This is a genomic window from Bacteroides sp. Marseille-P8574, assembly GCF_902825465.1.
Taxonomy (GTDB): Bacteria; Bacteroidota; Bacteroidia; order Bacteroidales; family Bacteroidaceae; genus Bacteroides; species Bacteroides uniformis.
In genome coordinates this window covers 1,787,819-1,900,130 of sequence record NZ_CADEBE010000002.1, presented here as the reverse complement: position 1 = coordinate 1,900,130, position 112,312 = coordinate 1,787,819, and the positions used below count along the sequence as shown (strand labels likewise).

Annotated in this window: 80 protein-coding genes, 1 tRNA gene and 2 pseudogenes (1 of these 83 only partly in view); 56 read left to right on the top strand and 27 right to left on the bottom strand. The window is 45.9% G+C overall.

All coding sequences use genetic code 11. From position 1 onward, the window contains the following. The 4 genes from HUX74_RS20510 to HUX74_RS20495 form a co-directional block, all read right to left on the bottom strand. The coding region (locus HUX74_RS20510; RefSeq protein WP_174647327.1) for a hypothetical protein at positions 1-552 on the bottom strand (552 nt) is incomplete at its 3' end. 212 nt (positions 553-764) lie between these two features. After that, positions 765-1,991, bottom strand: a complete 1,227-nt coding sequence (locus tag HUX74_RS20505) for a site-specific integrase (RefSeq protein ID WP_174647326.1) — start codon at positions 1,989-1,991, stop codon at positions 765-767. Positions 1,992-2,242: 251 nt separating this feature from the next. Next, positions 2,243-2,315: transfer RNA gene (locus tag HUX74_RS20500), tRNA-Phe, on the bottom strand. 135 nt (positions 2,316-2,450) lie between these two features. Then, positions 2,451-3,452: a malate dehydrogenase gene (locus HUX74_RS20495; protein WP_025833211.1), complete on the bottom strand. Its 1,002-nt coding sequence runs from the start codon at positions 3,450-3,452 to the stop codon at positions 2,451-2,453. A gap of 193 nt (positions 3,453-3,645) precedes the next feature. Between HUX74_RS20495 and HUX74_RS20490 the strand changes: the two genes are divergently transcribed. The 3 genes from HUX74_RS20490 (at position 3,646) to HUX74_RS20480 (ending at position 6,200) form a co-directional block, all read left to right on the top strand. Beyond that, on the top strand, positions 3,646-4,482 hold the full coding sequence (locus tag HUX74_RS20490; protein ID WP_117601213.1) for a S1 RNA-binding domain-containing protein: 837 nt from the start codon (positions 3,646-3,648) through the stop codon (positions 4,480-4,482). Positions 4,483-4,582: 100 nt separating this feature from the next. Continuing rightward, on the top strand, positions 4,583-5,275 hold the full coding sequence (locus HUX74_RS20485; RefSeq protein ID WP_174647325.1) for a DUF4476 domain-containing protein: 693 nt from the start codon (positions 4,583-4,585) through the stop codon (positions 5,273-5,275). A gap of 13 nt (positions 5,276-5,288) precedes the next feature. Beyond that, positions 5,289-6,200 (top strand): hypothetical protein, encoded by a 912-nt coding sequence (locus HUX74_RS20480; RefSeq protein WP_174647324.1) that lies wholly within the window; start codon positions 5,289-5,291, stop codon positions 6,198-6,200. Positions 6,201-6,283: 83 nt separating this feature from the next. On the opposite strand, the gene HUX74_RS20475 is transcribed toward HUX74_RS20480, so the two are convergent. From HUX74_RS20475 to HUX74_RS20455, 5 genes are all read right to left on the bottom strand, one after another. Further along, positions 6,284-7,612, bottom strand: a complete 1,329-nt coding sequence (locus tag HUX74_RS20475; RefSeq protein WP_138344616.1) for a TolC family protein — start codon at positions 7,610-7,612, stop codon at positions 6,284-6,286. Positions 7,613-7,642: 30 nt separating this feature from the next. Continuing rightward, entirely contained in the window at positions 7,643-8,746 is a 1,104-nt protein-coding gene (locus HUX74_RS20470) for an efflux RND transporter periplasmic adaptor subunit (RefSeq protein WP_174647323.1), read from the bottom strand. Between the two features lie 80 nt (positions 8,747-8,826). Further along, positions 8,827-10,068, bottom strand: coding sequence for an ABC transporter permease (locus HUX74_RS20465; RefSeq protein ID WP_174647322.1), 1,242 nt, complete (start codon positions 10,066-10,068; stop codon positions 8,827-8,829). Between the two features lie 5 nt (positions 10,069-10,073). Then, positions 10,074-11,333, bottom strand: coding sequence for an ABC transporter permease (locus HUX74_RS20460; protein WP_117601219.1), 1,260 nt, complete (start codon positions 11,331-11,333; stop codon positions 10,074-10,076). Positions 11,334-11,390: 57 nt separating this feature from the next. After that, positions 11,391-12,107 carry an ABC transporter ATP-binding protein gene (locus HUX74_RS20455; RefSeq protein ID WP_117601220.1) on the bottom strand — a complete coding sequence of 239 codons (717 nt, stop codon included), beginning with the start codon at positions 12,105-12,107 and terminating at the stop codon, positions 11,391-11,393. Between the two features lie 177 nt (positions 12,108-12,284). Here HUX74_RS20455 and HUX74_RS20450 point away from each other — a divergent pair, with 177 nt between their 5' ends. Further along, positions 12,285-13,265: an ROK family protein gene (locus tag HUX74_RS20450; protein WP_117601221.1), complete on the top strand. Its 981-nt coding sequence runs from the start codon at positions 12,285-12,287 to the stop codon at positions 13,263-13,265. 664 nt (positions 13,266-13,929) lie between these two features. Here the strand turns inward: HUX74_RS20450 and rplS are convergent. Then, positions 13,930-14,283, bottom strand: coding sequence for a 50S ribosomal protein L19 (rplS, locus tag HUX74_RS20445; RefSeq protein ID WP_004292313.1), 354 nt, complete (start codon positions 14,281-14,283; stop codon positions 13,930-13,932). A gap of 259 nt (positions 14,284-14,542) precedes the next feature. Here rplS and HUX74_RS20440 point away from each other — a divergent pair, with 259 nt between their 5' ends. From HUX74_RS20440 to HUX74_RS20425, 4 genes are read left to right on the top strand one after another with little or no spacing between them, the layout of a single operon-like run. Further along, positions 14,543-15,313, top strand: a complete 771-nt coding sequence (locus HUX74_RS20440) for a 5'-nucleotidase C-terminal domain-containing protein (RefSeq protein ID WP_016273980.1) — start codon at positions 14,543-14,545, stop codon at positions 15,311-15,313. Between the two features lie 22 nt (positions 15,314-15,335). Beyond that, a complete protein-coding gene (locus HUX74_RS20435) occupies positions 15,336-16,253 on the top strand; it encodes a bifunctional UDP-sugar hydrolase/5'-nucleotidase (RefSeq protein WP_057097730.1) in 918 nt (305 codons plus the stop codon). Between the two features lies 1 nt (position 16,254). Continuing rightward, the gene (locus tag HUX74_RS20430; RefSeq protein ID WP_174647321.1) at positions 16,255-19,269 is read left to right on the top strand and encodes a glycoside hydrolase family 3 N-terminal domain-containing protein; all 3,015 of its coding nucleotides are present in this window, start codon (positions 16,255-16,257) and stop codon (positions 19,267-19,269) included. Positions 19,270-19,289: 20 nt separating this feature from the next. After that, positions 19,290-22,334, top strand: coding sequence for a glycoside hydrolase family 3 N-terminal domain-containing protein (locus HUX74_RS20425; RefSeq protein ID WP_174647320.1), 3,045 nt, complete (start codon positions 19,290-19,292; stop codon positions 22,332-22,334). A gap of 107 nt (positions 22,335-22,441) precedes the next feature. On the opposite strand, the gene HUX74_RS20420 is transcribed toward HUX74_RS20425, so the two are convergent. The 5 genes from HUX74_RS20420 to HUX74_RS20400 all read right to left on the bottom strand — a co-directional run bounded on the left by HUX74_RS20420 (position 22,442) and on the right by HUX74_RS20400 (position 29,596). Beyond that, on the bottom strand, positions 22,442-23,071 hold the full coding sequence (locus tag HUX74_RS20420; RefSeq protein ID WP_005834794.1) for an outer membrane beta-barrel protein: 630 nt from the start codon (positions 23,069-23,071) through the stop codon (positions 22,442-22,444). Positions 23,072-23,194: 123 nt separating this feature from the next. Then, positions 23,195-23,833, bottom strand: a complete 639-nt coding sequence (locus HUX74_RS20415) for a DUF4136 domain-containing protein (RefSeq protein WP_022400889.1) — start codon at positions 23,831-23,833, stop codon at positions 23,195-23,197. A gap of 231 nt (positions 23,834-24,064) precedes the next feature. After that, positions 24,065-26,080, bottom strand: coding sequence for a glycoside hydrolase family 97 protein (locus HUX74_RS20410; RefSeq protein ID WP_174647319.1), 2,016 nt, complete (start codon positions 26,078-26,080; stop codon positions 24,065-24,067). Between the two features lie 6 nt (positions 26,081-26,086). Then, entirely contained in the window at positions 26,087-27,091 is a 1,005-nt protein-coding gene (locus HUX74_RS20405) for an aldo/keto reductase (RefSeq protein WP_118275022.1), read from the bottom strand. A gap of 18 nt (positions 27,092-27,109) precedes the next feature. Further along, the gene (locus tag HUX74_RS20400) at positions 27,110-29,596 is read right to left on the bottom strand and encodes a GH36-type glycosyl hydrolase domain-containing protein (RefSeq protein WP_174647318.1); all 2,487 of its coding nucleotides are present in this window, start codon (positions 29,594-29,596) and stop codon (positions 27,110-27,112) included. A 222-nt stretch (positions 29,597-29,818) separates the two neighbouring features. Between HUX74_RS20400 and galA the strand changes: the two genes are divergently transcribed. The 13 genes and pseudogenes from galA (at position 29,819) to HUX74_RS20335 (ending at position 53,985) form a co-directional block, all read left to right on the top strand. After that, the gene (gene galA, locus HUX74_RS20395) at positions 29,819-32,263 is read left to right on the top strand and encodes a beta-galactosidase GalA (protein ID WP_174647317.1); all 2,445 of its coding nucleotides are present in this window, start codon (positions 29,819-29,821) and stop codon (positions 32,261-32,263) included. A 318-nt stretch (positions 32,264-32,581) separates the two neighbouring features. Then, positions 32,582-33,469 (top strand): AraC family transcriptional regulator, encoded by an 888-nt coding sequence (locus HUX74_RS20390; protein ID WP_117601323.1) that lies wholly within the window; start codon positions 32,582-32,584, stop codon positions 33,467-33,469. 72 nt (positions 33,470-33,541) lie between these two features. Then, a complete protein-coding gene (locus tag HUX74_RS20385) occupies positions 33,542-34,825 on the top strand; it encodes an acetylxylan esterase (protein ID WP_174647316.1) in 1,284 nt (427 codons plus the stop codon). Positions 34,826-34,978: 153 nt separating this feature from the next. Next, positions 34,979-36,271, top strand: a complete 1,293-nt coding sequence (locus HUX74_RS20380; RefSeq protein ID WP_119961431.1) for a beta-galactosidase — start codon at positions 34,979-34,981, stop codon at positions 36,269-36,271. Positions 36,272-36,383: 112 nt separating this feature from the next. Next, positions 36,384-37,364 carry a glycoside hydrolase family 5 protein gene (locus tag HUX74_RS20375; protein WP_174647315.1) on the top strand — a complete coding sequence of 327 codons (981 nt, stop codon included), beginning with the start codon at positions 36,384-36,386 and terminating at the stop codon, positions 37,362-37,364. A gap of 225 nt (positions 37,365-37,589) precedes the next feature. Continuing rightward, positions 37,590-40,856: pseudogene (locus HUX74_RS20370) on the top strand (SusC/RagA family TonB-linked outer membrane protein). A 20-nt stretch (positions 40,857-40,876) separates the two neighbouring features. Then, positions 40,877-42,598 carry a RagB/SusD family nutrient uptake outer membrane protein gene (locus HUX74_RS20365; RefSeq protein WP_174647314.1) on the top strand — a complete coding sequence of 574 codons (1,722 nt, stop codon included), beginning with the start codon at positions 40,877-40,879 and terminating at the stop codon, positions 42,596-42,598. Between the two features lie 16 nt (positions 42,599-42,614). Then, positions 42,615-43,916, top strand: coding sequence for a glycan-binding surface protein (locus HUX74_RS20360; RefSeq protein ID WP_171030402.1), 1,302 nt, complete (start codon positions 42,615-42,617; stop codon positions 43,914-43,916). Positions 43,917-43,937: 21 nt separating this feature from the next. After that, positions 43,938-45,923 (top strand): hypothetical protein, encoded by a 1,986-nt coding sequence (locus HUX74_RS20355; RefSeq protein WP_119961433.1) that lies wholly within the window; start codon positions 43,938-43,940, stop codon positions 45,921-45,923. A 67-nt stretch (positions 45,924-45,990) separates the two neighbouring features. Further along, a complete protein-coding gene (locus HUX74_RS20350; protein ID WP_174647313.1) occupies positions 45,991-47,688 on the top strand; it encodes a glycosyl hydrolase in 1,698 nt (565 codons plus the stop codon). A 403-nt stretch (positions 47,689-48,091) separates the two neighbouring features. Next, on the top strand, positions 48,092-51,340 hold the full coding sequence (locus HUX74_RS20345; RefSeq protein ID WP_117966679.1) for a TonB-dependent receptor: 3,249 nt from the start codon (positions 48,092-48,094) through the stop codon (positions 51,338-51,340). A 12-nt stretch (positions 51,341-51,352) separates the two neighbouring features. Continuing rightward, on the top strand, positions 51,353-53,122 hold the full coding sequence (locus HUX74_RS20340; RefSeq protein ID WP_174647365.1) for a RagB/SusD family nutrient uptake outer membrane protein: 1,770 nt from the start codon (positions 51,353-51,355) through the stop codon (positions 53,120-53,122). A 26-nt stretch (positions 53,123-53,148) separates the two neighbouring features. Continuing rightward, complete coding sequence (locus HUX74_RS20335; RefSeq protein ID WP_174647312.1) at positions 53,149-53,985, top strand: hypothetical protein; 837 nt, start codon at positions 53,149-53,151, stop codon at positions 53,983-53,985. A gap of 775 nt (positions 53,986-54,760) precedes the next feature. Here the strand turns inward: HUX74_RS20335 and HUX74_RS20330 are convergent. Then, on the bottom strand, positions 54,761-55,402 hold the full coding sequence (locus HUX74_RS20330) for an HU family DNA-binding protein (protein ID WP_117601313.1): 642 nt from the start codon (positions 55,400-55,402) through the stop codon (positions 54,761-54,763). 274 nt (positions 55,403-55,676) lie between these two features. Here HUX74_RS20330 and HUX74_RS20325 point away from each other — a divergent pair, with 274 nt between their 5' ends. Then, positions 55,677-55,967, top strand: a complete 291-nt coding sequence (locus tag HUX74_RS20325) for a DUF3874 domain-containing protein (protein WP_252195256.1) — start codon at positions 55,677-55,679, stop codon at positions 55,965-55,967. Positions 55,968-56,016: 49 nt separating this feature from the next. On the opposite strand, the pseudogene HUX74_RS20320 reads toward HUX74_RS20325, so the two are convergent. Continuing rightward, positions 56,017-56,130, bottom strand: a pseudogene (locus HUX74_RS20320) (AAA family ATPase); the annotation flags it as partial. A gap of 133 nt (positions 56,131-56,263) precedes the next feature. Here HUX74_RS20320 and HUX74_RS20315 point away from each other — a divergent pair. The 11 genes from HUX74_RS20315 (at position 56,264) to HUX74_RS20265 (ending at position 70,152) form a co-directional block, all read left to right on the top strand. After that, positions 56,264-57,391 (top strand): Rid family hydrolase, encoded by a 1,128-nt coding sequence (locus HUX74_RS20315; RefSeq protein WP_117601312.1) that lies wholly within the window; start codon positions 56,264-56,266, stop codon positions 57,389-57,391. 79 nt (positions 57,392-57,470) lie between these two features. Then, the gene (locus HUX74_RS20310; protein WP_005824998.1) at positions 57,471-58,085 is read left to right on the top strand and encodes a DUF4369 domain-containing protein; all 615 of its coding nucleotides are present in this window, start codon (positions 57,471-57,473) and stop codon (positions 58,083-58,085) included. Continuing rightward, positions 58,057-59,508 (top strand): DUF6057 family protein, encoded by a 1,452-nt coding sequence (locus HUX74_RS20305; RefSeq protein WP_117601311.1) that lies wholly within the window; start codon positions 58,057-58,059, stop codon positions 59,506-59,508. Before HUX74_RS20310 ends, HUX74_RS20305 begins: the two co-directional genes overlap by 29 nt. Positions 59,509-59,533: 25 nt before the next feature. Next, complete coding sequence (locus HUX74_RS20300) at positions 59,534-60,994, top strand: PD40 domain-containing protein (protein WP_165491359.1); 1,461 nt, start codon at positions 59,534-59,536, stop codon at positions 60,992-60,994. A gap of 50 nt (positions 60,995-61,044) precedes the next feature. After that, positions 61,045-62,811 carry a DUF6057 family protein gene (locus HUX74_RS20295; RefSeq protein ID WP_174647311.1) on the top strand — a complete coding sequence of 589 codons (1,767 nt, stop codon included), beginning with the start codon at positions 61,045-61,047 and terminating at the stop codon, positions 62,809-62,811. Between the two features lie 10 nt (positions 62,812-62,821). Then, entirely contained in the window at positions 62,822-64,282 is a 1,461-nt protein-coding gene (locus HUX74_RS20290) for a hypothetical protein (RefSeq protein WP_370528743.1), read from the top strand. A gap of 132 nt (positions 64,283-64,414) precedes the next feature. Continuing rightward, complete coding sequence (locus tag HUX74_RS20285; RefSeq protein ID WP_117966701.1) at positions 64,415-65,530, top strand: glycoside hydrolase family 26 protein; 1,116 nt, start codon at positions 64,415-64,417, stop codon at positions 65,528-65,530. A 22-nt stretch (positions 65,531-65,552) separates the two neighbouring features. Then, positions 65,553-66,725: a glycosidase gene (locus HUX74_RS20280; protein WP_117601308.1), complete on the top strand. Its 1,173-nt coding sequence runs from the start codon at positions 65,553-65,555 to the stop codon at positions 66,723-66,725. A gap of 17 nt (positions 66,726-66,742) precedes the next feature. Further along, complete coding sequence (locus HUX74_RS20275; protein WP_174647310.1) at positions 66,743-68,137, top strand: MFS transporter; 1,395 nt, start codon at positions 66,743-66,745, stop codon at positions 68,135-68,137. 17 nt (positions 68,138-68,154) lie between these two features. Then, positions 68,155-69,342 carry an AGE family epimerase/isomerase gene (locus tag HUX74_RS20270; RefSeq protein WP_174647309.1) on the top strand — a complete coding sequence of 396 codons (1,188 nt, stop codon included), beginning with the start codon at positions 68,155-68,157 and terminating at the stop codon, positions 69,340-69,342. An 18-nt stretch (positions 69,343-69,360) separates the two neighbouring features. After that, the gene (locus HUX74_RS20265; protein WP_117601305.1) at positions 69,361-70,152 is read left to right on the top strand and encodes a GDSL-type esterase/lipase family protein; all 792 of its coding nucleotides are present in this window, start codon (positions 69,361-69,363) and stop codon (positions 70,150-70,152) included. Here HUX74_RS20265 and HUX74_RS20260 read toward each other — a convergent pair. Continuing rightward, the gene (locus HUX74_RS20260; RefSeq protein WP_119961455.1) at positions 70,149-71,483 is read right to left on the bottom strand and encodes an aspartate kinase; all 1,335 of its coding nucleotides are present in this window, start codon (positions 71,481-71,483) and stop codon (positions 70,149-70,151) included. The two genes, HUX74_RS20265 and HUX74_RS20260, sit on opposite strands and share 4 nt — an antisense overlap. A 304-nt stretch (positions 71,484-71,787) precedes the next feature. Between HUX74_RS20260 and HUX74_RS20255 the strand changes: the two genes are divergently transcribed. The 8 genes from HUX74_RS20255 to HUX74_RS20220 all read left to right on the top strand — a co-directional run bounded on the left by HUX74_RS20255 (position 71,788) and on the right by HUX74_RS20220 (position 81,598). Continuing rightward, a complete protein-coding gene (locus HUX74_RS20255; protein ID WP_174647308.1) occupies positions 71,788-73,146 on the top strand; it encodes a sigma-54 dependent transcriptional regulator in 1,359 nt (452 codons plus the stop codon). A gap of 385 nt (positions 73,147-73,531) precedes the next feature. Then, positions 73,532-73,612: a K(+)-transporting ATPase subunit F gene (gene kdpF, locus HUX74_RS21130; RefSeq protein ID WP_055305132.1), complete on the top strand. Its 81-nt coding sequence runs from the start codon at positions 73,532-73,534 to the stop codon at positions 73,610-73,612. An 18-nt stretch (positions 73,613-73,630) separates the two neighbouring features. After that, entirely contained in the window at positions 73,631-75,337 is a 1,707-nt protein-coding gene (gene kdpA / locus HUX74_RS20245; protein WP_174647364.1) for a potassium-transporting ATPase subunit KdpA, read from the top strand. Positions 75,338-75,367: 30 nt separating this feature from the next. Beyond that, positions 75,368-77,428, top strand: a complete 2,061-nt coding sequence (kdpB, locus tag HUX74_RS20240; protein WP_174647307.1) for a potassium-transporting ATPase subunit KdpB — start codon at positions 75,368-75,370, stop codon at positions 77,426-77,428. A gap of 1 nt (position 77,429) precedes the next feature. Beyond that, positions 77,430-78,002 carry a K(+)-transporting ATPase subunit C gene (locus HUX74_RS20235; protein ID WP_174647306.1) on the top strand — a complete coding sequence of 191 codons (573 nt, stop codon included), beginning with the start codon at positions 77,430-77,432 and terminating at the stop codon, positions 78,000-78,002. Positions 78,003-78,149: 147 nt separating this feature from the next. Further along, positions 78,150-78,905 carry a hypothetical protein gene (locus tag HUX74_RS20230; RefSeq protein WP_119961441.1) on the top strand — a complete coding sequence of 252 codons (756 nt, stop codon included), beginning with the start codon at positions 78,150-78,152 and terminating at the stop codon, positions 78,903-78,905. A gap of 111 nt (positions 78,906-79,016) precedes the next feature. Beyond that, positions 79,017-80,138, top strand: a complete 1,122-nt coding sequence (locus HUX74_RS20225) for a sensor protein KdpD (protein ID WP_119961442.1) — start codon at positions 79,017-79,019, stop codon at positions 80,136-80,138. Between the two features lie 20 nt (positions 80,139-80,158). Next, on the top strand, positions 80,159-81,598 hold the full coding sequence (locus tag HUX74_RS20220; protein WP_117601302.1) for a PAS domain-containing sensor histidine kinase: 1,440 nt from the start codon (positions 80,159-80,161) through the stop codon (positions 81,596-81,598). Between the two features lie 6 nt (positions 81,599-81,604). On the opposite strand, the gene HUX74_RS20215 is transcribed toward HUX74_RS20220, so the two are convergent. From HUX74_RS20215 to HUX74_RS20200, 4 genes are all read right to left on the bottom strand, one after another. Next, positions 81,605-82,471, bottom strand: coding sequence for an AraC family transcriptional regulator (locus HUX74_RS20215; protein WP_119961443.1), 867 nt, complete (start codon positions 82,469-82,471; stop codon positions 81,605-81,607). A gap of 37 nt (positions 82,472-82,508) precedes the next feature. Beyond that, a complete protein-coding gene (locus HUX74_RS20210) occupies positions 82,509-84,149 on the bottom strand; it encodes an MFS transporter (protein WP_117601301.1) in 1,641 nt (546 codons plus the stop codon). Positions 84,150-84,255: 106 nt separating this feature from the next. Further along, a complete protein-coding gene (locus HUX74_RS20205) occupies positions 84,256-85,353 on the bottom strand; it encodes an HlyD family secretion protein (RefSeq protein ID WP_035449880.1) in 1,098 nt (365 codons plus the stop codon). 74 nt (positions 85,354-85,427) lie between these two features. Then, positions 85,428-86,762 carry a TolC family protein gene (locus HUX74_RS20200; protein WP_138344607.1) on the bottom strand — a complete coding sequence of 445 codons (1,335 nt, stop codon included), beginning with the start codon at positions 86,760-86,762 and terminating at the stop codon, positions 85,428-85,430. 428 nt (positions 86,763-87,190) lie between these two features. On the opposite strand from HUX74_RS20200, the gene HUX74_RS20195 reads away from it, so the two are divergent. The 7 genes from HUX74_RS20195 to HUX74_RS20165 all read left to right on the top strand — a co-directional run bounded on the left by HUX74_RS20195 (position 87,191) and on the right by HUX74_RS20165 (position 95,237). Then, positions 87,191-88,639, top strand: a complete 1,449-nt coding sequence (locus HUX74_RS20195; protein WP_073350139.1) for a tyrosine-type recombinase/integrase — start codon at positions 87,191-87,193, stop codon at positions 88,637-88,639. Positions 88,640-88,750: 111 nt separating this feature from the next. Beyond that, on the top strand, positions 88,751-89,734 hold the full coding sequence (locus tag HUX74_RS20190; protein WP_073350138.1) for a hypothetical protein: 984 nt from the start codon (positions 88,751-88,753) through the stop codon (positions 89,732-89,734). Positions 89,735-89,980: 246 nt separating this feature from the next. Beyond that, entirely contained in the window at positions 89,981-90,298 is a 318-nt protein-coding gene (locus tag HUX74_RS20185) for a DUF3853 family protein (protein ID WP_033887025.1), read from the top strand. A gap of 115 nt (positions 90,299-90,413) precedes the next feature. Then, positions 90,414-90,854: a hypothetical protein gene (locus tag HUX74_RS20180; protein WP_025076071.1), complete on the top strand. Its 441-nt coding sequence runs from the start codon at positions 90,414-90,416 to the stop codon at positions 90,852-90,854. Further along, positions 90,847-92,544: a DUF3987 domain-containing protein gene (locus tag HUX74_RS20175; protein WP_174647305.1), complete on the top strand. Its 1,698-nt coding sequence runs from the start codon at positions 90,847-90,849 to the stop codon at positions 92,542-92,544. The genes HUX74_RS20180 and HUX74_RS20175 overlap by 8 nt, the downstream gene beginning before the upstream one ends. A 1,774-nt stretch (positions 92,545-94,318) precedes the next feature. Further along, entirely contained in the window at positions 94,319-94,846 is a 528-nt protein-coding gene (locus HUX74_RS20170; protein WP_174647304.1) for a Panacea domain-containing protein, read from the top strand. Continuing rightward, the gene (locus HUX74_RS20165; RefSeq protein WP_174647303.1) at positions 94,827-95,237 is read left to right on the top strand and encodes a hypothetical protein; all 411 of its coding nucleotides are present in this window, start codon (positions 94,827-94,829) and stop codon (positions 95,235-95,237) included. The genes HUX74_RS20170 and HUX74_RS20165 overlap by 20 nt, the downstream gene beginning before the upstream one ends. A 181-nt stretch (positions 95,238-95,418) precedes the next feature. On the opposite strand, the gene HUX74_RS20160 is transcribed toward HUX74_RS20165, so the two are convergent. From HUX74_RS20160 to HUX74_RS20145, 4 genes are all read right to left on the bottom strand, one after another. After that, positions 95,419-97,293, bottom strand: coding sequence for a hypothetical protein (locus HUX74_RS20160; RefSeq protein WP_254592907.1), 1,875 nt, complete (start codon positions 97,291-97,293; stop codon positions 95,419-95,421). 462 nt (positions 97,294-97,755) lie between these two features. Then, positions 97,756-98,427 carry a hypothetical protein gene (locus HUX74_RS20155; RefSeq protein ID WP_254592906.1) on the bottom strand — a complete coding sequence of 224 codons (672 nt, stop codon included), beginning with the start codon at positions 98,425-98,427 and terminating at the stop codon, positions 97,756-97,758. Positions 98,428-98,454: 27 nt separating this feature from the next. Further along, the gene (locus tag HUX74_RS20150; protein ID WP_005824138.1) at positions 98,455-99,363 is read right to left on the bottom strand and encodes a BT4734/BF3469 family protein; all 909 of its coding nucleotides are present in this window, start codon (positions 99,361-99,363) and stop codon (positions 98,455-98,457) included. A 5-nt stretch (positions 99,364-99,368) separates the two neighbouring features. Beyond that, a complete protein-coding gene (locus HUX74_RS20145) occupies positions 99,369-100,190 on the bottom strand; it encodes an SEL1-like repeat protein (protein ID WP_016274150.1) in 822 nt (273 codons plus the stop codon). A gap of 816 nt (positions 100,191-101,006) precedes the next feature. Between HUX74_RS20145 and HUX74_RS20140 the strand changes: the two genes are divergently transcribed. Genes HUX74_RS20140 through HUX74_RS20130 form a run of 3 tightly spaced genes read left to right on the top strand, consistent with a single transcriptional unit; the run spans position 101,007 to position 103,317 of the window. Next, positions 101,007-101,675 (top strand): GDSL-type esterase/lipase family protein, encoded by a 669-nt coding sequence (locus HUX74_RS20140; protein ID WP_174647301.1) that lies wholly within the window; start codon positions 101,007-101,009, stop codon positions 101,673-101,675. Positions 101,676-101,696: 21 nt separating this feature from the next. Beyond that, complete coding sequence (locus HUX74_RS20135; protein ID WP_005824130.1) at positions 101,697-102,293, top strand: RNA polymerase sigma-70 factor; 597 nt, start codon at positions 101,697-101,699, stop codon at positions 102,291-102,293. Position 102,294: 1 nt separating this feature from the next. Then, the gene (locus HUX74_RS20130; protein WP_005824128.1) at positions 102,295-103,317 is read left to right on the top strand and encodes a FecR family protein; all 1,023 of its coding nucleotides are present in this window, start codon (positions 102,295-102,297) and stop codon (positions 103,315-103,317) included. 247 nt (positions 103,318-103,564) lie between these two features. Here the strand turns inward: HUX74_RS20130 and HUX74_RS20125 are convergent, their stop codons facing one another. Next, entirely contained in the window at positions 103,565-104,626 is a 1,062-nt protein-coding gene (locus HUX74_RS20125) for an IS5-like element IS1169 family transposase (protein ID WP_008657074.1), read from the bottom strand. A gap of 277 nt (positions 104,627-104,903) precedes the next feature. On the opposite strand from HUX74_RS20125, the gene HUX74_RS20120 reads away from it, so the two are divergent. The 5 genes in view from HUX74_RS20120 to HUX74_RS20100 are tightly spaced (at most 16 nt apart) and all read left to right on the top strand, a layout consistent with a single transcriptional unit that may run on beyond the window. Next, on the top strand, positions 104,904-108,155 hold the full coding sequence (locus HUX74_RS20120) for a TonB-dependent receptor (protein ID WP_227238993.1): 3,252 nt from the start codon (positions 104,904-104,906) through the stop codon (positions 108,153-108,155). A gap of 11 nt (positions 108,156-108,166) precedes the next feature. Beyond that, positions 108,167-110,068, top strand: coding sequence for a RagB/SusD family nutrient uptake outer membrane protein (locus tag HUX74_RS20115; RefSeq protein WP_005824124.1), 1,902 nt, complete (start codon positions 108,167-108,169; stop codon positions 110,066-110,068). Positions 110,069-110,084: 16 nt separating this feature from the next. After that, the gene (locus HUX74_RS20110) at positions 110,085-110,777 is read left to right on the top strand and encodes a DUF3823 domain-containing protein (protein ID WP_174647300.1); all 693 of its coding nucleotides are present in this window, start codon (positions 110,085-110,087) and stop codon (positions 110,775-110,777) included. A gap of 1 nt (position 110,778) precedes the next feature. Then, on the top strand, positions 110,779-112,221 hold the full coding sequence (locus tag HUX74_RS20105) for a glycoside hydrolase family 125 protein (protein ID WP_008665704.1): 1,443 nt from the start codon (positions 110,779-110,781) through the stop codon (positions 112,219-112,221). Next, positions 112,218-112,312, top strand: partial view of a DUF5040 domain-containing protein gene (locus HUX74_RS20100; protein ID WP_005824118.1) — the beginning only. The gene runs 712 nt beyond the window's last position; 95 of the gene's 807 nt are visible here — the first part of the coding sequence; it begins with the start codon at positions 112,218-112,220; its stop codon lies off the right edge, out of view. Before HUX74_RS20105 ends, HUX74_RS20100 begins: the two co-directional genes overlap by 4 nt.

Sequence of the window (112,312 nt, the reverse complement as noted above, 5' to 3'; positions counted from 1 at the left end):
ATTTTTAGTTATTTCTATGTTGACAATATTTTTTTGAGGATTATATACTGAGCAAATGGTGCAATTAGGAGTCCTGCGGGATAATTTAAAAACTCTATCTTCCTTTCTAATTTTGATATAAAAATTCCCTTTTGAAACTTCTATATCAAAAAGCTTTTCACCTCTTGCAAAGTTTATTAAATAGCCATCAATGTATTGCAATTTTTGCCCTATTTCAGCTAATTTAGAAGTACATTTTTCTTGTATATAATTTAATATTTCTATACCATCAGCCGTCGTAAGGTCTAAAAAATTTTCTTCTTTAACTTCTATTACTCCACGTAGAACAGCATATGATAGGTATTTGTTCTTTTTGGCTCTATTATCCCAAGCACTAATAACAGCCCATTGTTCTGCTTGTTTTTCGGGCTCAAGATTTATCCCTTGTACAAAAAAATATCCCCCATCTCCTAACCATTCTTTGTCACCTAATGATGGTCTTAATCCATTACTTAATATACTATCAACAAGAGCATTATCAGTACCATGGAATCCTTCAAGTGTGATAGTCATATGCTCAAGCCTTTATTATATCGCTGCAAAGATAATAATTTATATTTGAAAATGAATTTTTCTGTCATATACTTCTCCCTATAATTATTTATAATTATAGGGAGAAGTATATGACTAACATAAGTACTTTATTATCAGGTTATTATATTAAATATGACAACTTGATTGTTAGTACATTTTTTATACATATAAAGCTTTTTTATTAGCAATAATTATGATTTATTATTTTTTAATCGCTTCTCAACGGCTTGCATATCCCTTAATATCGTTTGGTCTAATACTTTCGCATAATGCTGTGTCATTCGGGTGGATGAATGCCCCAGCATTTTAGCCACATTCGGCAGTGACACGTTGTTAGCCAGTGCGATAACCGATGCGAAACTATGGCGGGCTGTGTGCGTGGTCAGGTTCTTTTTGATACCGCACAGGTCGGCAATCTCTTTCAGGTAGCTGTTCATATTCTGATTGCAGGGAACGGGCAGCAAAGTTCCTTTATCCATGCAGTAGGGGTTATCCTTATACTTATCAAGTATCTGTTTGGGAATGCTCAAAAGCGGGATGTTACAGAGGTTGTTTGTCTTTTCACGGGGTTTCACTATCCACAGGTTGCCGTTGCTGTCCTCTGAAACGTGTTCGGGGCGCAGATTATACACGTCTATGAATGCCAGTCCGGTATATACGCAAAAGATAAAAACATCCCGTACCAGTTCCAGCCGTTCAATCTTGAACTCTTTCTGCCATATCCGGTTTATCTCGGCTTGGCTTAGGAACTGTTTGTTTACCTCCACCTCGTGAAACTTTATTCCGGCAAAGGGGTTCTTTGTCAGCCACTCGTTGGCAATGGCAAGGTTTATCACTTTCTTGAAGCATTTCATGTACCGGATAACGGTGTTCTGTGCACAATGTTTCTCCGTCTTTAGGTATAAATCGAATTTACGCACCAGTTCTCCGTTTACCTCACGCAGTAGCATATCATCTACCTTGTAATCCCGTTTAACCAGTTCCATGAGATATTTAAGGCAGTTATCGTAACGTCTTACGGTAATATCGGCATAATCCGTCCCGATTAGCTTCCGGCAGTTGTCGTTATGCTCCTTGAACACATTGTATAATGTCTTGAAAGTCTCGTCCTTTCCCTGATAGCGGTTCACTATGGCACGTGCGGAGATAATCTTTCCCTCCAGTTCCAAGTCTTGGTAAATCTGATAGAATTTCACACGCAGGGCGTCAATGTAATGGTTAAGTTCTACGGAGTTTCGGTCTTTGCCTGTTGATTTCTCTTTTTTCTGCGACCAAAGTGGGACTTTTACGCTCCGCTTTAGTTGAAGTTCCACGTATAGGCGGTCATAAGTGACACGCACACGCACGGGTGCTTCCCCGTTTTTTAACAGTTTGCTACGCTTGATGAAGAACAACACGCTGAATCTTTTTCTTTCCATACGGCTCAATTTTTAATGATACAAAGTTAGGAAATCGAATCGGGAACCCTGTTATGTAAAATAGCGCAACAAGCTGTAAAAGAATGAAGTAAATACTTCGCAGTGGAACATTTCGGGTTTTTAAAACCAGTCCCTTGAATAAGGACGTATAGTTTGCTCTAATCCCACTTATTTTGCCTATTCTTGGAAATAAAAAATCCCTGAACTTCTTTGAAATTCAGGGATTTACATCGTTTTTCTTTCTTTAAAAGTGGTGCCACCAGGAATCGAACCGGGGACACAAGGATTTTCAGTCCTTTGCTCTACCAACTGAGCTATGGCACCTTTTTCGTTTGCGGGTGCAAAGATAAAGAGTTTTTTTTATACCGCAAGGCTTTTTGAGGAAAAATATCTTAAAAAGGTGCCTCGCTCCATAGAGCGAGGCATCTTACTTTTGAGAATCACTTGCTATCGAAGAAATCAGTCGATATTCGGATTGATGCTGTGCCAGTCTTTGATGGCAGGCAGTACTCCCATTTCTATCACTTCGTCACGAAGTTTGCAGAGGTGGGCATAGCTTTCTTTCAGTTTGGCTTCTTCTTCGGGTGTGCCGTTCAGTTCCTTGTAGTGTACACCGTCTTTGGTAATTTCAGTTTCCATTGCCATCATGATGTGGTCGAAGCCGTGGCTGTGTACATATGTACCGGCAGGCCAGCGGAACGGTTTGCCACCCATCGCTGCAGCTATCATTTCGATAGAGACGTATGCCGGACTCTGGAAGGAAGAACGTCCACGGAGGGCGATGATGTTGGCACCGCCTTTGGTTACCTTAGTCTGGATTTCGACCCACTGCTCTTTAGTCAGGGCAGGGGTACCGATGATATCAAGTAACGGTTTACCGTCCACCTTGGCGGTAGAGGCATATACAGCCATCTGTTCACCATGACCGCCGTAGGTACGGCAATTTTCGATTTTGTCGGGGGCAATGCCGAAGTGCTTGGAAAGTTCACTGCGCAGGCGGGTGCTGTCGAGGGCAGCCAGTGTGGTCACTTGTGAAGGTTTCAGGCCGGAATACAATAGGGTAATCAGACCGGTGATGTCGGCAGGGTTGAAAATGACAACCACGTGCTTCACATCCGGACAGTAGGCTTTTACATTCTTACCGAATTCTTCGGCAATAGCGGCATTGCCTTTCAAAAGGTCTTCGCGGGTCATGCCGGCCTTGCGGGCGGCACCGCCTGATGATACCACATACTTGGCACCGGTCAGCGCTTCTTTGATATCGGAGGTAAATGTGATGTTCATTCCTTCGAATCCGCAGTGGAACAGCTCTTCGGCCACACCTTCCAGTCCGGGAGCATAAGGGTCGTACAGACATAGGTTGGGAGTGAGATGCATCATGATTGCAGTCTGTGCCATGTTTGAACCGATCATGCCGGCTGCGCCGACGATTGTCAATTTGTCATTTGTCAGAAATTCCATAATCTTTTTTATTTAAAGGTGAGTAATATCTTTTCTTGCTGATTGTCACGATACAAAGATAACCCTTTTTGAAGAGAGTTGTTCATAGAAAAAAGTTATCTTTTAGAGCAAAAAGTTATTTCTTCTTTCCGAACTGCTGTATTGTACCTAAATTACTTATCTTTGTTGGGAAAATGAAGATAAGTAAGAAACTATGAGCATTGAGTTAGGAAAGTACAATACGCTGGAAGTGGTGAAGGAGGTAGCCTTCGGCATGTATCTGGACGGTGGCGAAGAAGGTGAAATTCTGCTTCCGTCGCGTTATGTCCCCCAAGACTGTAAGGTGGGAGACAAACTGAACGTTTTTATATATCTTGATAACGAAGAACGTCTGGTAGCCACTACTCTGACACCGTTAGTGCAGGTCGGGCAGTTTGCCTGCTTGGAGGTGGCGTGGATAAACCAGTATGGTGCTTTCCTTAACTGGGGATTGATGAAGGATCTTTTCGTCCCCTTCCGCGAACAGAAAATGAAGATGCAGGTGGGAAAGAAGTATGTGGTTCATGCCCATTTGGATGATGAAAGCTATCGTATCGTGGCATCGGCCAAGGTAGACCGTTATCTTTCCAAAGAGAAGGCCGCCTATGAGTCGGGGCAGGAGGTGGATATCCTGATTTGGCAGAAGACGGATTTGGGATTCAAGGCGATCATCAACGATGAATATAGCGGCTTGCTATATGAGAGCGAGATATTTCAGCCACTGCACACGGGCATGAGGATGAAAGCCTATGTGAAGCAGGTACGTGAAGACGGCAAGATAGACCTGCTGCTTCAAAAAACGGGGCAGGCTAAAGTAGAAGATTTCTCAGCTACGCTGCTGGACTATATCCGTGAACAGGGCGGACGGATAGCTTTGAATGACAAGAGTCCGGCAGAAGAAATCTATGCAACTTTCGGTGTCAGCAAGAAAACCTTCAAAAAGGCTGTGGGAGATTTGTACAAAAAACATCTGGTTGTATTGGAGGAAGATGGAATCAGGATTAGGAATTAGTCCCAGTCATTAGGAATTTCCCTACTTGTAAATAGAGACAATCATTAGGGAGGGGAATTTCCTCTCCCTATTTTTGTCGTACAATAAAAAAAGAAAAGTCATGATACGTCATTTGATATTAAGTGTTTGTCTAGTTCTGGTAGCGTTTCCCGCAATAAAAGCGGCACCCATAGACGGAATCCGTATAGAAAGTCCATACCGTAGAGTGGTGGTATTGGTCGACGGACAGCAGGTTTGCCTGCCTACTTTCAGTTGTTTTGTAGCCAATCTGCGTGGTAGTTGTCGGGTGGAGGTTTATGAAGCGCCATCCCGTGGGGGGAATCCCCAAAGAGGAAAACTCCTATATGATGAACGTGTGCATTGCTCCATCAATGAAGTGGAAGATATTTTCATTCCAGAGGACAAAAGACCTGGTGGAAACTGGGGTACTTCTAATCATCACAAGCCTGGCAGACCCGGTGACAGACCGTCAGGGGGCGGGCAGTATGAACGGGTAATGTCTCCCTCTGCCTTCGAACAGTTTATGGGGCTGATGGAAAAACAGAGTTTCGATTCAGACCGTAAGGAAGTGCTCGACCATGCCTTGCTGACCTCTTGGTTCACTACTGACCAGTGTATCCGTCTGATGGATTTTTATCGTTTCGACAGTGAAAAGAAGCAGTTGATGAAGAAGATTTATCCTAAAATAGTCGATAAACCGAATTTCTATTATGCGATAGACAAGCTGACCTTCTCGTCGGACAAGAACGAGATAAATGCCTTCATCAAACAATATCATGAGAAGAATAACTAAAAAAGGAGGGATTATGAAACGGATTATATTTATATTTCTTGCCGCTATGATGAGCACAGCTGTTTGCAGTGCGGCAATGAGCAACAGCAAAGTGCGTAAAGAGACCCGCTTTCTTACGGACAAGATGGCCTATGAATTGAACCTGAATACAGAACAGTATAATGACGTGTACGAAATAAACTATGATTTCATTTCCGGTATACGCTATCTGATGGATGACGTTCTTCGGGGGGAGGAATGGGCCTTGAATCGCTATTACGATTATCTGGATGTGCGCAATGACGATCTTCGATGGGTGCTGAATAACCGGCAGTATGGCCGTTTCATGCAGGCCGCCTATTTTTGCCGTCCGGTTTATGTAAGTGGTGGGCGTTGGTCTTTTAGGGTTTACATCACTTACACCAACCATAATCATTTCTATTTCCCGCGGCCGTATCATTACCGTACATATTGCGGTGGGCATTGTCGTACGCACTATCACAACAGCTATTATCGCGGTCGTTACCATCATCCGCACTATACCGATTCGTGGAGCATTCGGAATGATAAGTCGTACCACACCAGCCGCCGTTCAGATTTCGGTTCGGTGAACATCCGCCCTAATTCGCATAAGCGTCCGGCAGGCAGGGATGATGTATATACCACGCGACGTAGCAACGGTAGTAATAATCGCATTAGTACAGGTACACGTAACAGCAGTACGCGACGTAGTAGTGTGGATAGTGGCAGAAAGTCGAGTAAAGAGAAAATAGAAACCACAAGAACTAAAAATAATGATAAGAGCCCCAGCCGTAGCAGGGTAAAGACGGAAAGTAAGGAAAGAAGAAATGCTTCCGGCGTACGGAATTCCGAAAGCCGTCGCAGCAGCTCTTCAAGCACTACCCGCAGTAGCTCTTCCCGTTCTTCGGAAAATACAAGGAGATAGAAGAACAAAAAACTCCCCTCTCGCCTGCATGAAGCAGGGAGAGGGGAGAATCAAACACAACAACTAAAATTATACTTCGTTTTTTACTCAATCGGTTCTCCTTTATAGAAATCCAGAATCTTGGTACGGAACAGATAGTCATACTTGGCCTGCAGTTCGTCTGATTGGGATTTCATAAGGTTTTGTTTTGCTTCATTGTATTCCACGGCATTTGCTTTACCATTTTCATATTTCTCGCTCATCAGCTTGAAAGATTCTTCGCTGGCAACGGTGGCTGTATGGCTGCTGGTATATTTGCTTTCGGCAGCGGCGGCGTTGTACCATGCTTGCTGGATTTCCTTGTAAAGCGTCTTTTTGGCATTATCCAGTTGCAAGGCATAGTTTTCACGTTGCAGGCGTGCCGTGCGCACCCGGTTACGGGTAGAGAGGCGGTTGAAAATAGGTACGCTGAGGTTGAAGCCTACATATTTGTTGAAGTTATCGTTCATCTGCTGGCTGAAGGTGCGGTCAATGGTAGAATAGTAATTCGTACCGAGGCTACCGTTCAGGCTCAGTTGTGGGTAGTAGTTGCTCTGGGCGATGCGGATGCTGTGCTTGCTGCCTTCCAGACGGAACTGTGCAGCCTGGATGGAGGCTTTGCTTACCATAGCTGTTTGGAATATTTCATCCGGAGGAGTGAGAGGAACCAACTTCAGATTGACTGCCGGAGATTCCAGATTGAACCCTTCAGGTGTTTCCAGCTCGATAAGCTGGCTGAGGTCGAGCAGAGCCAACTTATAATTATTGTTCGTCTGTACCACATTCATCTCGTCTTGTGCCACACGTGCTTTGGCTTCTGCCAGTTCTGCCGGAGAAGCCTTGCCCAGTTCTGCCAGCCGGCTGATACGGACATATTGCTCTTTACTCAGTTGTACTTGTCCCAGCGCCACCTGGTGGAGCTCTTCATTGAACAGCACTTGCAGGTAGGCCGAAGCTATATTGATGGCAATATCTTCCTTGGCTTTGTCCAGGTCGGCAATGGCAGCTTTGAGGTTCAGTTTGGCCAATGCATACTGGTGGGGAATTTCCAGACCGGTAAAAATAGGTATGCTGGTATTGACGGACATGTTGGTTCCGTGACTGCTGGTGTTGACGTATACAGTGGAGTAGTCTCCCGTATCCTCGTTCTTGATGGCTGTTTGCGTACGTCCCCAGTTCCAGCTCTGGCCGGCACTGGCATTCAGGTTCGGCAGTCGTGCCCATTTGGCTGTATTTACCTCGACAGCACTCTGTTCGGCAGCGTTGGCTGTTTGGCGGATACTGATGTTATGCTCGATGGCATAGTCTATGCATTGGCGCAAAGACCAGCGTTCCTGCGCCTGCACTGAGATACTGCCGAATATGGCGAGGTATAAGAATATCTTTTTATTCATGTCGTATATCTTTTTAAGCTATTCCGTTTGTTAATCCTTTTTCTCTGCACCGCGAAGCTTATCCTGGGCACTGATGCCGCTTTTGATGGCAATCTTTATGCCGTCGCTCATGCCGACCTGTATGGGACGGCGTTCGAACTTTTGTACCGGTACGCTGTCCGTCATTACGTATACAAAGGTGCTGTCCCCATTGAATTCAACAGTACTTTCCGGAACAGCAAGCGTTTTCTGGGCACGGTCCAATACGATTTCTGCGTTGGCAGAATAGCCGGAACGTATCTGTACGCTGTCCGGTGCGGCAATGGCAGCTTTGATTTCAAACTGGTTGGCACCGTTTTCTTCCACACCCTTCGGAGATATGTATTCCAGTGTGGCATCGAACGAAAGATTCTGCAGGGCGCCGATTGTCAGTTTCACCGGCATACCTTCGTGTACACGGCCCACTTCCGTTTCGTCAATGTTGCCGCGGAAAATCAAATCGTTCATGTTAGCAACGGTAGCGATAGTGGTTCCGTCATTGAAGGTGTTACTCATGATAACCGAGTTACCGACTTTGATGGGCATATCCAGAATCAGACCGGTAATGGTGGAACGAATCAGCGTACTACTGAAAGAGGCGCTGTTCTTGGTGATGCCTTCCTTTACAATTTCCAAGTTGTCTTTTGCAGTCTGCAGTTCCTCGCGTGCTTGCTTTACACTTACCTCTCCTTTTTCATACTCTTCAGCGCTGATAAGCTTGTCGTTGTACAACTTCTGGGTACGTGCGAAGTCTGTTTCGGCTTGGGCAGCGTTGATTTCCGCCAACCGTACGCGGCTTTCGGCTGAGTTTAATGTGCCTAGTTCTGGAATAACCTTCACTTTGGCAATCACTTCGCCTTGTTTTATGCTTTGTCCGGCCTCCTTGTACACTTCAGATATGATACCGGAAATCTGCGGTTTAATGAGTACTTCGTCTCTTGGTTCCACTTTGCCGGTGGCTACGGTGGTCTTTTCGAGGTCTGTCACTTCCGGAACTACTGTTTCGTATACCTTTACTTTAGGTTGGGACTTCTGATATAGGAATATAAATGTCCAGATAAACAAGGCAGCTATTACTACCAATAATGCAATTTTCAGATACTTTTTAGTTCTCATCTTATATTTATGATTTAATTATTTACTATTGATATAGTAACCATTGTTTCATGGTTTACGGTTGATAATCTTTTATAGGTTTATTCATCCCTGATTGCTTCAATTGGTTTGATTGCCATGGCGCGATAGGCAGGTGCCAGTCCGGCAAGCACTCCCAATGCGATGAGGAGGATGCAAGTTCCGATAGCCAGTCCGAATGAAACCTGGTAGTGGGTTTTGATAACTTCAGGGTCGTTGGCAGCCTTTTCAAGTATTTGCAGTACAAATACGGCAAAAGAAATGCCTGCCATACCCGCTATAGTGGTCAGTACCATGCTTTCCGAAAGAATTTGTTGCAGGATGTCTTTAGGACGGGCACCGATGGCACGCCGTATGCCTATTTCCGTAGTACGCTCCTTGACGGTTACCATCATGATATTCGATACGCCGATGGCTCCGGCGAACAATGTACCCAGACCTACCATCCAAATAAGAAAGTGTACTCCGGTCATCAGGTTGTCCATCATAGAGAACATAGCTTCCGCATTCAGGAACATGACGGCTTGTTTGTCATCGGGAGCAATGTAATGCGCTGCTTTTACGAGGCGTTCCACTTCGGGCTGTACGTCTTTTACTTTTATTCCCGGTTTCATGATGAAACATACCACATCCAGTTTCTTTCCGAGGTTGTAGGTCTGCTGCATGGTGGAGAAAGGCAATACAATGGCTTCGGAGGCTTGTCCTTGTATGTTGACATTGCCTTCGGATGAACACATTCCGATAATCCGGTAATAGATTCCGTTCACCCGAACGTATTTGCCGCAGGGGTCTTCTCCCGGTTTAAAGAGACTTTCGTATACACGTTTGCCGATAACACACACTTTACGTGACTCTTTGATGTCGACGTCGTTGATAAAACGGCCGTAAGTCATTTCCTGATGTTCTATCTGCTCATACTCCGGGTACAGCCCCTTTACACTACATTCATATTTGTTTTCTCCATAGACAGCGGTCTGTCCCCAAAGGGCAAATGAAGGCGTGGCGAGTGCGATGCCGTCCACACTGCGCACACGGTCCACATCTTCCATCTCCAAGTCCCACCAGCGTCCCTTGCGGAATCCCTTGTAGGCTTCGCTTGTCTTTTGTGCGGCGATAAAGCCCGAGTTGGTCGCAAATCCTTCGAACTGGGATTTCAGTTCTTCCTGCATGCCTTGTCCGCCACCGATGAGTGCTACCAGCATAAAGATGCCCCAGAATACACCGAATGCAGTCAGCAGGCTTCTTGTCTTGTTTCTTGTTATTGTGATGAGGATTTCCTCACATGTATCTATGTCTATTTTCATAATCTTTAATCTGCTCTAAGTGCTTCGATAGGACTGATACTCACGGCTTTCTTTGCCGGGAAGAATCCGGCAAGTGTACCTGCTATGATGAGGGTCAGTGTGGCTTGGACGGCAATGCTGAGGTCTACGGTGGGATCGGAGAACATGGTCTGCTGGAACATGCCGGCATCCATCGTCTGGTTACCGAAAGCAGAGTTCATCCATTCCGTCACCCCGATGCCTGCCACCATACCGATATAACCGAATAGCGTAGTGATAGTCACGCTTTCCACAATAATCAGCCAAAGGATGGAGAAGGGCTTTGCTCCCAGTGCCTTGCGGATACCGAATTCACGGGTACGTTCTTTAACGGTAATCAGCATGATATTCGATACACCGACAATACCGCTCAACAAGGTAAAGATACCGATAACCCAGATGGCGGTGCGTAGAATACCCATTGCGTTTTGGGCTTGCAGATAGTTGGTGAAACGGTTCCATATCCAGATGGCGCTGTCGTCGGTAGGGTCGAAGCGATGGTTGGTGGCAATGGCTTTACGGTATTCTTTTTCAAAGGCCTCATTGCTTTCTATACTGCTCAGGTTCTTGGTCGTGAAGATGATGTTATTCAACTTGTCTCCTTTATTGTAGATGGTCTGTAAGGTGGAGAAAGGAATGTAGGCCTCGTTTGCCTCGCGGTCTCCCTGGTCATTGTAGAGCCCCACTACCTGATAGGCCACTCCACCTGCATTGACAAATTGTCCGATAGGTTCGGTATGTGTTTTGCCGAAGAGGATATCTGCGGATTTCTTATGGAGGATGATTACTTTACGTCGGTCTTTCAGATCGCTGTGGTTGATGAAACGTCCGTCTGCCGTCTTCACGGTTTCCACTTCTGTGTAGTTAGGGTATACGCCCAGCAGGGAGATATTGATATATTCTTGTCCAAAACTGACGTTTACATTGCTCTGGCGTACTGTGGCACCGGCACTAATGACATTTTCTGTAAATTGCTTTTCCGTGTCGTCCATGTCCCGATTGTCCAGTTGGATGAAGCGTCCTTCCTTCAGACCGTCGTATGATTTGGTAGTCCAGCCGGGAAAAATGCGGATGGAGTTCAAGGCACGTTCCGACGCATTCTGTTCGAAAGCATGTATGATGCCGTTCCCGGCTCCGAGCAATACGATGAGCATGAAGATGCCCCATGCTACGGCAAAGCCCGTCAGGAACGTACGCAGCTTGTTACGTTTGATGGTTCCGTATATTTCTTGCCAAAGGTCTATCATTGATAATTAAAGATTAAGAATTAAAAATTAAAGAAGGGAAAGAGGGCTCTTCCTTCATTATTTCATGAACCCGTCTTTTCCGAACGGGCTTGCATCGTGATTCAAGTTTGTTTCGATGCTACCTATGACGCCGTCTTTGATGTGGATAATCTTGTCCGTCTGGTTGGCAACGCCGCTTTCGTGGGTCACGACTACGATGGTCATGCCCGTATCGTGCAGTTCCTTCAGAATCTGCATCACCTCTACGGAAGTCTTGCTGTCGAGCGCGCCGGTAGGTTCGTCGGCAAGGATAATCTGCGGCTGGGTGATGAGGGCGCGGGCGATGGCTACACGCTGTTTCTGTCCGCCGGACATTTCGTTGGGCATGTGGTGTGCCCAGTCTTTTAAGCCCAGGCGGTCGAGGTACTCCAATGCCATCGCATTGCGTTTCCGTCGGCTCACTCCTTGATAAAAGAGGGGAAGTGCCACATTTTCTACTGCGTTCTTGAATGAAATCAGATTGAAGGACTGGAAGATGAAGCCAATCATGCGGTTGCGGTACTCGGCAGCCTTCGTCTCGCTGAGATTTTTGATAAGAGTACCGTTCAGATAGTATTCTCCGGTGTCATAATTATCCAGAATGCCCAGTATATTGAGTAAAGTGGACTTTCCCGAACCCGATGAGCCCATGATGGAAACAAATTCACCCTTCTGAATGTCGAGGTTGATGCCTTTGAGCACGTGCAGTGGTGCTCCGTTGTAATAGGTCTTGTTAATGTCTTTTAGTTGTATCACTGTTTTCCCTGTTTTTTTGCTTTACTCTTATTAATTTTCACTATTAGACGCAGCTATGCTACGAAAAGTTGCAAAAGTTGCAAACTTTTTTAAAAAAAGATTTTGCAGTGTCGTTTTTCTTTGTGATTTTTGTAACCATGAATATGATTAACTAACCCTTTAAACAAACGTAGTATCATGAATTCAAACATGGAAAAGCCCTATGTAGTGGGCATTGACATAGGCGGAACGAACACCGTCTTTGGTATTGTAGACGCACGCGGAACTATTATTGCAAGCAGTTCCATCAAAACCGGAGCTTATGAAGACGTCAATGATTATGTAGACGAAGTTTGCAAGAATCTGTTGCCGCTCATTATTGCCAATGGCGGTGTAGACAAGATAAAAGGTATCGGTATCGGCGCTCCTAACGGAAACTATTACAGCGGTACCATTGAGTTTGCCCCGAATCTTCCTTGGAAGGGCGTAATTCCTTTGGCTGCCATGTTTGAGGAGCGTTTGGGTATTCCTACCGCTTTGACAAACGACGCCAATGCTGCCGGTATCGGTGAAATGACTTACGGTGCGGCTCGCGGTATGAAAGACTTTATCATGATTACGCTGGGCACCGGTGTAGGTAGCGGTATCGTTATTAACGGTCAGATGGTATATGGCCATGACGGTTTTGCCGGAGAGTTGGGACATACTATTATCCGTCGTGAAAACGGTCGTCTCTGCGGATGCGGACGTCACGGTTGTCTGGAAACTTACTGCTCGGCTACGGGTGTGGCACGTTCTGCCCGTGAGTTCCTGACCAAGAGTACCGAGCCAAGCTTGTTGCGCGACATTCCAGCAGAAAACATTACTTCCAAGGATGTGTATGATGCAGCTGTGAAGGGCGACAAGATTGCTCAAGACATTTTTGAGTTTACCGGAACTATCTTGGGTGAGGCTTTGGCCGATTTCATTGCTTTCTCCAGCCCGGAAGCTATCGTACTGTTCGGTGGTCTGGCAAAAGCGGGCGACTATATCTTCAAGCCTATCCAGAAAGCCATTGATGACAATGTATTGAATATCTACAAAGGCAAGACTAAGTTGCTGGCTTCCGAGTTGAAGGACTCTGATGCCGCTGTGCTGGGTGCCAGTGCATTGGGCTGGGAGCTGAGAGATACCAAGTAATCGATATCAGGGAAACTGATAAAGGAGGGGGATGTGTCAAAACTCCCCTTTTCTCGAAATCACCCTCGCTACAACTACCTGTGGCGAGGGTGATTTTTAGTTTAGGAGAGTTTCGACACACCTTTTTTCTTTAGTGGCACATATTCCTCAGCAATAAAGTTATGTCACAAGTTGCTTCCACCTTAAATTTACACCAAATAATCTATTAATATATTGTAGTACAATGAATTAATAGGATATGGAGCAATTTGCCAATATCGTGTAAACAAGCTATTGGTTTCCTGCAAACACGGTATTAACTTTGTAAAAGCCCGTGCGATAATAGGTGGAAGCCAGGCATTCGGTATGGATAAGATAGGTATTCAGTATGGAAAAGCTATGCCTATGACAGCTGTTTAACGGCCGTGAGGCGCTCGTCTAACGGCCATAAAGCGCTTTGTTGACGGTCGTTAGCAGAGCGCCTTACGGCCGTTGGGCGCTGATAAACTAACGTATCAGCAAGAAGAAAGGCTTATGTGAAAGGAAAGGAGCGCAGGTTTACAGTGTTTGGAATGAGGTCGTAGGAGTAGAGTATTGCATGGTGTATGCATACTGTGTATATTACTAAAAAAGGGAAACTGACATTGTCAACTTCCCTTTTTTATTTCGAAATAGGAGTCCGGGATTAACCGTTAACTCTTTTTTCTTTGATTCTTGCTTTCTTACCGGTAAGAGCGCGCAGGTAGTACAGTTTAGCGCGACGAACTTTACCCACCTTGTTCACTTCGATGCTGTCGATAGCCGGTGATTCAATCGGGAAAATACGTTCTACGCCTATGGTTCCTGACATCTTACGTACTGTAAAACGTTTCTTGTCTCCATGTCCGGCAATCTTGATAACAACACCACGGTACAGCTGTACACGTTCCTTGTTACCCTCGACAATACGATATGCTACTGTTACAGTGTCACCTGCCTTGAAGCTCGGGTGCTGTTTTCCGGTAGCAAATGCTTCTTCTGCAATTTTAATTAAATCCATTGTTTTTATTATTAAATTGTTTCATCGTTACAACGCAACATACCAGGCTTCTCTCTTGGTGTCCTGACAGCGATTGCGCGAAAGCGGTGCAAAGGAACGAATTATTTGCCAGATACACAAGTGCTTCAAGCTTTTTTTCGCCAGTTGGGATGATTTTTGAGCGTTTCATTCTGCTAAACGCAAGTCCAAATAATCGGTTAATTGTGTGGCTCAGTCGCAAAAGAAAAGTATATTTGTAGCAATTTAAAACTAAATGAATATGAAGAAACAAACTTTCAGTCTCCTTGCGGGGGCAGTGTTGGCGGTTGCGCTTCTATTGGTTTCCTGCCATTCTTCCTACGAAGTAACCAAGGTAGAGGGAGGCAGAATTCCCATGAACTCTGTTTGGGATGCCGAGCCGGATGCCGAAGCCGTGGCTCTGCTGGCACCTTACAAGGCCCGGATGGACAGCGTTATGTATCATGTGGTGGGAACCGCAGAAATGTCGATGGACAGATTCCGGCCCGAAAGCCTTTTATCCAATCTGATTGCAGATGTACTGCGTGAGGCTGCGGTGGAAGTGCTGGGCAAACCGGCCGATATGGGGCTAATCAATATCGGTGGAATCCGGAACTCCCTGACGGAAGGAGACATCACTACCGAAAACATCTATGAGATATTGCCTTTTGAGAATTCGCTCTGTGTGCTGACGATGAAAGGCTCTGCCATGAAGCACTTGTTTGAAAACATTGCGGTGAGACTTGGTGAAGGGGTGAGTGGTATACAGTTGGAAATCAGCAAGGATGGCAAGCTGCTCCAGGCTTCCATTGCCGGCAAGCCGGTGGAGGATGACCGTGACTATACGGTTGCCACGATTGATTATCTGGCTGATGGAAACGATGGAATGACGGCTTTCCTGCAGGCGGATAAAAGGGAGTGCCCGGATGGGGCTACACTGCGCGGTCTGTTCATGAAGTATGTGGAGAAGCAGACGGCAGCCGGCAAGAAGGTGACTTCGCGCATGGAGGGAAGAGTGGTCGTTAAAGAGTAAGCATTAAAAAAACAGAAGTTCTATGAAACATATATATTCCTTGGCAGCCCTGCTGCTTTTCATGCTCCCCGCATCGGCACAGCAAGAGGAGCGTGTCATTACTGAAGAACCCCTTTGCCTGGTGTCCGCCGATTCTGTATCGTCCGGCCAATCCGGAAAACAACTGTTTATCCTGCACACCAGCGATACGCACAGCCGTATAGAACCCATCAGCGCCGAGGCGGCCGACGAGTATGCCGGTATGGGCGGTGTGGTGCGCCGTGCCGGTTTTGTAAAGCAGTTTCGCGGCAAGCATCCGGATATGTTGCTGCTGGATTGCGGAGACATCTCGCAAGGCACCCCTTATTATAACTTTTTCAAAGGCGAGCTGGAGGTCAAGATGATGAACCTCATGGGCTATGATGCCATGACGATAGGTAATCATGAATTTGATTTCGGACTTGAGAATATGGCGGAATTGTTCCGTATGGCGGATTTCCCCGTGGTCTGTTCCAATTATGACGTGACGGGTACGGTACTCGAAGGGCTGGTGAAGCCTTATATCACCTTGGTGCGCGAAGGGGTGAAAATCGGAATCTTCGGCCTGGCCCCCAAGATGGAAGGGCTGGTGCAGGCGGATAAATGCGTAGGCATTGTCTACAACGACCCGATAAAGGTGGCCCAGGAAATGACAGACCTTCTCAGGGAGAAGGAGAATTGCGAGGTTGTGATTTGCATGTCTCATTTGGGTATCCGCAGTGCAAATCCCGAAGGCGCTTCCGACGAGAACCTGGTAGGCAAGACGCGTGGCATTGATGTCATTTTGGGAGGACATTCGCATACTTTTATGGAAAAGCCTGCCGTTTATCTGAATGCGGACGGCAAGAGCGTTCCCGTGCTGCACACCGGAAAGAGTGGCATCTACGTAGGAGAAATGGTACTTACTTTAACTGAAAAATAGCATGATGAAAAGACTCACCCTCCTTTTATGGGTTGCAGGATTGTTTATATTGGGATTATCTTCACTTCACGCCCAGACGGGAGGCCCGTTTCTTCCTTCGGCTGCAGACAACCGGTGCCGGCAATGGGTGGACTCCGTGTTGTCAGGTCTGAATGTACACGAAAAAGTGGGGCAGCTCATCGTTGCCACCATTCCGGCCAGAGCAGACAAGGCCACGAAAAAGCAGATGCGCGAGCTGGTAAAGAAATACAAGGTCGGTGGCTTGCTGTTTTCCGAAGGTACTCCGGAAGAGCAGGCTATCTTGACCAATATGGCCCGGAAGGATGCCAAGATTCCCGTTATGGTTACTTTCGATGGAGAGTGGGGACTGTCAATGAGGCTGAAAGGCGCTCCGGACTATCCCCGTAATGCCGCCTTGGGATGTATCGAGGACAATGGCCTGATTGAAGAATATGGACGTGAGGTGGCCCGCCAGTTCCGCGAATTGGGGGTACACGTCAATTTTGCACCCGATGCGGATGTCAATACGAATCCGCTGAACCCGGTGATACACGTACGCTCCTTTGGCGAGAACCCGCAGCGGGTGGCGGAAAAGGTGGTGGCATACAGCCGTGGGCTCGAAAGCGGGGGCATACTTTCCGTTTGCAAGCATTTCCCCGGGCATGGCGACACGGATGTGGATTCTCATAAGGCGCTTCCCGCCTTGCACTACGACCGTGCACGCCTGGACAGTGTGGAGCTTTATCCCTTCAAGGAAATGGTACGTGCCGGATTGGGGGGTGTCATGGTAGGCCATCTGCAAGTGCAGGCGCTGGACCCGGACGGGGTGACTCCTTCTTCCTTGTCGCGGAATGTGGTGACCGGGTTGTTGAAGGATGAACTCGGCTTTAAAGGGCTGGTGTTTACCGATGCCTTGGACATGAAGGGTGTGTCTGCCATTCCGCAGGTAACTACCAAAGCGCTGCTGGCGGGAAATGATATGGTGCTGGTACAGTTCAATACGAAGAATGCGGTGCAGGAGCTGGTAGATGCAGTGGAGTCGGGACAACTGAGTAAGGACGAACTCGATGCCAAGTGCCGCAAGGTATTGATGTACAAGTATATGCTTGGTTTGAGAAACCGCCAGCCGCAACTTCGGGTCAGCGGAATGAGCTATCGCATCAATACGGAGGAAGCGCAGGTGTTGGCTGCCAAGTTGCGCTGTTCGGCAGTGACTGTATTGAACAATTATTTCGATGTCCTTCCACTGGCACCGGTGGAAGGTGATATTGCCGTGCTCAGCATCGGAGAGAAGGAGGCGGATGCTCCCTTTGTGGAAGCTATGAAAAAGAATGCAGGCATCAGTCATTTCCACTTGCCTTGGAATGCCGATGAGGCTCTCTGGCAGGACGTGCAGGGGCAGTTGGCTGCTTTCCGTCGCGTGGTTATCAGCATCACCGGTTCGGCTTATGTCAGCGACCGTGATGTGGCCTTTCTGGAAGGCTTGAACCTGCGTGCTCCGCTGGTCTATACTTTTTTTACCTCTTACCGTACATTGCAACCTCTGATGCCCGCACTTGCCAAATCCAGCGCTGTGGTGCTGGCACATTCGGCAGAGACGGATTTGCAGCAATACGTGGCTGATGTTCTTTTTGCCAAAAAGCCGGCCAGTGGCAGAATGTCGATGAGTATCGGTAAACTGTTTCCAGCGGGAACGGGCTGTATGATTGAGCCGGGCATGAAACCGGGGAAGACTGTTCCGGAAGATTACGGCATGAAGTCGTATGTGCTGCAAAGTATCGATGCCGTTGCCCGGAAGGGACTGGAAGCGGGAGCTTATCCCGGTTGCCGCGTGCTGGTGTGGAAAGACGGACTGCCGGTATATGACAAAGGCTTCGGCACCCACTCTGATAAGGATACCACTGCCGTCCGTTCTTCGGACCTTTTTGATTTGGCTTCGCTGACCAAGACTACGGCTACGTTGCTTGCCGTCATGAAACTGTATGATGAGGGCAAGATAAAACTGGATGACAAGGTTTCCGCTTATCTGCCCTTCTTGCGCAATGGCAACAAGCGGAACATTACCATTCGCGAACTTTTGTTCCACGAATCGGGGCTTCCTCCCTATATCCGCTTCTACCTGGACATCATAGACCCGAATTCGGTACACGGTCCGTACTCCCAGAGTTGGGTGGACGAGTGGCATCGTACGCAGGTAAGCGAGCATAGCTATTATTGTTCCGATTTTAAGTTCCGGAAAGGGATGGTGTCCGACAAGAATACACCGGCCTATACCCTGCACATGGCAGATGGCATGTGGCTGAACAAGAGTTTCAAGAATTCTATCCTTCAGCGAATAGCCAAGTGCGAGTTGGACGGCAAACGTTATGTTTACAGCGACCTTGGCTTCGTGCTGTTGCAGCAGGTAGTGGAGAAGGTGACGGAGCTGCCGATGGATTTGTACCTTGCCCGTGAGTTCTATGCCCCGATGGGATTGCAACGTACTATGTTTCTGCCTTTGACGAAGTTCACCAAAGCGGAAATCATGCCCACGGCATCCAATGACTTCCTGCGTCGCCAGGATATATGCGGATATGTGCATGACGAGACTGCTGCCTGCATGGGTGGGGTGTCCGGTAATGCAGGACTTTTCTCTACGGCCGAAGAGGTGGCAAAGGTTTATCAAATGTTGCTGAACGGCGGTGAATTCAATGGCAAGCGTTTCTTGAGTGAGGCAACCTGCCGTTTGTTTACGACGGAGAAATCTGCCATCAGCCGTCGCGGTCTGGGATTCGACAAGCCGGATGTATCCATTGTGAAGCGCAGCCCTTGTGCTCCTTCCGCTCCGGAAGCGGTATATGGACATACCGGATTTACCGGTACTTGTGCTTGGGTGGACCCGGAAAACAAGACAGTGTATGTATTCCTCAGCAACCGCTTGTGCCCCAATGTATGGAACACGAAACTGGGTGACATGAATATAAGAAGAGATATCCAGGAATTGATTTATAAAAGTATTATTCCGCAAATCCCCTAAAAACAATCTATCTATAAGGAATGAAGAGAATATACCTGCTTGCCTATATCACTATATTGTGTTGTCTTTGTCCGCTTCTGAAAGCGCAGCTTGGCCCGATGCCGTTTACTCCGGTGCCGCCGAACGACCCTTCGCTTGTACGTCTCTTGAACAGTGACGTGCGGTGCAGGCAGTGGGTGGATTCCGTCATGCAGCGTCTGACTCTGAAAGAACGCATCGGACAACTGTTCATCTATACGATTGCCCCCCAGCAGGACAAGGCCAACAAGGAACTGCTGCGTAAGGTGGTGGAGGACTATAAGGTAGGCGGTCTGTTATTTTCCGGCGGATTGATGCAGAACCAGGTGATGTTGACCAATGAGGCGCAGCGGATGGCAGAAGTTCCGCTGATGATTACCTTTGACGGTGAATGGGGGCTGGCTATGCGCCTTCGCGGTACTCCGAACTTTCCGCGAAACATGGTGCTGGGCTGCATACAGAACGATACACTGATTTATGAATATGGGCGCGAGGTGGCCCGCCAATGCCGTGAACTGGGGGTGCAAGTGAATTTTGCTCCCGTAGCGGATGTGAATATCAATCCCAAGAATCCGGTTATCAATACCCGTTCCTTCGGTGAAAGTCCGTTCAATGTGGCGAACAAGGTTGTTGCCTACTCCAAAGGGTTGGAGGATGGTGGTGTACTTTCTGTCAGCAAGCACTTTCCGGGACATGGGGATACGGATGTGGATTCTCATAAGGCGTTGCCCGTGCTGCCTTTTACCCGTGCCCGTCTGGACAGTATAGAGCTTTATCCTTTCAGAAAAGCCATTCGTGCCGGATTGGGAGGAATGATGGTGGGGCACTTGGAGGTGCCTACCATAGAGCCGCAAAAGGGGCTCCCGTCTTCGCTTTCGCGTAAGGTAGTTTCCGGTCTGTTGGTGAATGACCTCGGCTTTCAGGGGCTTGTCTTTACGGATGCCCTTGCCATGAAAGGGGTATCGGGTAATGAAAGCATCTGTTTGCAGGCGCTGAAGGCTGGCAATGATTTGCTGCTTGTCCCCCGACGTATTAAGGAAGAAGTGGAGGCTGTGCTTGCCGCTGTGAAAAAAGGGGAGCTGACAGAGAAAGAGATAGAGGCGAAATGCCGTAAAGTACTGAAATATAAATATGCCCTTGGGTTGGAAAAGAAACCCCATGTGCAGCTTTCAGGTTTGGGGACCCGCATCAATACTCCGAAAACGCGTGATTTGATGCGCCGGCTGAACTTGGCGGCCATCACTGTGCTGGATAACCGGGACGAGGTACTTCCGCTGGACCCTTCCATCGGTGAAGTTGCCGTGCTCAATGTGGGAGAAGCGCAGGAAATCCAGCCGTTCCTCAAGGAACTGTCGCAGTATACCCGTCCTGTGGAGTTCCGTTTGGGCAAGAATCTGCCGGAGGCTGACGGGAACCGTTTGAGAAATGCGCTGGCCAAGTACAAACGTATTCTGGTCTGTGTCACCGAACACCGTTTGACGCCCTATCAGAATTTCTTTGCAAAGTTCGCTCCTGACGTACCGGTGGTTTATCTGTTCTTTATTCCTGGCAAGCAGGTATTGCAGATAAAACAAGGGGACGCTGCTGCTGAAGCGGTGATTTTGGCACACTCCTCCAACGAGGAGGTACAGCGGCAGGTTGCCCGGATTGTTTATGGCAGCGCTTGTTCAGAGGGACGCTTGTCTGCCAGTATCGGTAGTCGGTTTGCTGCCGGTGCGGGAGTGACGCTGACTCCTCAAATCGCCCCCCGCTTTGTACCCGAAGAGCATGGCATGAATTCCCGTCTGCTGGCTGAAATAGACAAGATAGCTGAAGAAGGCATTCGTGAAGGGGCTTACCCCGGCTGCCAGGTGGTGGTGCTGAAGGATGGCAGGGAGATGTATAATAAAGCTTTCGGTACCCACGTCTGGAACGAGGCTGGAAGCAAGGCGCTTCCCGTGAAGAAAACGGATGTGTACGACATCGCCTCACTGACAAAGACCACGGCCACACTGCTTGCCGTAATGAAGTTGTACGATGGCGGGCGTCTCAGCCTTACAGACCGGGTGTCGGATTATCTGCCTTTCCTGCAGGATACGGACAAGAAGAATATTACGGTACGCGAGCTATTGATGCACGAGTCCGGTCTGCCTTCCACCTTGCTGTTCTATCAGGAAGCGATTGATGAAGAAAGCTACACCGGCACTTTGTTCAAGGCGCGCCCTGATGCCCTGCATTCCGCACGCATCGGACGGCAGACTTGGGCGAACCCTAAGTTCCGCTTCCGCCAGGGACTGACGTCGAAGGTGCAGACACCGGAATATACGATGCAAGTGTCCGACAGCCTTTGGCTGAACCGTTCCTTCAAGCAAGAGTACTTGCAGAAGATTGTGGATACTCCGCTTAGAGACAAGCGTTACCGTTATAGTTGTGTGGGCTTTATCTTGTTGCAGCAGTTGGTCGAGGCGCGCACCGGCATGTCTATGGACGAATATCTGGCCAAGGAATTCTATACTCCGATGGGATTGGAGCGTACGGGGTATCTTCCTCTGCGCTTCTTGAAGAAGGAAGATATTGTACCTTCATCAACAGACCCTTTCTTGCGTAAGACTACCTTGCAAGGATTTGTACATGATGAATCCGCAGCTTTTCAGGGTGGCGTTTCCGGTAATGCCGGGCTGTTCTCCACTGCCGAAGAAGTGGCAAAAGTCTATCAGATGTTGCTGAATGGGGGTGAACTGGACGGTAAGCGCTATTTGAGCAAGGAGACCTGCAGGGTATTTACTACCACCGTCTCAAGGATAAGCCGTCGGGGGCTGGGATTTGATAAGCCCGACCGGCGTAATCCCCAGAAGAGTCCCTGCGCAGAGTCTGCCCCTGCTTCTGTCTACGGTCATACCGGTTTCACGGGTACTTGCGCCTGGACAGACCCGGAGAACGGCTTGGTTTATGTCTTTTTGAGCAACCGCACCTATCCGGATGTGTGGAATAACAAGTTGATGAGGCTGGATATAAGGACGAGGATTCAGGAAGCTGTATATAAGGCGATGCTGGGAGGAAAAAAATAACTGGTAGAATTAAAAAGAGCCTCCCTTGCTCACGCAGGAAAGGCTCTTTTCTTCTTCAATTTTGAAACAATTAAATTCTATCTGTTAAGCTTTAAGTGTGTGTCTTATCAGAACGCAATACCTACGCGCAGACCGAAATTGCTCAAACCGTCTACGCTGTACGTAAAGAGGTCACCTTTGTTCGTACCGTAGCTGTAATAGGCTGCGAAATGCAAGCCCGGTCCATAAGCCCAAGGATACACATTGAAACCAATTTCAGGAGATACATAGAAACCCCATGTATCTTTGTTGGCTTCGAATACGTTGAAGGTTGACTTCAACTGTGCATATTCAGCACCCAGTTTTACACCGGCATACGGCTGGAATGCACCTCCACGGTTCCATACATAGCGGGAGGCCAGACCGAAAGGCAACTGGAATGCAGTGTGCTGCTGGTCGGTATTCAGACTGCCGCCTTCGCCTACGGGAAGTGTCTGGCGACCGAAATACTCATGGTTGCTATGGTAGTTCAAGAAAGCTCCCAATGCAAAATTGTCTGTCAGGAAGTAACCGCCTTCAAAATTCATACCCCAGCCGCTTGATTTGTCGGCGAAGTTGTTGCTGAGAGGAAAGTTATATTGCCAGTCGATATTGGCATAGCCGTTATCGGTCATCTGTGCCTTCGTCGGTAGGGCGAAGACGAGAGCAAGAGCGGCAACCGCAAATACTCTCAAGGAAAGATATTTTATTGTTTTCATACTTTGTTCTTGTTTTTTGGTTCAATGGCAACTTCCCAGTCCGGAAAGGATGCTGCCGTATTATTCTTGTTACCTTAATATTGGGTAACCCGTCATTTGTCACTTATAGCTCGTAGCTTGTCACTACTTGTTAGTCAGGTAAGTTGATTGAGTGAAAGCTTGGTTCACACCTTGCACGGCAAGTTTGGTATTGACAGAAGTAGAACCACTCAGCAAGCCGCTCATATAGCTGGTCCACAGAACAGGAAGTTTCTCGCTCTGGCCTTGCGGCGCCTCCAGATTCAACAATTCGCTGATAAAGGAACCGGTGCTGTAGGAATAGTTCACGGCATAGGGATAATACCATCCGCCCCAGTTGCCCCAGTAAGGAGCATCCCAGTAGCCTGGATAGTTCCACCACCATTCGGGACGTCCGTAGTCGGTGAAGTAATAGGTACTTCTGACATAGCTTACCTGCAAGCCAAGGTCGGCTTCTTCCCGGTCCTCCACACGGGTGTAGCCGCGGCTGTTCATGTTAGCAACATAAGCGCTGAGAATTTCCTGGGCATTCTCATCTTTCCAGTATTCGGCGTTTTCCTTATCACCGATAACCAGAATGCTGTCCGGCAAGTAATAAGTTTCGAAGGTTTTGAAATCCGCCTTCTTGTCATAGTTGGTATAAACCAGATAATTATTGTCCAGCTTATCCATGTCAGGGTCTTTTTCGCAAGATGCAAGCGTCACTGCAAAGACCGCTAATAATAGGGGAATAAATTTCTTCATACTTTTATAATTGTTTAGGTTTAATATAAATTCCTGCCCTATGGTACCTTAGGCTTTTGTGAGAAAAAACAAGATAGGATATAAAAGGTTCACGTAGAGGTATGTTAAAAGTGATAAAGGGCATAAAATGATAGGGCGATAGGGGATGGAGTAATAAAGGAATAGGGTGACAGCACTTTTAACGTAACTGTCACCCTATTGCACTTATCATGTCATTACTTTATCACCCTATCATCTTTTCCATATCCGTGCTGTCCATCCTCCTCCGGGTGCCATGTGTATGTTCAGCTTGTCCCCCGAGGTCACGGTGCGTACTTCTTTTTTGTAGTCGGTTGCTTCCCGGTCGGCATTGATGCCGTCGGAAAAGATTTCGGCTTCGTAACTTCCTTCTCCAAGGAAGGAAAGGTCGATGGTACAGTCGCGTGGTGTCCAGTCGGTCATGGAGGCGATATACCAGACGTCTCCCTTGCGGCGTGCCAGTGTAAGGTATTCGCCTACTTCACCGTCCAGTGCCACGGTCTCGTCGAAAACGGTAGGCACTTTGGCAATGAAGTCCGTGCATTCCTGCTCCTTCATATATTTGCTGGGGCTATCGGCAAGCATTTGCAGCGGGGCTTCGAAGAGGGTGTACATCGCCATCTGGTGGACGCGTGTACCCTGGCTCATCGGATGGTCGTTGACGGCACGGAAGGTTTCGCGGGTTGCGTTCATCATGGCTCCCGGTGTGTAGTCCATCGGACCTATAAGCATGCGCAGGTAGGGAGCAGTCACGTCATAGCGTGGGAAGTTGTGGAGCGGGCTACCGTTCACTATCGGCTCCCATTTGGCATTCTCCAGTCCCTTTACACCTTCAAAGTTCAGGACGTTGGGATAGGTGCGCTGTATACCGTATGGCTTGAGTCCATGCAGGTCTAATACCAGGTGGTGCTCGGCGGCGCAGGCTACAATGCGTTCTACGGACTGTACCAGTGGCTGGTCGTCACGGTCGAAGAAGTCTATCTTGAAGCCTTTGATACCCATCTGTGCATAGTGGCTGAATGCGGCTTCCGTATCTTTGGCAGAGTTTCGCCAGCTTGCCCAGAGAATGATGCCGACGCCCTTCTGGTTTCCGTAGGCTACCAGTTCCTTTAAATCGATATCCGGATTCAGGTCTTTCAATAAGGATTCGTTTCCGCTCCAGCCGTCATCGATGATGATATATTCCAGGTTGTTGTCGGCGGCAAAGTCGATGAATGCCTTATAAGTCGGAGTGTTCATGCCGGCTTTGAAGTCTACTCCAGTCAGGTTGCAGGTGTTCCACCAGTCCCAAGCCACTTTGCCGGGTTTAATCCAGGAAATGTCTTTGATGCGGCAGGCGGGGGCAAGACGCTGTGCCATGTCGTTGTCGGCAAGCTGCGTGTCCTTTTCGGTGACGAGCACCACACGCCAGGGGAGCTCCTGCTTGGCACAACGGGCGATGTAGTCTGCACGCTTGGTCGGTATCAGGTTCAGCCGGTTGTGTCCGCCGATTATTTCTTCCAGCGGATAGGGGGCAAATGCTGCCTGCACTCCTTGACGTGTCTGGGGATTTACAGTGAGGAACATGCCGGGATAGTTTTCCAATCCGGCTTCCATGATAACGGCTTTCTTTCCTCCGTCCAGGCAAACCATCAGTGGGGTGATGGAGAGTGAGTCGGTGTGCATTTTGGACAACGGGGCTTCGTCGTAGTAAGACTCGAAGGAGAAGCAATAGCGCTCACCGTTGCGGTTGTCGTTTATGTAAGGTACAAATGCCTGGTAATCCTTGTCGAAATTGAAGTCCGCAGTTTCGTTGAGGACGATAAACGGCTTGTTCTGTTCGGAAATGAAGCGGTAGGCAGCGCCGTCATCGTATGCGCGGAACTGTACGCTGTAGCCTCCTCGGCATTTCAGTGTCAGCTGGTTGTAGACATCCTCCACACTTGCCTTTTTGTAGAGGGGAGTGGGGAAGGAGGACTCCACAGACTTGCGTTCTGCACGGATTACTTTTACATTTTTACCGAAAGTTATTGCTTTCTTGGCTGATTTTTCATCTCTGCCTTGCAGGGCGATGGCAGAGGGTTGCAGCACTGTGGTGCCGTCGTGTGCAATCTGCCAGGTGAGGGCTTCTCCGGCATCTACCGTAACGGATAGTTTTCCGTTGGGTGATACAAGTTGGTATTGCTGTGCACGGACCGTGCCCAAGCAAAGGAATAATAAACAAAAGGTTTGAATAAGGAGGCTTTTCATGTTGATTTATTTTTGAATGATTTTCTTTATCTTCTCCAGTTCCTCGGCAGAGAAGTCTGTATTTTCAGTCGCTTTCAAGTTATCTGCCAGTTGGGCAACGGAGCTCGCTCCGATGATGACACTTGTCACCAGGTCGTCCTTCAACAGCCAGGCAAGTGACATCTCGGCAAGGGTTTGCCCGCGTGAGGCAGCAACTTCGTTGAGTGCCTTGATTTTTTGCAGCGTCTCGTCGGTCAGTGCTTCTTTCTTCAGGAAAGCCCCCTTTGCCATGCGCGAATCTTCGGGAATACCATTTAGGTAGCGGTTGGTCAGCAGGCCCTGCGCCAGCGGGGAGAAGGCGATGAAGCCGGTTCCGTTCCCTTTGGCTTGCTGCAGGATACCTTCTTCTTCCGGTTCGCGGTTGAAGAGATTGTATCTGCCTTGATAGAGCAGGCAGTGTACATCCCGTTCTTCCAGGTATTTGCAGGCAAACTCGGCCGCCTCTTTGGGATATTTGGAGATTCCTACATAGAGTGCTTTGCCTTGCCGTACGATATCAACCAGTGCTTGCAGGGTCTCTTCAAGCGGAGTATCCGGGTCGTAGCGGTGGGAGTAGAAGATGTCCACATACTCCAGGTTCATCCGTTTCAGACTTTGGTTGAGGCTGCTCATCAGGTACTTGCGTGAGCCCCACTCCCCGTAGGGGCCGGGCCACATGTCGTGTCCGGCCTTGGTGGAGATGAACAGTTCGTCCCGATAGGGCATGAAGGATTTCTTCATAATCATTCCGAAAGTCTCTTCGGCGGAACCGTAGGAAGGACCGTAATTGTTGGCGAGGTCGAAATGCGTGATTCCACGGTCGAAGGCATAGTGCGCCATGGCCTGGGAATTGGCAAATGTGTTCACGTCGCCGAAGTTGTGCCACAATCCGAGTGATATTTCTGGCAGCAGGATGCCGCTTTGCCCGCAACGGCGGAATTTCATGCCGTTGTCATAGCGTTCGGGCGCTGGAGAATAAATAGGGTTTATCATGATATTGTATTTTGTGGGTTATCCCATTATTACTTCTACTGTATGCGTGCCCGGCAGATGGTTCACCACATTGCCTTCTATCGGCTGGCCGTCTACTGTGACGGACTTGATGCCTTTGCACACACCATCGGGATTCTTCACGGTAATATGATATTCCGCTCCGCGGAACTTGCGCTTCACGTTGAAGCCTTTCCAGTCTGACGGGATACAAGGATTGATTTCCAGACCTTCATACGAAGGCTTGATGCCGAGTATGAATTGCGTGATGGCATACCACATCCAGGCAGCCGTTCCAGTCAGCCAGCTGTTCTTGCCTTCACCGGGGCGGGCGGCGTCCTTGCCGGCCACCATCTGGCAGCATACGTAAGGTTCTACTTTATGCAGGGCACTGTGCTCTTCGGTGTACGACGGGCATATCTTGCGGAAATACTCCCAGGAACGGTCACCCCGTCCCAGTACGGTTTCTCCGATGATGACCCACGGGTTGTTGTGGCAGAAGATACCCGCATTCTCCTTGTAGCCGGCGGGATAGGTGGAGATTTCTCCATACTCCACAACGTAGCGGGTGAAGGGCGGATTGTTGAGTACAATACCGTGCTCGCAGTCCAGGCGTTCCTTTACGGAGTCCAGTGCTTTTTTTACCATGCCTTCTTCCAGTCCGATGCCTGCCATGGTGCACCAGCCTTGCGATTCGATGAAAATTTGTCCTTCTTCGTTCTCTTTGGAGCCTACCTTGTGGCCGAAGTAATCGTAGGCGCGCAGATACCAGTCACCGTCCCAGCCATGTTTTTTCACGGCTTCCACCATATTGTCTATATAGGTTTGCGCTCTGTTTGCTTCGTCGTATTTACCCAGGCGGCGGCATAGTTCCACATAGTCGCGTCCGCATACCACGAACAAGCCGGCAATCATCAGCGATTCTGCCTGGCTGCCTTCCGTCTGGTTTTCCGTGGTCTGGAAGGATTCATTCGGGTCCCAGGAGAAGCAGTTCAGGTTCAGGCAGTCGTTCCAGTCGGCACGGCCGATGAGGGGCAACATGTGGGGACCGAGGTTCTCGATGACATGGTTGAAGGAAACGCGCAGGTGCTCGAACAGAGACACTTCCGAACCTTCTTTGTTGTCGAAGGGGACGGGCTCATCCAGGATACTGAAGTCTCCCGATTCCTTGATGTATGCCACCGTACCGAAGATAAGCCACATGGGGTCATCGTTGAAGCCGCCGCCGATGTCGTTGTTGCCGCGTTTGGTCAGCGGTTGGTATTGGTGGTAGCATCCTCCGTCGGGGAATTGGGTAGAAGCTATGTCGATGATTCGTTCGCGGGCTCGTTCCGGTATCTGATGCACGAAGCCCACGAGGTCCTGGTTGGAGTCGCGGAAACCCATTCCACGACCGATGCCGCTCTCGAAGAAAGAGGCGGAACGGGACATGTTGAAGGTAATCATGCACTGATACTGGTTCCAGATGTTCACCATGCGGTCCAGTTTTTCTTCGTCGGTCTTTACGACGTAGATGTCCAGCAGGCGGTCCCAGTAGGCTTTCAGTTCGGCAAAGGCAGCATCTACTTTGGCGGTAGTGTCGAAGGCCGAAATCATCGCCTTAGCCTTTACCTTATTTATAATAGGTGAAGAGGGTACACTCTGCTTGAACGCTTCATGCAGAGATTCTTCACGTTCCTCGAACTTTGCCTCCTGCTTGTTTTCCACATAGCCCAGCAGGAAGATGAAGTCGCGACTTTCGCCGGGTTGCAGTTCTACTTCCAGATAGTGCGAGGCGATGGGACTCCAACCGTGGGCAATGCTGTTGCCCGGTCTGCCTTCTACTACCCGTTCCGGGTCGGCAAACTCGTTGTAGAGTCCCACAAATGTTTCGCGGTCGGTATCGAAACCGTCTACGGGTGTATTGACACTGTAGAAGGCGTAGTGATTGCGGCGTTCCTTGTATTCCGTCTTGTGGTAGATGACAGACCCGTCCACTTCCACCTCTCCCGTGGAGAAGTTACGCTGGAAGTTCTCCATGTCCGTAGCGGCATTCCACAAGCACCATTCGGCAAAAGAGAATAGTTTGAGTTTTCTCACTTTGGCAGAAGTGTTCCGCAAGGTCAGCTTCTGCACCTCTCCCCAGGTCTTCAGTGGGACGAAGAAGAGCAGGCTGGCTTCGATGCCGTCTTTGGCTCCGGTGATGCGGGTGTAGCTCATGCCGTGGCGGCATTCGTAGCTGTCGAGTGCGGTCTTGCAGGGCTTCCAGGTGGGAGACCATACGTTGCCGCCTTCATTGATGTAGAAGTAGCGTCCCCCGTTGTCCATCGGCACGTTGTTGTAGCGGTAGCGGGTGATGCGGCGGAACTTGGCGTCCTTGTAGAAGGAATAGCCTCCGGCGGTATTGGAGATGAGTGAGAAGAAGTCTTCATTGCCTAGGTAGTTAATCCATGGCCAAGGTGTCTTGGGGTCGGTAATGACGTATTCGCGGTTGTCGTCATCGAAATATCCGAATCTTTTGTCTTGCATATTATTTCTTGTATTTAGTTTGATACATTCTTCGTTAGTTGTGGCATCCGGCCATTTTCCCGGAAGCACGCTTCAAATTTAAAAACTTTTCTCCTATCACCCTTGTTTGCCCGGTGTGTTTTTTCCCCTCGGAAACATGAAGTACCGGAAAAAGATACAAAAGTATCACCGCACGAATCTTTTTCGCTCTATCTTTGTAAACACATTTTATGATTAACCGATATGAAACACTTATTCGCATTTCTGTTCCTTCTTGGAATTACCTTTTCTCTTTCTGCCCAATCCGTCCGCGAACGTATTTTGCTGGATGACGGCTGGCAGTTTGCTTTTGGCAATGCTTCCTCACCGGAGAAAGACTTCGGCTGCGGAACGGAGTACTTCAACTATCTGACTAAAGCAGCCTCTATCCATAATGAGGGTCCTTACTCCCCTAAGTTCAATCCGGAGAAGTGGGGTGTGGACTGGAAGACGGTCAACCTTCCGCATGACTGGGTGGTTGATTTGCCTTATGCCAAAGAGGCGAGCCACAGTCATGGCTATAAAGCCGTCGGCTATAAATTCCCCGAAAACTCTGTGGGATGGTACCGAAAGACCATCACCGTGCCACAAGAGGACCTCGGCAAACATCTTTATCTTCAGTTCGACGGTATCTTCCGTGATGCCCGTATCTGGATAAACGGTTTCTATCTGGGACACGAACCGAGCGGCTATGCCACGCAGGTGTATGACATTACGGAATACTTGAATTACGGAGAGGATAATCTAATCTGCGTCCGTGCGGATGCCACGCTCGAGGAGGGCTGGTTTTACGAGGGTGCGGGCATCTACCGCCATGTATGGCTGAACAAGACGGCGCCGTTGCATGTGGCTCCTTTCGGAACCTTTGTGCACAGCACGCTGGCCGCACCTTTTGACAAGGCCAAGCTGACGATAGAGACCACTGTTGAAAACTCCGGTCTGCAAACGGAGGATTACCGCCTCTGCCATATCCTCCGGGATGCCGACGGCAAGGAAGTGGCACGCTGCGAAACGGCCGGTCAGCCGGTACTGCCGAAAGACCGCCAGCTCACCGTCGGTGAAATAGCGCTGGACAAACCTCATCTTTGGAGTGTGGATGCACCTTATTTATATACACTGCTTACGGAAGTCTATCAGCATGGCAAGCTAGTGGATGCTTATACCACTACTACGGGTATTCGTGACATCCGCTTCGATGCCGACAAGGGCTTCCTTCTGAACGGACAGCCTCTGAAACTGAAAGGTGTGAACATGCACCAAGACCACCCCGGAGTAGGTGCCGGCATTCCCGATGCCCTACAAGTGTACCGATTGAAGGAACTGAAGAAGTTCGGCTGCAATGCCTACCGTTCTTCCCATAACCCGATGACTCCCGAAATGCTCGATGCCTGTGACCGCCTCGGCATTCTTGTGATAGAGGAAAACCGTCTGACGGGTGTCAACGAAGAACATACCCGCTTGCTGAAACGCATGATAGACCGCGACCGCAACCATCCGTGCATCATCCTTTGGAGCGTAGGCAACGAGGAGTGGGGCATCGAGTGGAAAGAAAACGGTACACGCATTGCTGCCACGATGCGTGAATATTGCCACCGTTTCGACCCTACGCGCCTCATGACCGTTGCTTCGAGCAGTGGCCCTGCCATCTTGATTCCCGCAGACGTGGTCGGTTATAACTACATCCTTCAGAATCCGGTGGAGCAGCACCGCAAGGATTATCCCGGCCGCCGTGCGCTCGGTTCGGAAGAGACTACGGGCTGTGGTACGCGCGGCATCTACTTCGATGCCCACGACAAAGGCCACATGGTGGCGCACAACCGCAAGCCGAACGGACCTGACAGCCTGCTGAACTGCATCGAGCGTGGCTGGAAATTCTATGACGAACGCCCCTACCTGGCAGGTCTTTTCTATTGGACGGGTTTCGACTACCGCGGCGAGCCCAACCCCATGAAGTTCCCGGCTACGGGTTCACAATTCGGCATTCTGGACTACTGCGGTTTTCCCAAGGACGAAGCCTGGTATCTGAAGTCCTGGTGGACGGATGAGCCGGTGCTGCACATCCTTCCTCACTGGAATCTGCAAGGTCACGAAGGTGATAGCATCGATATTTGGGTATACAGCAACTGCGATGAAGTGGAATTGACTGTGAACGGCAAGAAACTGGATCGCAAACCGATGCCCCGAAACGGCCATCTTTCCTGGAAAGCCGTTTTCCAGCCCGGTGCAGTGAAGGCTGTAGGCTATAAGAACGGCAAAAAAATATTGGCCCGTACTGTGGAGACTACCGGTGTTCCTGCCCGTATCTCCCTGACGGCAGACCGTTCCGTCATTCAGGCAGACAATCGGGATGTGGCAGTGTGTAACATTGAGTTGCAGGACAAGAAGAAACGTTTTGTCCCCACTGCTTGCAACGACTTGACGATAACCGTCTCCGGTCCGGTACGCATCCTTGGGGTGGGGAATGGCGACCCCGCTTATCAGGCTACGGAACGTCCGGCCGACACCGATGCCCGTACCTATCAGGTAAAGGCATTCAACGGACTTGCACAGGTGCTGTTGCAAAGTACCGGCGAAGCGGGAGAAGCCACACTGACGGTCGTTTCGGAAAATATGCCGGAAACTTCCTGTGTCTTGAAGTTGCAGAAGTAAGCGGTTTGTCATTCATATCATCCGGCGAAGCGGAGACCTTTCTTTTGTCTATGGGGCAAGAGAGGGATCTCCGCTTCTTTCTTCCTCAAACTATAGTGTGTAAGTGTGCGAGATGCATATTTCGTGTTGTATGAGATGTGCATCTCATACATCTTTGCATTAGAGCTTAAGGGGGAGAAGAACGGAAATTGTGCTTTTCCGGGCAGGACTTTCCCGGGTGTCTGTTCATATATTATCCCTAAATGTAACAAATGGTACTGTTGTGGGATTAAAAAGAATGAGTATATTTGCGGCATGATATTTTTTTAACCAATGCCTATGGAAAACCAGAACTATATCATGAGGGAGATAACCCCTCTGTCGGAACGTGACTGTTTCTATATTGCCGACCGTCACAAAACAGAATTTACCTACCCCATCCATTGTCACGCAGAGTATGAACTGAACTTCACGGAACATGCTTCTGGCGTCCGCCGTGTGGTGGGCGATTCTGCCGAGATTATCGGTGATTATGACCTGGTGCTGATAACCGGCAAGGAGTTGGAGCATGTATGGGAGCAACATGAATGTACCTCCGGGGATATTCGGGAGATTACCATCCAGTTTTCTCCCGACTTGTTCTTCGGGAACGTTGTCAACAAGAACCAGTTCGACAGTATCCGCCGGATGCTGGAGCGTGCACAGTGCGGACTTAGTTTCCCCATGCAGGCCATCATGAAGGTGTACAACTGGCTGGATAAGCTGGCTTCCGAGGAGCAGGGCTTTTATGCCGTGATGAACTTTCTCCGTATCCTTTACGAACTTTCCCTCTATGACAATGCCCGGGTGCTGTCCAGTTCTTCGTTTGCCAAGATAGAGACTTTCTCTGACAGCCGCCGGGTACAGAAGGTGCAGAAATACATTTCCACCCATTATCAGGAGGAGATCCGGTTGGCTTCATTGGCCGATATGGTGGGCATGACACCGGTCTCTTTCAGCCGTTTCTTTCGCCTGCGCACCGGCAAGACGCTTTCCGACTACATTATTGATATCCGTCTGGGCTTTGCCACGCGTATGTTGGTAGATTCCACGCGTACCATTGCAGAGGTGTGCTATGACTGCGGCTTCAACAATCTGTCCAATTTCAATCGTATGTTCAAGCGGAAGAAGGGATGCTCGCCGAAGGAATTCCGTGAGAATTATCGGAAAAAGAAGCTGGTGATATGATAAGAAAGTATTGGTATTCTTCATTGGAAGTGCCTATTTTTGCACCAATGATTAATACTAATATCTGATATCATGAAAAGAGTTTTTTCCTTATTCTTATGTCTGCTGTGTGTATGTGCTGTGACGGCGCAGATACGTGGCAATGAAATCCGTGTAGTCGTTTCACCCGACCATAGCGATTGGGTGTATCGTCTGAATGAGAAGTGTACGTTTACCGTCCGGGTGCTGAAGGCACAGAACCTCTTGCCCGATGTCAAGATTGACTATGAACTGGGGCCCGAGATGTATCCTACTGAAGTAAAGAAAGACATGGTGCTGAAAGATGGTACCTTGAAGTTGCAAGGCACGATGAAGACTGCAGGCTTCTTGCGTTGCAAGGTCAAGGCGTATGTGGACGGCCGGACTTATGAAGGGCTGGCTACATCGGCCTATGCTCCCGAGCAGCTGCAACCTGTGGCGAAACTTCCTGCCGATTTTCGGGATTATTGGGCCAAGACCTTGGAAGAGGCGCGCAAGACTCCGTTGAATCCCCTTATGACACTGCTTCCCGAACGCTGTACGGAAACGGATAATGTATATCAGGTCAGCTTCCAGACAAAAGCTTGGGGAGGATGTTTTTACGGTATTCTCAGTATTCCCAAGAAAGAAGGGAAGTATCCGGCTTTGCTGCGTGTGCCCGGTGCGGGTGTCCGCCCTTATGCGGGAGATACGTATACGGCTCCTGGAAAGGTGATTACATTGGAGGTGGGTATCCACGGCATTCCCGTCACGATGCAGCAGTCTGTATATGATGCGCTGGCAGGTGGGGCGCTGAGCAATTACTGGACGTTCGGCCGCGACAGCCGGGATGCTTCTTACTATAACCGTGTGGTGGTAGGCGCTTTGCGTGCTGTGGATTTTATCTGTTCGCTGCCGCAGTACAACGGGAAAGCGCTGGGTGTTACGGGCTCCAGCCAGGGCGGTGCCTTGTCTGTGATTACGGCGGCTCTTGATTCACGCGTTACTTTTCTGGCGGCTGTTCATCCTGCCTTATGCGACCACGAAGCATTCTTCAAGAAGCGTGCTTGCGGTTGGCCCCATTATTTCTATTATTACGGTACTCCCGATGAAAAGCAGCTTGAAACGGTACGCTATTATGATACGGCAAACTTTGCCTGCCTGCTGAATGTGCCCGGTTGGTTCAGTTGGGGGTATAACGATGAAGTCTGTCCTCCCACTTCCATGTATGCAGCCTACAATGTGATTTCTTCTCCGAAGGAATTGCATCTTTATCTGGAAACCGGGCATTACTGGTATCAGGAACAGTGGGATGAATGGCTGGATTGGATACGGAGACAACTTAATGTGTCAATGTGATTAATGTGCTAATGTGCTAATTGGCTGCGTAATATTTATGCTGCGCCATCATGCCGCAGGCTATTGGCACATTAGCACATTTATCTGATAATATAGTATCATTTTTTATGATATGAGCCGCGTATCTTTGTGTATCGCTTAAAAACTGATAATATGAAGAAACAATTCTTTTTGCTGACAGTACTTTTATTCTTTTTGGGAGCATGTGCCCCTAAGCCTGCGGAGCATTCGTTTATTAAGGTCAACGCCGATGGACAGTTCGTTCGCGACGGAAAACCCTATTATTTTGTAGGTGCCAATTTCTGGTACGGTGCTATTCTTGGTTCCGAAGGTGAAGGCGGCAATCGTGAACGGTTGCATAAGGAGTTGGACTTTCTGAAAAGTATTGGCATCAACAACCTGCGCGTATTGGTGGGTGCTGACGGTGAAAATGGCATAAAGACGCGGGTAGAGCCCTCTTTGCAAGTGGCACCGGGCGTCTATAATGATACTATTTTAGCCGGATTGGATTATTTTATGAATGAACTGCGTGAACGTGATATGACGGCTGTCCTCTATTTGAACAATTCCTGGGAATGGAGTGGTGGCTATTCCGTTTACCTGCAATGGTCTGGACACGGTGATGCCGTGGTACCTGCCGTAGACGGATGGCCCGCCTATATGGAGTATGTCAAGCAGTTCCCCCAATCGGACAGCGCGAAGGCTTTGTTTGCCAATCATGTCAATTATATTGTTTCACGCACCAATAGGTATAATCAGATAAAATATGTGGATGACCCTACTATTATGTCCTGGCAGATTGGTAACGAGCCTCGCGCTTTCTCTGACGAGAACAAGGAACCGTTTGCCCGCTGGATGGCCGATGTGGCTGCACAAATCAAGTCACTCGACCCGAACCACATGGTGTCTTCCGGCAGTGAGGGCTCGTGGGGATGCGAAATGGATATGAGTCTTTTCGAGAAGATTCATGCCGACCCCAACATCAATTATCTGAATATCCACATCTGGCCTTACAACTGGAGTTGGGTGAAAGCGGACAGCCTGACGGAACTTCTTCCGCGTGCCAAGGAAAATACTAAGAAATATATAGATGACCACATGGTCATTGCCCGGAAGTACAGCAAGCCGATTGTTCTGGAGGAGTTCGGTTTTCCCCGTGACGGCTTCAGCTTCTCCAAAGAGGCACCGACCACTGCCCGCGATGAATATTACCGTTATGTATTCGACCTTATCCGCCAGGACCGTGAGAGCGGTGGACTCTTTGCTGGATGCAACTTCTGGGCATGGGGCGGTTTTGCCGGACAAAATCCCGACCATGTATTCTGGGAAAAGGGGGATGACTATACCGGTGACCCGGCTCAAGAACAACAAGGACTGAACTCTGTCTTTGCCACAGACAGCACTATTGAAATAATTAAAGCGGAAAACCGGAAGTTGCAAAATTGAACCTATCTGTGTTTTTCCGTGTAATCCCTGCCTGAAAATTAGAATGTAAGCGTGTACAAAGCGTTTGTACTGTTATTAAGAAAGATGTATAACTCTAAATACTAAGTGTGATATGAAAAGCATATGGAAAGTTATGTTGGCGGTTTGTTGCCTAGGTATGGCCATTGGTTGTGGAACAAACCCGTCGAAGAATGAAAATGTAAAGGAAACGCTACCGGCATTGGTGGTCAATGGTACGCAGCTGATGAATACCGAAGGCGATACGGTGGTATTGCACGGTGTCAGCTATGGCTGGCATCAGTTCTGGCCTCGTTTCTACAATGCCTCTTCGGTTGCTTATCTGGTCAATAACTGGAGCGCACAAGTGCTTCGGGCCTCTATGGGAGTGGATTTGGATAGCGCCTGTTATGTGAATAAGCCCGAGTTCGGTATTGAGTGTGTTACGAAAGTGGTGGATGCTGCTATCGAGAACGGCGTTTACGTCATCATCGACTGGCATAGCCACAATCTGCGGCAGGAAGAAGCAAAGGAGTTTTTCACTCAAATGGCTACCCGTTACAAAGGGGTTCCTAATGTTATCTATGAGGTTTTCAATGAACCGGTGGAAGACAGTTGGGAGCAGGTGAAGGCATACTCTGTGGAGGTTATCAAGACGATTCGTGCCATAGAGCCGGATGCCGTTATCCTCGTAGGTTGTCCGCATTGGGACCAGGACATCCATTTGGCTGCAGACGATCCTATTACCGGATATAGCAATATAATGTATACACTCCACTTTTATGCCAATACCCACGGACAGTGGCTGCGCGACCGCGCCGACTATGCTCTGGGCAAGGGCTTGCCGATTTTCGTTTCCGAATGTGCCGGTATGGAGGCAAGTGGGGACGGCCCCATCAATAAAGAAGAGTGGGGGAATTGGCTGGAGTGGATGCAGCGGCATTCCATCAGCTGGGTGGCCTGGTCTTTGTCTGACAAGGATGAGACTTGCTCCATGTTCTATCCGTCGGCTTCTTCCGAGGGAAACTGGAAAGATGCAGACATGAAAGAGTGGGGGAGAATGGTTCGTGACGAATTGACGACACTGAAAAAATAGCCCTTTAAAAACAATATGATTTAACCATTAATAATTAAGAAAAAAGAATTGTGCTTATGGAAGAAAAGAAGAATGATGCTGTGAAAACATGAATTGTTTGGAAGTAATTTTAAGTGTCAACGCCTTGATTGCATGTCACGGTTTCTTGACTTACTCTCATTTTGTTAACTAAAAAAATCTTCTTTTGGGAGGTTTTGTGTTTGTTTTAAATCTAAGAAATGCAGTATGAATTTAAATTTTAGAAAGACAGCGCTGCTTGCGGGTATATGTTCGGTGTTCAGCCTGGGTTATACCCCTCAGCTTTTCGCAGTATCATCGGTGGATACCGTTGAGGCAGTGCAGCAAACAAAGAAAATTACGGGTGTCGTCAGCGATGCGATGGGCCCTATCATTGGTGCCAATGTATTGGAAAAGGGCACTACGAATGGTGTAATTACCGACATTGACGGTAATTTTGCCTTGAATGTGAAACCGGGAGCTACCATCGTGGTTTCCTTTATAGGCTATGTCAGCCAGGAAATAAAGATAACGGACCAGACAACGGTGAACATCACGTTGAAGGAAGACTCTGAAATGTTGGATGAAGTTGTTGTGGTAGGTTACGGTACGATGAAGAAAAGCGACCTTTCCGGTGCTTCCGTTTCCATGAGTGAAGACAAGATTAAGGGCTCTATTATTACCAACCTTGACCAGTCATTGCAAGGACGTGCTGCGGGTGTGACGGCTGTCAGCACTTCCGGTGCTCCGGGCTCTTCCTCTTCTATCCGTGTACGTGGTCAGGCCACTATCAATGCCAATGCCGAGCCGTTGTATGTAATTGACGGTGTGATTGTACAGAGTCAGGGACAAAGCGGTTCATCTTATGGTTTGGGCGATGCATTGGGTAATGGCTCGGTTTCCACCATTTCTCCGCTTTCCACCATCAACCCTGCTGATATCGTCAGTATGGAAATTCTGAAAGATGCTTCGGCAACCGCCATTTACGGTGCGCAAGGTTTCAATGGTGTGGTTTTGATTACGACCAAACGTGGTAAGGCGGGTGAGGCTAAGTTTACTTATGACGGTATGTTTGCCGTTCAACGCCAGACAAAGCGCCTGGATATGATGAATTTGCGTGAGTATGCCACTTATTATAATGATTTGGCAAACATGGGTGAAATCTCTGACCCTAGTAGTTATTATGCTGATCCCTCTCTGCTGGGAGTAGGTACAAACTGGCAGGACGCCATCTTCCAGACTGCTTTGCAGCATCAGCACCAGATTTCGGCACAAGGTGGTACAGAGAAGATACAATACTACGTATCAGCTTCCTATATGGATCAGGACGGTACCATCATCGGTTCAAACTTTAACCGTTACAGCTTCCGTGCCAATTTGGACGCTCAACTGAAGAAGTGGTTGAAACTTGGTTTGAGTGCCACCTATACAGCAACGGGTGATGACCTGAAACTGGCAGACAGTGATGAAGGTTTGATTAACTACTCGTTGACCACTCTTCCTGATATACCTATCTATAATCTGGATGGCAGCTATGCCACCGTTGTTCGCGAAGGCTATACGAATCCTAACCCGATTGCCCTTGCCATGATGGATGACATCCTGCTGGACCGTCAGAAACTGACAGGTAATATTTTCTTTGAGGTCACTCCGATTAAAAATCTGGTATAGCATGCCGAACTGGGTTATGACATCAGTTCCAGCAAAGGTGAACGCTACAAGCCGATGGTTGATTTGGGTGGATGGGTACGTTCCAGCAATGAAAGCAGTATCCAGAAGAACAGCAGTACATTCTGGCAATTGAAGAACTATGTGACCTATTCCGGAAACATAGGCGACAAGCATCATTATACGGCCATGGTGGGTCAGGAGTGCTGGGAGTCCAGCTATGACTTCACGAGTGTGTTCAATAGCGGTCTGCCTTCGGATGAAGTGCACAATCCGGCCTTGGGTACGGGAACACCGACTATCAACGCAGGTTTTGGAAGTTCGTCCATGGCATCTTTCTTTACACGTCTGACTTATAACTATGCCGACCGTTATCTGGGTACTTATACCTATCGTTATGACGGTTCTTCAAACTTCGGCCCTGAAAACCGTTGGGCAGGCTTCCATTCGTTGGCTGCTTCCTGGCGCTTTTCCAATGAAACGTTCTTTGAACCGTTGAAGAAGGTAATCAGCAACGGTAAGCTGCGTTTGGGATGGGGACAAACAGGTAATGCCAACATCGGTGGTTATGCTTGGGGTACATCCATGAATCGTATGCCTTCTGGTCTGGGTATGGGGTATCGCCCCTCCAATATACCGAACACTTCCATCAAATGGGAGTCTCAGGAGCAATGGAACGTCGGGGTGGATTTGGGATTCCTGCACGACCGTATCAACCTGACGGTAGAGTGGTATAAGAAAACTTCCAGTGATATGTTGATGCCGTTGCAATTACCTTCTTATATGGGTACTTCCGGCAATGGTTCTTCTGCATTGGCTGCTCCGAAAGGTAATTATGGTGACATAGAGAATACCGGTTTTGAAATCTCTCTGAACACGCATCCCATTACGGGTAAGCTTGAATGGGACTCCGATTTCCAGATTTCTTTCAACAAGAACAAACTGAAAGGATTGGCAGGTACAGCCAATGCCCAGATTGTAGGTTACGGACAGTGGACCGATGTAGTCAGTGTGTCCAGTGTAGGCGAATCACTTTATAACTTCTATGGATTTGTCTGTGATGGTGTTTACAAGGACCTGGAGGACCTTCAGACTTCTCCGAAACCTGCCAAGTACCCGGCAAACGGTGTATTTGACCGTACCAACACTGTATGGGTGGGTGATGTGAAATATAAGGATATCAGTGGTCCTGACGGTGTGCCCGATGGCGTTATTGACGACTATGACAAGACTAATATCGGTTCTCCGATGCCTAAGTTTACTTTTGGCTGGACCAATACTTTCCGTTACAAAAACTTCGACTTGTCCGTTTTCATCAACGGTTCCTATGGCAACAAGGTGTACAACTACCTTTCCATGAAGCTGACGCATATGAACTCTCCATGGACCAACCAGTTGAATGCTGTAAACGGACGTGCACAGCTTGTTCCTATCAATCCGAACAAGGTCTACGAAGATGGAACCATGTGGTATAATGATGTGTCTAACGTCATGGTGGCAAACCCGGGAGCTTCCATTCCACGCGCCACTATCAATGACCCGAATGACAACGACCGTATCAGTGACCGTTATATTGAAGATGGTTCCTATATCCGCCTGAAGAATATCTCTTTGGGATATACTTTCCCGAAAAAGACGATTGATAAGTTGGGGCTGAGCAACTTGCGTATCTATGCCAATATTCAGAACCTGCTGACCATTACCGGTTATGATGGCTATGACCCTGAAATTGGTGCTAGTACTTCAAGCGTCAATGTATATGGTCTGGACAACGGACGTTATCCGTCTCCTACAGTTTATTCATTCGGCTTGAACGTTTCATTCTAACACTTTAATTTGAAGAAAACATGAAAATCAGATATATTAAATATTGGGCGTTTGCAGCTGTACTCGGTATGGGAACAGTTTCATGCGAAGATTTCCTGGACCGTCCTACTGAAGATAATTATAACGAATCGAATTTTTACCAGAATGACGAGCAATGTGTGCAAGGAGTCAATTACCTTTATAACTCACCTTGGTATGACTTTCAGCGCGGTTTTATTAAAGTCGGTGAAATCTTGTCCGGAAATGTATACGAGGGAAACAGTCCTTACCTGAATTTTACGGTGAATGGTACGGATGAGAACCTTGTGAATATGTCCTATTCTTTGTGGGCAGTTATCGGTCATGCCAATACCGTATATACTCGTTTGAAGACGGCAAATGCGTCAGAAGCTGTGAAAAATCAGTGTATGGGCGAGTGTCTGGCATGGAAAGCCATGGCTTACTTCTATTTGGTACGTAGTTTTGGGGCAGTACCCATTATCCATGATAATACGGCTGAATTGAATTCCGGTAATTATAACTCCAAATTCAAGGTGGAGACAGCCGATGTGTACGAGTATATCATTATGACTCTGGAGAAAGCTATGGAATTGCTTCCGGCCAGAGGCGAAACGGGACGTATTGATCGTTATTGTGCCGAAGGTCTTTTGGCTAAGGTGTATCTGACCAAGAGTGGTCTTTCCGGTACTCGCAATGCGGATGATTTGGCAAAAGCGGCAGAATATTCCAAGGATGTAATTAATAATTCCGGTCGTAATCTGCTGGCCAACTATTCCGATGTTTTCCGTTTGGCTAACAACAAGAATGAAGAGTGCCTCTTCTCTTGGCATTGGTCAGCAGGACGTGACCCTTGGACACAGCAGAATACATTGCAGTCGGACTTGGCAATGGTGGGATTCGATGAATTTGGTGACTGCTGGGGCGGTTATGCCGGTCCGTCGGTTGATTTGCAGGATGCATTTGGAATTTCCGCTTTGGAAAGCCCTGAGACTCGTTCGGATACGGATACCCGTCGTAAGGCTACCATGATGATGGCAGGTGATGTATACAGTTATTTCTGGCAGGACAAGGGCGGATTCGATTATCTGCGGTTTATCTATGATGCCGAATATGGCAAGGGTGGCCCTAATGGCGATTATCAGTCTCCTACCGGTGCCAATCATGTGAAGCATCTTTATGGTAACAATAATGACCATCTATTGGGCTTGGGCGTATCGGCTGGTAATATGTACAGCGGCCTGGCAACCCATATCCTGCGCCTGTCCGATATCTATCTGGTATATGCCGAGGCGAAAATGGGACTGGCTACCTCTACTACAGACCAGAGTGCATTGGATGCTTTCAATGCAGTACGTGGCCGTGCCATTCCGGGAGTTACTCCGAAAACCTCCATTACTTGGGAGGACGTCTGGAAGGAACGTCGGCTGGAACTGGCTTGCGAAGGTGACCGTTGGTATGATTATGTACGTTTGGCATATTATGATTCCCAGCGTGCTATCAATGAGCTGAAGGCGCAGCGCCGTGATGTTTATTATAATCTGGGCACTACCTACAAAGCTTATTATGAGAATGGTAGTTGGACGGTAAATCCGGATGAAACTCGTTACAACCCGGATGCAAAGGCACCGAATGTAACAGTTTCCAGTTTTACATTGCCGTTCCCGACAGAAGACGTGGTGTTCAATCCTAATTTGATGAAAGACCCGGTACACGTAGATGTGCGTTTTGAATTCAGTTATTAATTTAATGCTTGAAAAGATGAAAAATAATAGATATACGAATTGGTTCTTCGCGGCAGTTGTTGTCGCAGCAGGCTTTTCCATGGCAGCTTGTGAGGATGAACCGGATAAATATGAGGTGGCAGGCGGAAAGCCTATTTTGAAGTATGTTCGTGTCCCTGATCCGGCTGCGGCAGATTCTTTGCTGACCGGGGCCTATATGGCGAATACGATTTGTCTGGTCGGTGAGAATCTGCGGAGTGTTTACGAGCTCTATTTCAATGACCAGAAGGCGATACTTAATACAAGTTACATCACTGACCATACACTTATGGTAGATGTTCCGAAAGAGATTCCTTCGGTAGTGACCGATAAGATTTATATGGTGACCAGAGCAAAAGATACCATAGATTATGACTTCAAGGTGTTGGTTCCGGCTCCTACCGTGAACTCCATTTCTTGTGAGTTTGCAAAGCCGGGTAGTGAGGTGACACTGATTGGTGACTATTTCATTGATGACCCGAATGTGCCACTGACCATTACGATGGCTGGTAATGTGGAAGTGACTAATATTACGAACATAACCAAGACTGCGGTCAGTTTTATTCTTCCGGACAATGCTCCTGCAGGCTATATCAACGTGAAGTCTATTTACGGTACCGGACGTTCCAAATTCCGCTATCATGATACCCGCAACATACTCTTTGACTGGGATGGCTCTCATGGCGGTATGGCTATTGCTCATGGTTGGCGTGATGGTAGTGCGGTATTGAAAGAAGCCGATGAAAATAGTATTGATGGTGCATATATTCGTTTTGCCGGGGAACTTAAAGGGGGAATCGGTGCTACTTGGGATGAAGAACATTTTTCATTCAATTACTGGCCGGAACCGTCTGCCGGTTATCCCGAACTTTCTGCACGTCCTGAGTTTGCAGAATTGCTCGAGGAGTATGGTGTCAATGGTTTGCAACTGAAATTTGAGGTGAATATTCCTTCTTCCAATCCGTGGCAGTCTTGTGCTCTGCAAGTAATGTTTACTGGTAATGATGTGGTGACGTATGCGACCGGAAACAATGCTTACTTTAGTGATACGAATGTGCCGCGAGGTTTATGGTTGCCCTGGAAGAATACGGGTTCCTATGATACGGGCGGTAAATGGACAACCGTTTCCATGAATCTGTCCGAGTTCAACAAGACGCATGAAGGCAATAAGTGTGATAGGGCTTTTGACAAGACTATGCTGACCGGATTGACATTCTTTGTCTGGGCAGGTGGTGTGGAAGGTAAGGATTGCAATCCGGTGATTATGATTGACAACATCCGTGTGGTACCTATTGAATAACCTTTTAAATAGAATACTGATATGAATAAAACATATAAATTTCCGGCACTGTGGATGATGTGCCTGATGCTCTTCAGTTGCTTGACGTTTACGGCCTGCGACAATGGGGATGATGAAGATACCAACCAATATAAAGGGGGAATCAGTCTGAATGTATTCGGACCGAGTCCCGTAGCTCGCGGCGGTGTACTCCGTTTCCTGGGCAGTGGCATGGATAAGGTGACTGCGGTTGCTATTCCCGGTTGCGACGATATAACAGACATCGAAGTGGTCAGTGATACGGAAATCCGTGTCACTGTACCCCAGACAGCCCAGCCGGGTTTGGTTGTCTTGAAGACACCGAAAGGGGATATTACAACAAAAACAGAGTTGACATTTACGGAACCGATTGCTTTAGAGGCTTTTGCACCGGCAGAAGTAAAGCCTGGTAGTGAATTGACCATTACTGGTGAATACCTGAACTTGATTAAAGAAGTGATATTTGCTGATGAGGTAACAGTGCCTGCTGATGAGTTTGTCAGTCAAAGCCGTCAGGAGATTAAAGTTATTGTTCCTGATTCTGCTCAGACCGGTAAGTTCATCTTGTCTGATGGAGCTGAAATCCCCAATTGGATTTATACTGAAGAGGAACTGGAGGTTACTTTGCCATCGGTAGAGGCTCCACTCGACCTGGTGGATAAGAAGCCAGGTGATATCATTCGAGTTTCTGGTAAAAACTTTGATTTGGTGAAGAAAGTACAGATGCCGAATGGGGATGAAGTTGAATTTACGATGACTGCCTCTTCCGAAGGAGATGAACTTACTTTTACGTTGCCGGATAATGTCTCGGACGGAGAAGTTACGGTACTTCCTGCTTCGGATGTAAAAGTTGTGGTTGCTACTGTTGTAGTAGCTATGCCTTCGAACGTAGTGGCTGTTCCTGCTATAAACTTGCGTGGTGGAGATATAATTACCCTGAAAGGTGCCAATATGGATTTGGTGACTGATGTAACGTTCCCTGGTGTAGAAGAAGTTGTAGGATTGGAGTCACAGAATACGACTGAAATAAAGGTCTTGATGCCGGCTGCGGCTATCAGTGGTGATTTGCAATTGAATACAAATAGTGGAAAAGCAACTGCCGTATCTATTGCAACGGCAAAGCCGGAAAACATTTCTTATAGTGCGGCGACGGTCCCGGCAGGAGAGGCTTTGACTGTCAAAGGAGTAAATATGGATGTTGTTTCGGCTGTTGTATTCAGTGGTAATGTGGAAGTTACCGTATCCGATGCCACTGCTACTGCCATTTCTTTGACTGTACCCACAACTGCCGAAACTGGGGCCTTACTCTTGAAGATGGCCAATGGTGAATCTGTAGAAGCACCGTCTCTGACAATAGAGAAACCGGTATGTGCCTATTTGCCGGCATTGCCTGACAAATTGGTTCGGGGACGAATTGTGGAACTTGAGATTGTTAATGCTGATAAGCTGACAAATGTATTGCTGAATGAGGCTTCAGTCCAGTATATCAATGATGCGGCTAAAGGGGTATTGATGCTGAATGTACCGGCTGAACTGGATGGAACTTATAGCCTGAAACTGATTTCTTCAAATGGTGAAATTGCTTATGATGTTCTTGTGGTTGCCAATGAAGAAACAGTTTGGGCTGGTCCGCTCAATATTAGTTGGGGCGATGGAGGACGTGTATTGGTACCGGCTGCATCTTTTGCCAAGGTAACGGCAGGTACTGTCATGAAAGTCTATTTCGATCAGAAAGACCAGACTTGGGCACAGGCTCAGTTTAACTATGGCGATTGGAGTGGCATAGCTTTCTCTTTGTTTGATACGACTATGGTACCGACAGACATTTACGGCTGGAGTTTCGAGAGCCGTGTGATGGAGTTGACATTGACTCAGGAGATACTTGATAATATTCAAGCTAAACAAGGAGATTGTGAAGACCAGACAAATGTAGGTATCATTATTCAGGGCAGTGATTTGACGTTTACAAAAATAACGATTGTAAATTGATGAATTGTGGCTTGAAGAATGTGACTATGGATGCCCTGATTAAGAACGAAATAAAATCATAATTAAGATGAAGAAACTGAATATAAAATGGATGCTCTCATTAATAGCAGCTTTTATTTTTGCCTCCTGCGATACTGATGTCGATCATGATATCCCTGCAGTGGATGCACCGGTATTGGTGTCTACTACTCCTGAGAGTGGAGCTGCCAAAGTGAAAACGGGAGAAATCACCATTGAAGTGAAATATGACAAGAATATATTCTTTGCAACGGACAATCTGAGCGAAATCCAGTTTACCGGTGGTGAACTGATAAGTGCCGATGTGCTTGGCGCAAGCAATATACTGACTGTAAAAGTGAATGTTCCCAAGCGAGAGACGGCTTGTTCTCTTTCTATTCCCGAGGGAATAGTAACAGGACCGAACCAAATGCCTGCTCCGGCTGTATCGGTTCAGTTTTCTACTGTCGCTTTGGACAAGACACTGGTTGCCGCTACTTCGGCTAAAGCTGTGAAACTGTACAATTATCTATTGGATAACTTCGAGACGAAGACACTTTCTGCCATGATGGCCGATGTTGCCTGGAATACGGAAATGTCCGAAAAGGTGTACGGATGGACTGGAAAATATCCGGCTATCAACTGTTTCGACTATGTTCATCTGCCGGCATCTGTAGCTGGAGCAGACTGGATTAATTACGGTGACATTACTCCTGTTAAGGATTGGTCTGACAAAGGTGGCATCGTAGCTGCCATGTGGCATTGGAATGTACCCAAGAAAGTTGTAGGCGAAGCTTCTTCTACCCAAATATGGAAAGGAGAGACGGTAATGCCGGGTGATTGGAGTGGAAATGTACAGATGACGGATGATGCTGCAAAAGCTGTCTTTGCTGATGCGCAAGTGGGTCAGGTGATACGCGTGGCTGTGAAAGATGTGGCAGAGGGGGCGCAAGGTTCGTTCAAAAACAGTGGTTGGAGCGAGATTGCTTCAGGAACTGATTATTTTGACATATCCGGGGACTATACATTGGTGATTACCGAGGATATTTTGAAATCCCTGCAAGAAGGTGGTCTCATCATTGGCGGACATGATTATACAGCAGTTGCTGTTTATCTTGAAAGTAACGGTACAGCTCTTGACCCGAACAAGGATTATGCCTTCTATAAGGCAGATACGGAGTTTGACGCTGCCAATGCCACGGTGGAAGGCACTTGGGAAAACAAGGTATTTACCGAAGATTTGAAAAATACTGCCGCTTATTTGAAACTGTTGAGAGATGCGGATATTCCGATATTGTGGCGTCCGTTCCATGAGGCAGCCGGTGGCTGGTTTTGGTGGGGTAAGGATGCTGTCAGCTTTAAATCTCTGTGGATTGCTATGTTCAACTACTTCAAGGCAGAAGGACTGGATAATCTTATCTGGGTATGGACTACCGAGGGCAATGATGCTGATTGGTATCCGGGAGACCAATATGTAGACATCGTGGGACGTGATATTTATAATAAGGAAACTGCGGATTGTGTTTCAGAATATACTTCCATTGCCGGAAATTATGGAAATAAGATTGTTTCGTTGAGTGAATGTGGTACGGTCGGACTTATTTCCGAACAATGGGCATCTGGTGCGCGTTGGAGTTGGTTCATGCCGTGGTATGACGGAACAAATGAGGACGGCAGTCCGGTAGTCCATGCTGATGAAGCATGGTGGAAGGATGCTATGAACCAGGAATTTGTCGTTTCTCGTGATGAGCTTCCTTCTATGGAATAGCAATTTTTAATAATAAAATGGAAAGGGGTGTCTCTGGTTAGTATCGGGGCAACCCTTTCTGTTTTTTATAGCTTTTAGTTGTCGGTTGTGGAATTCATGCTTTATACTTTTAGGGGAAATAGTAATGGATGTTAAATGAGTGTCGTTATTTGATAAGATAGTATTATAAAGTTTGTTGTCAAAAGTCTACTTTTGTCAAGCCTGATTGAAATTTGATAATAATCATATAATGTTTAACCGTTAATGAAATGAAAAATGCTTATGGGAAAGGAGTAATATGTATACCAACCACTTTATAAATAAGGTATATTTAATTTTTCCTCAAAAAGAGAAGTTTAACCTTATATTAAACGGTAGATGCCGCCAGGCAATACCAATTCATTAATCTAAGAAAAATATAAGTATGAATTTAAATTTCAGAAGAACCGCGCTGCTCGTAGGTATCTGTTCGGCTGTCAGCCTGACTTATACTCCGCAACTTTTCGCCGCATCGGTCGATGCAATAGATGCTGTGCAGCAAGCAAAAAAAATCACAGGTACTGTAACAGATGCAATGGGACCGGTTATCGGTGCTAATGTATTGGAAAAAGGCACCACAAATGGTGTTATTACTGATATTGACGGTAATTTCACATTGAATGTTCAGCCGGGAGCAACGATTGTTGTGTCTTTTATCGGTTATCAGCCGCAAGAAATCGTAGTAGGCAACCAGACTAATTTCAAAATTCAGCTGAAAGAAGATACGGAATTGCTGGATGAAGTAGTCGTAGTAGGTTATGGTATTCAGAAGAAGAAACTGGTGACAGGTGCTACGGTTGAGGTAAAAGGCGAAGACATCGCAAAATTAAATACCACGCAGGCATTGGGCGCTTTGCAAAGCCAGTCTCCGGGTGTAAATATTCAGGCCGTTTCCGGTCAGCCAGGCGATGGATTTAAAATTAATATTCGTGGTGCTGGTACTAACGGAAATACAGCTCCAGTTTACGTCATTGATGGTGTAGCCGGTGGCGATATTAACGCCTTGAATCCTGCCGATATTGAACGTATTGATGTGTTGAAAGATGCTGCATCTTGTGCAATTTACGGTTCGAGCGGTGCCAACGGTGTTATCCTTGTTACTACGAAGCAGGGTAAGGTAGGAAAGGTTTCTGTATCTTATGATGGAAACATAGGCTGGGCAAATGTATATAAGATGCCTGATATGCTGAATGCCAAAGAATATATGGCGGTAATGGATCAAGTAGCCTATAATAATGGAGGCCAACCGTATGATTGGTCAAAATTCGTAGATGCTGATTTGCTGACTGCTTATCAGAATGGTACCAATCCAGGTACAGATTGGGTAAAAGAATTCCGGAATAAAAATGCTGTGGTTACTAATCATGCGTTGAATGTAACAGGTGGTTCTGAATTCTCCAAGTTTTCGACAGGTATAGGCTATCAGTATCAGGATGGTGCATTCGGTGGTCCAGTGAAGACTGACTATCGTCGTTTTACTTTCCGCATTAATTCTGAGCATGTGATATACCGTAAGGGAGATATGGATGTGATAAAGTTTGGTGAGAATATATATTATCAGCACAAACAGAATCAAGGTGTGCAGTTAGGTAATCAATATTCGAATGACCTTTCTAATGCTTTGCGTGCTATTCCTCTGATTCCTGTATATAATGAGAATGGTGATTTCTTCATGTATGATGATTTGAAGAATTTTGGAACGAGTGCTAATGGTATACTTGATTATACTGCATATGCTTCTAATCCGATGGCTCACATGGTATATAATCAGGCTGGGAATAATAAGAATAAGAATTTTAATCTGAACACAGCGGCATATCTGGAAGTACAACCACTTAAGAATCTTATTTATAAAGGTCAGGTTAGTTACAAACAATGGTCAAGTTCATGGCGCTCATATCTTCCTGTTTACCGCATTAATAATCAGGGGGATAGCCGTGATAAAGACCAAACGATAAATAACGTGTCTTTGGGTTGGAACTGGAGTTTGACTAATACGTTGAGTTATCGGTTTGATATTACAGACTTACATCATTTTGATGTTTTGGTTGGTACAGAGTATTCTAAATCAAGACCAACTTATGGCGAATCAGTAGAGGCAACCGGTTATAATAGTGCTTTTGGCGACTTTACGCATGCTTATTTACATAATACAGAACGTAAAGCTACTGCTACAGTAGATGGTTATCCCTCGGATTATGGTTCTAAGATGTCTTATTTTGGACGTCTGAATTATGACTTTAAGGAAACTTATATGTTTTCTGCTATCATTCGTGCCGATGGTTCGTCTAAGTTTGCGAAAGGCAATCAATGGGGATATTTCCCATCATTCTCTGCTGGTTGGGTTATTTCAAACGAGGCTTTTATGAAGAATACTGCTTCTTGGCTTGGTTTCTTGAAAATCCGTGCTGGTTGGGGACAGAATGGTAATGACAATATCCCTAATTCAAATTGGCGTGCCGGTTACGAGTTTGGCGATTATGGCCTTTATACATTTGGCTCAGATAAGAATGGAGGTACAACCGGAGCTTACCCGAATCGTCTGGCTAACCCCGATTTGACATGGGAAACTTCAGAACAGACCAATATCGGTATTGATGCCCGTTTCTTGGATAACCGTCTGAGTTTTACCATGGACTGGTATAACAAGCAGACGAAAGATTTGTTAGTGGAAGTGGGTACCAATGCGGCTTCCGGTTTCTCTTCTCAATATCAAAATGCCGGTACGGTAAAGAATACTGGTCTTGAACTTTCAATGGGCTGGAGAGATCAGATTGGTAAGGAGTTCAAGTATGGAGTGAATGTCAATATGGCCTATAATAAGAATGAAGTGACGGAGGTTAATAACGCCAATCATTTTATTGAAGGCGGTAATGATTTGTTGGCTCAGAGTACGGGTCGGTTTGTCCGTATGGAAGAAGGACATCCTATTGGCTATTTTTATGGTTATAAGACGGACGGTGTCATTCAGAACCAGAATGACTTGCAGGCATATCTTGACCAGAATTGTAAAGGCAATGCGGCAAACTCTAAGCAAGGTGCAAGTATTAAACCGGGCGATTTGAAGTTTGTGGATGTTGATGGAAATGGGGTGATTAATGATGATGATAAGACTGATTTGGGTAATCCTCATCCTGACGTGACAATGGGGCTTACGTTAAGTGCGGAATATAAAGGATTTGATTTCTCTGTAACAACCTATGGCGCTTTTGGTGCACAAGTGGCTCGTTCTTGGAGAAAGTTCTCAGACGGACAGTATGAAAACTATACGACAGAAGTTTACGATTACTGGCACGGAGAAGGAACCTCAAACAGATATCCGCTGCTTGCGCCGGGAAATAGTGGACAGAATTTCCAGGCCATTTCAGATATTTATATTGATGATGCCGACTATGTTCGCATTCAAAATCTGACAATAGGATACGATTTCAAGAGAATTTGGAAGAACTGTCCGTTCCAGCAACTTCGTGTGTATGCTGCTGCACAGAATCTATTTACTTTTACCGGTTATAAAGGGATGGATCCGGAGAATGGTAGAGCTCTCAATGACAAAGAACCGTGGGTAACCGGTGTTGATGTAGGTAACTATCCTCAACCTCGTACTTATATGGTAGGTGTTAATGTTAAATTCTAAAATTGATACATGATGAAAAAAATAGCATATTTAATAGGGGCAGCTTTGATGATGGCAGGAACGTTTACTTCTTGTAGTCTGGACTCGATGAGTCTAACGGAAAAAGATACGACCAATTTCCCTAAAACGGCTGAAGATGCCAATCAGGCTTTAGCTGCCATATATCAGAACCTGAATAATGTCAATGCTTTTCCGCAGCAGTCTTTCTTGTATAATTCCCTGCTGGCTTGCGATGATATGTTGGGTGGTGGTGGTCCCAATGACAAGTTGATGCAATCTTTAGACCTTCTTTGTAATACGGGTACAAATGCTACGCAGGATTACTGGGTGGCTCGCTATCAAGGAATCAACCGTGCCAATACGTTGTTGGAGGCTCTTGCCGGTATTGAAATGGATCCGGAAGTAAGAGCGCAGGCTGAGGGCGAAGCCAAGTTTCTTCGTGCTTTTTATTACTACGAGTTGGCTTCCATGTATGGCCGTGTACCTTTGGTGATTACTGCTTTGTTGCCCGAAGATACTACTCCTCCGACTGCCGCTGTTATCTGGGGGCAGATTCTGCAGGATCTTCGCGATGCGGCTGCAAATATGCCGGCTGTTCGTAAATCGGATGGGCATGTTGATAAATATACGGCTGAAGCTATGTTAGGACGTGCTTGGTTATATTATACCGGCATGTATGGCAATGGTGAAACTCTGAACGATTTGGTTAGTACGAACTATAGTCCGTTGACTTCAGTTGATTTGCCTGATGGGACAACTTTGACCAAGCAGGATGTGATTGGATATATTGATGATTGTGTGAATAATTCCGGTTATAGTCTTGTTCCTGAGTTTCGTAATTTGTGGGCATATACCAATAGATGTACGGTAGAAGATTTTCCGTTTACTGCCGGTCAGGGGCTGAAGTGGGTAGAAGATGATGCAGCGGTAAATCCCGAATCCATGTTTGCCATTAAATATAATAAACTTGCATCTTGGAGCACTACTATCGGTTATGGTAACGGTTATGCTCTGCATTTTGGTGTACGTGGCAATGATCAGGCCAATTCTTTCCCCTTTGGACAAGGATGGGGGGCCGGTCCTGTAGCTCCCAATCTTTATAATGATTGGAGTGCGGCAGAACATAATGATGCCCGTCGTCCGGCCTCCGTATTCAAGACGGAGGATATGCCGAGTTATAATAAAGGTGGTGGTGACGGCTTTATCCAAGAAACAGATTATTATCAGATGAAAATAGGTTCTATTATGGCTTATAATACGGGTGAGGCTGGAAATAAAACGATTGAACCGGTATTTGAGAAGATAATGTATGGTGCCGACGGCTGGATTAATGATAATCTGATGCAAACCGGTTCTATTCATGATTTGGTTTTGATTCGTTTTGCGGATGTATTGTTGATGCAGTCTGAATTGAAGGAAGATGTTAGCGGTATAAACAGAGTGCGTAGTCGTGCCGGACTTGAACCTATTGGTACATATTCGTTGGCTGCATTGCAGAATGAACGCCGTTGGGAACTCTGTTTTGAAGGTACTCGCTGGAACGATATTCGCCGTTGGCATATTGCTGCCGATGCCCTTGAAAGACAGACGGGAGCAAAAGTTTATACAAATGGGGTTGAAAGCCGTAATGTGGCGCAGAACGGTGGTTATGCCGCACGTTATAAGGCTACGGCAGGTTTCCAGAAGATTCCCGAAAACCAAGTCCTCTTGAATGAAGGAAAGGTAGAACAAAATGCGGGTTATATGGATGCAAGTGCTGAGTATAATGGTTGGCAAGAATAGAATATGAATTTAAAATGAAAAAAGATATGAAAAAGATATTATTCGCAATGCCTTTGTTTGCAATGCTGCTGGTGGCTTGTGATCCGATAGTGGATGAAATCAGTCCGGATCCTAATGTCACACCGGAAAATCTTACTTTTGAACTTGTAGCCAAGAATCAGGGAAACAACAACATTCGGATTGTTCCTACTCCGTCACGTTATGTGAAGGTTTATGATGCTATGTCTGATACCAAGTTGGCAGAAGGTACGGCTCCGTCGGTTCAAGTAGCTCCTCCTAATAAAGAATTGCAAGTGTATATAACAGCCATTAATTCGGACGGCTCCATTACAAAATCGGCTTCCAAATCAATAGCAGTAACGGAGTACACGGATCTTCCTGCTATTTATGCTGATATCTTTGGTACAACTCCGGATGGTGGTTATGGTACAACAACTTGGACTTGGAATACAGAAGCCGAAGACGGCTGCTGGGGTAATGGTGGATTTCTGTCAAACACAGGTCCCGGTTGGTGGGTTGTCCGTAGTGGAGAAATTGATGGGCAGGCTATAGGTGCGGGACTACCTGATGACGGATTGAATGGTTGGTTCTCGCTTAGTCTGTCAGGTGTCCAGACAAGCCGTGGTGAAAGTGGCTCTGTAAAAGTTTCAGAAGATATGGTACAATCTGGATGGGATGTAGGTACAATTGAATTTTCTGGTACTATTCCTTTGTTGGGCGTACAACCTAATCAAGGAAATGCACGTCAGTATGTATATCACATCTTGAAAATCACAGAGGATGAACTTCGGCTTTGCGCACCTGAGCCAGGGGTGACTTCTGGAGGTGGTACCGCATGGTTCTGGAATTTCAAGAGAAAATAGTCAATATTGGATGTGCGGGCGGGTAATATCCGCCCGTATTCCTCAAGTAATAATCACATAAAAAACAAAGTGGTAAACAATATGTTTTGACAGCGTGTGAACTAGGATTCTCCATATTGTTATTTCTTGGCTCGTGGAATTTATCGTGTGATTGCATTAGAGATTATACGACATAGTCTAATTGGGGAACGTTTGTCGTAGGAAGTACTTTCAGAGCGTCAAGAGGATATCTCAATTTGGTTTATATAGGAGATCTTCCTTATACTCAAAGCATAGTTCAAACACTTGGTACTACTTTTACATTAATCCAGGCATATATACTATAAAATCTTTGAGTGCTACCAATGGAAATTATATTTATTGGGAGTATGGAAATGTTAGACAACCGCTTTCTGCAGGTAGGGCTTTCACAGTTCCTACGTCATTCTTCTCCACTGTGTTTTCTAAAGGAGCACTTTAAAATAATTAGATCTTATAAATAAGCTATTAAATTCAAAGCAGTTGTCGTTACCTCCGACCTCATTAGTCGTCCGTAACATCGGATAATTGTAAATGCATTAACCGAATAGTACAATTGTTTAATGGTTAAATCAGGAAAAGGCGGGTCGTGAGATTCGCCTTTTCGCATTCTTTCTCTATTGCCTTTCTGCATACAATTCACATTTCTTTTTGCATTACCCTTGATTTCCGGGCGCAGAATGTTCCTTTTTATCCCTTCACCTCCTTCTCCTATCCTCCTGTTCATCGGCTTTTTCGGTGAAACTGCTTTCCACCCTCATCGCCCCGTTTTTGCATCGCGCGACACACCGTAGTATCCCGGCATGGCCCGATAGATGGGTTGCGTGGGTTTCCCTACATTCTTCAGCTTGCCTTCTTGCTGCAACCGTTTCAGGTGGACGTTTGCGGTGGTGCGTGCCATGCCGCACAGCGCTTGGAAGTCACTGCGAATCAGCACGTCGTGGTCGGCAAAGTATTCTTTCAGCTTCATGTCTATCTCCACTTCCGAAAGCTTCAGGGAGTGGCGGGTGTATTTGCTGCGGATGGCACTGACTCCCGTCATCGCTTGTTTCAGCCTGACGTCGGGACGGAAGCTGATGCTCTTCAGCCGGAGTTTCAGGTGCTTGTTCGGGGTGCTGCGGGTCACTTTCTGTGTGGCTTCCAGGGTGGGGGCGAAGTAGCCCAGCCCTTCGATGTGCACCTCGTGCCCGTCGCGCAGTTCTTCGCCGCAGATTTGCGTCAGACAGTCTATCGCGTTCATTACGTCGCCCACCGTGAGCGAGCTGCGGGCATGTACGCGGTTGTAGAGCTGCCGCATGGTTATTTTCCCGTTGAGCAACGGGCGAGGATGGAGGCCTCTTTCTTCCGGGTCTTCCTCATTGGTGCCCGGATTCTCGTACCAGTCATATAGTATTGCCATATCAATAGGTTTTAGTGCGTTCAACGTATTTGCTTCTTCCCTCGGAAGTGTTTTTCTATAAGTGAACGACCCCGGTCGGCCGAACGAACAACTCTGGCTGTTCGATTGAACGACCTGGGTCAGCCGATTGGATAACTCGGGTCGTTCACTTATAAAGAATCGTGTAAAAGTACTGAAAATAAAGGGCTCTGCAGCATAAATAAGTATGTTTGTCGGCAGGAATGATTTTTGAAGAAAGCGGGACAACTGATAGCCTTTTCCGAAAGGCTGAAACATGCACAAAAAGAAATTCCGAAACCGGGAGGAACGGGAAGAAAAGCGCCGCCGGAGCGCGAAAGCTGTAAGCGCACAACGAGGCTTTTTATCGTGTCAGTCTTGCCGAGGAAGCGGTCTGCAACTTGTTCCGTGCTCCGTTTCGGCAAAGAAGAGTCTTGACCTGACTGCTGCCGATATCTTCGACGAGCTGCAAAAGGCGCATCCCGCCCTGATGCGTGGCAGCAATCCCATGCAGTTCGGTTCAGTGCAGCTGCAGGCGGGGCTGAAACGTCTACGGCAATGTATATGAGGTGGTGAGAAGGAAAAAGAAGTTTCACCGGAAAGGGCTGAATGATAGGGAAATAATGTGAATATTTATATACTAAGGCGGTCTTGTCCACATAGAAATAACCGCCTTTGCGCAGCTTCTCAAAGTCCTGGATGCCGATGTGATAAATATTTTTGCTCCTAATAACTGTATATTTTATACTTTTCTATAAAAGTAACTTTTTTATAAGAACAAAACAAGCGAAAGTTGCGATTTTCACTACTCCTTGTCGGATAAAAAACTTATCTTTGCGATTGAAACAATCTCTCGTTAATGATATGAAATACACATCATACTCTTATCCTTCAGGCAGGGCGGAAGTGGCTGCATTTGTTGTAACCGGCGGAGTGACGGAATACCATGTGATGATACATGCCACCGACCCGAAACAGACCTACCGTGAGCAGATGAATGCCGTGCTGGATGCGTATGCCGCTTTACTGAAAAAAGAATTGCCCGGAGCCGTGGCGGTTTTTAAAAGATATTTCTTGAGTGATGCCGCCAACCAGGCGGAACTGTTGCTTGCCGCTACGGCGGAAAGCTCCGATTGCGCGCTGTCCGTGGTGGAACAATCGCCACTGGATGGTACCAAGATTGCTTTGTGGGCATATCTGCAGACCGATGTGCAGACACGAGTGCTGCCAAACGGACTGTATGAAGTGAAACACGGTGCTTATCGCCAGCTCTGGATGGGAGGCAGCTTCAACCGTGCCGCCAATTCGGAATACCAGATGCGTCTTTTGCTCAACGACTATGCTATGCAACTGATGGAAGAAGGGTGTACCTTGGCCGACAATTGCCTGCGTACCTGGATATTTGTGCAGAATGTGGATTGCAATTATGCCGGTGTGGTCAAGGCGCGCAATGAGATGTTTGTCACTCAGAACCTGACGGAGAACACGCACTATATTGCCAGTACCGGTATCGGTGGGCGTCATGCCGACCCGAAAGTATTGGTGATGCTTGACGCTTTTGCCGTAGCGGGATTAAAGCCCGGACAAATCAAATATCTCTATGCCCGCACACATCTGAACCCCACTTATGAGTATGGAGTCAGTTTCGAACGGGGAACGGCGGTGGATTACGACGACCGCCGGCAAGTACTCATTTCCGGTACAGCGAGTATCAACAACCGTGGGGAAGTGATGTATGCCGGAGATGTACGCCGTCAGACAGAACGGATGTGGGAGAATGTGGAGGCTTTATTGAAGGAGGCCGATTGTGGCTTTGGAGATGTGGGGCATATCATTGTCTATCTGCGTGATATGGCGGATTATACCGTAGTAAAGGAGATGTTTGATGAACGCTTTCCCGATACGCCGAGAGTGATTACGCTGGCTCCTGTCTGTCGCCCGGGGTGGCTGGTGGAAATGGAGTGTATGGCGATGAAGAAAATCTCTGATTAAAAATATTATCTTTGGTTAATTGAATATTAGGCTGACAGTTGGTAAACGCCTACCTTTGTTGAAATTCTAATGTATAAGGATGAAAACACGTATCTTGCTTTTTTGTATCAGTTGCCTTCTTTGGGCAAGTTGTGGAAATTCCGGACAGAATTATGTGATTGAAGGAACGTTGCCGTCGGTGAAATACGACGGGGAATGGATATACCTCGTGCCGATGGAGAATGCACCGGGGCGGGTGGATTCTGTAAAGATAACCAATGCCTCTTTTTCTTTTTCCGGACAAGGGGAGGAGATGAGGGTGTTGCGTCTGCGCCATCTGCTGCGTATCTACATCCAGGAACTGCTGGTGGTGACGGAGCCGGGAACCATACATGTGAAGGCCGACTCTGTCGGTTCGGTAACGGGCACTCCGCAAAATGATGCCCTTCAGAAATGGAAAGAGGGGAGGGAAAAGAAGCAAGAGGCTTACCATTTTATCCGGACGGGACTACGGAATGCCACCGGAAAAGATTCACTGCATCTGATACGGATACGTGACAGTCTGAGGATGCAGGAGCAGGAAACGAACTTTCTGTTTTTGAAAGAGCAGGGAAACAATACGTTGGGGACATTCATGCGGAAGATGGTGCGTGGCTCCTTGACGGAAGAACAACAAAAACTGTTGGATGAAAGCTTGCAGAAGGAAATACATTGAATGGGGAGCGGCAGGAATCGGTGCTTTGGCGTTGTTTCTTTTTTTCTTCCGGATATTGCCCTATCATCTGTTCCATCGGGAGCAGACACAGCTCTTTTTGCTTGCCACCGAACCATTGGCCGGGTATCTGCGGCATCCGGCGGCTCTGGCACGTCTGTCAGGAGATTTCCTCACTCAATTCTTTTATTACGAAGGGGGTGGCCCGACCATAATGGCTGTCGTGCTGTTGCTTTGGGGAGTGGTGGTGTTTCGTTTGTTGGCTCCGTACATGGGACGTTGGGCGTGGATTCCTACGGTGTTGGCGGTGGCTTGGGAGGCAGGAAGGCAATGCGGATTGAGTTATCCGCTTTCCGGCACAATCGCTTTAACCGGTATCGGAGGTATTTTGTTGTTGTGCCGTAGCTGCATGCGACGTTCGTGGAAGTCGGGCTTACCGGTAAGCATATTGGCGGTATTGTCCGGCTATTGGCTGTTTGGCTGTGGCGATTGGTCGTCACGATGGTACAATATGCCCGATTTAGGGCGGGAATATCTTTTGGCGTTGGATTCGGAAATGTATTTCGGCCGTTCGGAAAAAGTACGGAAACTGTTGGCAGAGGGTGAATACCGTTCTCCGTTCACTGCCTATTATTATAATTTGCTGAATGCACAGCAGAACCGGCTTCCCGACCAGCTGATGGATGGTTATCAACCGGCTTCGCAAGGGCTGTTTCTGCCTGTGGCTCCCCATTCTACCTACCTTACTATTTATGCAGCCAATGAAGTCTGGTTTGCGTTGGGAGATATGACGATGGCTGAACATGCCGCCATTTTGGGAATGATTTTTTCTCCGCACCACACTGGGGCAAGAGCTGTCAAGCGTTTGGCGGAAATCAACCTGGTGAACGGTGATGAGGCGGCGGCCATGAAATATCTTCGTCTCCTGCAAAAGACAATGTGTTACCGTGATTGGGCAGAACGGCGTATTCCCGGAAAACAGACGGCCGAAGTTTGCCAATGGCTGGAACGGAAGCGGTTGTTGTTGCCTGCAACGGATACTTTACGTTCTTCTGCCAACATTCCGCTTTCACTTCGTCATTTGTTGCGTAACAATCCTGATAATGTGTTGGCATGCGATTACCTTCTCTGCTTTGATTTGCTGAATAAGGATATTGGTGCTTTCGCCCGGGATTATCAAGAGTTTGCTGCCCATCGGATACCTTCCAGACTATATGCCGAGGGACTGCTTGTCTATCTTGCGGGCAACAAGTCTCCACTGGATGAAGTGAGGAAGTGGAATATTCCGCCTCAGGTATTGGATGAGTTTGGCGATTATACCCGACTGTACGAGGCGAATGGTGGTAATGGTGCCTCTTTGCAAGCCAAATACGGAAAAACATATTGGTTTTATTTCCACTATGCTACGATGAAAAAGGAGAAGTGATTTATGATGAGCGATGAATAGAGATATGAAATATATACAGGTTGTTGTGGAGCTGTTGCTGTGCTGCTGCCTATATGCTTGTAGTCCCTGTCCGGAGTCTGTACAGCCTGCAGACCGGTTATTGGAGCTCTATCCTGAATATCAGGATGTAACCATTCCCTGCAATGTGGCTCCTTTGAATTTCCTTGTGCGGAATGAAGGGGTGGATGCGGTGTGCGTGAGTGTAAAGGGAGCATCGGACAGCTTGCAGATAAACGCGCGTGGGAACAAGGCGGTGTTTCCCTTGAAAGCCTGGCGTGCATTGTTGGAAGCGGAGAAGGGGCATACTTTGGAAGTGACTGTTACTGCCCGTACCAGCGGTCGCTGGCTACGCTATCCTTCTTTTGCATGGCAGGTGGTGGCGGACAAGCTTGACGCCTATGTCAGTTACCGTCTGATAGAACCCGGTTATGAAGTATGGAATGCCTTGCAGATACGTGAACGGTGCATTGAGAATTTTGAAGAGCGTATTTTGGCGGATAACAGTCAGACAGACGGCAAATGCATGAACTGTCATGTGCACGGAGGAAATAGTGGCAACCTTTCGATGTTCCATCTTCGGGGCGAGGGAGGGGGGACTATCCTGAACCGTGACGGCAAGCTCCGTAAGCTTGCCTTGAAGAATGGACAGATGATATCTGCGGCTGTCTACGGGGATTTCCATCCTGACGGGCGGTATGGTGTGTTCTCGTCTAATGTGATTATTCCCATGTTCCATACGGAAAGTAACCGCCGTCTGGAAGTTTACGATACCGTCTCCGATTTGGCTGTCGCCGATTTTGACGGAAACCGGATGATTGTGTCTCCGCTTACGGCGGATTCCACCGTATTAGAAACTTTTCCCACTTTCTCTGCCGACGGGAAATGGATATATTACTGCTCGGCTCCAGCTGTTCCATTGCCGGACAGCGTACAGCAATTACGCTATTCGCTTTGCCGCATTGCGTTCGATGCTAATCACGGCACCTGGGGCGACCGCGTGGATACCCTTTGGAATGCCCGGCTGGAGAAAGGCTCCGTGTGTCATCCGAAAGCTTCACCGGACGGCCGCTACCTGCTCTATACCGTTGCTGATTATGGAACATTCCCCATTTGGCACCGGGAGACGGAATTGCAGCTGATGGATTTGCAGACGGGTGCCATCGATTCCCTGCCAATGGTCAACTCCAACCGTTCGGACACTTATCACAGTTGGTCGTCAGGTAGCCGTTGGTTTGCCTTTGCCAGCAAGCGGGGTGACGGGCAGTACGGGCGGGTTTATTTTGCCTATCTGGATGCCGAAGGAAAGGCGCATAAGCCTTTTGTGCTACCCCAGTCCGACCCTGAAAAAGACGATTTGACATTGAAATCCTACAATATCCCCGATTTGTCGGCCACTCCCGTTCCTTTTGATGCTTCTTCCATCAAGCGGATAAACCGGCAACTGAAGGCTGAGGAATTCAAATGACAAGACATACAGAGAGTAACAGATTGTAAATAATAAATTGTAAATAGTAAATGTTCTTATTTCTGAAAAAGACTTGGAAGATAGGGCTGTCGATACTTTTCGGCGTAGCGGTGCTTCTCTTTTGGGGAAACGTATATCCGGCCCATATTTCCTATCAGGAGCAGTTCCAGCTTTTCTTGTTCGATGCCGACTACTGGTGGAAACGGATAGCGGTTCCCGGTGGGTTGGCCGATTATATCGCTGAGTATCTGACGCAGTTCTATTATCACGTGTGGGCGGGAGCTTGTATTCTGGCTTTTTTGTACGTGTTGTTGCAACGGTTGGTTTGGAAACTGGCGAAGGAGCAGGGTGCGGCTGATGTGTATTATCCGCTGAGTTTTCTGCCTATCATTGTCTTGTGGCACTTCATGGGTGATGAAAATGCGATGCTGTCATTGGTGGTGGCTCTGCTGTTAGCATTGTCTGCATCCTGCTGGTATGCGGATTTAAAGGGGAAGTGGCTGCGTGTGGCGTACATTCTGATAGTCCTTCCGCTACTTTACTGGACAGCGGGTGCGGCACACTTTATCTTTATGGGCTGGGTGATTGTACGCGAGTTCTTGTTGAATCTTAAAGGTAAGAATTTCTGGGGTGGTGTCGGAGTGTTCTGGGGGGTAGGATTGTGGGGTATCGGCTGTCCGCTATTGGCAAGCATGTGGGTACAATTTCCTATTTACCGTCTGATGGGCGGTATAGGATATTACCGTTTCCCGGCAGTGATTCCCTGGATAGAGATAGGGCTTGCCGTATTGCTGGTTGTCCTCCCTTTCCTGCTGGCCGCTTTGCCCGCTTTGAAGAAGAAACCGGCATTTTATGGAGTTCTGCAAGTGGTGGCGGTAACATTGTTCGGTTATTACTACGTGGCAGCCGGTTGCGATATGGATAAAGAGGAAGCGATGGAGTATGACCAGCTGGTACGTAATAAACAATGGCAGGAGGTTATAGAAAAGGCAGAAGAGAAGTCGCCGGTTTCACCTTTCGGCGTGACCTGCCTGAATCTTGCTTTGGGAAAGATGGGACAGATGGGCGACCGCATGTTCGAGTTTTACCAGAACGGGACGGAAGGGCTGCTACCGGAGTTTCAGCGTGACTTTACTTCGCCGTTGCCCACCAGTGAGGCGTATTATCATTTGGGGATGGTCAATACGGCACAACGTTTCACTTTTGAGGCGATGGAGGCCATACCTAACTTCAACAAGAGTGGCCGTTGCTTCAAGCGTCTGGCAGAGACGAACCTGATAAACGGGCAATACGAAGTGGCAGCCAAGTACCTGCGTTTGTTGAGGAAGACAATCTTCTATAAGGATTGGGCGGAGGATGCCATGACCTATCTGTATAATGAGGAAAAAATCAATGCCCACAAGGAGTGGGGTTGGTTGAGGCAGATACGCTATACGGAAGACTTCTTGTTCAGCAGCCAGGAAACGGACATCATGCTGGGGCTGCTTTACCAGCACAACCACCGGAACCGGATGGCATTTGAGTATATGCTGGCCTATGTCCTGCAGCAACGTGATTTGGAACGTTTCATGAAGTACTATCCGCTGGGTAAGCATGCCGGCTACGACCATATTCCCCGCAGCTATCAAGAGGCGTTGATATATGTATGGACACAGACGCACAAGAACTTCCAGGGTATGCCGTGGAGCATTTCGCCCCAAGTGGTGCGGGATGTAACGGAATTTGCGCGGATATATACCTCGCAGCAGAATGCCCGGCAGATGTTGGAGGCGCGTTTCGGCAGTACATACTGGAATTATTTGCTACTAAGAAAGTAAAATGAAAAAGATGAAGAATATAGCTGTTTGCATAATGGCTGCATGGTGGTTTGCCGCTTGCAGCAATTCGGTGACTTCCCCGGAAAGGGTGGATGAATGGCCGGATATCTATCCTGACTATATCGGTGTGACTATTCCTGCAACCATTGCTCCCATGAATTTCAATTGTATTGGCGGAGCGTACGAACGTGTGGATGTGACCGTGATCGGAGGAAAGTCCGGAGAGATGCATGTTAATGATAAAATAGTATCATTTCCGCAAGAGGCATGGCTAGAGCTTTTGGAGGAGAACAAGGGTGATAGCCTTCAGTTTACGGTATGTATCCGGAAAGATGGCGAGTGGAAACAGTACCGCTCTTTTCCCATGTATGTCAGTCCGTATCCTATAGATTATGGGGTGGTATACCGCAAGCTGGCTCCCGGATATGAAGTTTATAGCAAGATGGGCATTTATGAGCGCGACCTTTCTTCGTTCGAGGAGCGTTCCTTGCTGGAGAATACCATGGTGCCGGGCATGTGCCTGAATTGTCATGCTTTCAACAAAACAAATCCGGACCATCTGAGCCTGCATGTCCGTGGAAAGAACGGAGGGACCTTGATGCAGATAGACGGGAAGCGCGAAATGCTGGATACGAAAACGGATTCCACTCTCTCTGCGGCTGTATACCCTTATTGGCATCCAAGCGGCAAATATATTGCCTATTCTGTCAACAATACGCGCCAGTCTTTCCATGCTGTGAAGGATGAACGTGTGGAAGTGCTCGACTTGGAATCGGATGTACTGGTCTACCATCCCGAGACACATGAATTGCTGCTCTCCCCCTTGCTTCAGAAGAAGGAAGTCTTCGAGACTTTTCCCGTGTTTTCACCGGACGGACGCAAATTGTATTTCTGTGCAGCGGAGGCCAAGCCGATACCGGCGGAATATAAGGAAATACGTTATAGCTTGTGCAGTATAGATTTTAACCCGGAAGACGGGACATTTGGCGAAACGATAGATACGCTGGTCAATGCGGCAGCTATGAAGAAAAGTATCTCCTTCCCGAGACCTTCGTACGACGGCGAATATATCATGTTTACTTTGTCGGATTACGGGAATTTCTCAATTTGGCATAAAGAAGCCGATTTATGGTTGTTGGATTTGAAGGATGGCGGTATGCGTCCCATAAAGGAGGTGAACAGCGATGATACGGAAAGTTTCCATAATTGGAGCAGCAACTCTCGATGGTTTGTGTTCAGTAGCCGCAGGGGAGATGGGCTTTATACCCGTCTGTATCTGGCAAGTATGGATGAGAATGGGGTGGTGGGCAAGCCTTTTCTGCTTCCTCAGGAAAATCCGTGGGAGTATTACGACCGTCTGGTTTACTCGTACAATGTTCCCGATTTTACAAGCGAATCGGTGAAGCTGGAACGCCGGAAGGTGGAACGGGGAATTGTCTCGCGGAAGCGCGTTCCGGTGAAAGTAAGATGATACGTTTTTTATATTCTGTTTTTTAATATAGTAAAGGGATAAAATTGTATCATTTTCTCTTGGTGCAATCCGCTATCTTTGTACTAGGAATTAGTGGTACCAATAATAATACCGTAATTGAAAAACATGGATATGAGAAAAGTAAAATTTGTTACGATGATGCTGGCGGTGAGTCTGTTGACCGCCTGCGGTTCTTCCAAGAAAGAACAGAGTGTGAATGAAGAGACGGCTGCTGCACGTACGCAGGAAACGGAGAGATTACTGGCTAACTTGAAGAAAATCCCTTCCAAAGGTATCATGCTCGGCCATCATGACGATACGGTATATGGTATCGGCTGGGAAGGTGAGGAAGGCCGTTCGGATGTGAAAAGCGTGTGTGGCGACTATCCGGCTGTCATCAGTTTTGATTTGGGAGAGTTGGAACTAGGGAATGCCGCCAATCTGGATAAGGTGCCCTTCGATAAAATCAGGAAAGAGATAATCAATCAGTATCAGCGGGGCGGCATGGTTTCGCTCAGTTGGCATGCGCGCAATCCTGAAACGGGCGGTGATGCCTGGGATGTATCGGATACGACGGTGGTGAAGTCCATCCTGCCCGGTGGAGAGAATCATCAGAAGTTTGCCGGCTGGTTGGGAGGAGTGGCCGATTTCCTTCATTCGTTGAAGACGGCGGACGGCGTGAAGATACCCGTACTTTTCCGTCCCTGGCACGAACACAGTGGCAGCTGGTTCTGGTGGGGCGAGAAACTGTGTACCCCTGAAGAGTATAAGACATTGTGGCACATGACAGTGGACACTCTGCAGGCCAGGGGAGTGGATAATGCACTCTATGCTTACTCTCCGGGCACGGAACCCAAGGACACAACGGAATATTTGAAGAAGTATCCGGGCGACGAGTTGATAGACGTTATTGGCTTCGATACCTATCAGTTCGACCGGGATACCTATCTTGCCGGGATGGATAGGGCACTTTCCATTATCGACAGTATAGGGAAAGCACACAATAAGGTGATTGCTGTGACCGAAACCGGTTACGAAGGAATCCCCGATGCCAAATGGTGGACAGGTACTCTGCTGCCTGCGTTAAAGAAATATTCGCTTGCTTATGTGCTGGTGTGGCGCAATGCCCGTGAAAAGGTGACCCATTACTATGCCCCCTATCCGGGACAGACATCTGCGGAGGATTTTGGGGAGTTTTATAACAATCCCAAGACGCTGTTTGCAGCCGATGTAAATCTGTATCAATAAACAAACAATCAATATAACAGACATGGAAGCTTTTAAAGAAAAGGTAGAGAGGCTCTTTCAGAAACACGAAGAGCTGATTACGAGAAAGAATGTGGCCGTGGAAGACGGCAATGGCATATTCACACGTTATAAATATCCGGTAGTGACGGCTGCTCATACACCTGTATTCTGGCGGTATGATTTGGATGAGAAGTCCAACCCGTACCTGATGGAACGCATCGGTATGAATGCGGCCATGAATTCGGGGGCCATTAAGTGGAATGGCAAGTATCTGATGGTGGTACGTGTAGAGGGCGCTGACCGCAAGTCGTTCTTTGCCGTAGCCGAGAGTCCCAACGGCATTGATAATTTCCGGTTTTGGGATTACCCCATCACCATGCCTGAAGATACGATTCCGGCAACGAATGTATACGACATGCGTCTCACGGCTCATGAGGACGGCTGGATTTACGGTATCTTTTGCGCCGAACGCCACGACGACAATGCGCCCGCCGGTGACTTGTCCTCGGCTACGGCTACAGCTGCCATTGCTCGCACCAAGGATTTGAAGAATTGGGAACGCCTGCCCGACCTGAAGACCAAGAGTCAGCAGCGCAACGTGGTGCTGCACCCGGAGTTTGTAGATGGCAAGTATGCCCTCTATACCCGTCCGCAGGATGGCTTTATTGATGCCGGTAGCGGTGGTGGTATCGGCTGGGCGCTGGTGGATGACATAACCCATGCCGAGGTGAAGGAAGAGAAGATTATCGACCAGCGCTACTATCACACCATCAAGGAGGTGAAGAATGGTGAAGGTCCGCATCCCATCAAGACTCCGAAAGGCTGGTTGCATCTGGCTCATGGTGTCCGCGGTTGTGCCGCCGGATTGCGTTATGTGCTTTATATGTACATGACTTCTTTGGAAGATCCGACGAAACTGATTGCCACTCCCGGTGGGGCCTTTATGGTACCCGAGGGTGAGGAGCGTATAGGTGACGTAAGCAATGTGCTTTTCACCAACGGCTGGATTGCCGATGAAGACGGAACTGTATTTATTTACTACGCTTCTTCTGACACGCGGATGCATGTAGCCACTTCTACCATTGACAAGCTGGTGGACTATTGCATGAATACGCCTGCTGACGGCTTGTCTTCATCAGCCTCGGTAGAAACGTTGAAGAGACTGATAGACAAGAATCTGCAGATAATGAAATAATAAAAATACAACATACTATGGCAACACTAAAAGAGAAAATCGGTTATGGTTTTGGGGATATGTCTTCCTCTATGTTCTGGAAAATATTCTCCTATTACTTACCGTTCTTCTATTCGAATATTTTTGGCTTGAGCTTGGCTGATGCAGGATTGCTGATGCTGGTGACACGTATTTGGGATGCAGTGTCCGATCCGATGATGGGAGTCATTGCAGACCGTACTCATACGCGTTGGGGCAAATACCGTCCTTATTTATTATGGATTGCAGCTCCTTTTGCCATTGCTGGGATTTTACTTTTTACAACGCCCGACATGGGGACAACGGGTAAGCTGGTATGGGCTTATGTCACTTACATCCTGATGATGACGGTATATACGGCAATCAATGTACCATACGGGGCTATGCTGGGAGTAATGACTGATGATTCGAATACAAAAACGGTTTTCTCTTCTTACCGTATGTTTTTTGCATACGGAGGTAGTTTTATCGCTTTGGGAGCATGGGAGCCATTGTGCAATTGGTTTAAATCAATGGACTATAGCAATGCTTCCAGTTGGCAATATGCCATGGTATGTATTGCCACGCTCTGCTTTTTAGGCTTTCTGTTTTGCTTTAGCATGACGCGCGAGCATGTCAAGAGTGTGGCGTCCGAATCTATCGGCAAGGATGTGAAGTCGCTGGTGCGCAATTCGCCTTGGTGGATATTGAACGGTGCGGCGTTGCTGTCGAATTTCTTCAATACGGTGCGTGGAGCTACTGCCGCCTACTTCTTCAAGGACTATATCAGTGCCAATGCATTCCTCGATTTCGGGGTATTCAATCTGGTGTTGTATGCCGGTCTGTTCCTGATGGTGGGTGAAGTGTGTAATATGATTGGTGTGGCGCTGGCTGTGCCTCTTTCCGTGAAGTTTGGAAAGAAGTCAACCTATATCATTTCGCTCGTGTGCCTGGTAGTATTCAGTGTGCTCTTCTTCTTTGTGCCGAATGACGGGCTGGGATGGTGGCTGATGATGATTTTCCAGGTGTTTATCTCCATTTGTACCGGTATCGTATCCCCGCTTATTTGGAGTATGTATGCCGATGTGGCCGACTATGCCGAGCAGAAGGACGGTACGTCATCTACAGGGCTGATATTCTCTTCTGGCTCTATGGCACAGAAGTTCGGCGGTGCATTTGCTGGCTGGGCAGTAATGGCGCTGTTGGCATTCTTTGGTTACAACACTGCAGAGAATGCTGTGCAGACGCCCGAAGCGCTGGATGGCTTGAAGTATCTGATGAGCTTTATTCCTGCTGCGATAGCTGCACTTTCCATTCTTGTCGTATTCGTCTACCCGTTGAACAAGACGCGTATGGCAGCCATCAATGCAGACTTGAAAAAGCGTCGTGAGAACCTTCAGCAGAATAACTTATAACTTAAACTCATAGAATAGTGGATATCAAGAAGATGAAGCAGGAGATGGAGGAGGAGTTGGTCTCCAATATCCTCCCCTTCTGGATAAACAGAATGACGGATGAAGTGAACGGCGGCTTCTACGGCCGTATCACGGGTCGAGAGGAGGTGAAGCCCGAAGCTGAAAAGGGGGCCATCCTGAACGCCCGCATCTTGTGGACCTTTTCGGCTGCATACCGCTTGCTGAGGAGGCCGGAGTATCTGGAAACGGCTACGCGTGCCAAACGCACTCTTATCGACCGTTTCTACGACAATGAATTTGGCGGAGTTTACTGGTCTCTCGACTATAAAGGCAATCCGCTCGATACCAAGAAGCAGATTTACGCTTTGGGTTTCGCCATCTACGGGCTGAGTGAATATGCTCGTGCCACGGGCGATGATGAAGCACTGGCATATGCCATCCGCTTGTTTGAGACGATTGAAGAGCATAGTTTCGACCCCGTGAAGAACGGTTATTGTGAAGCCTTGACCCGCGAATGGGGAGAGATAGCCGACATGCGCCTCAGCACCAAGGATGAGAACGAGCGCAAGACGATGAATACCCATCTGCATATTTTGGAACCTTATACCAACCTTTTCCGGATATGGAAGGATGCTCGTCTGGAGAAGCAGCTTCGTAATTTGATAGGTCTTTTTACTGAACGGATTCTGAATATCAAGACCGGCCATCTGGAATTGTTCTTCAATGATGATTGGGTGAGCAAGTACCGAATTGTCTCCTACGGGCACGATATCGAAGCTTCCTGGTTGATACACGAGGCTGCCCTTGTTTTGGGCGATAAGGAGCTCCTGGAGAAAGTGGAACCACTTGTAGAATACATCGCTGCCGCTGCCGATGAAGGATTGACGCCCGACGGCAGCATGATATACGAGACTTTTCTGGATAAGGGAAAGACCGATACCGACCGCCACTGGTGGGTGCAGGCCGAGAACGTAGTGGGACATGCCAACCTCTACCAGCACTTTGATGACGAAGTGGCCATGCAGAAGGCTCTCCGATGCTGGGGTTTCATCAAGCAGCATCTGGTAGACTACAAGTACGGAGAATGGCATTGGAGCGTGCGTGCCGACGGCACGGTGAACACCGATGATGACAAGGCGGGGTTCTGGAAATGTCCGTATCACAACGGACGTATGTGCATGGAAATTATTGAACGTTTTTCATAGGTTTTCTATCATAAGAAGATGAATAGATTGATGGTTTTGGGGATTCTTGTCTGGATGGGGATTGCGCTGCACGCGCAATCTCTTTATCCGGACTTCAGCAAGCTGAACTTCGGGTGCGACGGAAACAGCATTACCGCAGGCGAACAATGGTCTAAGACTGTAGTGGATAAACTCGGATTCGCTACACATCACAACGTGGCGGTCGGTTCTGCCACATGGGCATGCCATCCCGATACTCAGGATTATGGCAGCGAAGCTTTTGCCGGCATCTCCGGCGGTTGGCAGGCTACGGAGGATAAGCATGAGTTGCAGATGCGGCACAACAACGTGTCAAAGGTGCATATCCAGAAGTTCATAGCCGAAGTGGAAAGTGGAGCTTACCCTGCGCCCGATGTCTTTGTGTTCTCTATGGGAACGAATGACCGTAACTTGGGTAGTGCCGAAGAGGCCCTTAAAGGGAAGACGCTCGATGAAGTAGATGTCAACACCATGGCGGGCGGTGTCCGTTGGTCCATTCAGACCATTCTGGAGCATTATCCCCAATGCCGCGTATTCGTGTGCACGCCGATTCAGACCGGCAACCCCGAACACAATGCACTGAATCTGCAGAAGATTGCCATCTTGCGTGAGTTGTGCCGGGCGCTTTCCGTGCAGCTGATAGACTGTTACTCCAACTGTGGTATCACCGAAAAGTTTGAGCAGCCTTCCGGTAGTGGGCGCTATCTGCGCGACGGGTTGCATCCCGACAAACCGGGGCAGGAGCTGATGGGCCGTTACATCGCGAAGGAGATACGGAACCATTTCTTTTAGTTCCGTTCTGCATATTCCGGTTGGAATAACTTATCATTTAGGGCTTGTAAAGCCCTTTTTTTGTCTGTATTCTTAATGACGAATGCCACGTCATTATTGCTGCTGCCATATGAAATCATCCGTAGGGGGATGTCCTTTAGCGCCTCCATAATCTTTGCCTCAAACCCGGCAAATTCCCATTGCATGTTGCCCACCACGGAGACGATGGTCATGCGGTCTTCTACCAATACATGGGCATATTGGCGTAGTTCGGAGATGATGTTCGATAAACGAGTGCAGTCGTCTATAGCCACAGATACGTCCAGATTGGAAGATACCAGCAGGCAGAGGGGGGTACGGTACTTGGCAAAAATGTCGAAAATCTTGCTGATGAACAGATAGGGACACAGATTATGGTTCGATTCGAACTTTATGTATATGATGTGGTCCTTGGCGGCTATGGCCTTGATGATATTGTCGTCCTGCAGGTTGGAAATCAGCGTGCCTTCTGCCGATGGTTCCATAGAGTTAAGCAACCGGACGGGAATATTCCTTAGGCGTGCCGGAGCGATACAGAAAGGATGCAGTATCTTGGCACCATAGAAGGCCAGTTGTTCGGCTTCGTTGAAGCTGAGGCGTTTCACGGGGCGGGTACCTGACACCTCGCGCGGATCATTGTTGTGCATGCCATCTATGTCCGTCCATATTTGTATCTCGTCTGCTTGGAGGGCGGTGCCAATGAGGGAAGCAGTGTAATCACTGCCGCCGCGTTTCAGGTTATCTGTTTCGTTATAGGCATTCTTGCAGATGAAACCCTGAGTGATGAAGAGATTGATGCCGGGATGGCAGGCAAGCTGTTCTCGGAGTTTTTGTTCTATATATTCCAAGTCGGGTTCGTTGTCGGGGCCGGTACGCATGAAGTCGAATGCACAAAGCAGTGCATTGGGAATTTTCAGCTCGCGCAGGTAGAAATGCATCAGAGCGGTACTGATAAGTTCGCCTTGTGCCAGCACCTCCTTCTCTTCGACGGAGGTGAAAGAGTTCTTGGTAAATTTCCATAGTTGCTGGAAGCGGTCGAGGATATAATCTATTGCTTCCCGTTTCAGTTTCTCGTCGGTCAGCAACCCATTGGCAAATTCGATGAACTGGAATTCCAGCCGGGTGATGCGGTCGTGGGCTTGTTCCATTTCACGGTTGAATAAGTTGGCGGCAATCTCCTCCAGATGGTTGGTAGTGCCTGCGGTGGCAGACAGTACCACAATCTTGGGTGTTGCATCTTTAATGAGTGTTGCTACATGTTTCATTCTCTCTACGGTGCCGACGGAAGTTCCGCCGAATTTACAAACTTTCATTTCTTGTTTCTTTTTTAACAGTTTCATAATTGCATTCATCCGGAGGTTCTTCCTTCCGGCTTTTCATTTCAGGTGGCCTCTTCCCAAAATGAAAGGGGGGAGGACGGGGCTTGCCACCTGAGCTTGGCCTGCATAATGCCGTTGTAGCATTGCCGTGGTGGGATATTCATGCTCTGGCTGGTAGCAGGCTCTTGGCTTTTCATTTATAAAAGTTCAAAAGATGTACCGTCGATATTCGGGAAAAGCCTTATATTTGCACACCCCTGTTTTTACCGTTATCAGTTTAAAAACTTATCGAATAGATATGAGTAAGATTCTAATCATTGATGATGAAGTACAAATCCGTACTCTTCTGACGCGTATGATGGAGTTGGAGGGGTATGATGTCTGTCAGGCCGGTGATTGTAGGGCTGCCCTGAAACAACTGGAACTCCAAAATCCTGATGTTGCTTTGTGCGATGTATTTCTGCCCGATGGAAATGGGGTGGACTTGGTGTTGGCTATCAAGAAGGTAGCACCCAATGTGGAAGTCATTCTGCTGACAGCGCATGGCAATATCCCCGATGGAGTACAAGCCATCAAGAACGGTGCTTTCGACTATATCACCAAGGGAGACGATAATAACAAGATTATTCCTCTGATAAGCCGTGCCGTAGAGAAAGCGCGTATGAATGTACGGTTGGAAAAACTGGAGAAGAAGGTGGGGCAGACGTACTCTTTTGATTCTATCCTGGGAGAATCCAAAGTTCTGAAGGATGCCGTTTCATTAGCTCAGAAGGTGTCGAGAACTGATGTTCCTGTACTGTTGACTGGAGAAACGGGCACGGGTAAGGAGGTATTTGCCCAGGCCATCCATTACAGTAGTAAGCGTGCACGGCAGAATTTTGTAGCGGTTAACTGTTCTTCGTTCAGCAAGGAGTTGCTGGAAAGTGAAATGTTCGGTCATAAAGCCGGTTCGTTTACCGGTGCATTGAAGGATAAGAAGGGACTGTTCGAGGAAGCGAACAATGGGACTATTTTTTTGGATGAAATCGGTGAGATGGCGTTTGAACTGCAAGCCAAGTTGTTGCGTATTCTTGAAACCGGTGAGTATATTAAGATAGGTGATACGAAACCTACCCGTGTCAATGTCCGCATCATTGCCGCTACGAACCGCAACTTGTCCCAGGAAATTGTTGCCGGACGTTTCCGTGAGGATTTGTTTTATAGATTAAGCGTATTTCAGATACATCTGCCGCCATTGCGCGAACGTGCAGGTGATATCCGGCTGTTGGCGAAGGCCTTTATAAAGAGTTTTGCTGAACAGCTGGCGCGTCCGGTGGTTGAAATAGCTCCCGCATTTCTTGAAGCATTGGACTCCCAACCGTGGAAGGGAAATATCCGTGAATTACGTAATGTGATAGAACGTAGTATGATTGTTTGCGAGAGCGGACATCTGGACATTGCTGATTTGCCGTTTGATATTCAGAATGCCCATTATGAACACTCCAATGATTCAAGTCCCGGCAGTTTTGAACTTTCAGCTATGGAACGCCGGCATATTGCCCGTGTACTGGAGTATACAAAGGGGAATAAGACAGAAGCAGCCCGGTTATTGAAAATAGGTTTGACGACGTTGTATCGGAAGATTGAGGAATACAAGATCTCAGAACGCCTTCTATAATAGGGGGCTCAGTATACGACTGAGGTACCTTCGATATAGGACTGTGGCAAGATTATTTTTGAAACAGTCTTAGAAGCAGAAAGTGCCTATGGACTAAAACATATCAAAACAGGTTGCACCTTTTCAAAATGAAAAGGTGCAACCTGTTTCTTTTTATACTTATGTAGTTTGTATTTTATTGATAATTAATGATGTATGTCATGCGCGCTCTTTTTGGCACATATTTGGCATATTCCCGGCAGACAAAAATATGTAGTAACATTTTAAAAGGTAAAAACATGGGAATAACAGTATCATTTATTTTTTGCCTATTGAGCGGCTTGTTCGCCTTTTGGCTTTTCTGGAAATGTGTAGATTGGTTTGAGAAGATTTAAAAGAGAGAATTATGTACACAGCTTTATTTGTATTAGGTATTGTAATGTTCGGGTATCTGACTTATGTGCTGATAAGACCCGAAAAGTTTTAATGAATGGAGAGTGGAGAAATGAACACTGAAATTTTAGGTGTAGCCTTGCAGATTGTTCTGCTGATTGTGATATCCTATCCTCTGGGAAAGTATATTGCCAAGGTTTACAAAGGCGAAAAGACATGGTCGGATTTCATGAAGCCGGTCGAGAGATTGATTTATAAAGTGGCCGGAGTCAATCCGGAGGAAGAGATGAACTGGAAACAGTTCTTGAAAGCCCTGCTGATTCTGAATGCCTTTTGGTTTGTATGGGGCATGGTGCTACTCTGTACACAGCAGTGGTTGCCGTTAAATCCGGATGGAAACGCTAACCAGACACCAGATCTGGCATTCAATACATGTATCAGTTTTATGGTGAACTGTAATTTGCAGCATTATTCCGGTGAAAGCGGACTGACATATTTTACACAGTTGTTCGTTATTATGTTGTTCCAATTCATTACCGCCGCTACCGGTATGGCAGCTATGGCAGGTATCATGAAGGGTATGGCTGCTAAATCGACGAAGACTATCGGTAACTTTTGGAAGTTCTTGGTTTTGAGCTGTACACGTGTATTATTACCGCTTTCGTTGATTGTGGGCTTCATCCTCATTCTACAAGGTACTCCGATGGGATTTGATGGTAAGCTGGAAGTTCAGACGATGGAAGGACAAACCCAGTTGGTTTCACAAGGTCCTACGGCAGCGATTGTTCCTATCAAGCAATTGGGTACGAACGGTGGCGGTTACTTTGGATGTAACTCTTCACATCCGTTGGAAAATCCTACTTACCTGACGGACATTGCAGAATGCTGGTCTATCCTGATTATCCCTATGGCAATGGTCCTTGCACTTGGTTTTTACACCAGACGCAGAAAGATGGCCTACTCTATCTACGGCGTAATGCTTTTTGCTTTTCTTGTCGGTGTTTGCATCAACGTTTCGCAGGAGATGGGAGGTAATCCGCGCATTGATGAGATGGGAATTGCCCAAGACAATGGAGCAATGGAAGGTAAGGAAGTCCGTTTAGGGTCTGCTGCTACTGCTCTTTGGAGTATTGTGACTACAGTTACTTCCAATGGCTCTGTAAATGGTATGCATGATTCAACGATGCCTCTTTCCGGTATGATGGAAATGCTGAACATGCAGATTAATACGTGGTTTGGAGGTGTGGGTGTAGGTTTCATGAACTATTATACATTCATCATTATCGCCGTATTCATCAGTGGACTGATGGTGGGACGTACTCCGGAATTCCTCGGTAAGAAGGTAGAGGCGCGTGAAATGAAGATTGCTACCATTGTGGCACTGCTTCATCCGCTTATCATCTTGGGCGGTGTGGCACTTTCTTGCTTTTTGTTCGCTCATTATCCTGAATTTGTGGCAGGTGAAGGCGGCTGGTTGAATAATCCCAGTTTCCACGGACTAAGTGAGCAGCTTTATGAATATACTTCGGCTGCGGCCAATAATGGTTCTGGCTTCGAAGGATTGGGCGACAATACTTACTTCTGGAACTATACTACCGGCTGGACGCTGATTTTAGGACGTTTCTTGCCTATCGTAGGTCAGGTAGCCATTGCTGGTCTGTTGGCCGGAAAGAAATATGTTCCGGAGAGTGCCGGTACGCTGAAGACGGATACAGTAACTTTCGGTGTGATGACTTTTGCCGTTATCTTTATTGTGGCTGCCTTGTCATTCTTCCCGGCACATGTATTGAGTACGATTGCTGAACATTTCAGTTTGTAATAGTAGTTTGTAAAAAGTAATTTCATAGGTATGAAAGATAATAAATCAGCTTCTCTGTTTCAGAAGGAGCAAGTAATGGAAAGTTTGAAGCAATCATTCGTGAAGCTGAATCCACGGGTGATGATAAAGAATCCGATTATGTTTACGGTGGAAGTCGTAACGGTTGTCATGCTGATTGTCTGTTTCCTTTCATTAGGTACTTCGGAATATGGAGCGTTCGGATATAATTTCTTGGTATTCATCATCTTGTTTGTGACGTTGCTGTTTGCTAATTTTGCTGAAGCCATTGCTGAAGCGCGTGGTAAGGCCCAAGCTGACAGCTTGCGTAAAACCCGTGAAGAGACTCCGGCTAAAGTGCTCGTTGACGGTAAGATCCATACCGTTAGCAGTTCACGTTTGAAGAAAGGCGACTATTTTATTTGTGAAGCGGGAGATACGATTCCTGCTGACGGTGAGATTGTGGAAGGTTTGGCTTCCATTGATGAAAGTGCCATTACCGGTGAATCTGCTCCGGTAATCCGTGAGGCCGGTGGTGACAAGAGTTCCGTAACTGGTGGTACAAAAGTTCTTTCTGATAAAATCAAGGTACTGGTGACGCAGCAACCGGGTGAGAGCTTTCTTGACAAGATGATTGCTTTGGTAGAAGGCGCTACTCGCCAGAAGACTCCGAACGAGATAGCATTGACTATTCTTCTGGCCGGTTTCACCTTGGTATTCGTCATTGTATGTGTGACGTTGATTCCTATGGCCGACTATACGAATATCGACCATCCGGGAACTTATATCTCCATTGCAGCCATCATTTCTTTGTTTGTCTGCTTGATACCGACTACTATCGGCGGACTGCTTTCTGCCATCGGTATTGCGGGGATGGACCGTGCTTTGCGCGCTAATGTAATCACAAAATCCGGTAAGGCAGTAGAAACAGCCGGTGATATCGATACCTTGTTGCTTGACAAGACCGGTACCATTACAATCGGTAACCGTAAAGCCACCAAGTTTCATCCGGCTTCGGGTGTTGACGAGAATTTGTTCGTAGAGGCTTGCTTGTTGTCCTCACTTTCTGACGAGACTCCGGAGGGTAAGTCCATCATTGAACTGGGACGTGAAAACGGTCATCGTATGCGTGATTTGAATACTACCGGTGCTCATATGATTAAGTTTACAGCCGAAACAAAATGTTCGGGTGTGGATTTGCAGGATGGTACTCAGATACGTAAAGGTGCATTCGACGCTATTCGCAAGATTGTGGAAAATGCCGGAAACAAGTTCCCGAAAGAGATTGAAGAGGTGATTGCTGTAATTACCAGCAACGGTGGAACTCCGCTGGTGGTATGTGTCAATCAGAAGGTTACCGGGGTAATTGAGTTGCAGGATATTATCAAACCGGGTATTCAGGAACGTTTTGAGCGTCTTCGCAAGATGGGTGTGAAAACTGTGATGGTGACCGGTGACAACCCTTTGACAGCCAAATACATCGCAGAGAAAGCTGGAGTGGATGATTTCATTGCTGAAGCCAAGCCGGAAGACAAGATGGAATATATTAAAAAAGAACAGCAGGCCGGTAAGCTGGTGGCTATGATGGGTGACGGTACAAACGACGCTCCCGCCCTTGCACAAGCTAATGTGGGGGTGGCGATGAACAGCGGTACGCAGGCAGCCAAAGAAGCCGGTAATATGGTGGACCTTGACAACGACCCGACGAAGCTGATTGAAATTGTGGAGATTGGCAAACAGTTGTTGATGACACGCGGTACGTTGACTACCTTCTCCATTGCGAACGACGTTGCCAAGTACTTTGCCATTATCCCTGCTTTGTTTATGGTAGCCATCCCTCAGTTGGCTCCTCTGAACATTATGGGACTGCATAGCCCTGAAACGGCTATTCTCTCGGCTGTCATATTCAACGCTATCATCATTCCTATCTTGATTCCGTTGGCTTTGAAAGGTGTTCAGTATAAGCCGATCGGTGCCAGTGCGCTACTTCGTCGCAATCTGTTGATTTATGGTGTGGGTGGCGTCATTGCTCCGTTTGTCGGCATCAAACTGATAGATATGATAGTTAGTCTGTTTTTTTTAAAACTTGGATAAAATGAAAACTCTTTGGAAATCATTTAAAATAACAATTGCATTTTGCATATTTTTCTCTCTGTTCTATATCCTTGTCTTGTGGATATTTGCACAGTTCGCCGGTCCCAACAAGGGAAATGCAGAGGTGGCAACCCTCAATGGTAAAGTGGTAGGTGCTGCCAATGTAGGCCAGATGTTTACGCAAGATATTTATTTCTGGGGACGCCCATCTGCGGGTGATTATACAGCCGATGCTTCAGGTGGTAGTAACAAAGGTCCTACGAACGATGAATACCTGGCAGAAGTGGAAGCCCGTATTGATACTTTTCTGGTAGATCATCCTTATCTGAGCCGCAAGGATGTGCCTGCTGAAATGGTAACCGCCAGTGGTTCCGGTCTAGACCCACATATCACACCTGCTTGTGCTTATGTACAAGTGAAGCGTGTGGCTCAGGCACGTGGCATGAACGAGGCTGAAGTGAAAGCCATTGTAGACAAGAACATCAGCAAACCCTTTTTGGGGGTGTTTGGTACGGAAACTGTCAATGTGCTGGAACTGAACATTGCATTAGAAGAAGTCGATCAGAACAAATAATTTTTTTAGTTGTGTTTGTCATGTGTTATGGGCAGGAACGGAAGTGTTTCAGTTCAGGCAGCGAAAGACTGTCATATTACAGGGGGAACCAAAACTTCCTTCCTGCCTTTCAACGATTGATTAGTAACGGTAAATAAATGGTTGGATATGAAAAGTTTAAAAATATCAATTCTAGTTTTTGCGAGTATGGTGGCTGCTTGTTTTATGGGAACCGGCAAAGTGCAAGCTCAGGAATTTACAATACAAGGTGATTTAGTCAGTTCTTATGTTTGGCGCGGCTTTTACCAGACGGGAGTAAGTTTTCAGCCTACTTTGGGTTTTGGGGTCGGTGATTTTTCTTTGACAGCATGGGGCTCTACCGATTTTGACGGAGCTTCTTCAGGAGAAGGGGCTGCGGCTAAGGAGATTGATTTGACCGCTGCCTATGTTTTTGGAGAATCAGGTCTGACTTTTTCTGTTGCCAGCTTGTGGTGGGGCGGACAAGGAGCAAGAAAGTATTTCAATTTTAAGAGCCACGAAACGGCGCATCACTTTGAAGCAGGATTAGCCTATACATTGCCGGTTGAAAAGTTTCCTTTGTCAATCGCTTGGTACACTATGTTTGCCGGAGCTGACAAAGATGACAAAGGCAGGCAGAATTATTCTTCGTATGTTGAACTCAACTATCCGTTCAGTGTCAAGTCTGTAGATTTGAACCTTACTTGCGGATTTCTGCCTTATGAAGCTGGGGTAGGAGTATATGGTGTTCCTAACAGTGGATTTGCTGTAACCAATGTGGCACTGAAAGGTATTACGGAAGTCAAGATTACTGACAGTTTCTCAATACCTGTATTTGCACAAGCCATTTGGAATCCTCGTATGGAAGATGCACATCTGGTATTCGGCGTTACTTTAAGGCCATGATTTATTTAGATATAACTTTAGAACTCATGAATTAGTGTTGGATGCCCGTGGCGGTCGTGATGATCGTTGCGGGTTATATGGTATATATAAAACAAGCAAGAAACAGAAGAAATGAGTAGGGAAGAAAGCGTACAACATTTTCTTGATTTGATTAAAAAGTCGCGGCGTGGCAAGTTCAAGGTCTACATCGGCATGATTGCCGGTGTAGGTAAATCTTATCGTATGCTTCAGGAAGCACACGAGTTACTTGACAACGGAGTAGATGTGAAGATAGGCTATATAGAGACACATGGGCGTGCCGGTACGGATGCCATGTTGGAAGGATTACCCGTTGTTCCTCGTCGTAAGATATTCTATAAAGGGAAAGAACTGGAAGAAATGGATTTGGATGCCATTATCCAGATACACCCTGAGATAGTAGTGGTGGATGAACTGGCACATACCAATGTGGAAGGTAGTCGGAATGAGAAACGCTGGCAGGATGTGATGGATTTGCTTGATGAGGGTATCAATGTGATTTCCGCCGTTAACATCCAGCACATTGAGAGTGTCAATGAAGAAGTGCAGGGCATTTCGGGTATTGAGGTGAAGGAACGTATTCCCGATAGCGTTTTGCAAGAGGCAGATGAGGTGGTGAATATTGACTTGACTGCGGAAGAATTGATAGCCCGTTTGAAAGCTGGAAAAATTTACAAACCGGAAAAGGTCCCTACTGCCTTGAACAATTTCTTCAAAACGGAAAATATTCTCCAATTACGTGAACTGGCTTTGAAAGAGGTGGCTTTGCGGGTGGAAAAGAAAGTGGAGAATGAGGTGGTTACCAGTGTGGGAGTCCGTCATGAGAAGTTTCTGGCATGTATCAGCAGCAACGAGAAAACACCACGACGCATCATTCGTAAAGCTGCACGTCTGGCAACCCGCTACAATACTTCGTTTGTCGCCCTTTATGTACAGACTCCCAGAGAAAGTACTGACCGTATCGGTCTGGCAAATCAAAGGTATTTGTTGAACCACTTCAAATTGGTGACTGAACTGGGGGGGGAGGTTGTTCAGGTACAATCGTCGGATGTGTTGGGAAGCATTGTGGATACTTGTAGGGAGAAACAGATAACAACTGTCTGCATGGGAAGTCCGTCACTTTCTTTTCCGAAATCATTGTTTATGATATTGAAATACCGAAAATTTGTGCGTGATTTGGCACAAGTAAACATAGATTTGATTATACTTGCATAATATTAATTCTTAGGAACATTATGAATATTCGTACAAAATTGATACTCAGCGTAGGGGTGTTGGCTGGAATGATTATTTTGCTGGTTGCTCTTTCTGTGGTGAATCTACAGATACTGACGGCTACGGAGCCGGATAGTCCTGCTGCTGTACCGGGATTGCAACGTGCATTGCTCTGGATTTCTGTGATAGGTGGGGTGTGTATTTTTGCCAGTATCATATTATTGGTATGGCTTCCCCGTTCCATCAGCAAACCTATTCAAGAACTGACACGTGGGATTCTTGAAATAGCGAACCATAATTATGAGAAACGTCTGGATATGAGTGGACACGAAGAGTTTCGTGAAGTGGCTGATGGTTTTAATCGGATGGCGGAACGACTGACGGAGTATCGCGCCAGTACGCTGAACGACATACTTTCTGCTAAGAAATTTCTAGAAGCTATTGTGAATAGTATTGATGAACCTATTATTGGCTTGAACCGTAATAGGGAAATTCTCTTTATCAATAATGAGGCTTTAACTGTGCTGAATTTGAAACGGGAGGAAGTAATTCGCCGTTCGGCTGAGGAGCTTTCTTTGAAGAATGATTTGCTTCGCCGTTTAGTTCGTGAATTGGTAACTCCGGGTGAAAAGAAAGAACCGTTGAAAATTTATGCAGACAATAAGGAGAGTTATTTTAAAGCTTCTTACATTACCATTATAAATACAGAGGCTGATGATGACGAACCTCATAATCTTGGCGATGTGATTTTACTGAAAAATATTACAGAATTCAAAGAATTGGACAGTGCCAAGACTACTTTTATCTCGACTATTTCTCATGAACTGAAAACGCCTATATCCGCTATTCTGATGAGTCTGCAGTTGTTGGAGGACAAACGGGTAGGGGTGTTGAACGACGAACAGGAGCAATTGTCGAACAGCATCAAGGAAAATGCTGATCGCCTTCTTGGGATTACCGGGGAATTATTGAACATGACGCAGGTGGAAGCCGGTAAATTGCAGATGATGCCTAAGATAACGAAGCCCATTGAACTGATAGAGTATGCTATCAAGGCCAATCAGGTACAAGCTGATAAATTCGGCATTCAGATAGAAGTGGAGTATCCGGAAGAAAAAATGCCTAAATTGTTTGTCGACAGCGAAAAGATTGCTTGGGTGCTCACCAATTTATTGAGCAATGCTATCCGCTATTCCAAAGAGAACGGGAGGGTGGTTATCGGCGCTAGGCATGACGGGGACTTTGTAGAAATGTATGTGCAGGACTTTGGAAAAGGTATCGACCCGCGTTATCATCAGAGCATTTTTGACCGTTATTTCCGAGTGCCGGGCACTAAAGTGCAAGGTAGTGGTTTAGGTCTTTCCATTTCGAAAGACTTTGTGGAAGCTCATGGCGGTACATTGGCTGTCCAGAGTGAGCTGGGTAAGGGGAGTCGCTTCGTTATCCGGTTGAAAGCGTAACGTTTTCTATTTTTTACGGTACTGTTGCGGAGACATGCCGGTTTGTTTCTTGAAGAATGTTCCAAAATAAGAAGCATTGGGAAAATTGAAGAAGTCGGCGATTTCCTGGATGTTTTTCTGGGTGTTCTTGAGTAGTGAGATGCTTTTGCGGATGATGGATTTAAATATCAGTTCCTGCACCGTGAATCCGCAGACGGACTTGGATAGTGCAGAGAGGTATTTGGGTGATAAGCAGAGTTTGTCTGCATAAAACTCTACGCCGCGTTCTTCCGTGTAGTGTGCATCTATCAGCTGAATCAGCCGGATAAAGATTTCATGTTTGTGACCAACCGTTGTTTTTAGGTTCATCAGTTTACGGTTGTAAATGGAACAGATGCGGTATGTAAGTCCCAGTAGAAGCAGTCTTTGTTCGTAATCATTAAAGGTGTTGTTGTCTAAGTGCAGGGTATTGTCCAATAGGGACATGTATTTCAAAACTTCTTCTTCATCTCCGGTGTTCCATACGTAGCATGGTTCAGTCCGGAGCTGCATGTATAGGTACATGGCTGCCACTGAATTGCCTATGATGTCCCGTATCGGTTCTATCTGGTAAATGAATATGAATAGTTGCAGGTCTTCCGATTCGCTCAACACTTGGAAGAGAGAATCTTCCGGGATGAAAACTGTTTCGCCAGCTTGGGCCGAGAATGCTTTCATGTTAAGTGAAAAGGTGAAGTTGCCTTGGCGGCAGACAATCAGTCCTGCTCCATTAATCATAAAAGGTTTTTTTAGGGAGGCAGGAAAGGAGCAGAGCATACCTTCTGAACTACAAATGTTTTCTCCGTTTGACAATGCACGGTCTAAGTGGGATAAACGTTCTTGTTGGGTATCCATAACAGACAAAATTACAGGTTATACTGAAAATTGTCTGCTAAGTTAGTAATTTTCGTTTAGGATACCGCACGACAAGCACAAATATCATGCAAAACAAGCAGGCGTAGAGTGTCCATCCTGCCATTTCCTTTACAGCAGAGAGGGTGGCCTGCACTTGGATGCGTCCTTTGGTGGATATGGCAGCCATGCTGATTGCTTCTTGTTTGCTCTTTCCCTGATATTGCATACCTTGTACGGTCTGGGTAAACGAGGTGGATGCTTCGGGGTGCAGCATGTCTACATTCTGTGCATAGCGGGTGACGTAGTGCTGTTGGCGTTCTTGCAGTACATTCGTATAGAGTGCGGCTCCGATGCTGGGAGCCAATACCATGCGTACGGTAAGCATGGTACATATCCAAGAAGAAAGATATTTGTAAGGCATGCGTTGGGTGGCGTAGGTTGGAATCAGCGAATAGAGGAACATCATACCGGTAGAACGGATGATGACCGGATACTTCATCCGTTCGTACAGTCCTGCACCTTGTACCTCGAAATACATGAACATGGCGGAAAGCCCCAATAGAAGGAAACCGGCGGCAAAGAGATATTTGAAGTGTACGCCTTTTACGCTGAGCCAGATAGTGGCTATACCGCCGATGAGGTAGCCCAGCATGGACCAGTTGCCCAGGGTGGCATTCTGGAAGTTGTCCAGTTTCATACCTATGCCCGTGAATACATTGACAAACATGGCGCTGGAATTCAGTACCATTAACAGAAAATAGAATAGGAAACCCATACGGATGGTACGCAGTTTGAATACATCGAGCTGATAGTAAGGATTGCGCTGGGTAGACTCGATATAGAGAAATATGCCGCCAGCAATGATGGCGCAGACTGTGGCCCATTGTATGGTTGGGTCATCGTACCAGTCGAGCACTTTGCCATAAGTAAGCACGTAGGTAATGCAGGTCAGTGTGATGCAGAAGATGGAGGCATTGCCGAACTGCTTGAAGTTGATGGGGAAACGGCGGGTGGTATATTTATGATAAGGCATAGTAATGAAGGTGATGAGGATGCAAAGTAATAGTAGCCCCATCATAAAGTAGTGTATGTACTGCCATTCATATTCAAAAGCGAGCCAGGCGGTGAGCGAGGTTCCCAATTGCCCCAGTACCATGAAGAATAGGTAGATGGCGGGTTGTGCCGCACTCCGTTCGATGTCCAGCTTGTCCCAGCCTTCGTCAGTTGTGGGCTCGTTGCCGGGTGTAATTTTGTCGTACGCCTCGATATGCCCTGCATACTTTATGAGGGTGAAGAGGTTGACCATCATCAGCACCATTCGTAGGAATCCCATAAAGATGCTGCATAGTGCCAGCAGGAAAACGCTGTCTGTCTTGGCACAGATATAGCTGAAGATGTACATCAGGGAGAATCCTGCCAGGCACATCATTTTCTGCCGGCGTATGACTACCAGCCTATACAGAAAAGGGCAGAATGCTGCCATGCCAATGGAAGTGGCGAAGTTGGCAAACTGGATATGCTCGGAAATGATGCCGAGTTCGCTCATCATTTCGGTGCTTGCCACCGAGTAGGTACCGCCCACAGTCAGTATCGGCAAAAAGAATACGAATAGGATGATGATACCTACCGGTTTGGGTACCCAGTTGTAGAAAGGATAGTTCTTGGGGTATGAGGGCATGGGGATAAGGGTTAAGGGGTTAGGGATTAAGGGTTAAAGATTAAGGATTAGGGGGTAAGGATTAAGGAGTTGGTTGCCTTAATCCCTAACCTCTAATCCTTAATCCCTATTTTTTTGTTTTCGCTTTGACTATTACCATCATACCGGCGGCAAGGCTACTGTTGTCTTCTTTAGACAAATCGGTAAAGTCGATGCGGACTGGGATGCGTTGTTGTATCTTCACGAAGTTACCGGCAGAATTATCCGTGGGCACTAGGGAATACTTGGAACCAGTGGCTCCGGAGATGGCAGTGATTTTCCCTTTGAACTCTTTGCCGCTGATGGCATCAACGGTAATGGCTACTTCTTGTCCCAAGTGCAGATTCTCAATTTGGGTTTCCTTGTAGTTGGCTATAATCCACTTTTGTGTGTCAGGCAGAATGTAGGTGATGGTTTGTCCAGCAGTAATGAATTGTCCTTCTTCAAGAGTACGCCGTCCCAATTTCCCATCACAAGGAGCTACTACTACGGTGTAGGAGAGGTTCAGCCGTGCCATTTCGAGTGCGGCTGTTGCCCGTTGTATGGCAGCTTCTGTATTTTCACGGCGATGTGACACTTCGTTCACACCCGACAAGGCAGCTTTCTGTTGCCGTTTCACAGCTTCCAACTTCTTGTGGGTAGCTGCATATTCGGTTTCTATCTGTTCCAATTGAATGGGGGTGGCAGCGTTTCTCTTCACCAAGTTCTGGTATCGCTGGCGGTCTTTCTCCAGCTTGGTAAGGCGGATTTCTATCTCTGCTATGGAGGCGTCGTAGACAGAGGCTGTAGTTTGCGTGGTTTGTAGTGTAGCACCAATGACTGTGGCGCCGGCTTGTGCATCCTTGAGTGCAGCTTCAGCTTCCATGACTCTGATTTTATATTCCCGGTCGTCCAATATAAGTAAGGTATCTCCTTTGTGTACTTCTTGGTGTTCTGTGAAACAAATTTTCTTGATATATCCTGATGCGCGCAGATTGACGGGAGATATGTATTGTTCAATCTGTGCATCATTACTGGTTTCCGTCCGTTTGTAGTTCAAAAAGAGGCAGGTCACTTGAATTATTCCCCAGATAAGGATAGCTATTCCTAATAGGCTGACAACGATTTGCCAACGGCGAAGCTTCTTCAATTTCCGTGCTTTCTCTTGATGGGTACTTGCGGTGTTATTGTTCTCTTTTGTTTCCATATCTTCTATATTATATTGTTTATTCATTATTATATATATCCGTCCTTGAATACGGACTCTATTCATCTTCCTCTTTAAGGAATTGAGGGGCTCAACGTCTCCAGCTGTCCCGTCAGCTTCAGCAAAGTCAGATTGGTTATCCGGTAATTGTAGTGGGCACTGATATAGTTGTTTTGGGCTTCGCTCATCCGCATTTCGTCCTGCAATACTTCGGTCATTGAGGCGATTCCTTCCCGATAACGGTCCATAGTAACGGTATATACATCTTCAGCAAGTAGATAATTGTCTTTCTGCTTCTTAAAGTTACGCTGACTGTTCATCAGGTCATTGGTAGCATTCAGATATTGTGTCTGAAGATTCTTTCTGGTATTCTCTTGGGCGAGTTTGATGTTCTCTATGTCGATGGTTGCCTTACGCATCTTGTAGCGTTTGTCCAGTCCGTCGAAAATGGGAATGCGTAAGGAGAGGCCCACTCCATAGGAGCGATACCAATGGTTGGAAGGGCCGGAATGGAACCAATGGTAAGCTTTGTCTGTATAGGCGGAAAACATCCAGCTTCCTGTCAGGTTCAAGGAGGGGATGTAACCGTTGCTGATTATTGTTTTCTGCTGTTCAGCAAGTTGTTTTTGTGATTGCAACAGCTGGAGTTCATATAGTGTTTCGGACAGCCCGGTGAGTGCTGCGGGCGTAATCGTTTCTGTATTCACTGGTACCAGTGCTATTCTTTCTTCCGCCGGATAGTCGATAATGTATTTAAGTAGATTCAGCTGCTGTTCCATCATGGCTTGTGCGTTGTCGTGCTGCACCTTGAGGTTCTCCAAGTTGATGTTGACGCGTTTCACATCTACTTCCATAGCCATGCCGTTGTCATAGAAGGCTTGAGTGATATCTCTCAACTCTTCCAGGCGAGTGATGTTGGCTTTTATCAAAATAATCTGTTCAGCTGTAACCTGTCCTAAATAGTACATTTGACTAATTTGGAGGATGAGGTCTTCTCTTGCCTTTCCATAAGAAAGGCGATTCATCTCATCCATGGTTTTGGCTATGGATAGAGTGGTGTAGAGTGTCTGGTTATAAAGTGGTATCTGCAACTGTAATCCAAAGTTGGCGTTGTATTGCAAGGTTTGGGTTACATTGTAGGGATTGCCATATGCTGAACCGTCGGTAACGGAGACGGGTGGATCGATATTGTCGTTATAGTTGGCAAAACCATTGATTTGGGGTAGCAGTTTGGCTCGATTCTCAGAGATGCCGTATTTCCCTTTTTGTATTTCCTTCCGTTTGCTTTGCAAGGACAAGTTGTTTTCGATACCTATTTTGAGGCAGTCCTCCAAGGTTAGGGTATTTTGTGCTCTTGTACCTAGTGCAAGCAGACACAGAAAGGAAAATGTGAACAGTTGTCTTTTCATAATAGTCACTTGATATTTGCACACAAAGTTAGTGGCTTAAAATGCAAGAGGACTATCCATATATCAACTGTTTGTATTCATATTTTCCTTTTTACTATAATTTGAAAACAAACCATAGTAAAAAATGAGTATTAAAAACAAAAAAGACCGCCAAGAGTGGAAGCCTCCTAACAGTCTAAATCTTCTTTGTAGCGGGACCCGGGATTGAACCGGGGACCTCATGATTATGAATCATTTAGGATGATTTTTTATGATTATTCTTGCACTTTATATTTGCTTGTTAATCAAATATTTGCTATTTTTGTGATGCCGTCTGATTGGAATTGATTTTAAAAAAATGGAGCTTTTTGTGTTCCCGTTGTGTTCCCACTTGTGTTCTCGGATGAGTGATTATAGTATTTTGTTTAAATGTATAAAGGAGGAAAACTATGGTTGAAAAAAGTAAAGAGTATATAAGTTGTTTGGCTAATGATAAGGTTGGTATTTGTGTAATAAGTTTGGTCTTGGATAGAAGGCACCTAAAGAGTGATAATAAATACCCTATAGCTTTACGATTTACTATAGATCGGAAAAGGTTGTATTATTCATTAGGGGAAAAATATACAGAAAAAGAATTTGATGCTATTTGTAGAGCAAAGAATACTGGTCGTAGAACCAGTACAAAAAATGAAAGGGAAACGAATTTTGAACGTAAAGTGCAATTAGAACGAACATTCAAATCTTATGTTGATATAGTGCAGGATTTGGATAAAACTGCTAAATTAAGTTTGGCTATGATTATGACCCGATTGACAGGAAAAAATGAAGAAGATTCGTTTCTGCAAATTTGGGATGATATTGTTAGAAATAGATCTGTGGGAACTGCGGACAGTTATGCAACAGCAAAAAAATCATTTATCAAGTATGTTGGTGTAATATCAGGCTTTAATGTATCTAAGACTTTGATTGAAAAATGGATTAAAGGTATGGAAAATGATGGATTTACGAAAACGACTATTGGAATATATCTGAGAGCATGTAGGGTTGTATGGAATGAGTGTACTCAGAGAGGTTTTCTTAGTGGGAAAGAATATCCATTTGGTAAAGATAAAACTTTAATCACTATACCTACAGGTAGTACGCGGAAGAAAGAATATTTGAATGTAGCACAGATGACGGAGTTGTATCAAGTATTTATTAATAAGCAATATCCAGAATCGTGGCAGAAGGTTTATAGAGAAAAGGTACATTTTTCTTTAGGTTTATTTTTGTTACAGTATTTGTGTAATGGCTTTAATTTGGCAGATGCTGCACGGTTGAGATATAATGATTACTATTTTTTTAGCGGTAAAAAGGCGTTTCAATTTATGCGATATAAAACTAAAGATAGAAGTGAAAATAATAGTGAAGTCGTGATTCCAATTATTGAGCCTTTAAAGAATATTTTGTCGGAAATCGCTGCTCCAGAAGAAAAAGGTGCTTTGGTGTTCCCTTCTATATTGAAAGGTGAGACTGATGAAATGGCCATTCGTAAAATGATAGCATTGGAGAACAGCAATATTCAAGACCGTATGAAGAAGTTGGTCGTTTTTTTGGGGTGGGAGATTTTTCCGAGTAGTACATGGTGTAGACACTCTTTTGCTACCAATCTGACTCATGCCGGTGTACCAATAAACTATATCAGTGAGAGTATGGGGCATTCTCATAATGAAAGTGTAACCGCACGCTACATAGATATTTTCCCTCATGAACAGCAGGTGTCATATAATAATAGGTTGTTGGATATTTCGTCTGATGATAGGTCTGACCTGACAGAAATTCTGAAATCCCTTAGTCCAGCAGAATTGAATAGTATTTTGGATGCTGTAAGACATAAAAACTCCTTGAGTAGGCTATAAAATACATGATTGTGGCTATTTTTGACAGTGCGGACGATATGGTGTGATTATATTTTTGCTATATTTGGGGCGTTCTCTAAAAATGGTGATCGTTTTTAAAAATTTAAAGATATGGAAACCGCATTTGGCTATATTGCTTGCAATGCATGTAACTACATGTTATACGCTGCGAGTAGACGGCTTTCTTTGGCTACTGTTACTGCATTAGGGAAAGTAACTGAGAAAGTAACTGACTTCGTTTTTGATGCCGCTGTAAGCACTGCTTTGATTATCACAAGTGTGAGGATACGGAATAAACTGTCCGCTGTGTCTAATTCCAAGACTTCCAAGGCATCCTCTCCGGATGATTCTTCCTGCAAGAGTCGTACATCTGAAGGAAACGGTTGTCATACGAATGTTTATACTACAGTCTATGTAAACCAGATCAATGTGACGAATACCACGAATATTACAATCAATTCCGCTGACAGCCCCCATAAAGAGGACGTGCGTTTTTCCGAAAACAATCATACGGAAACATCCCGTGAGCCTTTGTCAGAGGATACGGTCGCCGCTTCCGGTTCATCTGTCTCTCAAGATTCCGAAACTATGAGTCCCCAGTCATCCGGAAATCCAGCTTCCGGGGGGGCTTTTTCGGGCAAACGACAACCCGTTGAGTCCTCCGTTGCCTTTTCCACTTCCACTTTTTGCCTTTCTCTTGATGAAGGGGTTATCAAGGAATTGTTCGATAAAATGCATGGCAAGTACTTCCATAAAAGGACATCCCTGGAGCAGTTTACCTATGTGTTGACCGGTAAAGGTAAGAAGCCTGAAGGTGTCATATCCATTGAATGGATTGCCTCTCCCAGGAGCTTCTCACTGTTCATCGGCATTGTATGTGCTCCTTACCGTGACAAATGGAAAATATGCAAGGGACTCTTTACCGGGAATATAAACAAGAATCCCTCATGTGACTTCAATAGGATGGTCAGTCATGATTTAGTGAAAAACAACAAGGTATCTTCTACACTAAAAGAGAATGCCCGCTTTATAAGTGAAAAGGATAATGACTTGAAATCCCTTCTTGTGCTTCTTTCCGGATTCCCAACCTTCTGAAACCATCTTTCCATTTTTTCTTTATCCGCCCCTCTTGTCCTTTCCCGGACAAGGGGATTTTTTGTTTTTCTGCAAATTATTCCTGCTATTTTTAAGCTATCTCTCTGCTATATTCCTGCTATTCCAAATATCTCAATTATATCTTTGTAAATAGCTGTAATTCAATTCGTTGTATTTGAATAATCTCTATATTTGCTCCCGCGATTCAAGCTTGATAAGATTTTATTAATTAAAAAAACATATAAAATGAAAAGCGAAAATAATATATCTGATATGCTTAACAAGCCTTTGTTCCAGGCCACAGTTTCCGACCTTGTCGAAGTGTTCAAGCTCTGCGGGTGTACCGGTGAGCATGAGGTGGTATCTTCCGGTGCCCCTTCCGTCAAGAAGAATTATGTATACGGCCTTTCCGGTCTCTCCAAGCTGTTCGGCTGTTCAGTCTCCACTGCCCAGCGTATCAAGAGCAGCGGTATTCTGGACAGTGCCATAGTGCAGCACGGGCGTCTCATCGTGGTTGATGCTGACCTCGCTCTGGAGCTTGTGAAGGCTTATCACCGACAATGACACCTCTCCGTTCTCCGGCTTTCACATGAGGGAAAGCATGCCGGCTATCTTTCTCCAGTGGCGGTCGGGGGATCGAATCTGAGTGTATTATTATAACCAATAAATAATTAATATTATGAACATTAAAAGAATATTCCTAATGGAACTTGGCATGGCTGTCATCGGTCTTGCCGGTATATTGGCCTATAAGAGGTCTGTAAAGAGATACGGTCGGATAGTGGAAACACCTGCCGTAATTGATAAGGTGGGAAATGATGCGGAAGAGCTTGTGCCATCACAGGTTCCCCTCTCTACCAAACGTACCAGGAGCAGAACAAAAGTCACCCGTGGCATGGTGAGAGAATGGTATCTGGCGTCGAAGAAAGGGATGACCCATAGGGAAATCGCTACCATGTATGTCGTCTCATTGGTAACCGTGGACCGTCATCTGGCAGATGTCAACAGAAGGCAGGCCGTCAAAAACGTGAAGTCTCCGGTCTGTCTGACAGTCCCGACAGACGATGCAGTAATTAAACAAGATTTATCAACTTTAAAAAATCACATTGATTATGAGTAGAAATTTTTCAAATGCAAGTGCCCCTTCCACCATTAAAGCGAGAGCGAGTGTAGGACCGGGTGGAGTAAGAGGGAGCTATGAGGGCACCGTTTCATCTTTCTGGAAAATCGGTGGTCCCGTTGTCGGCATCACGGTTGCAGTCGGGCTGTTCGTATTGCCCGAAATCAGGAAGAAGTTGGGAAAGGCCAGGATTGAGAACGAGAAACAGAAAAGCGTAATTAGGAAGGATGAGGCATGCGAGAACAGCAGGATCAAAAAGGACGAGGTTGAACAGCAGTGCGACCTTGACATCCGGAAAGCAAAAGGGCTCAGCCAGGTAAAGATTGACGAGACGCGTGCTCTGTTTGAAATCCGTCGGGAGTTCGGTCCAATGGGGAAAAGTACGGGGCAAGAGCAGAACCCGCACGAAGATGTCAGTCTTGGAGAATGGCTGCAATGGTTCAACCGGGAATTCCCCATGCCGTGCCACTCTGCCATCCCCCACATCAGTACCATTCTTGACGGCTGTCCTGAAGGTTTCAGGCCTGCCATGCTCTTCCATCTGCTCGGTGGCTACGGTGCACTGGCCTTCTCAAATGTACGGGCAAGATATCTGGATGGACGGTATCATTCACCCAGCCTGCAGGTGATTATCGAGGGTGGGCAGGGTTCAGGAAAGAGTGTGTTCAAGGACGTGTATGAGCAGGACCTCTTTCAAAGGGTGGTCATGGACAACAGGCTAAAATCCAGAACCGGCAGGACAGACCGGATTGTCCAGATAGTGGGTACCGACATTTCAAAGGCAAGGCTGATGGAGGTCATCGCCAACAGCCGGGGTCTTTCCCTCTATGCAATGGAAACGGAGATCGACACCATACGGAAATCCGCTTCGAAAGGTGGTGGATTCTCGAGTGACCTGCTACGCAAGGCATTCTCCGGTGAGGCCGTCTCCCTGGACAACAAGCATACCCGTGATGACTGCCGCGGTGATTTTTCTGTCCGTTTGAACTATACCTTCACCGGTACTCCCGGAGCTGTCAGACGCTTCTTTACGGATGAGGACTACGAGAACGGCACCGCCTCCCGTATCTGCTTCTGCGCGATTCCCGAACAGGACCGTTCAGTTCCCGAGTTCGATCTGCCGGAGGGTGAGGAACTTGAGAGAATGCGCGACCAGTTAGGGGAATGGCGGGAGAAATACTGCCTCAGGACTGCGGAGGATGGCACGGACATTCCCGCCGACGAGTATCTTACCGACCTCTCCTATGTACATGGCCCGCTGGGCAACTGGATCGGGGAACAGAAGAAGGCTGATGACAGGATGAGGAGAATGGTCTCCCCCCGCATGGCCACCATTGCCTTCCATGCCGCCATCGTGCTGCACATGCTCGCCGGAGAGCCGGGAGAGGACAATCCGAAGATGCGCAAGGCAGTCTGCAAACTGACCGTATATATTGCCAACCACTGCATGGAACGTTTCCTCCACAAATACTATAAGGGAGCATATCCGGTGATGGAGAAAATGGCCGGCTTACCCCTCAGACGTAAGCTGACGGACGAGGAGATTGAATGCTGGTATCCTCTATGGCATACTCCCGGTGAGGACGGCCAGCCGTTGGGATACGGGAGGATAGCAAAGATGATCGGAGTGGACCGGGACAGCGTAAAAAATGCTTTCAAAAGATATGAGAGAAGAAACGGTTTGAGATGAAACGAACCAAGGAGGGTATACGAAAGGTGCCCTCCTTTTTCTTTTTTCAGGGGGGTAAATATCATTCGCTGGTGGGTAAACTCTATATTTCAGGCGGGTAAACGTTCAAAATACGGTTCCTTGAAAAATACAACATGATACGACTTTTTGAATTGAATATTAATTGGTTAAGCGATGAAAAACTATCTATCCCTAGAGTGTGTAAAACGCTACCCACCTATACATGATATAAACATAAGAAAAAAGACTGTCTTTTCATGCCCAACAGAACGGGTATAGTATTATATGATATATAAAATGTTTTACATTATTCCATTTTTCAAGTAGCCATATAACCAACACTTCATCCCAAATCCGTACGGGTAATAATGAATAGGGCGGATGAGTGGCCAATACAGAGTCCGGTTACCGGATTAGTTCCCATACTGATACTGAGATAACCCTTCTACCAATGATGAACTTATATCCTATACTCATCGCTTCTTTATGACCAAATCTTGTATTAAGTATTTATCCTTACCGGCTGAATGATAATATCCCTTCAGTTTCATACCTTAATACTCCACAAGGCAAGGTACATGAACGGGCAATGGATAGACGTGCCTGAAGTAATGTGGAGAGAGGTTTATATTTCCTCCACCTGTTTTCCGGCACTGTCATAGGTTTGCCCGTCGATGATAGCCGTGAAGTAACCATATCACTCCTTCACATTACTCTTCCATTCCATTCATCGGGGCAAGGACTATCTCGCAATATTAACGGGAGACATATATAGCCTGGTTTAAACCGGATCTATTGTAAGGATTATGGAAGTGGTTTATCGGATCCTTGCTTATACTGATACACTTTTAACCATACTTCCTAAAACAATATGTACAGGACAAATGAGAAGTTGGAACAATGTATAAGTACTCCAATTCAGCCAGGAGGAAGAAGGCAAGGTTCATCATTCATACATTATCCAGACGGTGAGATACAAGAGTTAACTGGAAGCCCATTGTATCATAGTTATTGTAATTAATAATAATACTCACTCAAGCGGCGTGAGCCTACAACTGACGAAAGAGAGAAAATATATTATATCCCAAAATCAACTTTTTTTGCTAAAATGTGGATTATTACTTAAAAGAGAAAGATTTTATTGAGAAAAAAAGTGATGCGTACCGTTAACTCATCCAGCAGTAATTTGGTTATACAGAAAAATTGCATTGTCTGATTCACTATATAATGACATATCTTCATTTATAGCAATCATACTCCGGGTTTATGGAATGCCGGGGAATGAATAAAATCCCGATTCTTTTGCTACCTTTGGGGAATATATAACCGGAAGAGAAAGTGCAAGTTTGGAAATAATACACTCATGCCGTATTATCAATTTTTCCAGTTCTCCAAATCATCATTGAAAGAGTAAACGGAACGCATCAATCAATTTTTTTTCCTTTGAAACATATCATTTATAAGTAATTTCCCTAATTTCAGCAAAAAAAGTTGATATTTTCTCTCTTTCGTTAGTTGTAGGCCAACGCCGCCTAAGTGGGTTATTAATTATAGTTACAATATGGTATAATGGGCTTTCAGTTTACTCTTGCATGCCATTATTTGGGTAATTACATGGACATTGGGATAGAAGTAGTGCTATTTAGTCGATACGATAAAATGTTCTTAAATATGCGATTTATATATAAACCCCGTGTATTATATTTATATTTTCACTATTTTTGTACGATAAATCATTTACCTTTAATTTATTAATGAGAAGGGATTCTGAAAAATGACTGCATTTGAGAAACAAAAAATAATAGAGGTTGTACTTTATATCCTTAATAAAACCGGAGGTATAGATTATTATCGTCTGTTCAAGATATTATACTTTGCCAACCAGCGCAGCCTCGTTGATTGGGGGCAATTAATGACAGCTGATAAATTCTGTGCTCTTCCCCATGGCCCCGTACCGACAGTGTTATATAATACGATAAAGGGAGAAAAAAGTATTTTATCCGACATGCAAAAAGACATTCATGTTGTAGAATATTATTTACTTCCCAAACGCGGTGCTGATACTGACTATTTATCCCAATATGATATGGATATTTTGGACGAATGTATTTCCAAATATGGGAAAATGGAATTTACAGAACTGGAGAAAACATCTCATACAAGTTGTTGGGAAAAGGCTAGGTCACAGAAGGGAAGCCATGTGATTGCTCCTGGAGATATTGCCCGTGACGGTGGTGCCAATGAAGAACTTGTTAAATATATCAATGATTCAATAGCGTTTGATGAAGTCTTCGGAAATTAAGATAGGGGATGTTTTTTGTGTTACCATGAACAAAGCTAACGGTATAACTCCCAAGTCCGGAGATATTAACCGTGACAAGTATTTTGTAGTTCTTGGTTTTGATGATAACGGGAATGTTTATGGAGGAGTCATATTTAACTCCTATATAAACATCAATCTTCCTCCTTTTGTACAAGCAATGCAACATCCCGTAAAAGGAAAAGATTATAATTTCCTTTTACATGACAGTTATATAGACTGTTCTTCAATTAAGATTGTGAAGAAGAACAAGCTCTTGAAAAGCAATTATTTAGGGATATTAGAGGAGAAAGATGTTGCAATTGTGTGCAATAAAATAAAAGAGAATTCCCGTATAAGTAAGGCCGAATTGAAAAGATTTGGCTTAATGTAAATAAAGCGGTAGGATATTTTCTTATCACTTCAAACTTTATAATTCCATACATGAGCAATATTCATTCACTCAATTGTAGTGCATGGAGCATAACTTTATTACGTTTATGTTAGTCAATGATACATCGTCAAGAAAAAAAGCAGTACCGTCCTATCCATGAACGTATTGCCATATTGTTTGCCTATGCTTCCAGTATCTCTATAAAATACACTTTCCTGCCCCTGTCATTTGTCCTCTGTTTTTCCACGACGGGAAGATACTGTTTCAGGTCCGTAGCTTTGGCCGTTTTCCCGACAAGGCCCAGGTTGTCGTATATCTTCTGTAGCTTGGCCTTTATCTCCTGTTTGGAATACAAAACACCAATCTTGAACTCCTGCCTGCAAGCCTCCCTTATCGGAACCTGTGCACAAAGAACATTATAGGCATTCTCAACATCAGCCTCTCGAAAACCAAGACTTGACAGGGTATCATAACCAAGAGTTCCATACCACCCGTGAAATCTGAAATCAATGAACGGATTTTGTAAGAGCAGGGTGTCATATTGCGGACATTGATTTCTGAAATTCGCATATCCTGCAAGCCTGTCCTTGTCGGGTGCATTATAATACCACTGCTCGAACAGCTTCATCTCATTCGGCTTCTTCCGCATCCCGACCGCAGACTGAATGCTCGTCAACAGTTGGCAGGAATTATTATAATAGTAATTCCTCTGGTACCACCTGTTCCACATTGCCGCCATTACCAGATGATTGTAACCTATCGTCGTTTGCCCGTTCTCCTGTATGAGGTCAGTATAATCATCTGTAAACTTCTTGTCTGGTTCCATTTTTCTGTAAGAATCTATTAATACAGTTCTGTATTCTTCAGGAGCACTATTGAATACATTGAGGATGTTATTTGTTTTCAAATCCATCATCTTCTGCTTGTGTTCAAACTCCGCTTCCGTCATAGTGGCAGGGTAGGTCTTGTAATATATTGTGGCATCATGACGGAATGGATTTGTATCAAGCCTCTGTCTGCCGAGTATCTGAGGTATATCCAGCATGATGTCAAGGGTCTGCCACTCCTTCCCTGCATTGATGAAGATATAGGTGCTTGCATTGTCCGAATAGAAATCCACACCTTCAAAAGATGACTTCGTGCAGAAAGTGAAAGGTTTGTTTTTGGGATTGTTCCTGTCCGTATCCAACCCGCCTATCGTGAATCCTTTGGGCAGCTTTGAGGACTGGCTTTCAGAACACAGGATTGTCACCTCATCCGGCTTCAGACTGTTTTGCCCGATTATTCTTATGATTGACTTGACCTCATTGAGAAATATGCAGGCTTCACGGGAACAGACAATATTTCCATCCACTATTTTCCTTTCAAAATATCCGTCCCTTCTGTAACGTTGTATCAGTTCCCCACACAGTTTCTCCGCAGTCTCACCGTTCCTCATCTGCCTCTCCTTCAATGTCGGCTCCACAATCACATCAGGATCCCATTCCAGTTTATAGTAGGGAATGTTGGCGAATTGAGGTATGTAGTCAAGGTAGATGTCAGGGACAGGTGTAGCGGACAAGTAACAGATACGTTTCACTTCACTGTCAAGCCGGATGAGAAAATTCATGTCCGTACTGCCTTTGAACGTCGCATCACCCATCAGACACTGGAACTCATCGACCACAAAGAGGCATGAATCCAGCATATCATTTCCTCTAAGGACACCAAGAACCTTGTCCGATGAATCCAGTGTAACCAGTATCTTGGCAGGTCGCATTGGCAAGGGGGTAAATGGTGTGCTTCCATGATGACAGTCCAAGTACGAATCAAGATCCCGCATCATTTGGATTATTGCTTGTCCTCTATTACCACTGAATGGGACATGGAAGTGGAAACTGTCGGGGTATTGTCTGTGCTTCTCTTTCAACACCTGAAGTCGTGGCGAAATTATTACCACAGGAAAGTTCGAATTGAGAAACAGGGATGTACCACCACAACCGGTTACAGTCTTGTTCAGGATAAACTTACCATCCAATGGCAATTCCCCATTCAAGAGATTTTCATAATCACTCATATACCTACAACCTTTCGGCATACTAATTGATATCATATTATTTATATTATTATCCATAATAGTTTTATTTTTGTTTATACTCATTTCATATATAAAGGTTTGCAATGTTTTTATATACCCTTTTTACACTTCGATGAGTTAACGGAACGCATCAATCAATTTTTTTCCTTATGCAATCTATTTCTTTTAAGTAAAAATCTCAATTCTAGCAAAAAAAGTTGATTTTGGAATATAATATTTTCTCTCTTTCGTCAGTTGTAGGCTCACGCCGCCTGAGTGGGTATTATAATAAAATATGCAGTATATGTATAATAAACTTGCCTCCGGTTAACTCACAAGGTGTTATTTTGCAATATTTTTCACCTGTATCCTTGACATATGGATTCTTTATTGGCTTTGACGAAATTTTAAAGGAGAGCTTATGCAGCATCTCCTTTATCTTTCCAATCAGTCAGTACATTCTCAAATCCAGCACTTGGCATTGGATTTGACTACCACTTTGGTAAATTTCTGAAGTTCGGTTATCAATGCCTGCACTTCATTCCTTGTCGGTTCGGGAAGGGTAATGTCCTGTCGTGAGTTCCTGCCGATATTGACTTGTACAGGAGAACACATGCTGACAAGTTCAACCATTTCGGGCAAGTCGAATTTTATCAGAGGTTCACAGGTCACATAGGTTCTCATTCCAAGGCTCGCCAGTTTTTGCATGGCTTTGGCACGTTTCCGGGTACCTGGAGCATTCCTTACGATGTCCGGATAAAAGACATTGGTTTCAATGGTCGTGCACAAAACCGATTTCTTCATTACCGGATGCCCTATGAACTCCAAGAAACGTATGGGGGCCTTGGATTGGAAAAGATAGTTATTATCAAACTTGTCACAATAATCCAGAACCTGGGCAATCCAGTCCGAAGGTACGTCGAAAGCCCATGCGTCCGTTCCGCTACCAACGAAAATAAAATTGCCGTTACCCAGGTTTACTTCCAGTTCCTTGGGGTCAAACCGTATAGGAAGCAGACCATCGAATTTTTTCATGTAACAATAGGGGCAGTCATGAAAACATATTCCTTTTATTGCATTCCACGTGTGGGTAACAAAAGGATACATGTTACCCCGGCTTTTTGTCAGTACCATAATTGTTTTTTTAAAGGGGTGATTAAATCAGTGTATTGTAAATATCAATGTTCCGAAGTTCTTCTCTTCGGTCTTATAGGCGTTGCCCACATGGCTTCTGATTTCCTTTTCATCCATTGTGTCATCTTCCCAGCCATCAATGAAATACTCAGTAGCCAATTCCTCGTCAACACCCCATTTGCACATCCAGCAGGCTAACCTGAAGATGCAGTTTCCCCTGTTGCCTTTTTTCCAATATTCAGGATTGTTCCTTTTCCAGTGGGAGTTCATGATGCTGATGATGCTTTTGTCCGACACTGTTCTTGTCCCGGATGATTGTGGCATCTGTACCTGTGGCTTTATGGTGGGGACATAAGGGTACGGTTCAGGATTTGGATTGGTCCAGATGTCAGGATCGTAACTCAGATAATTTCTGCGTGCCAGGTCTTTACAGCTTGCATCATTTCTGTTTGCCACATAGAATTTATCCAGTAGCTGTCCATACAAATCTTCATGTCTGGCCGGATCTGTATTGTCATGCAAAACCAGAGCCTTCAGTCCATTTCCACTGGGTGTAACAAAAACACTCAGGACACATTCGGTTATCATCAGCTTGTTCCGTAACCGGATCATTTCATCCGGTGTTGCTATATGGTCAAAATCCAATGCCGTCACACGCGAGTATTCAATCAGCCCCGCACCGTTAAGTTCCCTGAATGTACCGTTATAGGCAACAGCGGGCAGGAGTCTGGCTTTCCATTTCCGCATGTCACCTGGAGCTACACTTCTGATATGCTCTATTGCCTGCTTCAATGTATAGTCTCCAAACTCATTGTCATGCAATTGCATGTCTCCCGTGCGAATCATCTGTATAACATCTCCTAACTCAGGATAAGCCAGGTTGTACTTTGTCCAATTAATCTTTTCTGTCAATGTCGTTTTCATATTCTTTACCATAGACTTTATTGCTTTTTTATCCATCTGAGATTATCAGCCGCATTGTTGGACATGTCGCCGTCAATATGCTCCACTTCCGTATAGGCCTTCGGATCAGGATTGACCAGGAATGTCTCAGCAACGAGGAGATCGACATAAGCCTTCTCCCCGCCGATGATGATGTACTGTCTGCCGTTTGCCTCCCCGAATACCGGTACATTGCCTCCGTTTGCGGATGATGGCATTGCCAGACCGGTACGGGAACCTCCTTTTTCAAGGCTTTTTCTGACATCCGACCATAACCTGTATTTCCTGATGTCCCTCATGCCCCGTGAATACAGACCTTCATACAGGTCACAGAGGAAGTCCACACTGTCATATATCCCCAGTTCATAGGCCTTCTCGAACCATCCTGTCGCTTCCTTGTACATTACGGGAGTCCCAAACAGCCCTTTGAGGCGTATATGCCCCATTGTGAAAGCCGACAGTCCGTCACCTGAATCCGCAGCCTGTCCGAGTAACCCGATACCTTTCCCTATATCCTGCGGACATCCCTGCCCTTCCAGGTATATATGGCCCAGATTGGCTTTGGCTGTGGGGAATTTATCTGCAATACTCTCTAGAAGAGCGATTGCCTTGCCGGTATCATGCTTTACAGCCATCCCTTTCAGGTAATATATGGCAACGGCGTTGATTCCATATACGAATCCCTGTGTAGCCGAACGGTCATACCATAGGAAAGCCTCGTCGGCATTTCCCTTATCCTCATAATACAGACCGGTTAGATACTGAGCCTCTGCATCACCTGCCTGGGCCTTTTCCAAAATTCTTTTTGTTTCTGTTTTCATGTTTCTTTCATTTTTGAAATTGAACATTTTTTTAAAATCACACATGTAAGGATTTCGGGGTTTTGTCAGACGGCAGTTTTTTATGTGTGTAAGTTGAAGTGGGAGAATATGCGGATGATGGTCCGATGGATTTGTCCGGCAATCGTTTCGGTATGTCAAGACTTTCCGGTAAAGTTATCAGATGAAGATGATAGCCAGAACCGAGGGAGTGAGTGTTAGTACGGTCTAGAGATTGAAAAAGATGTTCGGGCTGTAGAAATAATGATGAGGACTATATATGTTTTAAAAACAGCTGATTTTTTTTACTGACGTTTCCGCGGCCGAATAGTTTCTTTGCGGTGCCAAACGAAAAATGTACCAGGCTGATCTAACGGAGACCGAATGGCGTATATAACAAAAGTGTTAAATTTGCAGGAAGAGTAAAATATGATTTGTAATGCTGTATTTTTTAGTTAAGACTAGTTGTCAATGGCATATGCCTCTTTTCGAATTCCCAAAGTGACAGTTGTTTTATCACCACTATCGTAAATGAGGTTCTTTGTCGGAGTTGGGCTTATTGTTAGAGAAATTACGTGAAGATATACGTGTGAAACATAGCATGGGACCAATTGTAAATAGTATCGTGGACAATCAAAATGTCAAAGGGGAACAATGCTTCCTTGAACGGTGTTGACGGGAATAAAAAGCAAAAGGCATAAAACGTAATATCATAGTAGATAAAAATCTTTTTTTTTAACTATTAGAATACGTACTTTTGATAGTGTAGTTGTCTTAATATAAAATATTGCTAACAATCATTACTAAATAATACTAAATATGAAACACTTATTCTTTGCTCTTCTGTACTTTTTCGCAACAGTGGCAACGGCCCAAACACTGAGCGAGTATCCTGATTTTGAAAGATATCAAAAGGATAATGAACGCATCATTCAAAACAAAACTTATCCGAAAGTGATTTTTATCGGAAATTCCATTACCGACGGATGGGCTAGCAAACGCCCCGTTTTTTTTACAGGTCATCAATTTTTAGGTCGTGGCATCAGCGGTCAAACCAGTCCGCAACTCCTGCTCCGCTTCCAAAAAGATGTGATTGACCTTAAACCAAAAGCTGTTGTCATCAACATCGGTACGAACGACATAGCCGAAAATTCTGGTAAGTACAGCATCGAATATACGGTGAGTAACATCAAATCAATGGTAGAGTTAGCCAAATCACATAAAATCAAAGTGTATCTTTCTTCGGTTCTTCCGGTTGATGTGTATCCTTGGAGAAAAGACATTACGGATGCAGTGAAACAGATTTATGAGCTGAATGTGCGGATCCGGCAACTTGCCAAAGCAAAACATGTACACTACATTGATTACTTCAGTGAAATGAGCAAAGAGAACGGAGGCATGATTGATGAATATACGTATGATGGTGTCCACCCTACAGATAAAGGATATGAGGTTATGGAAAAAATCGTATTGTCTGCCATCAAATAGCCACAGATACAAACCGTTATTATGGACTCTCAATATTCAAATGGAATGCAAGAAAAGGGGGGGGATTCTATCAGTCATTTTAGACAAGTTTATGATGAACTGTATCCTAAATTGATGGTTCATGCATGTAAATTTGTTGATGAAGAGGTTGCTGAAGATATAGTACATGATGTATTTGTCGCTTACTGGGAACAACATCATATGATTGTTTCCAGTAGGCTGGCCGCCTTTCTATTCAAAGCCACGCAAAACAGTTGTCTAAACTATCTGAAGCACCAAAAGGTAGTGGAGAACTACCGGGAACAGTGGCAACTGGCCATTGATCGTTGTGAATATTACAACCAGAAAATTGAATCGACTGTTTCGATGTCTGAAACGAATGAGGAGTTGAACTATAAGTTGCTGGAAAATGCAATCAGGCAATTGCCTCCCAGACGTGCGGAAGCTTTAAACTTATTCTACTTCGAAGGGAAGTCACAAAAGGACATAGCCAATCAGATGCATGTGTCCTTACGTACGGTACAGACACACCTTGCCCAAGCCATCGCGGAATTGCGCAAGTCCTTGAGGCATGTCGGAATTTGGATTGCTCTAATGTTGAATTATATATTACTGTAATATGGATTTAAATGTATTAAAGCGTTTTTTAAATCATTCCGCTTCGGAGGAGGATTACAAAAAGATCAACAAATGGAGAAGGGAAGAACCTGCTAACTCGACTTTTTTGTTCTCGTTGGAGGAAATCTGGTCGAAAAAAGAAGAAGCCAACTATGCAACAAAGATACATCTGAATGCATCTTACCAAAAGATGATAGAGAAGATGATGAGTAGATCTGAATCCAAAATTAAGGAACAGGAGACATACAATACAACACAAAAAAACGATATCCATAAACCTAAATCATCACTCTTCCTAAAAATAACTGCATCAATAGCAATTGTATTGTCAGTAGGGTTGGGAACGTTATATTACATGGAGGTTACACGACCGGTTGGATTTAATACGGTAATTGTCCCCAACTCGCAGACAGCCAATTTGGTATTGGAGGATGGTACACACATCTGGTTGAACTCAGGTAGCCGGTTTACTTATCCCACCAAATTTGCTAGGGGTTACCGTACGGTCAAACTGGCAGGTGAGGCTTTGTTTCAAGTGAACCGTGATGAACACAAGCCGTTTTTGGTGGAAACGGAGAGGTTGAAAGTACGTGTACTGGGTACTACATTTAATGTGAAATCGTATTCCGGTGAGGATCCAACAGTTCTCTTAAAAGAAGGGCAGGTGGAAGTGTATACTGATAAGAATAAAAATATACGGATAAAGCCCAATCAAATGCTGACAGTCTCTCTCGAAACGGGTCTGAGTTCGATTCGTGAAATGGATGCTTCTACGGCTGGTACGTGGCGGACGGGGGAACTGATGTTCCCCGGGGAAACACTGAAGACCATTGTGTTGGAATTGAAACGGAAATTCGACAGGGAAATTGTCATTGAAGATCCTTCGCTTGAAAAAAAACGGTTCTTCTGCCACGTGCATAGGGAATCGACCTTGACGGAGGTCTTGGACCTGTTGCAGGAAAGTGGGCAATTGACGTATCTGGAAAAAGAACATATATTTATAATAAGAAAGGAGGACAATTAACAGAAAAAGAAGAAAAAGAAAAAGGATTGCAAATTGTTGCAGCAATTCACAATCCTTGTCGTCGAATAAATTAATTAAAGGTGAGTTCTATCAATTCAATTTATCCTCTTGTATCAGACAGCAGAACTCTTTAACTGCCCAATTTGTGAGCTTTAGTCTTTCAAATTTAGCGAATATTTTCTACCCCCCCCAATTTTTACAATAATTAACTTGTGTTTGTTGTAAAAATTGGATGTGCAGGCATAATTCACCCCAACAACTCAGGTTTCAGCCTGATTATTTGCGTGTAACGACTGATGTTATACACAAGACTGGTGAGTGCTACATTGGCTTTAGCACGAATAAGCCCTACTGTACGCACCACAAGTCCACGCATGGTTTGTTCCTCAAACCCGAATACATGCTCGACAAGGCAACGTGTCTTGGATTTTTTCCTATTGTCTGATTTCTGCTCCTTGGTAAGCGGACGGTTACGGTAGCCCTTTTCGCAAATTATCGGATTCATCTTATGCTGTTTTACAATCTCCTCTTGTCCGACATAACCGGCGTCCAAATACAAGTCCTTGCCTTCGTCTTTTTCATCCAGCAGTCCTTCAAAGCCTTTGGAATCATGCACTTCTGCCGACGTGGTATCATAAGAAAGTATGATCTTATTGCGTTTCTCAACTTTAGTATGCTGCTTGTAGCCGTAAAAAGTCTCATCACGCTTCTTTGTCCAGCGGGCATCTACATCCTTGTGGCACTTCTTGTGGGGATTGTCATTCCACAACTTATTACCCGCTCCCTGTTTTATCTGCTCATTTTCATCACGGGTGTTACGTTGGCGAGGGGCAATAACAAAACTGGCATCAATGATGCGACCCTCATTGAATTGCAGACCCTTACTTTCCATGAAACTATGAAATTCCGAAAAAAGCTTGTCATAAACGCCTGTATTTGTCAGGAGTTCGCGATACTTCCACACCGTCTTCTCGTCAGGAACATCGTCAACACATTCAATACCAAGAAACTTGCGGAAACTCGTACGGTCAACTATCTGATACTCTATCTGATGGTCACTCAAACCATAATAACGCTGAAGAAACAAGACCTTGAACATCAGCACACAGTCTATCGGCGGACGACCGGCATTACTTTTGCGCTCTCCGGTAAAAAGGGCTGATTCAAGAGTAGGACGAAAGATCTCAAAATCAACATACTGAGACAACACTTCAAGAGGATTGCCCATTTCATTCAAACGCAATTCACGATTCTCTGACTCAAATAGTTGATTATAACGAAGCTTACGGTATCGGGATAACTTGTTCATTATAAAATTCTTATTTTCTGCAAATTTACGCTCTTGGAACCATATAAACAACTGTACTACAATATTTTAATTTATAGAACTCCTCTAAAGATTAAATCAATTACTCAGTTACAAATTTATGAAAAATCCAACCAGTTATTTCTATCTAAAAGAATGCGTAACTTTTTTTAGTAGATGGAATAGGAACTCTTGCAGTTTTGTGCTTTTGTTAACATTTTTATTCCTATTTAACGGAGTACTTGCATTGCATGCTCAAAATGTTACCATTTCACTGGATGTGAAAAACAAAAGCATCACGGAGGTGCTATCAATCATTGAAAAAAAGAACAATCTGTTTTTTACTTATGATTACAATCTGTTCAATCCCAAGCGAAAGATTTCGGTGTCTTTAAAAAATAAAAAGATTGAGGAAATCTTGAAGGTGGTTTTCAAAGGGGAAAATATCGGCTATAAAATTAAGGGAAAGAATGTGGTGTTGTATAAAATTGATTCCAAAGTGTCGAAAGGACAGCAGAGGAGTGCCAAAAGGATTTCGGGGATTATCCGAGACCTCTCTGGTGTTCCTATCATCGGCGCTTCCATTGCTGTGGAAAACGGTGCCGGTGGTACCATTTCTGATTTGAATGGTAAATTCTCTTTGAATGCGCACGAAAACGACTTGCTGACGATTTCGTACATCGGTTTCGGCAAGAAGGAACTGAGAGTGAAGAAGGATTATTACGAAATTACGCTGGAAGAGGATGCCAATCTAGTTGATGAAGTGGTAGTTGTGGGGTATGGTACGCAGAAGAGAGGTAACTTGACGGGAAGTATTGCTTCGTTAAAGACCAAGGAGATCAATACGACTGTGAGCTCCAGCCTGGCGCAATCTTTACAGGGTAAGATGCCGGGATTGCAGATAAGACAGCAGAATGGTGAGCCGGGTACTTTTAATTCTATGATTAACATCCGCGGCTATGGAGAACCTTTGTATGTCATCGATGGTATTGTACGCGATGGTAGCGTTGAATTCCAACAATTGAATCCTAGTGACATCGAAAGTGTTTCGGTGTTGAAGGACGCTTCCGCTGCAGTATATGGCATGAATGCCAGTAATGGTGTGATTGTGGTGACTACGAAGAGAGGGGAATCCCACCGTCCTCAGTTTACGTATTCGGGTAATGTGGGCTGGCAGAAGGTTACTGACCGTCCCCTCATGGCCAATGCGGCCCAATATCTGGAAATGTACGATGATGCGATTTTTTATAGAGACGGGGTGCATAGTATTACCAATGAAGAACTAAATAAGTGGAGAGCTGGCGGACCGGGTTATGAAAGCACGGACTGGTACAATGAAACCATGAAAAAAGCCAGTTTGAGACATAATCATAACTTGTCTATTGAGGGTGGCAATAAGATTATGAAATACTTCCTCAGTTTCAGCTACTATGATGAAGACGGTATTTTCAAGAGTGGGGATATGGGTTATGACCGCTATACGTTCAGAAGCAATGTTTCTGCCAAATTGAACCGTTATCTGACAACGGATGTGATGGTTTCGGGCCGTTATGGCATGAGGGATTTCCCGGGTGGTGATGGCTTTATATGGATGTACAAAGGTACCATCATCAGTCATCCGAACGAACGTCCGTATATTAACGATGACCCGGCTTATCCGGCGAATATCTACAATCAGGAAAATCCGGTGGTGATGTCACAGAAAAAGCATGCAGGGTATACGGTGGACAAGAACAAATCGCTTCAGTCGGCTGTTTCGCTGACTTATGATGCGCCTTTCTTGAAGGGACTGCAGGCGAAAGGCACCATTGCCTATGACAGCTATAGTGTATTCAATAAAAATTTATGGAAGAGTTATCGCATTTATTCGTCCGATTTGAATTATCAGTTGAAAAACAAGCCGCGTATTGCCAATAATGTGGAAGATGCAGACCGCATTGTGTTGCAGGCGCAGGTGACATTCGACAGAACCTTCCTGGACAAACATCATGTTTCGGCATTAGTTGCTTACGAACAGAAGAAATATGAGAAGAAACACTCTTACTTGAAACGTGAATATGATTTTTACACGACAGATGTGATGGATTATGCATCGGGGGTACAGACGAATAGCGGTACGGAACATGAAGAGACAACTATGGCATACATCGGTAAATTTAACTATGACTACATGGGTAAGTATTTATTTGAATATGCTTGCCGTTATGACGGCTCTTACCGTTATGCACCCGGCAAAAGATGGGCGTTCTCTCCTTCTTTATCAGCCGGCTGGAGAATCTCTGAAGAAAGCTTTATCAAAGATAATTTTTCGTTTATTGATAATTTGAAAATCCGTGGTTCTTATGGCGTCATTGGTGAAAATGTAGGAGAGCCATTCCAACACGTGATGGGTTTCACACCTAATGTGAATATTGGTTATGAGTTTGAAGATGGCAAGTTCCTGGGTACGATGGCAGCTCCGGGTGTGATCAATCGGGACTTTACGTGGGTGCGTTCGGAGATGTATAATGTGGGGGTCGAGTTTTCTGTGCTAAGAAACAAACTGAATTTTGAACTTGACTTCTATAAGAAACACAAGAGCGGAAAGTTGAAAATCAGAGAAGGCAACTTGCCGAATACGTTTGGTGGATCAATGCCGGTGGAGAATGTGGAAAGTGAACGTACACAGGGTTTTGACTTGACCATTTCTCACAAAAATCGCATCAATGATTTCTCTTACAGCGCTTCTTTCAACATGAATATTGCCAGAACCATGCATCGCACAGTGGATAAACCGGCTGCACGAAGCAGTTACGACCGTTGGAAGAATGGATATACAAACCGTTGGAATGACTTGGTTTGGGGATTCGACAAAGTCGGACAGTTCCAAAATTATGAAGAGATTTTACATGGGGCTATTCATTGCGACAATAGAGGAAATACGCAGTTGTTGCCGGGTGATTATATCTATGATGATTATAACGGTGATGGTGTGATCAATGGTTATGATACCAAACCGATATTCAGAAACAAGACACCGAAACTCTTTTATGGTTTTACGTTGAATGCACAATGGAAAAATATGGATTTGACAATGGTGTTCCAAGGTGCTGGTATGTACAACATCCGTTTCAATGAGGTATTCAGCCAAATGTTCTTCAACAATGGTAATTTACCTGCTTATTTCTTTGACAGATGGCATTTGGAGGATTCCTATGATCCTGACAACACCAATTGGGTGCCTGGTAAATGGCCTGCTAATCGTTTCTCTCAGGAAATGGGTTCTTCTTACCGCGATAGTCAGGCATGGAACATGAAAGCGTCTTATTTACGCCTGAAGAGCTTTGAAGTGGGTTATATATTGCCTAGAACATTTACTAAAAAATATGGTGTTGAAAATTTGAGACTCTATTTCAATGCATACAATCTCTTTACATTCACCGACTCGTTCTTGAAACAGTTTGACCCTGAAAAGACGGAGGGTGACTATGGTGCCGGATACAACTATCCTTTGACAAAGAGTTTTAATGTAGGCTTAAGTGTTTCATTCTAAATATTATACGTATGAAAAAGATGTTAAATTTTAAATATGTAATTGTGGGGTTCTTGCTCGTGTTATGTGGAGCTTGTTCTGATTTTCTGGATTTAGAACCAAAAAATAAAATACCGGGTGAAAGTGTCTTGTCGGATCCCAATGGTATCAAGTCGTTTCTAGCTGATCTCTATTATGGTTCACCGATTGAAGATTTTGTATATATGCCTGCTGCCGGATTTAACGCCAGAGGGAATACTGGTTCTTTGACGTTGGCGCAATATGCGCTGGAAGCCATCCATTCGGAATGGCCCAACTGGAACCAATTTGCCAATGACTGGTGGAATAAGGGGTATTTTTTGAACAGAAATATCAATCTGCTGATGACGTATATTCCCAATTTGGATATTTCAGTAGAGGAAAAGGATGCGTTGATGGGGGAAGCCCATTTCTTAAGGGCGTATACTTATTTTGGTTTGGCGAAGCGTTATGGGGGGGTATCCATCATTACGAAGTATCAGGAGTTTGAGCCGAATACGGATAACTTGAAGGTACCTCGTAGCACAGAAAAAGAAACGTGGGATTTTGTGATGGAGGAATGTGACAGGGCGATTCGTCTGTTGCCGGAAACCAGAAACAATCCGAGTGAAGAGAAGCGCAGGGCGACGAAGTGGACGGCGTATGCTCTGAAGTCAAGGGCAGCATTACATGCAGCTTCTGTAGCTAAATATTGGGACAAGGCTCCGTTGGAAGGGGAAGCGGTGGATAAGAATTTTGTTGGTTTGGACAAGTCAGATGCCAGCCGTTATTATCAGGCTTGCATAGATGCTTCTAAAGCTATCATCGCTTCCAATAGGTTTGGGTTGTATAAGGCGCATCCAGGTAGTGTGCAAGAAGCGATTGCTAACTACAGAGCGCTTTTCACAGATCCGAATGTGGCTGGTGAAGAGGCTATTTTTATCAAAGGCTATGGAGCTCCGGGTACTCGGATTGCACATGATTATGATGCCTGGAACAATCCGAATCAGAATGCGGAAGGATTCCCTCACAGAGGTAGAACCAATCCAATTCTTGAGTTGATTGACTTGTATGAGGATTATACCAATCCGGGGCATGCTGCTCCGATCATCACTACGGAAGATGGAAAGGTGAGCGATAATGAAGGCTATCGTCCGTATGTTGCTTATCGCCATTTTGATTCGCCGGAGGAAATCTTCAAGCATAAGGATGCCCGCTTTTTTGCTTGCATCACGTATCCGAACAGTGTGTGGAAAGGGAAGAAGATTGTAATCCAGGGGGGGGTGATTAAACCGAATGGTGACTTGATGAGTTCACCGGGTGCTTGTGAACATAATGGTAAGACGTATTATACATTCGGTGCTCAATTCTCGAAGGATTATTCGGGGTTTGACGGTACACCGAACTGTACGCGTACGGGGTTCTTGATGCGCAAATTCTTAAATGAGAACCTGACCGTGACCAAGGAGTTGCAGTCGACTACCGACTTTATGGATTTCAGATACGCCGAAATCTTGCTGAACTTTGCGGAAGCGGTTGTTGAAAAGGGTGAAACGGATGGTAATTTGCTGGATATGGCCAAGAAGGGACTGAATGACTTGCGTAAGAGAGCAGCTCATACTACAGAGGTTGACTTGACTCTTGATAATGTGTTGCGCGAAAGGAGAATTGAGTTGGCTTTTGAAAATAAGGGTTACTGGGATTTGATTAGACGCAGGGATTTCCATTCGGAATTCGATAACCGCCGTAAAATGGCGTTGGTGCCTATGATTGATTTACGAGGGGAAAAGCCTCAGTATATTTTTGTGCGTAAGTTTGTACCGGGTGCAAACTCTTGTACTTTCCAAACGCATCATTATTACAGACATATTCCTGGAACTTCTACCAATGGTTTAACTCAGAATCCAAAACACTAATTTAACAATAGCAACTATGAAACGTAACATTAAAAATATGGCTTTCGCTTTGCTGACATTGTTTGCAGTCACTTCCTGCGACTTGTTGGAAATAGACAACTATGATGGTCCGAATGCTACCATTGAAGGCAAAATCTTAGACATTGAAACTGGCGAACTGGTTGAACAGGATATTATTGACGGGGCACAAATCGAATTTATCGAACATGGGTTTGAGAATCCTGAAACGCAATACATGGTAATTAAGAACAATGGTACGTATCGAAACAACGTGATGTTTGCAGGTTCGTATACGATGAGTCTGATGCGTGGTAACTTTGTGTCTGTCAAAGATCAAGAAGTTGTGGTGAAAGGTAATACGGTATATGACTTCAGAGTGCAGCCTTACATCCGTATTAAAAATGCTTCCATTCAAAAAAATGGTAGCAAGGTTGTGGCTAAGTTCCGTATAGAAAAGACGGTTGACCAAGAGGTGGCGGAAGTGGCTCTTTACGGTCACCGTGAACCGAATGTTGGCGAACCACTCAAGGAGTTTGTGGTAAAGCAAGGTGTGGATAACTCGTACCTTGGCAATGAGTTTACATTGGAATTGGACTTAAAACATGAAAATATAAAATCCGGCACGCAATATTACTTTAGAATTGGCGCAAGAATTAACATTGGCGGTGCGAAATTCAATTACGTTCCTGCAGTAAGACTAGCTTTGTAAGATGAAGAGACAATTACTCACTATAGGCTCTTTATGGGTCTGTTCTCTACTTTTTGCACATCCTTGTTCTTCGGGACAAGAAATGCAATGGATCGATCATGTTGAAATGTATACGTCTAAACGTCCACCGGTGGAAAAAAGACTTTTCCGGTCAGAAGTCGTCGAACGGGTTATTGAGGAGACGGTCACTCTACTGAAAAATGAGAAGCTCAAATGGATGTTTGCCAACTGTTTTCCCAACACATTGGACACGACGGTGTTTTATGAATCGGAACCGGAGGACGACACTTTTGTGGTAACGGGGGATATTCCGGCAATGTGGCTTAGGGATTCTTCCGCCCAGGTGTGGCCTTATCTGATGTACGCCAATGAGGACGAGCGGTTGAGGAAAATGATTCGGGGGGTGATTCTACGACAGTTCAGATTAGTTCTGCTGGATCCGTATGCGAATGCGTTCTACCGTGATCTCTCTGGAAAAGGGGAGTGGCAAAATGACAGGACACCAATGAGAGGGGGAATTCACGAAAGAAAGTGGGAAATCGACTCGCTGTGTTATGTTGTTCGTCTGGCTTATCATTATTGGAAAGTAACCGGTGATGACAGCGTTTTTACAGCGGAATGGATGCAGGTGGTTGAATCTATCCTGACAGTTTTCAAAGACCAGCAACGGAAGGAGAATCGGGGTAATTATTCGTTTTTACGTGTGACGGACCGGCAGTATGACACGTTATCCAACGATGGATATGGAAATCCGGTCCGTGCCAACGGACTGATTGCCTCTTCTTTTCGCCCTTCGGATGACGCGACTGTTTATCCGTTCCTGATTCCTTCCAACTTTTTTGCTGTGACCAGCTTGCGTCAGATGGAGGAGATTCTATTGAAGGTGAACAAAAACAAAGCAATGGCTCGTGCGTGCAATGTGTTGTATATGGAAGTGGGCGAAGCGTTGAAAAAACATGCCATACACAAGCATCCTACCTATGGAAAGATTTATGCTTTTGAAGTGGACGGATACGGCAATCAGCTCTGCATGGATGATGCTAATATTCCCAGTCTGCTGGCTTTGCCCTACATCTGCGATGTGAAGCCCTCGGATAGGATTTATCAGAATACGCGAAAATATCTGTTGAGTCTGGACAATCCGTATTTTTTCAAGGGCAAATATGCCGAAGGCATCGGTGGCCCTCACATAGGAATGGACATGGTGTGGCCCATGAGCATAATCATACGTGCCATGACGTCGGAGAACGATGAGGAAATCAAATTGTGCGTTGCCATGCTGTTGGCTACGGATGCTAATACAGGCTTTATGCATGAGTCTTTTCACAAAGATCAGCCTGAAAAGTTCACACGTTCGTGGTTTGCCTGGCAAAATTCCTTGTTTGGTGAATTGGTTCTTAAGATTATTAGAGACGGAAAGTTACATCTTTTAAATGAATTATGATGAAAAGGATTTATATTATAATACTACTCCTATACTGCTGGGTCTCGTTTTTACCGGCACAGGATATATGTTCTCCGGTACGAGAAGGTTA

What these genes read in the sequence shown, in the direction of transcription:
- HUX74_RS20505 (WP_174647326.1), bottom strand. Translation starts at nt 1,991, where the DNA reads ATGGAAAGAAAAAGATTCAGCGTGTTGTTCTTCATCAAGCGTAGCAAA.
- HUX74_RS20495 (WP_025833211.1), bottom strand. Translation starts at nt 3,452, where the DNA reads ATGGAATTTCTGACAAATGACAAATTGACAATCGTCGGCGCAGCCGGC.
- HUX74_RS20490 (WP_117601213.1), top strand. Translation starts at nt 3,646, where the DNA reads ATGAGCATTGAGTTAGGAAAGTACAATACGCTGGAAGTGGTGAAGGAG.
- HUX74_RS20485 (WP_174647325.1), top strand. Translation starts at nt 4,583, where the DNA reads ATGATACGTCATTTGATATTAAGTGTTTGTCTAGTTCTGGTAGCGTTT.
- HUX74_RS20480 (WP_174647324.1), top strand. Translation starts at nt 5,289, where the DNA reads ATGAAACGGATTATATTTATATTTCTTGCCGCTATGATGAGCACAGCT.
- HUX74_RS20475 (WP_138344616.1), bottom strand. Translation starts at nt 7,612, where the DNA reads ATGAATAAAAAGATATTCTTATACCTCGCCATATTCGGCAGTATCTCA.
- HUX74_RS20470 (WP_174647323.1), bottom strand. Translation starts at nt 8,746, where the DNA reads ATGAGAACTAAAAAGTATCTGAAAATTGCATTATTGGTAGTAATAGCT.
- HUX74_RS20465 (WP_174647322.1), bottom strand. Translation starts at nt 10,068, where the DNA reads ATGAAAATAGACATAGATACATGTGAGGAAATCCTCATCACAATAACA.
- HUX74_RS20460 (WP_117601219.1), bottom strand. Translation starts at nt 11,333, where the DNA reads ATGATAGACCTTTGGCAAGAAATATACGGAACCATCAAACGTAACAAG.
- HUX74_RS20450 (WP_117601221.1), top strand. Translation starts at nt 12,285, where the DNA reads ATGAATTCAAACATGGAAAAGCCCTATGTAGTGGGCATTGACATAGGC.
- rplS (WP_004292313.1), bottom strand. Translation starts at nt 14,283, where the DNA reads ATGGATTTAATTAAAATTGCAGAAGAAGCATTTGCTACCGGAAAACAG.
- HUX74_RS20440 (WP_016273980.1), top strand. Translation starts at nt 14,543, where the DNA reads ATGAAGAAACAAACTTTCAGTCTCCTTGCGGGGGCAGTGTTGGCGGTT.
- HUX74_RS20435 (WP_057097730.1), top strand. Translation starts at nt 15,336, where the DNA reads ATGAAACATATATATTCCTTGGCAGCCCTGCTGCTTTTCATGCTCCCC.
- HUX74_RS20430 (WP_174647321.1), top strand. Translation starts at nt 16,255, where the DNA reads ATGATGAAAAGACTCACCCTCCTTTTATGGGTTGCAGGATTGTTTATA.
- HUX74_RS20425 (WP_174647320.1), top strand. Translation starts at nt 19,290, where the DNA reads ATGAAGAGAATATACCTGCTTGCCTATATCACTATATTGTGTTGTCTT.
- HUX74_RS20420 (WP_005834794.1), bottom strand. Translation starts at nt 23,071, where the DNA reads ATGAAAACAATAAAATATCTTTCCTTGAGAGTATTTGCGGTTGCCGCT.
- HUX74_RS20415 (WP_022400889.1), bottom strand. Translation starts at nt 23,833, where the DNA reads ATGAAGAAATTTATTCCCCTATTATTAGCGGTCTTTGCAGTGACGCTT.
- HUX74_RS20410 (WP_174647319.1), bottom strand. Translation starts at nt 26,080, where the DNA reads ATGAAAAGCCTCCTTATTCAAACCTTTTGTTTATTATTCCTTTGCTTG.
- HUX74_RS20405 (WP_118275022.1), bottom strand. Translation starts at nt 27,091, where the DNA reads ATGATAAACCCTATTTATTCTCCAGCGCCCGAACGCTATGACAACGGC.
- HUX74_RS20400 (WP_174647318.1), bottom strand. Translation starts at nt 29,596, where the DNA reads ATGCAAGACAAAAGATTCGGATATTTCGATGACGACAACCGCGAATAC.
- galA (WP_174647317.1), top strand. Translation starts at nt 29,819, where the DNA reads ATGAAACACTTATTCGCATTTCTGTTCCTTCTTGGAATTACCTTTTCT.
- HUX74_RS20390 (WP_117601323.1), top strand. Translation starts at nt 32,582, where the DNA reads ATGGAAAACCAGAACTATATCATGAGGGAGATAACCCCTCTGTCGGAA.
- HUX74_RS20385 (WP_174647316.1), top strand. Translation starts at nt 33,542, where the DNA reads ATGAAAAGAGTTTTTTCCTTATTCTTATGTCTGCTGTGTGTATGTGCT.
- HUX74_RS20380 (WP_119961431.1), top strand. Translation starts at nt 34,979, where the DNA reads ATGAAGAAACAATTCTTTTTGCTGACAGTACTTTTATTCTTTTTGGGA.
- HUX74_RS20375 (WP_174647315.1), top strand. Translation starts at nt 36,384, where the DNA reads ATGAAAAGCATATGGAAAGTTATGTTGGCGGTTTGTTGCCTAGGTATG.
- HUX74_RS20365 (WP_174647314.1), top strand. Translation starts at nt 40,877, where the DNA reads ATGAAAATCAGATATATTAAATATTGGGCGTTTGCAGCTGTACTCGGT.
- HUX74_RS20360 (WP_171030402.1), top strand. Translation starts at nt 42,615, where the DNA reads ATGAAAAATAATAGATATACGAATTGGTTCTTCGCGGCAGTTGTTGTC.
- HUX74_RS20355 (WP_119961433.1), top strand. Translation starts at nt 43,938, where the DNA reads ATGAATAAAACATATAAATTTCCGGCACTGTGGATGATGTGCCTGATG.
- HUX74_RS20350 (WP_174647313.1), top strand. Translation starts at nt 45,991, where the DNA reads ATGAAGAAACTGAATATAAAATGGATGCTCTCATTAATAGCAGCTTTT.
- HUX74_RS20345 (WP_117966679.1), top strand. Translation starts at nt 48,092, where the DNA reads ATGAATTTAAATTTCAGAAGAACCGCGCTGCTCGTAGGTATCTGTTCG.
- HUX74_RS20340 (WP_174647365.1), top strand. Translation starts at nt 51,353, where the DNA reads ATGAAAAAAATAGCATATTTAATAGGGGCAGCTTTGATGATGGCAGGA.
- HUX74_RS20335 (WP_174647312.1), top strand. Translation starts at nt 53,149, where the DNA reads ATGAAAAAGATATTATTCGCAATGCCTTTGTTTGCAATGCTGCTGGTG.
- HUX74_RS20330 (WP_117601313.1), bottom strand. Translation starts at nt 55,402, where the DNA reads ATGGCAATACTATATGACTGGTACGAGAATCCGGGCACCAATGAGGAA.
- HUX74_RS20325 (WP_252195256.1), top strand. Translation starts at nt 55,677, where the DNA reads ATGCACAAAAAGAAATTCCGAAACCGGGAGGAACGGGAAGAAAAGCGC.
- HUX74_RS20315 (WP_117601312.1), top strand. Translation starts at nt 56,264, where the DNA reads ATGAAATACACATCATACTCTTATCCTTCAGGCAGGGCGGAAGTGGCT.
- HUX74_RS20310 (WP_005824998.1), top strand. Translation starts at nt 57,471, where the DNA reads ATGAAAACACGTATCTTGCTTTTTTGTATCAGTTGCCTTCTTTGGGCA.
- HUX74_RS20305 (WP_117601311.1), top strand. Translation starts at nt 58,057, where the DNA reads ATGAAAGCTTGCAGAAGGAAATACATTGAATGGGGAGCGGCAGGAATC.
- HUX74_RS20300 (WP_165491359.1), top strand. Translation starts at nt 59,534, where the DNA reads ATGAAATATATACAGGTTGTTGTGGAGCTGTTGCTGTGCTGCTGCCTA.
- HUX74_RS20295 (WP_174647311.1), top strand. Translation starts at nt 61,045, where the DNA reads ATGTTCTTATTTCTGAAAAAGACTTGGAAGATAGGGCTGTCGATACTT.
- HUX74_RS20290 (WP_370528743.1), top strand. Translation starts at nt 62,822, where the DNA reads ATGAAGAATATAGCTGTTTGCATAATGGCTGCATGGTGGTTTGCCGCT.
- HUX74_RS20285 (WP_117966701.1), top strand. Translation starts at nt 64,415, where the DNA reads ATGAGAAAAGTAAAATTTGTTACGATGATGCTGGCGGTGAGTCTGTTG.
- HUX74_RS20280 (WP_117601308.1), top strand. Translation starts at nt 65,553, where the DNA reads ATGGAAGCTTTTAAAGAAAAGGTAGAGAGGCTCTTTCAGAAACACGAA.
- HUX74_RS20275 (WP_174647310.1), top strand. Translation starts at nt 66,743, where the DNA reads ATGGCAACACTAAAAGAGAAAATCGGTTATGGTTTTGGGGATATGTCT.
- HUX74_RS20265 (WP_117601305.1), top strand. Translation starts at nt 69,361, where the DNA reads ATGAATAGATTGATGGTTTTGGGGATTCTTGTCTGGATGGGGATTGCG.
- HUX74_RS20260 (WP_119961455.1), bottom strand. Translation starts at nt 71,483, where the DNA reads ATGAAAGTTTGTAAATTCGGCGGAACTTCCGTCGGCACCGTAGAGAGA.
- HUX74_RS20255 (WP_174647308.1), top strand. Translation starts at nt 71,788, where the DNA reads ATGAGTAAGATTCTAATCATTGATGATGAAGTACAAATCCGTACTCTT.
- kdpF (WP_055305132.1), top strand. Translation starts at nt 73,532, where the DNA reads ATGTACACAGCTTTATTTGTATTAGGTATTGTAATGTTCGGGTATCTG.
- kdpA (WP_174647364.1), top strand. Translation starts at nt 73,631, where the DNA reads ATGAACACTGAAATTTTAGGTGTAGCCTTGCAGATTGTTCTGCTGATT.
- kdpB (WP_174647307.1), top strand. Translation starts at nt 75,368, where the DNA reads ATGAAAGATAATAAATCAGCTTCTCTGTTTCAGAAGGAGCAAGTAATG.
- HUX74_RS20235 (WP_174647306.1), top strand. Translation starts at nt 77,430, where the DNA reads ATGAAAACTCTTTGGAAATCATTTAAAATAACAATTGCATTTTGCATA.
- HUX74_RS20230 (WP_119961441.1), top strand. Translation starts at nt 78,150, where the DNA reads ATGAAAAGTTTAAAAATATCAATTCTAGTTTTTGCGAGTATGGTGGCT.
- HUX74_RS20225 (WP_119961442.1), top strand. Translation starts at nt 79,017, where the DNA reads ATGAGTAGGGAAGAAAGCGTACAACATTTTCTTGATTTGATTAAAAAG.
- HUX74_RS20220 (WP_117601302.1), top strand. Translation starts at nt 80,159, where the DNA reads ATGAATATTCGTACAAAATTGATACTCAGCGTAGGGGTGTTGGCTGGA.
- HUX74_RS20215 (WP_119961443.1), bottom strand. Translation starts at nt 82,471, where the DNA reads ATGGATACCCAACAAGAACGTTTATCCCACTTAGACCGTGCATTGTCA.
- HUX74_RS20210 (WP_117601301.1), bottom strand. Translation starts at nt 84,149, where the DNA reads ATGCCCTCATACCCCAAGAACTATCCTTTCTACAACTGGGTACCCAAA.
- HUX74_RS20205 (WP_035449880.1), bottom strand. Translation starts at nt 85,353, where the DNA reads ATGGAAACAAAAGAGAACAATAACACCGCAAGTACCCATCAAGAGAAA.
- HUX74_RS20200 (WP_138344607.1), bottom strand. Translation starts at nt 86,762, where the DNA reads ATGAAAAGACAACTGTTCACATTTTCCTTTCTGTGTCTGCTTGCACTA.
- HUX74_RS20195 (WP_073350139.1), top strand. Translation starts at nt 87,191, where the DNA reads ATGGTTGAAAAAAGTAAAGAGTATATAAGTTGTTTGGCTAATGATAAG.
- HUX74_RS20190 (WP_073350138.1), top strand. Translation starts at nt 88,751, where the DNA reads ATGGAAACCGCATTTGGCTATATTGCTTGCAATGCATGTAACTACATG.
- HUX74_RS20185 (WP_033887025.1), top strand. Translation starts at nt 89,981, where the DNA reads ATGAAAAGCGAAAATAATATATCTGATATGCTTAACAAGCCTTTGTTC.
- HUX74_RS20180 (WP_025076071.1), top strand. Translation starts at nt 90,414, where the DNA reads ATGAACATTAAAAGAATATTCCTAATGGAACTTGGCATGGCTGTCATC.
- HUX74_RS20175 (WP_174647305.1), top strand. Translation starts at nt 90,847, where the DNA reads ATGAGTAGAAATTTTTCAAATGCAAGTGCCCCTTCCACCATTAAAGCG.
- HUX74_RS20170 (WP_174647304.1), top strand. Translation starts at nt 94,319, where the DNA reads ATGACTGCATTTGAGAAACAAAAAATAATAGAGGTTGTACTTTATATC.
- HUX74_RS20165 (WP_174647303.1), top strand. Translation starts at nt 94,827, where the DNA reads ATGAAGTCTTCGGAAATTAAGATAGGGGATGTTTTTTGTGTTACCATG.
- HUX74_RS20160 (WP_254592907.1), bottom strand. Translation starts at nt 97,293, where the DNA reads ATGAGTGATTATGAAAATCTCTTGAATGGGGAATTGCCATTGGATGGT.
- HUX74_RS20155 (WP_254592906.1), bottom strand. Translation starts at nt 98,427, where the DNA reads ATGGTACTGACAAAAAGCCGGGGTAACATGTATCCTTTTGTTACCCAC.
- HUX74_RS20150 (WP_005824138.1), bottom strand. Translation starts at nt 99,363, where the DNA reads ATGGTAAAGAATATGAAAACGACATTGACAGAAAAGATTAATTGGACA.
- HUX74_RS20145 (WP_016274150.1), bottom strand. Translation starts at nt 100,190, where the DNA reads ATGAAAACAGAAACAAAAAGAATTTTGGAAAAGGCCCAGGCAGGTGAT.
- HUX74_RS20140 (WP_174647301.1), top strand. Translation starts at nt 101,007, where the DNA reads ATGAAACACTTATTCTTTGCTCTTCTGTACTTTTTCGCAACAGTGGCA.
- HUX74_RS20135 (WP_005824130.1), top strand. Translation starts at nt 101,697, where the DNA reads ATGGACTCTCAATATTCAAATGGAATGCAAGAAAAGGGGGGGGATTCT.
- HUX74_RS20130 (WP_005824128.1), top strand. Translation starts at nt 102,295, where the DNA reads ATGGATTTAAATGTATTAAAGCGTTTTTTAAATCATTCCGCTTCGGAG.
- HUX74_RS20125 (WP_008657074.1), bottom strand. Translation starts at nt 104,626, where the DNA reads ATGAACAAGTTATCCCGATACCGTAAGCTTCGTTATAATCAACTATTT.
- HUX74_RS20115 (WP_005824124.1), top strand. Translation starts at nt 108,167, where the DNA reads ATGAAAAAGATGTTAAATTTTAAATATGTAATTGTGGGGTTCTTGCTC.
- HUX74_RS20110 (WP_174647300.1), top strand. Translation starts at nt 110,085, where the DNA reads ATGAAACGTAACATTAAAAATATGGCTTTCGCTTTGCTGACATTGTTT.
- HUX74_RS20105 (WP_008665704.1), top strand. Translation starts at nt 110,779, where the DNA reads ATGAAGAGACAATTACTCACTATAGGCTCTTTATGGGTCTGTTCTCTA.